102 protein-coding genes and 1 riboswitch (1 of these 103 cut by a window edge) are annotated in these 115343 nt (G+C 72.3%); of the genes, 17 read left to right on the top strand and 85 right to left on the bottom strand.

All coding sequences use genetic code 11. The features are described 5' to 3' along the window. Both ACLQ29_RS23730 and ACLQ29_RS23725 read left to right on the top strand, forming a co-directional pair. Positions 1-547 carry the 3' portion of an amino acid ABC transporter permease gene (locus tag ACLQ29_RS23730; RefSeq protein ID WP_425773668.1) on the top strand. The gene continues 299 nt to the left of window position 1, outside the view, so the window shows 547 of its 846 coding nt (coding positions 300-846); its start codon lies off the left edge, out of view; the stop codon is at positions 545-547. 2 nt (positions 548-549) lie between these two features. Next, on the top strand, positions 550-1293 hold the full coding sequence (locus ACLQ29_RS23725) for an amino acid ABC transporter ATP-binding protein (RefSeq protein ID WP_425773667.1): 744 nt from the start codon (positions 550-552) through the stop codon (positions 1291-1293). A gap of 37 nt (positions 1294-1330) precedes the next feature. On the opposite strand, the gene ribH is transcribed toward ACLQ29_RS23725, so the two are convergent. From ribH to rpe, 7 genes are all read right to left on the bottom strand, one after another. Beyond that, positions 1331-1831, bottom strand: coding sequence for a 6,7-dimethyl-8-ribityllumazine synthase (ribH, locus tag ACLQ29_RS23720; RefSeq protein ID WP_357375587.1), 501 nt, complete (start codon positions 1829-1831; stop codon positions 1331-1333). A 2-nt stretch (positions 1832-1833) separates the two neighbouring features. Continuing rightward, complete coding sequence (locus ACLQ29_RS23715; protein WP_425773666.1) at positions 1834-3099, bottom strand: bifunctional 3,4-dihydroxy-2-butanone-4-phosphate synthase/GTP cyclohydrolase II; 1266 nt, start codon at positions 3097-3099, stop codon at positions 1834-1836. Further along, positions 3096-3782 carry a nicotinamide riboside transporter PnuC gene (gene pnuC / locus ACLQ29_RS23710; RefSeq protein ID WP_425773665.1) on the bottom strand — a complete coding sequence of 229 codons (687 nt, stop codon included), beginning with the start codon at positions 3780-3782 and terminating at the stop codon, positions 3096-3098. The genes ACLQ29_RS23715 and pnuC overlap by 4 nt, the downstream gene beginning before the upstream one ends. Further along, entirely contained in the window at positions 3782-4420 is a 639-nt protein-coding gene (locus tag ACLQ29_RS23705) for a riboflavin synthase (protein ID WP_425773664.1), read from the bottom strand. Before ACLQ29_RS23705 ends, pnuC begins: the two co-directional genes overlap by 1 nt. Before the next feature lies 1 nt (position 4421). After that, on the bottom strand, positions 4422-5483 hold the full coding sequence (gene ribD, locus ACLQ29_RS23700; RefSeq protein ID WP_425773663.1) for a bifunctional diaminohydroxyphosphoribosylaminopyrimidine deaminase/5-amino-6-(5-phosphoribosylamino)uracil reductase RibD: 1062 nt from the start codon (positions 5481-5483) through the stop codon (positions 4422-4424). Between the two features lie 194 nt (positions 5484-5677). Continuing rightward, positions 5678-5848, bottom strand: a riboswitch (FMN riboswitch). A gap of 77 nt (positions 5849-5925) precedes the next feature. Continuing rightward, the gene (locus ACLQ29_RS23695) at positions 5926-6882 is read right to left on the bottom strand and encodes a GGDEF domain-containing response regulator (RefSeq protein ID WP_425757979.1); all 957 of its coding nucleotides are present in this window, start codon (positions 6880-6882) and stop codon (positions 5926-5928) included. A gap of 1 nt (position 6883) precedes the next feature. After that, positions 6884-7564, bottom strand: coding sequence for a ribulose-phosphate 3-epimerase (gene rpe, locus ACLQ29_RS23690; protein ID WP_357254861.1), 681 nt, complete (start codon positions 7562-7564; stop codon positions 6884-6886). Between the two features lie 254 nt (positions 7565-7818). Here rpe and ACLQ29_RS23685 point away from each other — a divergent pair, with 254 nt between their 5' ends. Both ACLQ29_RS23685 and ACLQ29_RS23680 read left to right on the top strand, forming a co-directional pair. Then, positions 7819-8709 carry a septum formation family protein gene (locus tag ACLQ29_RS23685; protein ID WP_425773662.1) on the top strand — a complete coding sequence of 297 codons (891 nt, stop codon included), beginning with the start codon at positions 7819-7821 and terminating at the stop codon, positions 8707-8709. A gap of 127 nt (positions 8710-8836) precedes the next feature. Further along, positions 8837-9727 (top strand): septum formation family protein, encoded by an 891-nt coding sequence (locus ACLQ29_RS23680; protein WP_425773661.1) that lies wholly within the window; start codon positions 8837-8839, stop codon positions 9725-9727. 45 nt (positions 9728-9772) lie between these two features. Here ACLQ29_RS23680 and ACLQ29_RS23675 read toward each other — a convergent pair whose 3' ends face one another. The 4 genes from ACLQ29_RS23675 to ACLQ29_RS23660 form a co-directional block, all read right to left on the bottom strand. Beyond that, complete coding sequence (locus ACLQ29_RS23675; protein WP_425773705.1) at positions 9773-11251, bottom strand: RsmB/NOP family class I SAM-dependent RNA methyltransferase; 1479 nt, start codon at positions 11249-11251, stop codon at positions 9773-9775. Then, complete coding sequence (gene fmt / locus ACLQ29_RS23670; protein ID WP_425773660.1) at positions 11206-12132, bottom strand: methionyl-tRNA formyltransferase; 927 nt, start codon at positions 12130-12132, stop codon at positions 11206-11208. Before fmt ends, ACLQ29_RS23675 begins: the two co-directional genes overlap by 46 nt. 5 nt (positions 12133-12137) lie before the next feature. Beyond that, a complete protein-coding gene (gene def, locus ACLQ29_RS23665) occupies positions 12138-12695 on the bottom strand; it encodes a peptide deformylase (protein WP_425773659.1) in 558 nt (185 codons plus the stop codon). A gap of 190 nt (positions 12696-12885) precedes the next feature. Further along, complete coding sequence (locus tag ACLQ29_RS23660) at positions 12886-15381, bottom strand: ATP-binding protein (RefSeq protein WP_425773658.1); 2496 nt, start codon at positions 15379-15381, stop codon at positions 12886-12888. Positions 15382-15623: 242 nt separating this feature from the next. Here ACLQ29_RS23660 and ACLQ29_RS23655 point away from each other — a divergent pair, with 242 nt between their 5' ends. Continuing rightward, positions 15624-16904, top strand: a complete 1281-nt coding sequence (locus ACLQ29_RS23655; protein ID WP_425773657.1) for a hypothetical protein — start codon at positions 15624-15626, stop codon at positions 16902-16904. Between the two features lie 146 nt (positions 16905-17050). On the opposite strand, the gene ACLQ29_RS23650 is transcribed toward ACLQ29_RS23655, so the two are convergent. The 15 genes from ACLQ29_RS23650 to pyrR form a co-directional block, all read right to left on the bottom strand. Continuing rightward, positions 17051-18034, bottom strand: coding sequence for an AAA family ATPase (locus ACLQ29_RS23650; protein ID WP_425773656.1), 984 nt, complete (start codon positions 18032-18034; stop codon positions 17051-17053). A 256-nt stretch (positions 18035-18290) separates the two neighbouring features. Further along, complete coding sequence (locus tag ACLQ29_RS23645; protein WP_425773655.1) at positions 18291-20372, bottom strand: primosome assembly protein PriA; 2082 nt, start codon at positions 20370-20372, stop codon at positions 18291-18293. 59 nt (positions 20373-20431) lie between these two features. After that, positions 20432-21625, bottom strand: a complete 1194-nt coding sequence (metK, locus tag ACLQ29_RS23640) for a methionine adenosyltransferase (RefSeq protein WP_357411592.1) — start codon at positions 21623-21625, stop codon at positions 20432-20434. Positions 21626-21712: 87 nt separating this feature from the next. After that, entirely contained in the window at positions 21713-22921 is a 1209-nt protein-coding gene (gene coaBC, locus ACLQ29_RS23635; protein WP_425773654.1) for a bifunctional phosphopantothenoylcysteine decarboxylase/phosphopantothenate--cysteine ligase CoaBC, read from the bottom strand. A 14-nt stretch (positions 22922-22935) separates the two neighbouring features. Then, positions 22936-23199, bottom strand: coding sequence for a DNA-directed RNA polymerase subunit omega (gene rpoZ / locus ACLQ29_RS23630; protein ID WP_007075826.1), 264 nt, complete (start codon positions 23197-23199; stop codon positions 22936-22938). A 63-nt stretch (positions 23200-23262) separates the two neighbouring features. Next, positions 23263-23796: a guanylate kinase gene (locus tag ACLQ29_RS23625; RefSeq protein WP_425773653.1), complete on the bottom strand. Its 534-nt coding sequence runs from the start codon at positions 23794-23796 to the stop codon at positions 23263-23265. 25 nt (positions 23797-23821) lie between these two features. Continuing rightward, positions 23822-24139, bottom strand: coding sequence for an integration host factor, actinobacterial type (mihF, locus tag ACLQ29_RS23620; RefSeq protein ID WP_030335662.1), 318 nt, complete (start codon positions 24137-24139; stop codon positions 23822-23824). Positions 24140-24317: 178 nt separating this feature from the next. Next, positions 24318-25154 carry an orotidine-5'-phosphate decarboxylase gene (gene pyrF / locus ACLQ29_RS23615; protein WP_425773652.1) on the bottom strand — a complete coding sequence of 279 codons (837 nt, stop codon included), beginning with the start codon at positions 25152-25154 and terminating at the stop codon, positions 24318-24320. 63 nt (positions 25155-25217) lie between these two features. Next, positions 25218-26492, bottom strand: a complete 1275-nt coding sequence (locus tag ACLQ29_RS23610; RefSeq protein WP_425773651.1) for an adenosylmethionine--8-amino-7-oxononanoate transaminase — start codon at positions 26490-26492, stop codon at positions 25218-25220. A gap of 240 nt (positions 26493-26732) precedes the next feature. After that, complete coding sequence (locus tag ACLQ29_RS23605) at positions 26733-27776, bottom strand: quinone-dependent dihydroorotate dehydrogenase (protein ID WP_425773650.1); 1044 nt, start codon at positions 27774-27776, stop codon at positions 26733-26735. A 132-nt stretch (positions 27777-27908) separates the two neighbouring features. Beyond that, positions 27909-31256 (bottom strand): carbamoyl-phosphate synthase large subunit, encoded by a 3348-nt coding sequence (gene carB, locus ACLQ29_RS23600; protein ID WP_425773649.1) that lies wholly within the window; start codon positions 31254-31256, stop codon positions 27909-27911. Continuing rightward, on the bottom strand, positions 31249-32448 hold the full coding sequence (gene carA / locus ACLQ29_RS23595) for a glutamine-hydrolyzing carbamoyl-phosphate synthase small subunit (protein WP_425773648.1): 1200 nt from the start codon (positions 32446-32448) through the stop codon (positions 31249-31251). The genes carB and carA overlap by 8 nt, the downstream gene beginning before the upstream one ends. After that, positions 32448-33725 carry a dihydroorotase gene (locus tag ACLQ29_RS23590; protein ID WP_425773647.1) on the bottom strand — a complete coding sequence of 426 codons (1278 nt, stop codon included), beginning with the start codon at positions 33723-33725 and terminating at the stop codon, positions 32448-32450. The genes carA and ACLQ29_RS23590 overlap by 1 nt, the downstream gene beginning before the upstream one ends. Then, positions 33722-34648, bottom strand: a complete 927-nt coding sequence (locus ACLQ29_RS23585; protein ID WP_124821248.1) for an aspartate carbamoyltransferase catalytic subunit — start codon at positions 34646-34648, stop codon at positions 33722-33724. Before ACLQ29_RS23585 ends, ACLQ29_RS23590 begins: the two co-directional genes overlap by 4 nt. After that, a complete protein-coding gene (gene pyrR, locus ACLQ29_RS23580) occupies positions 34645-35229 on the bottom strand; it encodes a bifunctional pyr operon transcriptional regulator/uracil phosphoribosyltransferase PyrR (protein ID WP_425773646.1) in 585 nt (194 codons plus the stop codon). Before pyrR ends, ACLQ29_RS23585 begins: the two co-directional genes overlap by 4 nt. A gap of 288 nt (positions 35230-35517) precedes the next feature. Here pyrR and ACLQ29_RS23575 point away from each other — a divergent pair, with 288 nt between their 5' ends. After that, positions 35518-36006, top strand: a complete 489-nt coding sequence (locus ACLQ29_RS23575; protein ID WP_007458348.1) for a transcriptional regulator BldD — start codon at positions 35518-35520, stop codon at positions 36004-36006. Positions 36007-36081: 75 nt separating this feature from the next. Here the strand turns inward: ACLQ29_RS23575 and nusB are convergent, their stop codons facing one another. The 5 genes from nusB to ACLQ29_RS23550 form a co-directional block, all read right to left on the bottom strand. Further along, a complete protein-coding gene (nusB, locus tag ACLQ29_RS23570) occupies positions 36082-36492 on the bottom strand; it encodes a transcription antitermination factor NusB (RefSeq protein ID WP_184188983.1) in 411 nt (136 codons plus the stop codon). Between the two features lie 23 nt (positions 36493-36515). Beyond that, a complete protein-coding gene (gene efp / locus ACLQ29_RS23565; protein ID WP_210793018.1) occupies positions 36516-37073 on the bottom strand; it encodes an elongation factor P in 558 nt (185 codons plus the stop codon). Positions 37074-37484: 411 nt separating this feature from the next. Further along, complete coding sequence (aroQ, locus tag ACLQ29_RS23560) at positions 37485-37916, bottom strand: type II 3-dehydroquinate dehydratase (protein WP_425773645.1); 432 nt, start codon at positions 37914-37916, stop codon at positions 37485-37487. Beyond that, entirely contained in the window at positions 37913-38992 is a 1080-nt protein-coding gene (aroB, locus tag ACLQ29_RS23555; RefSeq protein ID WP_425773644.1) for a 3-dehydroquinate synthase, read from the bottom strand. The genes aroQ and aroB overlap by 4 nt, the downstream gene beginning before the upstream one ends. 10 nt (positions 38993-39002) lie before the next feature. Then, the gene (locus ACLQ29_RS23550; RefSeq protein ID WP_425773643.1) at positions 39003-40001 is read right to left on the bottom strand and encodes a helix-turn-helix transcriptional regulator; all 999 of its coding nucleotides are present in this window, start codon (positions 39999-40001) and stop codon (positions 39003-39005) included. 79 nt (positions 40002-40080) lie between these two features. Here ACLQ29_RS23550 and ACLQ29_RS23545 point away from each other — a divergent pair, with 79 nt between their 5' ends. Beyond that, positions 40081-40809: an alpha/beta fold hydrolase gene (locus tag ACLQ29_RS23545; RefSeq protein WP_425773642.1), complete on the top strand. Its 729-nt coding sequence runs from the start codon at positions 40081-40083 to the stop codon at positions 40807-40809. 27 nt (positions 40810-40836) lie between these two features. Here the strand turns inward: ACLQ29_RS23545 and ACLQ29_RS23540 are convergent, their stop codons facing one another. The 26 genes from ACLQ29_RS23540 to aspS form a co-directional block, all read right to left on the bottom strand. Beyond that, positions 40837-41340 carry a shikimate kinase gene (locus ACLQ29_RS23540; RefSeq protein ID WP_425757965.1) on the bottom strand — a complete coding sequence of 168 codons (504 nt, stop codon included), beginning with the start codon at positions 41338-41340 and terminating at the stop codon, positions 40837-40839. Next, a complete protein-coding gene (gene aroC / locus ACLQ29_RS23535; RefSeq protein WP_425773641.1) occupies positions 41340-42518 on the bottom strand; it encodes a chorismate synthase in 1179 nt (392 codons plus the stop codon). Before aroC ends, ACLQ29_RS23540 begins: the two co-directional genes overlap by 1 nt. A gap of 123 nt (positions 42519-42641) precedes the next feature. Beyond that, positions 42642-43565, bottom strand: a complete 924-nt coding sequence (locus ACLQ29_RS23530; protein WP_425773640.1) for a glycosyltransferase family 2 protein — start codon at positions 43563-43565, stop codon at positions 42642-42644. Beyond that, positions 43562-44131, bottom strand: a complete 570-nt coding sequence (locus ACLQ29_RS23525) for a glycosyltransferase (protein ID WP_425773704.1) — start codon at positions 44129-44131, stop codon at positions 43562-43564. The genes ACLQ29_RS23530 and ACLQ29_RS23525 overlap by 4 nt, the downstream gene beginning before the upstream one ends. Before the next feature lie 98 nt (positions 44132-44229). Continuing rightward, complete coding sequence (locus ACLQ29_RS23520; RefSeq protein WP_425773639.1) at positions 44230-44709, bottom strand: UDP-N-acetylglucosamine--LPS N-acetylglucosamine transferase; 480 nt, start codon at positions 44707-44709, stop codon at positions 44230-44232. A 214-nt stretch (positions 44710-44923) separates the two neighbouring features. Continuing rightward, on the bottom strand, positions 44924-46186 hold the full coding sequence (locus ACLQ29_RS23515; protein WP_425773638.1) for a hypothetical protein: 1263 nt from the start codon (positions 46184-46186) through the stop codon (positions 44924-44926). Beyond that, a complete protein-coding gene (locus tag ACLQ29_RS23510) occupies positions 46183-47085 on the bottom strand; it encodes a sulfotransferase domain-containing protein (RefSeq protein WP_425773703.1) in 903 nt (300 codons plus the stop codon). The genes ACLQ29_RS23515 and ACLQ29_RS23510 overlap by 4 nt, the downstream gene beginning before the upstream one ends. Positions 47086-47093: 8 nt before the next feature. Then, positions 47094-48722: a lipopolysaccharide biosynthesis protein gene (locus tag ACLQ29_RS23505; protein WP_425773637.1), complete on the bottom strand. Its 1629-nt coding sequence runs from the start codon at positions 48720-48722 to the stop codon at positions 47094-47096. Further along, positions 48719-50029, bottom strand: coding sequence for an O-antigen ligase family protein (locus tag ACLQ29_RS23500; RefSeq protein WP_425773702.1), 1311 nt, complete (start codon positions 50027-50029; stop codon positions 48719-48721). The genes ACLQ29_RS23505 and ACLQ29_RS23500 overlap by 4 nt, the downstream gene beginning before the upstream one ends. Before the next feature lie 59 nt (positions 50030-50088). Next, entirely contained in the window at positions 50089-51684 is a 1596-nt protein-coding gene (locus tag ACLQ29_RS23495) for a lipopolysaccharide biosynthesis protein (RefSeq protein WP_425773636.1), read from the bottom strand. Continuing rightward, positions 51677-52183 carry an acyltransferase gene (locus tag ACLQ29_RS23490; protein ID WP_425773701.1) on the bottom strand — a complete coding sequence of 169 codons (507 nt, stop codon included), beginning with the start codon at positions 52181-52183 and terminating at the stop codon, positions 51677-51679. Before ACLQ29_RS23490 ends, ACLQ29_RS23495 begins: the two co-directional genes overlap by 8 nt. Before the next feature lie 139 nt (positions 52184-52322). Beyond that, positions 52323-54260: a hypothetical protein gene (locus ACLQ29_RS23485; RefSeq protein WP_425773700.1), complete on the bottom strand. Its 1938-nt coding sequence runs from the start codon at positions 54258-54260 to the stop codon at positions 52323-52325. Between the two features lie 224 nt (positions 54261-54484). Then, entirely contained in the window at positions 54485-56185 is a 1701-nt protein-coding gene (locus ACLQ29_RS23480) for a glycoside hydrolase family 26 protein (RefSeq protein ID WP_425773635.1), read from the bottom strand. A gap of 101 nt (positions 56186-56286) precedes the next feature. After that, entirely contained in the window at positions 56287-57099 is an 813-nt protein-coding gene (locus ACLQ29_RS23475) for a shikimate dehydrogenase (protein ID WP_393367985.1), read from the bottom strand. A gap of 78 nt (positions 57100-57177) precedes the next feature. Beyond that, positions 57178-58374: an endolytic transglycosylase MltG gene (gene mltG, locus ACLQ29_RS23470; protein ID WP_425773634.1), complete on the bottom strand. Its 1197-nt coding sequence runs from the start codon at positions 58372-58374 to the stop codon at positions 57178-57180. Next, a complete protein-coding gene (gene ruvX / locus ACLQ29_RS23465; RefSeq protein WP_425773633.1) occupies positions 58375-58833 on the bottom strand; it encodes a Holliday junction resolvase RuvX in 459 nt (152 codons plus the stop codon). 72 nt (positions 58834-58905) lie between these two features. After that, a complete protein-coding gene (gene alaS / locus ACLQ29_RS23460) occupies positions 58906-61584 on the bottom strand; it encodes an alanine--tRNA ligase (RefSeq protein ID WP_425773632.1) in 2679 nt (892 codons plus the stop codon). Further along, on the bottom strand, positions 61581-61886 hold the full coding sequence (locus ACLQ29_RS23455; protein WP_393367827.1) for a hypothetical protein: 306 nt from the start codon (positions 61884-61886) through the stop codon (positions 61581-61583). Before ACLQ29_RS23455 ends, alaS begins: the two co-directional genes overlap by 4 nt. A gap of 30 nt (positions 61887-61916) precedes the next feature. Further along, on the bottom strand, positions 61917-62381 hold the full coding sequence (locus tag ACLQ29_RS23450; protein WP_357254791.1) for a DUF948 domain-containing protein: 465 nt from the start codon (positions 62379-62381) through the stop codon (positions 61917-61919). 148 nt (positions 62382-62529) lie between these two features. Then, the gene (locus ACLQ29_RS23445) at positions 62530-63225 is read right to left on the bottom strand and encodes a hypothetical protein (RefSeq protein WP_425773699.1); all 696 of its coding nucleotides are present in this window, start codon (positions 63223-63225) and stop codon (positions 62530-62532) included. A 2252-nt stretch (positions 63226-65477) separates the two neighbouring features. Then, a complete protein-coding gene (locus tag ACLQ29_RS23440) occupies positions 65478-67016 on the bottom strand; it encodes a replication-associated recombination protein A (RefSeq protein ID WP_425773631.1) in 1539 nt (512 codons plus the stop codon). Between the two features lie 74 nt (positions 67017-67090). Beyond that, positions 67091-67306: a hypothetical protein gene (locus ACLQ29_RS23435; protein ID WP_393367825.1), complete on the bottom strand. Its 216-nt coding sequence runs from the start codon at positions 67304-67306 to the stop codon at positions 67091-67093. A gap of 133 nt (positions 67307-67439) precedes the next feature. Next, on the bottom strand, positions 67440-68723 hold the full coding sequence (locus ACLQ29_RS23430) for an MFS transporter (protein WP_425773630.1): 1284 nt from the start codon (positions 68721-68723) through the stop codon (positions 67440-67442). After that, entirely contained in the window at positions 68720-69325 is a 606-nt protein-coding gene (locus tag ACLQ29_RS23425; RefSeq protein WP_425773629.1) for an ArsR/SmtB family transcription factor, read from the bottom strand. The genes ACLQ29_RS23430 and ACLQ29_RS23425 overlap by 4 nt, the downstream gene beginning before the upstream one ends. Positions 69326-69389: 64 nt before the next feature. Beyond that, on the bottom strand, positions 69390-70202 hold the full coding sequence (locus ACLQ29_RS23420; RefSeq protein ID WP_425773628.1) for a sugar nucleotide-binding protein: 813 nt from the start codon (positions 70200-70202) through the stop codon (positions 69390-69392). Between the two features lie 104 nt (positions 70203-70306). Further along, a complete protein-coding gene (gene aspS / locus ACLQ29_RS23415; protein WP_425773698.1) occupies positions 70307-72112 on the bottom strand; it encodes an aspartate--tRNA ligase in 1806 nt (601 codons plus the stop codon). A gap of 155 nt (positions 72113-72267) precedes the next feature. Here aspS and ACLQ29_RS23410 point away from each other — a divergent pair, with 155 nt between their 5' ends. Then, positions 72268-72984: a DUF998 domain-containing protein gene (locus tag ACLQ29_RS23410; protein ID WP_425773627.1), complete on the top strand. Its 717-nt coding sequence runs from the start codon at positions 72268-72270 to the stop codon at positions 72982-72984. Positions 72985-73060: 76 nt separating this feature from the next. On the opposite strand, the gene ACLQ29_RS23405 is transcribed toward ACLQ29_RS23410, so the two are convergent. Next, positions 73061-74107 carry a S1 family peptidase gene (locus ACLQ29_RS23405; protein ID WP_425773626.1) on the bottom strand — a complete coding sequence of 349 codons (1047 nt, stop codon included), beginning with the start codon at positions 74105-74107 and terminating at the stop codon, positions 73061-73063. Between the two features lie 275 nt (positions 74108-74382). Further along, a complete protein-coding gene (locus ACLQ29_RS23400) occupies positions 74383-74859 on the bottom strand; it encodes a winged helix-turn-helix transcriptional regulator (RefSeq protein WP_425773625.1) in 477 nt (158 codons plus the stop codon). A gap of 55 nt (positions 74860-74914) precedes the next feature. On the opposite strand from ACLQ29_RS23400, the gene ACLQ29_RS23395 reads away from it, so the two are divergent. Next, entirely contained in the window at positions 74915-75421 is a 507-nt protein-coding gene (locus ACLQ29_RS23395; RefSeq protein ID WP_425773624.1) for a PaaI family thioesterase, read from the top strand. Positions 75422-75576: 155 nt separating this feature from the next. Here the strand turns inward: ACLQ29_RS23395 and ACLQ29_RS23390 are convergent, their stop codons facing one another. The 3 genes from ACLQ29_RS23390 to ACLQ29_RS23380 all read right to left on the bottom strand — a co-directional run bounded on the left by ACLQ29_RS23390 (position 75577) and on the right by ACLQ29_RS23380 (position 78702). Next, entirely contained in the window at positions 75577-76512 is a 936-nt protein-coding gene (locus ACLQ29_RS23390; RefSeq protein WP_425773697.1) for an acyl-ACP desaturase, read from the bottom strand. Between the two features lie 77 nt (positions 76513-76589). After that, the gene (gene hisS / locus ACLQ29_RS23385; RefSeq protein WP_425773623.1) at positions 76590-77918 is read right to left on the bottom strand and encodes a histidine--tRNA ligase; all 1329 of its coding nucleotides are present in this window, start codon (positions 77916-77918) and stop codon (positions 76590-76592) included. Between the two features lie 73 nt (positions 77919-77991). Then, positions 77992-78702, bottom strand: coding sequence for an MBL fold metallo-hydrolase (locus ACLQ29_RS23380; RefSeq protein ID WP_425773622.1), 711 nt, complete (start codon positions 78700-78702; stop codon positions 77992-77994). A 269-nt stretch (positions 78703-78971) separates the two neighbouring features. On the opposite strand from ACLQ29_RS23380, the gene ACLQ29_RS23375 reads away from it, so the two are divergent. Beyond that, entirely contained in the window at positions 78972-79856 is an 885-nt protein-coding gene (locus ACLQ29_RS23375; protein WP_425773621.1) for a peptidylprolyl isomerase, read from the top strand. Positions 79857-79917: 61 nt separating this feature from the next. Next, on the top strand, positions 79918-80754 hold the full coding sequence (locus tag ACLQ29_RS23370) for a peptidylprolyl isomerase (protein WP_425773620.1): 837 nt from the start codon (positions 79918-79920) through the stop codon (positions 80752-80754). A gap of 66 nt (positions 80755-80820) precedes the next feature. Here the strand turns inward: ACLQ29_RS23370 and ACLQ29_RS23365 are convergent, their stop codons facing one another. From ACLQ29_RS23365 to ruvC, 8 genes are all read right to left on the bottom strand, one after another. Beyond that, positions 80821-83343, bottom strand: a complete 2523-nt coding sequence (locus ACLQ29_RS23365; protein WP_425773619.1) for a RelA/SpoT family protein — start codon at positions 83341-83343, stop codon at positions 80821-80823. Between the two features lie 200 nt (positions 83344-83543). After that, complete coding sequence (locus tag ACLQ29_RS23360; RefSeq protein ID WP_425773618.1) at positions 83544-84110, bottom strand: adenine phosphoribosyltransferase; 567 nt, start codon at positions 84108-84110, stop codon at positions 83544-83546. Between the two features lie 80 nt (positions 84111-84190). After that, a complete protein-coding gene (gene secF / locus ACLQ29_RS23355; protein ID WP_425773617.1) occupies positions 84191-85384 on the bottom strand; it encodes a protein translocase subunit SecF in 1194 nt (397 codons plus the stop codon). Position 85385: 1 nt separating this feature from the next. Further along, on the bottom strand, positions 85386-87320 hold the full coding sequence (gene secD / locus ACLQ29_RS23350; RefSeq protein ID WP_425773616.1) for a protein translocase subunit SecD: 1935 nt from the start codon (positions 87318-87320) through the stop codon (positions 85386-85388). A gap of 278 nt (positions 87321-87598) precedes the next feature. After that, on the bottom strand, positions 87599-87937 hold the full coding sequence (yajC, locus tag ACLQ29_RS23345; RefSeq protein ID WP_393367792.1) for a preprotein translocase subunit YajC: 339 nt from the start codon (positions 87935-87937) through the stop codon (positions 87599-87601). Between the two features lie 140 nt (positions 87938-88077). After that, positions 88078-89145, bottom strand: a complete 1068-nt coding sequence (gene ruvB / locus ACLQ29_RS23340) for a Holliday junction branch migration DNA helicase RuvB (RefSeq protein WP_425773615.1) — start codon at positions 89143-89145, stop codon at positions 88078-88080. Positions 89146-89233: 88 nt separating this feature from the next. Beyond that, on the bottom strand, positions 89234-89836 hold the full coding sequence (gene ruvA / locus ACLQ29_RS23335) for a Holliday junction branch migration protein RuvA (protein ID WP_425773614.1): 603 nt from the start codon (positions 89834-89836) through the stop codon (positions 89234-89236). Then, positions 89833-90360 carry a crossover junction endodeoxyribonuclease RuvC gene (gene ruvC, locus ACLQ29_RS23330; protein ID WP_357245262.1) on the bottom strand — a complete coding sequence of 176 codons (528 nt, stop codon included), beginning with the start codon at positions 90358-90360 and terminating at the stop codon, positions 89833-89835. The genes ruvA and ruvC overlap by 4 nt, the downstream gene beginning before the upstream one ends. 305 nt (positions 90361-90665) lie before the next feature. On the opposite strand from ruvC, the gene ACLQ29_RS23325 reads away from it, so the two are divergent. Next, a complete protein-coding gene (locus ACLQ29_RS23325; RefSeq protein ID WP_425773613.1) occupies positions 90666-91448 on the top strand; it encodes a 3-hydroxybutyrate dehydrogenase in 783 nt (260 codons plus the stop codon). 14 nt (positions 91449-91462) lie between these two features. Then, the gene (locus ACLQ29_RS23320; protein ID WP_425773612.1) at positions 91463-93382 is read left to right on the top strand and encodes a helix-turn-helix domain-containing protein; all 1920 of its coding nucleotides are present in this window, start codon (positions 91463-91465) and stop codon (positions 93380-93382) included. A 56-nt stretch (positions 93383-93438) separates the two neighbouring features. Here the strand turns inward: ACLQ29_RS23320 and ACLQ29_RS23315 are convergent, their stop codons facing one another. The 7 genes from ACLQ29_RS23315 to ACLQ29_RS23285 all read right to left on the bottom strand — a co-directional run bounded on the left by ACLQ29_RS23315 (position 93439) and on the right by ACLQ29_RS23285 (position 100238). Beyond that, entirely contained in the window at positions 93439-94047 is a 609-nt protein-coding gene (locus ACLQ29_RS23315; RefSeq protein ID WP_425773611.1) for a TetR/AcrR family transcriptional regulator, read from the bottom strand. An 11-nt stretch (positions 94048-94058) separates the two neighbouring features. Next, on the bottom strand, positions 94059-95627 hold the full coding sequence (locus ACLQ29_RS23310; protein WP_425773610.1) for an MFS transporter: 1569 nt from the start codon (positions 95625-95627) through the stop codon (positions 94059-94061). 82 nt (positions 95628-95709) lie between these two features. Then, on the bottom strand, positions 95710-96381 hold the full coding sequence (locus ACLQ29_RS23305) for a transcriptional regulator (RefSeq protein ID WP_425773609.1): 672 nt from the start codon (positions 96379-96381) through the stop codon (positions 95710-95712). A 148-nt stretch (positions 96382-96529) separates the two neighbouring features. After that, positions 96530-97804 carry an FAD-dependent oxidoreductase gene (locus ACLQ29_RS23300; protein WP_425773608.1) on the bottom strand — a complete coding sequence of 425 codons (1275 nt, stop codon included), beginning with the start codon at positions 97802-97804 and terminating at the stop codon, positions 96530-96532. Then, a complete protein-coding gene (locus ACLQ29_RS23295) occupies positions 97797-98360 on the bottom strand; it encodes a TetR/AcrR family transcriptional regulator (protein WP_425773607.1) in 564 nt (187 codons plus the stop codon). Before ACLQ29_RS23295 ends, ACLQ29_RS23300 begins: the two co-directional genes overlap by 8 nt. Positions 98361-98499: 139 nt before the next feature. Continuing rightward, positions 98500-99876 (bottom strand): permease prefix domain 1-containing protein, encoded by a 1377-nt coding sequence (locus ACLQ29_RS23290; protein WP_425773606.1) that lies wholly within the window; start codon positions 99874-99876, stop codon positions 98500-98502. Continuing rightward, complete coding sequence (locus tag ACLQ29_RS23285; RefSeq protein WP_425773605.1) at positions 99873-100238, bottom strand: PadR family transcriptional regulator; 366 nt, start codon at positions 100236-100238, stop codon at positions 99873-99875. Before ACLQ29_RS23285 ends, ACLQ29_RS23290 begins: the two co-directional genes overlap by 4 nt. 142 nt (positions 100239-100380) lie before the next feature. Between ACLQ29_RS23285 and ACLQ29_RS23280 the strand changes: the two genes are divergently transcribed. Both ACLQ29_RS23280 and ACLQ29_RS23275 read left to right on the top strand, forming a co-directional pair. Continuing rightward, positions 100381-100668, top strand: coding sequence for a hypothetical protein (locus ACLQ29_RS23280; protein WP_393367772.1), 288 nt, complete (start codon positions 100381-100383; stop codon positions 100666-100668). 115 nt (positions 100669-100783) lie between these two features. Further along, positions 100784-101530, top strand: coding sequence for a phosphotransferase family protein (locus ACLQ29_RS23275; protein ID WP_425773604.1), 747 nt, complete (start codon positions 100784-100786; stop codon positions 101528-101530). 39 nt (positions 101531-101569) lie between these two features. Here the strand turns inward: ACLQ29_RS23275 and ACLQ29_RS23270 are convergent, their stop codons facing one another. The 3 genes from ACLQ29_RS23270 to ACLQ29_RS23260 all read right to left on the bottom strand — a co-directional run bounded on the left by ACLQ29_RS23270 (position 101570) and on the right by ACLQ29_RS23260 (position 104934). After that, positions 101570-102697, bottom strand: a complete 1128-nt coding sequence (locus ACLQ29_RS23270; protein WP_425773603.1) for an alcohol dehydrogenase catalytic domain-containing protein — start codon at positions 102695-102697, stop codon at positions 101570-101572. Continuing rightward, on the bottom strand, positions 102694-104148 hold the full coding sequence (locus ACLQ29_RS23265; RefSeq protein WP_425773602.1) for an aldehyde dehydrogenase family protein: 1455 nt from the start codon (positions 104146-104148) through the stop codon (positions 102694-102696). The genes ACLQ29_RS23270 and ACLQ29_RS23265 overlap by 4 nt, the downstream gene beginning before the upstream one ends. 129 nt (positions 104149-104277) lie before the next feature. Continuing rightward, positions 104278-104934, bottom strand: a complete 657-nt coding sequence (locus ACLQ29_RS23260) for a TetR/AcrR family transcriptional regulator C-terminal domain-containing protein (RefSeq protein ID WP_425773601.1) — start codon at positions 104932-104934, stop codon at positions 104278-104280. Positions 104935-105100: 166 nt separating this feature from the next. On the opposite strand from ACLQ29_RS23260, the gene ACLQ29_RS23255 reads away from it, so the two are divergent. Continuing rightward, entirely contained in the window at positions 105101-106273 is a 1173-nt protein-coding gene (locus ACLQ29_RS23255; protein WP_425773600.1) for an acyl-CoA dehydrogenase family protein, read from the top strand. Positions 106274-106279: 6 nt separating this feature from the next. Here ACLQ29_RS23255 and ACLQ29_RS23250 read toward each other — a convergent pair whose 3' ends face one another. From ACLQ29_RS23250 to ACLQ29_RS23230, 5 genes are all read right to left on the bottom strand, one after another. Further along, on the bottom strand, positions 106280-107317 hold the full coding sequence (locus ACLQ29_RS23250) for an aminotransferase class V-fold PLP-dependent enzyme (RefSeq protein ID WP_425773599.1): 1038 nt from the start codon (positions 107315-107317) through the stop codon (positions 106280-106282). Positions 107318-107378: 61 nt separating this feature from the next. Next, positions 107379-107915: a SigE family RNA polymerase sigma factor gene (locus tag ACLQ29_RS23245; protein WP_425773598.1), complete on the bottom strand. Its 537-nt coding sequence runs from the start codon at positions 107913-107915 to the stop codon at positions 107379-107381. Next, positions 107915-108523, bottom strand: a complete 609-nt coding sequence (locus tag ACLQ29_RS23240) for a permease-like cell division protein FtsX (RefSeq protein ID WP_425773597.1) — start codon at positions 108521-108523, stop codon at positions 107915-107917. The genes ACLQ29_RS23245 and ACLQ29_RS23240 overlap by 1 nt, the downstream gene beginning before the upstream one ends. A gap of 61 nt (positions 108524-108584) precedes the next feature. Then, positions 108585-110789, bottom strand: a complete 2205-nt coding sequence (locus ACLQ29_RS23235) for an FUSC family protein (protein WP_425773596.1) — start codon at positions 110787-110789, stop codon at positions 108585-108587. Between the two features lie 85 nt (positions 110790-110874). Beyond that, positions 110875-112701: an alpha-galactosidase gene (locus ACLQ29_RS23230; protein ID WP_425773595.1), complete on the bottom strand. Its 1827-nt coding sequence runs from the start codon at positions 112699-112701 to the stop codon at positions 110875-110877. Positions 112702-112847: 146 nt separating this feature from the next. Between ACLQ29_RS23230 and fxsT the strand changes: the two genes are divergently transcribed. Then, positions 112848-115343: FxSxx-COOH system tetratricopeptide repeat protein (gene fxsT, locus ACLQ29_RS23225; RefSeq protein ID WP_425773594.1), on the top strand; the 2496-nt coding region annotated here is incomplete at its 3' end.

Below are 115343 nucleotides of genomic sequence, written 5' to 3'. Positions count from 1 at the left end.
GACGCTGCGCGGCCCGGTCTTCTTTCCGGTCCGGGCGCTGGCCGCCGGCTACACCTACACCTTCCGCGGCCTGCCGCTGATCATCGTGCTCTACCTGCTCACCCTCGGCGTGCCCGGCCTGCGCCTGCAGGGCATGCCGCCGGTGCTGGTGCTCGGCGGGCTCGCGTTGATCCTCACCTACGGCGGTTACCTCGCCGAGGTGTTCCGGGCCGGCATCGAGTCGGTGCATCCCAGCCAGCTCGCGGCGGCCCGTTCGCTGGGCCTGACCTACCGGCAGACGATGCGGCACGTGGTCCTGCCACAGGCCGTCCGCCGGGTGGCGCCACCGCTGCTCAACGACGTGGTGGCGTTGCAGAAGGACGTCGGGCTGGTCTCGCTCGCCGGGCCGATCGACGCGGTCCGGGCCGCCCAGATCGCCACCGCCCAGTCGTTCAACTACACGCCCTACGTCGTGGCGGGGGTGCTCTTCGTGCTGCTCGCGATCCCGCTGATCGCGGTCACCGACTGGGTGACGCTGCGCGCGGCCCGCCGACAGTCGGGAGGCTGACCATGGCGCTGCTGCGCTGCCGGGGCCTGCGCAAGGAGTTCGCGGGCGCCGTCGTGCTCGACCAGCTCGACCTGACCGTCGCCGAGCACCAGGTGGTCGCGCTGATCGGCGCCTCCGGTTCGGGCAAGTCGACACTGCTGCGCTGCGTGAACCTGCTGGAGGACCTCGACGACGGCACCATCGAGTTGGACGGGGAGGACATCTCCGATCCCCGGGTGGACCCGGACCGGGTACGCCGTCGGATCGGGATGGTGTTCCAGGCGTACAACCTCTTCCCGCACCTGAGCGTGTTGGACAACATCACCCTCGCGCCGCGGCGCGTACACCGGCGGGCCCGTGCGGAGGCGGAGGCCCAGGCCCGGGAGTTGCTCGACCGGGTGGGTCTGGGCGCCCGGGCGGACGCCTACCCGGATCGACTCTCCGGCGGGCAGCAGCAGCGGGTGGCGATCGTCCGGGCGCTGGCGAACTCACCCCGCCTGATGCTGCTCGACGAGATCACCTCCGCGCTGGACCCGGAACTCGTCGGTGAGGTGCTGGCGATGATCCGGGACCTGAAGGCCGACGGCATGACAATGGTGCTGGCCACCCACGAGATGGGCTTCGCCCGGGAGGTCGCCGACCAGGTCTGCTTCCTCGACGCCGGCCGGGTCGTCGAGAGCGGCCCGCCGGAGCAGGTGCTCGGCGAGCCGACCCAGCCCCGCACCCGGCAGTTCCTGCACCGGATCATCGAGGCCGGTCGGCTCTGAGGGCCCGCCCGCAGAGCCGACCGAGGCGGCGACGGTGTCAGCCGCTGAAACCGACTCGCTGGGCGTTGCCCGCCGCCACCGTTCGCACGGCGAGCGCGGCGTCGAGCGCGGCCACTGTCGCGGCCCAGCCCTTGTCCTCGGCCGAGCCGGGCAGACCGGCCCGGTCGCGGGCCTGCTCGATGGTCTCCACGGTCAGCACCCCGTGCGCCACCGGCTTGCCCTCGTCCAGCGCCACCCGGGTCAGCCCGTCGGTCACCGAGCGGCAGACGTAGTCGAAGTGGGCGGTGGAACCGCGCACCACCACGCCGAGAGCGACCACCACGTCACAGCGGCGCGCGAGGGCCTGGGCCACCACCGGCAACTCGACCGAGCCGGCGACCCGGGCGACGACCGAACGCGCCCCGCACGCCTCGGCGGCGGCCACCGCCCGCTCCAGCATGTGGTCGGTCAGGTCACCGTGCCACCGGGCCGCCACGATCCCGACGGTCAGCCCCGCGGCGTCCACCGCGTCGACTCCCGGCTCACCGAAACCCGCCATCGTCATGCTCCGATCTCGTCGTTGGCGACCGGGCGCCCCAGGGGCGCCTCGGACACCTCGTCCAACTCGTCCAGCAGGTGACCCATCCGGTCCCGCTTGGTGCGCAGGTAGCGCAGGTTCTCCGGGTGCGCACCGGCCGGCAACCCCTCCCGGCCGGTGATGGTCAAGCCGTACCCCTCCAGCCCGGCCCGCTTGGCCGGGTTGTTCGTCAACAGTCGCATCGAGCGCACGCCGAGGTCGTAGAGAATCTGGGCGCCGGTGCCGTAGTCGCGGGCGTCGGCCGGCAGGCCCAGGTCGAGGTTGGCGTCGACGGTGTCGCGGCCGGAGTCCTGCAACTGGTACGCCTGCAGCTTGTGCAGCAGCCCGATGCCGCGCCCCTCGTGACCCCGGACATAGAGGACCACGCCCCGGCCCTCGCGACCGACCCGGGCCAGCGCGGCGTCCAACTGCGGCCCGCAGTCGCAGCGCAGCGAGCCGAACACGTCGCCGGTGAGGCACTCCGAGTGCACCCGGACCAGCACGTCGTGGCCGTCGCCGAGGTCACCGAGCACCATCGCGACGTGTTCGGCCGGATCGTGCGCGGCGCGGTAGCCGAGCGCCCGGAACACCCCGTGCCGGGTGGGCATCCGGGCGTCCGCGACCAGCTCGACCTGCTTCTCGGTACGCCGCCGGTAGGCGATCAGGTCGGCGATGGTGATCAGCATGAGGCCGTGCTCGGCGGAGAACTTCTCCAGGTCCGGCAGCCGCATCATGGTGCCGTCGTCGTTGACCAGCTCGCAGAGCACACCCGCCGGGCGCAGCCCGGCCAGCCGGGTCAGGTCGATCCCCGCCTCGGTGTGCCCGGGGCGCCGCAACACCCCGCCCTCGCGGGCGCGCAACGGCACCACGTGGCCGGGCCGGGCAAGGTCTGTCGAGTCGGTCGCCGCGCCGGCGAGCAGCCGGCTGGTGTGCGCCCGGTCGGCCGCCGAGATACCGGTGCCGATCCCCTCCCGGGCGTCGACGGTCACCGTGTACGCGGTGCCGCGCCGGTCCTGGTTGGTGTGGTGCATCGGCGGCAGGTCGAGGCGGTCGGCCTCGCTCTCGGTCAACGCCACGCAGACGTACCCGGAGGTGTAGCGCACCATGAACGCCATCAGCTCCGGCGTGGCCAGCTCGGCCGCGAAGATCAGGTCGCCCTCGTTCTCCCGGTCGGCGTCGTCGACCACGACGACCGGCCGCCCGGCGGCGATCTCCGCGATCGCCTGCTCGATATCCCCAAAGCTGGTCACGCCACGGCCTCCGTGTAGATGGGACGGACGGGCGCCGGCCGGGTGGCGCGCGAGGTGCGCCACCAGGCGGCGAAGCCCCAGGCGCAGATGGCGCCGTAGACCAGGTACATGACCGCCGACGGATAGAAGCCGCCGCGCAGCAGCAGCGGCACGCCGACCGCGTCCACCGCGATCCAGAGCAGCCAGAACTCCACCCAGCCACGGGCCATGCCGTAGGTGGCCAGCAGACTGCCGGTGAGGATCCAGGCGTCGGGCAGCGGACCCCACGAGCCCAGTGCCTTGAGCACCGGGTACGCCGCGGCGGTGCCGACCACGGCGGCCAGCAGCAGCATCAGCCGCTCCCGCCCGGTGGCCCAGCGCGGGACGACAGCCGCCTGACCGGCGTCGGCGCGACTGTTGCGCCGCCAGCGCCACCAGCCGTAGACGCTGACCGCGAAGAAGAACACCTGCCGGCCGGCCTGCCCGTACAGGTCGTGCTCCTGCGGGGTGGCGAACACCCCGCCGAGGAAGACGGTGAGCAGCAGCGCGTTACCGACCATGCCCACCGGCCACGCCCAGACCAGCCGGCGCAGCCCGAGCACCGCGGAGATCAGCCCGAAGGCGTTGCCGACGATCTCCCGGGCCAGCACCGGCGAGCCGGCCACCTGCACCTGGGCGTCCAACAACCAACTCAGCGGACCCATCAGGCCACCTCGCCCGGGTTCGTGCTCGCCCCGCGAGCGTCGGTGAGCCGGTCGCCGAGCAGCCGCTCGACGTACTTTGCCAACACGTCGACCTCCAGGTTGACCGGGTCGCCGACGCCCTTGGCGCCGAGCGTGGTCAGCGTGAGCGTGGTCGGGATCAACCCGACGGCGAACTCGTCCGCGCCCACCTCGGCCACGGTCAGCGAGACGCCGTCGATGGTGATCGAGCCCTTCTCCACCACGTACCGGGAGAGTGCGGCGGGCAGTCGGAACCGGACGGTCTCCCACTGCTCGGCCGGCTCCCGGGAGATCAGCTCGCCGACGCCGTCGACGTGGCCCTGTACCAGGTGCCCGCCGAGCCGGCTGCCGAGGGCGGCGGCCCGTTCCAGGTTGACCGGGTCGCCGACGTTCAACGCGCCCAGCGCGGAGCGGCGCAGCGTCTCCCCCATCACGTCGGCGGTGAAAACCCCGTCGGTGACCTCCACGACGGTCAGGCAGACGCCGTTGACCGCGATGGAGTCGCCGTGCCGGGCGTCGGACGTGACGAGCGGACCGCGAACGGCGACAAGCGCCGAATCGCCCGCCGTCGCCGTGACCCGGACGATCTCGCCCAACTCCTCGATAATGCCGGTGAACATGTCAGCCCTCCCTTTTGCGGGGCAAAGCGGTGATCCGGAGATCCGGACCGATCTGCGTAACGTCGACGAACTCCAGATCGATGGCCTCGGCGATGGTGGTCACTCCCGCGTCGACGAGAGCTGTCGGGCCGGCGCCGAGCAACCGGGGCGCGACGTAGGAGACGATCTTGTCGATCAGACCGGCCCGCAGGAACGCGCCGGCCAGTCGGGGGCCGCCCTCCAGCAGCACCGCGCGGACCCCGCGCTGGTGCAGCGCCGCGAGCAGCGCCGGCAGGTCGACCCGGCCGTCCGGGTCGGCGCCGACCTCGTCGGCGGTCGCGATCCACGTCCGCGCGGCGCCGTCGCGGACCAGGGCGTCAGCCGGGGTACGCCCCGAGCTGTCCACGACCACCCGCAGCGGCTGCCGGATGGCCAGGCTGCCGTCGCGCAGGTTCCGGGCGGTCAACCGGGGGTCGTCGGCGAGCACGGTGCCCACCCCGGCGAGCACCGCGTCGACGGTGCCGCGCAGCGCGTGCACGTCCATCCGCGCCGCCTCCGAGGTGATCCACATGCTGGTGCCGTCGGCCGCAGCGGAGCGCCCGTCGAGCGTGGCGGCGTACTTCCAGATGACGTACGGCCAGCCGCGGCGCATCGAGGTCAACCAGGCGACGTTGCCGGCCTCGGCCTCCTCGCCGCGTACCCCCAGATCGACCCGGACCCCGGCGGCGCGCAGGGTGGCGGCGCCCCCGGACGCGACCGGGTTGGGGTCGGGCACGGCGATGACCACCCGGGAGACCCCGGCCTGGACGAGGGCGGAACTGCAGGGGCCGGTGCGACCGGTGTGGTCGCAGGGTTCCAGAGTGACGACAGCGGTGCCGCCCTTGGCGCGTCGCCCGGCCTGCGCCAGCGCGACGATCTCGGCGTGCGGCCCGCCGGCGTACGCGTGGAATCCCTCACCGACGACCTTGCCGTCCTCGTCGAGCAGCACACAGCCGACCACCGGGTTGGGACTGGTGGTGCCGAGCCCGCGTGCCGCCAACTCGATCGCACGCCGCATCGCCTCGTCGACGGAGACGCTGGCCATCGCCCTGTCCTGCCCTCTCACTCGCCGGTCCGCGCGCGGGCGGTCAGGGAGGCTGCGGCCATGGGGCCGCGGGCAGGCGGTGGCGGATCCGGGAACGGCGCGAGCCGCCCGCGGATTCCGGGAACGGCACAGCCGCCCCCGGAGGGTCGGCGCGGCACGCTGAAGCCAGCGGCCGGCTCGGACCCGTCCGTCCCGCGCGCTGTCTCCCATCCGGACTGTCTGGGGGCGGACGAACCGCTCCCAACCGTCGGCCCCGGATTTTCACCAGGTCCACCGGACGGCAGAGCCGTCCGGGTCGCGGGCTGACCACGGTTGGACCGTGGATCACCGCCGGTTCGGAATTTCACCGAGTCCCGCCAGCGCGTGGTGGGTATAGGGCAGTCTTACACGCCGACGGGGGTGCGTCGCCACCCAGGCGAGCTACTTCACAGGGCTGTCATGCTCACGTGACACCGCGGCGCCGGTCCACCGCGACGTACGACCCCGGTTGGCTCTTGGCCACCGTCTTCATCTCCGAGGCCACCGCGATCGCCTCCAGGGGGTCGGTGAACCGCTTGCCGGCGTCGGAGAGCGACACCCCGATGGAGAGCGTCACCAGGGCCGCCCGCCGGATGTTGCCGCGTCGATCCTTCAGCTCGACGAAGCCGCGCTCCCGGTCGGTCGGGTCGTAGAGCGTGTCGGCGGCGTTCTCGAAGTCGACGACCGCCCGGGACGTCAGGGGGCGCACCTGGTCCGGGGCGCAGACGATGACGAAGTCGTCGCCGCCGACGTGACCGAGGAAGGCCGGTGGCAGCCCGACGCCCACCACCGCCCGGTGCAGGCTGCGGGCCAGCGCGGAGATGAAGTCGTCGCCACGCACGAAGCCGTACCTGTCGTTGACGCTCTTGAACCGGTCGATGTCGACGTAGCCGACGGCGTAGTCGACGCCGTTTCGGACCCGGTCGCTGATCTCCCGACGGATCCGGCTGTTGCCGGGCAGCCCGGTCAGCGGGGAGACCTCCCGGAACTCCTTGTTGCGGCGCAGGGTGGACGAGACCCGGGCCACCAGCTCGGCGGTGTCGAACGGCTTGACCAGGTAGTCGTCGGCGCCGGCGCTGAGGCCGTGCACCTTGTCGACGGTCATCCCCTTGGCCGTCAGCATGATCACCGGCAGGGCGGAGGTCATCGGGTCGGCGCGCAGCCGCCGGGTCAGCTCCAGCCCGTCGATGCGGGGCATCATGAGGTCGACGACCGCCAGGTCCGGTCGCTGGCGCTCGATGACCTCCAGCGCCTCCTGGCCGTCGCTGGCGTGGATCACGTCGAAGCCGTGCAGCCGCAGGTTGAACTCGACGAAACGAGCGATGTCCTCGTCGTCGTCGACGACGAGGATGATGTCCTTGCGGTCGACCTCGGGCTCCACCTCAGGCCCCGGGAGCCGCGCGTTCCGCGAGCGCCCGCAGGTGTCGTACCGCCTCCGCCGGGTCGGCGGCGCCGTACACGGCGGTGCCGGCCACGAACGCGTCGGCGCCGGCGGCGGCCGCCTGCTCGATGGTGTCCGCGGCGATCCCGCCGTCCACCTCGATGCGCAGCTCCAGGTGCCCGGCCGAGACGTGCCGGCGGGCGGCACGCACCTTCTCCAGCAACTGGGGGATGAACCGCTGCCCACCGAAGCCGGCCTTGATCGTCATGATCAGCAGGGTGTCGAAGCTGGGCAGCAGGTCCAGGTACGGCTCGATCGGGGTGTCCCGGTCGATGGCCAGGCCGGCCTTCGCACCCGCCGAGCGCAGGTCCTTGGCCAGCGCCACCGGGTCGTCGGCCGCCTCCGCGTGGAAGGTGACGTTGTACGCCCCCGCGTCGGCGTAACCGGGGGCCCACCGGCGCGGATCCTCGATCATCAGGTGCACGTCGAACGGCATCGCGGTGACCGCCCGCAGGCTCTGCACCACAGGCAACCCGATGGTCAGGTTCGGCACGAAATGGTTGTCCATCACGTCGACGTGCAACCAGTCCGCGGCGTCCTCGACGGCACGGACCTCTTCGGCGAGGTGGGCGAAATCGGCGGCCAGGATGCTCGGCGCGACGATCGGCGGCGGTACGGTCACGGGGCCAGTGTACGAACGCGGTCACCCGTCACCCGCATCGCGGCACCAACTCCGACGCGTTGTGATGCGACAGTGACCAGTGGTGCAGAATTAGGCGCTCCGGACTGCCGAATCCGGACGAACAGACACGAGTGGCTGGCCGATCGACGGAAACGCGACGACACTCCAAGCGGGACAGTGCCGAAGGGCGCACACCCGCCGGGGTTTCGCCGCGGGGCGCGGTGACCGGCCGCCAGCTCCCGAAAGGGCGGACGATGCGACGGTGGTTTCCAGCGCTGGTGCTGGCCGGCGTCACGACGATGCTGCTGGCCGGCTGCGCGCCGGCACGGGGCGCGGACGGTGATCTCACCGACGACTGGCCGGCGCTGCGGGAGCCGACGCCGTTCACCCCGGCCACCGACACCTGCCTGCCCCGGATCACCGCGGTCGTGCAGGCCAGCACCTACGAGACGGTGGACTGCGCGCGCAACCACCTGGCCGAGGCCATCCACGTCGGCGCCTTCGTCGGGCCCGACGCGCTGACCGAGACCCGGCCGGAGCCGGGCTCGTCGGCACTGCGCACGGCCCGCGCCGAGTGCGACCAACGAGCCCGGGAGGTGCTCGGCGGCGACTGGCACACGGCCCGACTCACGCTGTCGCTGGCGCTGCCCTCGGCGCCGGCCTGGGCCGGCGGCGCGCGCTGGTTCCGCTGCGACCTCAGCGAGACCGGCAGCATCGACAACACCCGCCCGGTGAACCGCACCGGCAGCCTGCGCGGCGCGTTGATCGGCGACAGCCCACTGACCCACCGCTGCTTCGACCCCAAGCTGATCGGCGACAACCTCAACTACATGGCGCCGGTGCTCTGCACCGAGCCGCACCGCGCCGAGTTCGTGGGCGTCTACCAGGAACGGGACACCACCTGGGCCGAGTTCGCCCGCACCGCCGTGCAGGCACACCGACGCTGCATGGAGCTGATCGCCGGGTACGCCGCCGTGCCCAACAACAAGGACCTGCCGTACCGGGCCGGGTCCATCTACTACCCGCCGTCGCAACGGGAGTGGGAGGAGGGCGACCGTGGGGTGCGCTGTTTCCTGTGGAGCGACGACCGCAAACTCACCCGCTCGATGCGCGGCGCCGGCCCCGAGGGACTGCCCGCCATCTAAGGCATGTTTCACCAGAACTGGCCGCCCTCATGAAACAGGTCCTGGGCACGGGTGCCGTATGCTGCTGCGCCGTGGCGCTACCGACCGGCCGGGTCCGGCCGGAGGCCACAGTGGCGGGAGGTCAGGGATGCGACGGTGGTGGACGGCGTACGCCGGGGGTGCGGCCCTGGCCCTGGTGCTGGCCGGGTGCAGCGCACCCGCCGGCGTCGACCGTGACCTCGTGGACGACTGGCCGGCGCCCGTCGCGGCGCAGCAGTTCGTGCCCGCCGCCGACGTCTGCCACCTGACCGCTCAGCAGGTCGGCTTCCTGACCGGCTACAACCCGACGGCGTGCACCGAGTCGCACCTGGTGGAGACCATGCACGTCGGCACGCTCACCGGCGCGGACGCCGCGGCGGGCACGCCCCCGCAGCCCGGCTCGGCGGGCATGCGGGCCGCGCAGGCCGGGTGCGACACGGTGGTCAACAAGGCGGTGGGCGCCGACTGGCGTTCCGGGCGGATCGGCCTGACCGTCGTGCTGCCGTCGCCGCAGGCCTGGGCGGGCGGCGCCCGCTGGTACCGCTGCGACGTCAGCGAGATCGCCAGCATCGACGACACCACCGTCGGCCCGCGCACCGGCAGCCTCCGGGGCGCGCTGTCCGGCGCGGCACCACTGGCGTACCGCTGCTTCGACCCCAAGCTGGTCAAGGACGACATCGACGAGATGGTGCCGGTCTCCTGCACGGCCAAGCACCACGCCGAGTTCGTCGGGGTCTGGCAGGCCCCGGCGGTCACCTTCGCCGAGTTCTCCCGCACCGTGAAGAAGACCCACCGGGCCTGCCAGACGATTATCGCCAGGTACGCCAAGGTGCCGGACAACTCCCAGCTCGAGTTCCGCGCCGGCACGATCTTCTACCAGCCGTACGAGGAGGAGTGGAAGAACGGCAACCGCGGCGTGCAGTGCTTCCTCTGGATCTCCGACCGGAACCTGACCCGCTCGATGCGCAACGCCGGCACCAAGGGTCTCCCGATCACCTGAGCGTCCGCGTCCGGCCGGTCGGGGTGACCGGCCGGACGGGAGCCGTCAGCCTCGCCGCAGGACGGCGAGGAACATCGCGTCGGTGCCGTGGCGGTGCGGCCAGAGTTGCACCGTCGGCCCGTCACCCAGACCGGGCATGCCGGCCGGCAGCAGCGGCCGGGCGTCGACGAAGTCCACCGCGACGCCACTGCGGCGGGCCGCCTCGGTCACCGTCACGTGCGTCTCGACCGTGTGCGGCGAGCAGGTGACATAGGCGACCAGGCCACCGGGGCGTACCGCCCGCAACGCCGCACCCAGCAACTCCCGCTGCAGCCGGGTCAGCGGCGGCAGGTCGGACGGTTGGCGACGCCACCGCGACTCCGGCCGGCGTCGCAGCGAGCCCAGCCCCGTGCAGGGGGCGTCCACCAGCACCCGGTCGAAGTGCTGCTCCGGCAGCTTCGGGTCGGCGCCGACGTCGCGGCCGTCCATGGCCAGCACGGTCACCGGCAGGTCGCGGGTGGCCAGGGACACCAGTCGGGCGCGGTGCTCGGCCACCTCCACCGCGGTCACCCGCGCACCACGCTGCGCGGCCAGCGCGCCGAGCAGGCCGGCCTTGCCACCCGGACCGGCGCACAGGTCCAGCCAGCGCCCGTCCGGGCCGTCCAGCGGCGCGTCGGCGAGTGCCGCGGCGACCAGCTGGGAGCCCTCGTCCTGGACGTGGGCACGGCCGTCGACAACCGCCGGGATGTCGCCGGGCGCACCGCCGGGCAGATAGACGGTGTACGGAGAGAAGGCGCCGGGCGCCCCACCGACCTGGTCGGCCAGCTCGATCGGGTCGATCAGGCCCGGCCGGGCGCACAGGTGCACCGGCGGGCGCTCGTTGTCCTCGATCAGGAGCCGGGCCGTCTCACCGAGATCGCCGTCGAGCGCCTCGGAGAAGGCCCGCACGATCCACTGCGGATGGCTGTACGCCAACGCCAGGTGCCCGACCGGATCGGTCTCCATCGGTGGGGCGAGTTTCGCCACCCAGGCGTCCGCGTCGCGGCTGGACACCTCGCGCAGCACCGCGTTGGCGAAGCCGGTCGCGCCCGGTGCGACCGAACGGACCAGGTCGACTGTCGACGACACCGCGGCGTGCGCGGGCACCCGGGTGTGCAGGAGCTGGTACGCCCCGAGCCGCAGCGCGTCGCGCACCGGGGGGTCGATCCGGGCCACGTCCCGGCCGGCGGCGTCGGTCAGGATCGCGTCCAACGTGCCGAGGTTGCGCAGGGTGCCGTAGGTCAGCTCGGTGGCGAAGGCAGCGTCCCTGCCGAACAGCCCCTCCTCCCGCAGGATGATGGGCAGCACCAGGTTGGCGAACGCGTCGTCGCGGTGCACCGCGGCCACCGCCTCGTACGCCGCACGGCGCGGGCGGTCCAGCGGTGGCCGGACCGGCCGGCGGTCCCCGCCACGACCCGCGGGCGGGCCGGAACGGGTGGGGCGGGTCCCCTCCGGGGCTGTCACGCGAAGTCCTCTCCGGTGCCGACCCGGACGCCGCGCGCCCAGTCGGTCGCACCCATGGCCCGCTTGCCCGCGGCGCGGACCTCACCGAGGCGCACCGGCACGGTCGCCGTGCCGGCCAGCACCCGCGACTTCTCCACAAGCAACTCCCCCGGCTTCAGCTCGGGGCCGTCGGGCACCGGCACGACCGGGCCGAGCTTCACCCGCTCGCCCCGGAACGTGGTCCAGCCGCCCGGGGCCGGCGTGCAGGCCCGGACCCGGCGGTCCACGGCGAAGGCCGGGTCGGCCCAGCGCACCCGGGCGTCGTCCACGGTCAACTTCGGCGCCAGCGACACCCCGTCGGCGGGCTGCGGCTCGGCGCGGGCGGTGCCGTCGGCGATCGCGTCGAGCACCGCCACCAGCAGCCCGGCACCGGAGTCGGCGAGCCGTTCCAGCAGGTCACCGGAGGTGTCGGCGGGCCGGATCTCGTCGGTGAGGGTGCCGTAGACCGGGCCGGTGTCCAGGCCCTCCTCCAACTGGAAGACGCTGGCACCGGTCAGCTCGTCACCGTGCAGCACGGCGTGTTGCACGGGAGCGGCGCCACGCCACGCGGGCAGCAGCGAGAAGTGCAGGTTGATCCAACCGTGCCGCGGGATCTCCAGGGCGGCCGGCGGCACCAGCGCGCCGTAGGCGACCACCGGCACGCAGTCCGGTGCGAGCGCGCGCAGCCGGTCGAGGAACTCGGGCTCGCGGGGGCGGGCCGGCGTGAGCACCTCGACGCCGTGCGCGTCGGCCCACTCACCGACCGGGGAGCGGGACAGGCCACGCCCACGCCCGGCGGGCGCGTCCGGCCGGGTGACCACGGCGAGCAGGTCGTGCGGGGAGGCGGCGACGGCGGCCAGGGCGGGAACGGCCACGGCCGGCGTGCCGGCGAAGATCACACGCATCGGGGTCACCGACCCAGACCGAAGGGGTCGCTGATGTGCGGGCTCAGTTTGACCGTGGGTGGGGCCGCCGCGTCGTACCAGTCGGCCTGACGGATCGCCTTCATGGCTTCCTTGCGCCCCTCCTGGTCCAGCCGGTCCAGGAACAGCACCCCGTCGAGGTGGTCGGTCTCGTGCTGCACGCACCGCGCCATCAGGCCGGTGCCGACGATCTGCACCGGGTCACCGAAGGAGCTGAAGCCCTTGGCGACGACGTTCTGCCGACGCTTGGTGTCGAAGTAGAGCCCGGGGATCGACAGGCAGCCCTCCGGGCCGTCCTGCTCCTCCTCGTCGGGAAACTCGAGCACCGGGTTGATCAGGTGCCCGAGGACGTCGTCGACGTCGAAGGTGAACACCCGCAGACTCACGCCGAGCTGCGGCGCGGCCAGGCCGGCGCCGTTCTGCTCACGCATCGTGTCGGTCAGGTCGGCGACGAGCCGACGCAGCTCGGCGTCGAAGTCGACCACCGGATCGGCCGGCGTGCGCAGCACCGGATCCCCAAACAGACGGATGGGCTGAACGGTCACGCGGGATGGCTCCTTCAACAGGTGGACGGGCATTGCGTACCAGTCTACGGAGTGCCCGGCCGCGCGCTGGCCGGCGTACCTCGATCGGCCACCGCCGGTGTGCCAAGCGTCACCGGCCGGCTGCCGGGCGCCGGCCGAGCGCGCCCGGCGGCAACCCCTCGCCGACGTCCGGGCAGTTCGGGGGCGAGCGTCAGCCCCGCATCGCGCACCTGGCCGTCGCTTGGCTCAACAGGTCGCGTACCCGCTCGACGTCGGGGTGGTCGAGGTCGTCGAGGATGCCCAGGGCCCGCCGCCAGGTGCGGACGGCACCGGCCGTGTCCCCCGCCGTGTGTCGGCTCTCGCCGAGCCGGGACAGGGTGTCCGCCTCGTCGTAGCGGTCGCTGATCTGCCGGTACAGGCCGAGCGCCCGCTGGTAACAGCGAATCGCCGCGCGGTGGTCACCCAACCGGGCGTGGATGAACCCGAGGCTGTCCCAGGTGTTCGCCTCACCGTGCCGGTCGCCGGTCGGGCGCAGCAGCGCCAACGCCTGCTCGCAGTGCACGAGCGCGGGCCCGTACTGGCCGAGCTGGGCGTGTGCCCAACCGACCGCGTTGCGGGCGCTGGCCTCCCCGGCCGGGTGGCCGGCGTCCCGGTACAGCGTCAGGGCCCGCTGGCCGTGGTCGAGCGCCTCGGCGTAGCGGCCGAGACCGTCGAACATCGCGCCGAACGCCCGGTGGGTGCGCGCCTGCCCGGTGTGGTCACCCAACGCCTCGAAGATCACCAGGGCCTGCCGGTAGTTGCGGGCCGCCTCGTCCACCCGACCCAGCCGGGAGAGCACCCGGGCCAGGTCGCGGTGGGCGTTCGCCTGCCCGAGCCGGTCGCCCGCCCGCCGCGCCCCGGCCAGGGCGCTCCGCTGGGCGACGGCCAGGTCCGTCCAACGCCCCCGCCGTTGCAGGAAGTCCACGAGTGTCCAGGCCAACTGCCAGGCGTGGCCGTCGAACCCGGCACGTCTCGCGTGGGCCACCGCCGCCAGCAGCACCGGGTACTCGATGGTGAACCAGGCGAGCGCCTGACCGTGGTTGGTGATCTCCTCGGGCAGCACGCCCGGTGGGGCGGCGTCCAGGGTGACCGGATCCCGGCCCGGTTGCAGCAGCAGCGCGGCCGCGTGGGCGGTGTGCAGGTAGTGATCCAGCCCACGCCGGATCGCGGCCCGCCGGGCTTCCGCCGGCTCGAGACGTTCCGCCAGCTCCGTCGCGTACGCCCGCAGGAGGTCGTGCGCGCCGAACCGGCCGGGGGCCTGCTCGGTGACCAGGTGGGCGTGGGCCAGCTCCGCCAGCAGTCGAGGCACCTGGCCCCGGGGCAGCCCGGCCAGGCTGGCCGCCGCGGCGACCCCCAGCTCCGGCCCCGGATGGCAGCCGAACAGCCGGAACAGACGCGCCGCCGCGGGCGTCAGACTCCGGTACGACCAGGAGAAGACCGCCTGCACGTCGCTGCCCGCGTCACCACCGTCGAACGAGTCCAGCGGGTGCGGCGCCTCGCGCAGTTCGTCGGCGAGGGTGGCCAGCCCGAAGGCGCGATTCGCCGCGCCTCTGGCGGCGAGCACCGCCAACGCCAACGGCAGCCGCGCACACCGCTCGATGATCTCGTCCACCGCCTGCGGTTCGGCCGCCAGCCGGTCCGCGCCGAGCCGCCGGGCCAACAGTTGCCACGCCTCGGCCGTGCTGAGCAGGCCGACGCCGATCGGCCGGGCGCCGTCGGCGGCGATCAGACCGGCGAGCTGGTTGCGGCTGGTGACCAGGACCAGGCAGCTCGGGCTGCCGACCAGCAGGGGACGGACCTGGTCGATGTCGCGGGCGTTGTCGAGCAGCACCAGCATCCGGCGGCCGGCGAGCAGGCTGCGGTAGAGGCCCACCTGCGCGGGAAGGTGGGTGGGGATGCGTTCGGGTGGCACCTCGAGGGCCTCCAGGAACCCCCGGACCGCCTCGACGGCCGTCACCACCGCTCCGGAGGCATCGAACCCGCGCAGGTCGACGTAGAGCTGGCCGTCCGGGAAGCGGTCGGCGACCCGGTGCGCCCAGTGCACCGCCAGCGTCGTCTTGCCGACCCCGGCCGTGCCGGACAACGTCATGACGGTGGCCGTCGCCAGGCCGTCGTCCCCGGACCCGCCGGGGCTGGCGCACGCCGCGTCGAGCTCGGCGAGCTGGGCGGCACGCCCGACGAAGCCCGGCAGCGCCGGGGGCAGTTGGCGGGGCACCGGGAAGCGGGCCGCCGGCGTACCGGGTCGCGGGCCACCGGCCCTGGCTCGTCCGGCCCCGGCCCCGGCGCTCGCCCGCCCGGTCGTCGCGTGGTCCCGGTTCGGGCTTCGACGGCGCTCCTCGACCCGGTCCCGTGCCGTGGCGAGCACACCCTGCTCGGCGGGGGTTGCCCCGAGCAGCCGGATGAGCGCGTCGAACCGCTCCGGCGGAGGCAGGATGTTGCCGGCGAAGTACTCCCCGATGATCCCGCGCGACCAGCCGGTCTTCGCGGCCAGTTGCCGGTACGTCAGCTGGGTCTCGCCCTGTTGACGGGCTTCCCGACGACGCAACTGGCGCAGCAACCCGGCCAGCTCCTGCAGTGTCTGCGCCTCCGCGCCGCCGCGGGCCACCTCGAACGTCGCGGGCGATCCCGATGCCGCCGGTCGAACGGAAGGTACCCGTTGGTCGGACATGCGGCTCCCACCCCCCGGTCATCCGGCCGCCCCGGATGCGCACGGGCAGGCTAATTCCGCCCCAGCACCCTTCGATAGGCGAGCGCCGATGTCTGACAGTTCCACGTCGGACGGTCGACCGTCCGACGCTGTCCGGCGGTGTCCAGCCCCGTCCAGGATGCGCCGCGTGGAGCCGACGTCCCATGCCACCGTCCTGGAGCGGGTTCGACCCCGCTCCACACACCCTGGGGGAAGAGGTACTGATGATCCGTCCACATCTGACCGTCCGGCGGTCCCCGTCGCTGCTGCGTCGCGCCGCCGTCGCCACGTTCGGGCTCACGCTGCTCGCCACGGGCGTGACCGCCGCACCGGCGACCGCCGCACCGGGAGGCAAGGCCACCACCGCCGGATCGTTCGTCGACAGCACACCGGTGCCCGGCGGCTTCGCCTCCTGGTCGGAGCTGCTCAAGCTGCAGGAGCGCATGAACACCGCCGCCGCGCGGATCACGAAGGCCGCCGAGCGTAGCGCGACCTCCGGCTTCGCCGGAATCGTCGCCGACCCCACCACCCGACAGCTCCAGGTCTACTGGAAGGGCGAGCCGCCGGCCAACCTGATGGCCACCACCCGGGCCACCGTCGCCACCAAGGTGCTGTCCGCCCCGTACTCACAGCGGGAACTCTTCGCCGCGGCCGACCGGCTGCGGGCCAAGGTCGGCAACCAGATCACCACTGTCGGGCCACGCGCCGACGGCGCCGGCCTGCTCGTCGGCACCCAGGACGGTCTGCTCGGCGCGTCGGCACTCGCCGGTGTCCCGGTGACCGTGCAGACCGGCGTCGCCGCCGCGCCGGCGACCCGGTGGGACGACTCGGCGCCGTGGTGGGGTGGCGCCGCGTGGCGCAACACCGCGACCGGCGGTGGCTGCTCGACAGGCTTCGGGGTCTACCAGGGCGGGGTGACGCGGGTGCTCTCCGCCGCGCACTGCGCCAACCTCAACGTCCTGGCGACCGACCCGACCGGGCAGACGATCGGCACCGTCACCACCCGCAACGTCAGCACCGACACCCTGCTGCTCAACGGCAGTGGGGGTGGCCGGGTCTTCAACAACAGCACCACCGCGGCCGGCGCGGTGGTCAGTGAGTTCAACAACCAGGTGATCGGCGCGACGCCCAGCCAGGTCGGCAACTGGGTGTGCTCCTCCGGCGCGTACTCCGGGACCCGCTGCTCGATCCAGGTGAAGGCCCGCAACCTGTGCATCAACGTGCGCAACTTCGGCACGGTCTGCGGTCAGGTGCAGGCCGAGAACACCACCGGCACCAACGCCGTCGGTCAGGGTGACAGCGGCGGCCCGGTGGAGATCGTGAACGCGGCGAACACCCTCCAGGTCTGGGCGACCGGCACCAACACCGCCATCGACGACACCAACACCACGGTGCCCTGCACCGGCTACGTGACCACCGGCCGGGTGTGCGCCTGGCGGTTCTACTACGAGGACATCCTCTCGGGGATGGCCGGCGTCGGAGCCTCCGGCGTGGTCCTCGGCTGAGGCATCGCCTCGACGCGACGAGTGAACAGGTGGCCGGGCCGGCGCGCACCCCGCGTGCCGGCCCGGCCCACCGCTGGGCTCAGGGCGTGTGTCAAAGTCCTCGGTCGAGCCGAGGCGGAGTCCAGCCAGGGGCTTTGACACACGCCCTAGACGCCGGCGGCCGGATCCCCAGCGAGCACCGCGTCACCGCGCAGCAGCGCGGGCTCGGGCAGCGGCAGGTGGATCTTGTGCGCCGCCTCCCAGTCGTAGACCAGGCCGGGGCGGACCTGGGCGGCGAAGTAGTCGATCGCCGTCAGGCCACCCACGACCGGCTCGTCGACCTCCGCCACCAGTTGGGCGGGGACCAGGGAGAAGCCGTTCTGCAGGGCGGCGCTGAGCCGGCGGTGACCGTCGACGACGAAGAAGTACTCACCGGTGAAACCGATCTTCAACGGTTCGAGGGCCTCGTCGCCGGCCTCGGCCACGTCGCCGACGAAGTCGGTGTCCCACAGACCCCGCAGGGTGGCGATGTCCTCGGTCGGGTAGACGCGGGCCGGGTCCAGCAGCAACAGCGGCGGCCCGTCGCGCAGCACCTCGGCGCCGAGCGTGCCCTCGTACGCGGCGACGATGTGCTCGATCACCTCGGTGGCCGAGGCGCGTGTGGTGTCGCAGATCAGGTCGTAGTTGCGCAGGCGGGCCTTGTCCACCCCGTACCGGACGATGAACCGGCTGCGCTCGCTCGCGCTGCGTTCCCGGAGCTTGGCCTTGGCCTCCTCCAGGGAGGCGTAGCTCTCCGCCGGCCCGGACGGGCGGGCGAGCACCCGGCGGGCCGCCTCACCCGGCTCGGTGATCATGTGCACCTTGAGCGCGTCGGTGAAGAAGTGCCAGGCCAGCCGGGAGTCCATGATGAGGCGCTCACCGGAGGCGGCGATGTTCCGCTGGAGCTGGTCGACGTAGCCGTCGACGGCCTGGTCGAGCTCGGCGTGCAGATTGAGCTGCAGAGCGGTCATCTGCCGCTGCTGCGCCATCTCGCGGTAGAGGTCTCCCACACTGACCCGGCGCATGCCGAGCCGCTTGGCGATCTCGACCGACACGGTGCTCTTGCCGCTGCCGAGGTCGCCGTTGAAGACGATCGATTGTCCAACGGTCACGACTGGTCCACCCCTGCTCACCGGCTCAAAGACATCATCGACATCGCGTCCGACCGACGCGTTCCCGCCATCGTCGCGCCATCCTGCGGCGGCCCCAGCTCGGCGCCTGTGACGCTCCGTCGCAACCTGGAGTCGTCGTACGCCTTGGCATGACGGGCGATGCTACCACTCCGTCGCCACCGCTTTGTCGGACGCAGTGTGCGAGGGCCGGCCGTGCGGGCCGGGGCCGGGGCCCGCCGGCACCTACCGAAACTGCTCAGAACAGGCTCAGCGGGTCGACCTGGAGACGAACCGGATCGGCGGCCTTGCGGGCGGCGCGAGCACCGGCGGCCGAGTGCAGCGCCTCGGCGAGCGCGGCAGCCCGGGCCCGGGGCACCCGGACCAGCATCCGTTCCCGACCCTCCTCGGCCGGCACCGGCCCGAGCACCTCGGCGTCGTCGGGCAGCCGGGCCGCGGCGAGCAGGTCGGCCACCGCCTCGGCCGTGCCTGTGACGCTCGCCATCCGGACGGCCGGCGGAAAGCCCAACTCCCGGCGCTCGGCCAACTCCCGGCCGGCGAACCAGGCGGCGTCCCAACGCAGCAGCGCCTGCACCGGGGCGAGCGCACCGTCGGCGACCACCACCACCCGGCCCGCCGGCGCCGGACGGGCCAGGGCCGCCGCCGCCAGCCAGCGGCGCAACGCCTCCTCACCGGCCCGCAGGTCGGCCCGGGTCAGCAGGGCCCACGAGTCGAGCAGCAGCACCGCGCCGTAGCCGCCCTCGGCGACCGGCTCGGCGCCGGGCGTGGTCACCACCAGGGCCGCGCCGCCGGGCACGTCGGTCAGCACCTCCTCGCGCCCCGAGGTGCGTACCGGCACGCCGGGGAACGCCCGACCCAGCTCCTCGGCGGTCCGCCGGGCGCCTGTCACCGCGGCCCGCAGCCGCCGTCCACCGCACTGCGGGCAGGCGTACGCGGCGGCCACCCGGGCGCACCACCGGCAGGCCGGAGTGCCCCCGGCCGAGGGCAGCGCGAGCGGCCCGGAGCAGTGCTCGCAGCGGGCCGGGGTGCGGCACTCGGCGCAGGAGACCGACGGCAGGTAGCCGCGACGGGGCACCTGCACCAGCACCGGCAGGTCCTGCCGCAGGGCATCGCGGGCGGCCGTCCAGGCCAGGCTGGGCAGTCGGGCGGTGGCGGCCCCCGGGTCGCGGGCCAGTTGCGGGTCGTCGCCGGTCGGCGCGATGGCCGGGATCCGAGCCCGTACGGTGGCCCGTTCGGCGACCACCTCCCGCGCCCAACCGGTCTCCAGCAGCAGCTGCGCCTCGGCGGTGCGGGCGTACCCGCCGACAAGCGCACCGGCCTCGGCGAGCTGGACGCGGGTGAGCAGCACGTCGCGGGCGTGCGGGTAGGGCGAGCGGGGCTCGGAGTGCAGGTCGTCACCGTCGTCCCAGATGGCGACGAGGCCGAGCCGGTCCACCGGGGCGAACATCGCCGCCCGGGTGCCGATCACCACCGGCACCTGCCCGCGGCGGGCGGCGAGGAACGCCCGGTAGCGCCGGGCCGGACCGAGGGCCGCGGAGAGGCTGACGTGCCGCCCCGGACCGAGCACGCCGGTGAGCGCGGCGTCCAGCCGGTCCAGGTCGCGGGCGTCGGGCACCACGACCACCGCGCCGCGCCCGCCGGCGACGGTGGCGGCCACCGCGTCGGCGTAGCGGGCCGCCCAGTCCTCGCCGGGCAACGCCGACCAGACCGCGCGGGGCGCCCGGCCGTCGGTGAGCGCCCGCAGCAGCGCCGGGCCCGTCGGGTAGTCCCGCCACCCGCGCGGGTCGACCGCCCCCGCAGTCCCCGGTGCGACGGGCTCCGGCCGCACGGTCACGGACGCGGTGGGCTCCGGCCGCACGGTCGCCGGGTCGACGGTCCCGGCCGCCATGGTCCCGGCCGCCATGGTCCCGGACACGGTGGGCCCCGGCCGCACGGCCGAGGGATCGGCGGCCGGTGCGTCGGGGGAGTCGGCGTCCGCCGGGGTGGGCTGGTCGTCGCGGGGCTCCTTCTCGACCCGGGCGTGCCGGGGTGGGACGGCGAGCCGGAGCACGTCGGCGAGGCTGCCCGCGTACCGGTCGGCGACCGCGCGGGCCAGCCGGGCGATCTCCGGCGCCAGCACCGGCTCCGGCGAGACGACCTTCTCCAGGTACGCGAGCCGGCCGGTGTGCCCGGAGTCGTCGGCGCGGGACAGCAGCCACCCGTCGACGAGCTTCCCGGCGAAGCGCACCTTCACCCGGGTGCCAGGCACCGCCGCCGCGTCCAGCTCGGCCGGCACCAGGTAGTCGAACGGCCGGTCCAGGTGCGCCAGTCCGACGTCCACGCAGACGCGCGCGACCGGCGACCCGTCCGCGGGTCGCCGGTCGCTGCGCGTGGTGGCGGTCAGGCTCCCGCGGCCGACTTGAGGTCGGCGGCCCGGTCGGTGCTCTCCCAGGTCAGGTCCGGCAGCTCCCGGCCGAAGTGGCCGTAGGCGGCGGTCTGCTGGTAGATCGGGCGGAGCAGGTTGAGGTCCCGGATGATCGCGGCCGGGCGCAGGTCGAACACCTCGGCGACGGCCTTCTCGATCGAGGCCACCGGCACCGTCTCGGTGCCGAACGTCTCGATGAACAGGCTCACCGGGTGGGCCTTGCCGATGGCGTAGGCGACCTGCGCCTCGCAGCGCTCGGCGAGGCCGGCGGCGACCACGTTCTTGGCGACCCAGCGCATCGCGTACGCGGCGGAGCGGTCCACCTTGGAGGGATCCTTGCCGGAGAACGCGCCGCCGCCGTGACGGGCGTACCCGCCGTAGGTGTCGACGATGATCTTGCGACCGGTCAGGCCGGCGTCACCCATCGGGCCACCGATCTCGAACCGGCCGGTCGGATTCACCAGCAGCCGGTAGCCGTCGGTGTCCAGACCGAGGCTCTCCAGCTCCGGGGCGATCACGTGGTCGCGCACGTCGGGAGTGAGCAGCGAGTCCAACGAGATGTCCGCGGCGTGCTGGCTGGACACGACAACTGTGTTCAGCCGGACCGGGCGCAGCCCCTCGTACTCGATCGTCACCTGGGTCTTGCCGTCCGGCCGCAGGTAGGGAATCGTGCCGTCCTTGCGCACGGCGGCCAGCCGGCGGGCCAACCGGTGGGCCAGGGCGATCGGCAACGGCATCAGCTCGGGCGTCTCCGAGCAGGCGAAGCCGAACATCATGCCCTGGTCGCCGGCGCCCTGCGCGTCGAGCGCACTCTCCGACGCCCCGGTACGCAGCTCGAAGGCGTTGTCCACGCCCTGCGCGATGTCCTCGGACTGCGCGCCGATGGAGACGCTGACGCCGCAGGACGCCCCGTCGAAGCCCTTCTTCGACGAGTCGTAGCCGATGTCGAGGATGGTACGGCGGACGATCGTCGGGATGTCGGCGTACGCCTTGGTGGTCACCTCACCGGCGATGTGCACCTGGCCAGTGGTGATCATGGTCTCCACCGCGACCCGGCTGTGTGGATCCTCGGTCAGCAACGCGTCGAGGATGCCATCGCTGATCTGGTCGGCGATCTTGTCCGGGTGGCCTTCCGTGACCGATTCGGACGTGAAGAGGCGGCGTGTCACGGCACTCCTAAGCGTGTGAGGTCGTTCCGCGGCAGTCTAATCACCACTGCGGCCGGTGTAGGGACCGGTCGCGCTCTGTTCCACCCGTCAGGAGCGGACTGGCAAACGCGCCACGACGAGATCCCAGACGGTATCGGCCACGGCTTCCTTGGCCTGCTCGGGAAGCCGGCTGACCGAGCCGTCCGCGCCGACGACGGTCACCGTGTTGGTGTCGGCGCCGAAGACCAGATCGGGACCGACCTCGTTGATGACGATCAGGTCGGCCCGCTTCCGGGCGAGTTTCGCCCGGCCGTTGGCCTCGGCATCGCCGGTCTCGGCGGCGAACACCACGAGCAGCTGCTCCGGTCGTTTGCGCTGGCCGAGCTCCGCCGCGATGTCCGGGTTCGTGACGAGCTCGATGGTGGGCGCGACGCCGTCGTCGGACTTCTTGATTTTGCCAGGCGCGTAGGTCGCCGGCCGGAAATCGGCCGGAGCCGCCGCCATCACCACCGCGTCGGCCTCGACGGCGGCCTTCAGCGTCGCCTCCCGCAACTCGGCGGTGGTGCCGACCCGGATCAGGTCGACGCCGGCGGGGTCGGCGAGGGAGACGTTTGCCGCGATCAGTGTGACCCGGGCGCCTCGGGCGACCGCCGCGCGGGCGAACGCGTACCCCTGCTTGCCCGACGAGCGGTTGCCCAGGAAGCGGACCGGGTCCAGCGGCTCCCGGGTACCACCGGCGGTGACGACCACCCGGCGTCCGGCCAGGTCGGCGGGCGCGGAGTCGCCCCGGGCCAGGACCCGACGGGCGACGGCGAAGATCTCCGCCGGGTCGGGCAGCCGACCCTTGCCGGTGTCGACGCCGGTGAGCCGCCCGACGGCCGGGTCGATGACCCGGACCCCCCGGGAGCGCAGCGTGGCGACGTTGGCCACGGTGGCCGGGTGCTCCCACATCTCGGTGTGCATGGCCGGGGCCAGCAGCACCGGGCAGCGGGCGGTCAGCAGGGTGTTTGTCAGCAGGTCGTCGGCGAGCCCGTGCGCGGCCTTGGCGAGCAGGTCGGTGGTGGTCGGCGCGACCACCACCAGGTCGGCCTGCTGACCGAGCCGGACGTGCGGCACCTCGTGGACGTCGGTCCAGACGTCGTCGGCGACCGGCTGGCCGGAGAGCGCCGCCCAGGTCGGCGCCCCGACGAAGCGGAGCGCCGACGCGGTCGGCACGACCCGAACCCGGTGGCCCGATTCGGTGAAGAGTCGCAGCAGCTCACACGCCTTGTAGGCGGCGATGCCGCCGCCGACCCCGAGGACGATCGAGGCGGACATCGGCCGGCGGGAGCTTACGGCTGGTCGGTCGGCTCGGCGGTGAGCAGGCCCGCGTTGATCTCGCGCATGGCGATGGAGAGGGGCTTCTCCTGCGGGGTGGTCTCGACGAGCGGGCCGACGTACTCCAGCAGGCCCTCGCCGAGCTGGCTGTAGTAGGCGTTGACCTGACGCGCGCGCTTGGCGGCGAAGATGACAAGCGCGTACTTCGACGTCGTCTTCTCGAGGAGCTCGTCGATCGGCGGGTTGGTGATGCCTTCGGGGTTGGCGATGGATCCCACGAATTAACCTCTGCGTCTTTCGAGCCGCGCGCACGCGGTGCTGAGTCTCAACGGCGCCGGCGGTCAGCCGCGCACGCGCGACCAGGCCGGGTCCGGATAAGAAGAACCGAGTAAGCCTACCAGCTCGTCGACCACCCGCTCGGTGCGGTCATGGGTCAGCGTGTGCGCGAAGGCGGCCGTCACGGCGGGGTCGGGTGCGTACCCGGGTGGGCTCAGCAGCACCAGCCGCGCGGCGGGCAGGCGCGCCCGCACCAGCGAGGCGCCGGGCAGGTCGAGCGGGAGCAGCACCTGCTGCCCGGCGTCGAGCCGGGCCCGCAGCGGCGGGTAGGGCGTGCCCCGGCGGTATCCGCCGATCCGGGACCACTCCAGCAGCTCGCCCACGGCGAGCCGGCGATCGAACTCGGCGGGGGCGAGGAAGACGCGGTCGTCCCCGTCGATCTCCGACTCCCGGCGCGGGCGGGTGGTTACCGGCACCGGGATCCACACGGACGGAGAACGCGCCCGGACCAACTCGACGACACTCTCCCTGCCGGAACCCGAAGGTCCAGCCAGGACAGTGAGCCGAGCAGCCGGGCGCGCCTCGTCATCCGTGCTCACTGCTTGTTTCTACACGCTGCCAGGTTCAGTTGGCGGCGAACTCTCCAAGCAGTGCCTTGCGCTGCTGCTCGCCGAGGCCACGCAGGCGACGGCTGTCGGCGATCTTGAGCTTCTCCATGATCTGGGTAGCCCGGATCTTGCCGATACCCGGCATGGCCTGCAGGACGGCCGAAACCTTGAGCTTTCCGACGACGTCGTCGCTCTCGGCGCGCTCGAGGACGGCACCAAGAGTGGTCTTGCCCTGCTTGAGCTGCTCCTTCAGCTGAGCACGGGCCTTGCGGATCTCCGCGGCCTTCTCGAGCGCGGCAGCGCGTTGTTCGGGGGTCAGTGACGGGAGCGGCACCAGTTCTCCTCAGGTCCCTATCGCGGCGGGCGGGGCGCACCGCCGCATCTGTGAAACGTGGTGTCGCTGTGAACCAAGGGGTCCATGGTTCCCAGCGCGGGGAAAACTAGCGGCCAACGGAGCTTTCGGCAACGTGGGGGCCGCATGATCACCGTAAGGTGACCGACCCGTCAGTCAGTCACCGGGCAGGCAGAACGGCCCGACAGTCGGCCAGCACCCGGTCCGCGGCGGCCCGCAGGGCGTCGACATCGGGGCCGGCCGAGAGCACTTCCCGGGAGTACGACGGGAGCACCGAGGCGAGGCTCGAGCCGAAGACGGTACGCAGATCGGCGGCGCCCGCACCCTGCGCGCCGAGCCCCGGGGCGAGCAGTGGACCCCGTACGTCGGAGAGGTCGTGACCGGTGTCACCGATGGTCGCGCCGACCACCAGACCGAAGCTTCCCAGCGGAGTCGCACCCCTGTTGAGCTGGGAAATCTCGTCGATCACGGTTTGCGCCACGGTGCGGCCGTCAGCCGTGCGCGCCCGCTGCACGGCCGCGCCCTCGGGGTTGGAAGTGAGGGCCAGCACGAACACTCCGCCGCCGTGCTCGGCGGCCAGCTCGAACATCGGCGCCAGCGAACCTACTCCGAGGTAGGGGCTCGCGGTGACCGCGTCGACATACATCGGGCTGGATGGATCGAGATACGCCGAGGCGTACGCGCGCACCGTCGAGCCGATGTCGCCGCGTTTCACGTCGAGGAGAACGAGCGAGCCAGCATTCCGTAACTGTCGGATAGTTGACTCAAGGATCTCCACTCCGCGGGATCCGAATCGCTCGAAAAAGGCCGACTGAGGCTTCACCACCGCAACCCGGTCACCGAGCGCCTCGACGACCGTCCGGGCGAACCGGTCCAGTCCCGAAACGTCGTCCGGGAGGCCCCAGCCGGCCAGCAGACCGGGATGCGGGTCGATGCCGACGCAGAGCGGCCCCCGCTCGCTGATCGCCCGGTGCAGCCGGGTTCCGAAGCTCTCCATCCGGTACTCCCTCTCTCCTGCCGGGCGGCGGAGCGCCTCCCGGGTGTCCCTTGACGAAGCGGTTCAGCCGGCCGCCACCGCCGCCGCCACCCCGGCCGTGATCCGGGCCAGGTCGGCGTCGTCGGTGACGTACGGCGGCATCGTGTAGACCAGATCGCGGAACGGGCGCAGCCACACACCCTGATCCGCCGCGGCGACGGTGGCCGCGCCGAGGTCGACGTCGTGATCGAGCTGGACCACCCCGATCGCGCCGAGCACCCGCACGTCGGCCACGCCGGGCGCACCGCGCAGGGGCTCCAGGCCGGCGCTCAGGCCGGCACCGACCCTGGCCACCTGGGCCGCCCAGTCCCCGCCCCGCAGCAGCCCGATGGAGGCGTTGGCCACCGCGCAGGCCAACGGGTTGCCCATGAACGTGGGTCCGTGCGCCAGCACGCCGGCGGCGGAGATGCCCCGGGCGACCTCCGGGGTGCAGAGCGTCGCCGCGAGCGTCAGGTAGCCCCCGGTGAGCGCCTTGCCCAGGCACAGCACGTCCGGCGTCACGCCGGCGTGCTCGGCGGCGAACATCGCACCGGTACGGCCGAACCCGGTGGCGATCTCGTCGAAGATCAGCAGCACCCCGTGCGCCCGGGTCACCTCGCGCAGCACCCGCAGGTAACCCGGATGGTGGAACCGCATCCCCCCGGCGCCCTGGACGACCGGCTCGACGATCACCGCGGCCAGTTCGTCGGCGTGCCGCTCGACGGTCTCCGCCAACGCCGCCACGTACGCGTCGTCGGGCGGGTCGGTGAAGCCGCCGGGCGGCACCGGGGCGAACACCTGCCGGGGCAGCACGTCACCCCAGAGGTGGTGCATGCCGCCCTCCGGGTCACAGACGCTCATCGGGTGGAACGTGTCGCCGTGGTAGCCGCCCCGCCAGGTCGCCAACCTGCGCCGCAGCGGTCGACCGACGGCCCGCTGGTACTGCAGGCACATCTTCACCGCCACCTCGACGCTCACCGAGCCGGAGTCGGCCAGGAACACGTGTTCCAGACCATCCGGGGTCAGCTCGACCAGGTTCCGGGCGAGCCGTACGGCGGGCTCGTGGGTGAGCCCGCCGAACATCACGTGGCTCATCCGCCCGAGCTGGTCGGTCACCGCCGCGTCCAGCACCGGGTGCCGGTAGCCGTGGATCGCCGCCCACCAGGACGACATGCCGTCCACCAGCTCCCGCCCGTCGGCCAGCCGCAGCCGCACCCCCTCGGCGCTCTCCACCACGTACGGCGGGTTCGTCGGCGGCAGCGTGGCGTACGGATGCCAGACGTGGGCCCGATCGGCGGCCAGGATCTCCTCGGGTGTCACGCGTACTCCTCTGCGCCTCAAGCGGTCCGGACGGCGGACGTCCTACAGCGGGGTCGAACCCCTCCTCCACCACCGCCTTTGCTCTGCACCCGCGGATGCGACACCCGGTGGCCGGGTGTCGCGCCGTGGGTGGTGCACCTACGGGTGCAGAGCAAAGGGGCAACAGCGGGGCCTGTGCTGCTCAGCCCGGAGCGGACCCGGCATCCTGTTGCGCCGGGCCAGCACCGGGGCCGGGGGCGCTCACCGGCCCGCGACGGGGTCCGGTGCCGCAGTGCTGGCCGCCGCGCGGGCTGCGGCGCGGACCAGGGCCGGACCCCGGTAGATGAAGCCGGTGTAGAGCTGCACCAGGGCGGCGCCGGCGTCGAACATCCGCGCCGCGTCGTCCGCGTCCAACACACCGCCGACGCCGATGACCGGCAGCCGGCCACCGGTCTCCCGGTGCACGAAGTCGACCACCTCCCGGGCCCGTCCGGTGAGCGGCCGACCGGAGAGACCACCGGCCTGGGCGCCGCGATCGGCGTCCACAGTGGCCAGCCCGGCACGGGACAGCGTGGTGTTGGTGGCGATCACCCCGGCGGCGCCGCGGGCCAGGCAGACCTCCAGCAACTCGGCGATCGCCGCCTCGGTCAGATCGGGTGCGATCTTGACCAGCACCGGCTTCTCCCCCACCAACGCGCCGAGCAGCGCGTCCAGGTGGGCACGATCCTGCAGGGAACGCAGCCCCGGCGTGTTGGGTGAGGACACGTTCACCGCGAAGTAGTCGCCGTGGCCACGAAGCGCCCGGTACGAGGCGAGGTAGTCCTCGACCGCCTCCTCCAGTGGGGTCACCTTGGACTTGCCCAACGAGATGCCCAGCGGCACCCCGAGCGGGCGGGGCAGCGCCGTCAGCCGGGCGGCCAGCGCCGCGGCCCCGGCGTTGTTGAAGCCCATCCGGTTGACCACGGCCTCGCTGGCCGGCAGGCGGAACAGCCGCGGCCGTGGGTTGCCCGGTTGGGCGTGCGCCGTGACCGTACCGACCTCGACGAAACCGAAGCCGAGGGACGGCCAGGCCGGCAGCGCCGCGCCGTCCTTGTCCATTCCCGCGGCCAACCCGACGGGGTTGGGGAAGCGCACGCCGAACACCGTGCGCGGCGCGCTGACCGCGTACCGGGCCCGCAGCGCGGCGAGCGCGGCCGGCCGCCGCGACAGAGCCGCCAACCGCCGCAGAGTCCACTCGTGCGCCGCCTCGGCGTCCCCACCCCCAACCCGAAACAACAACGGCCGTACCGCCTGCTCAAACATCAACCCACCCCATCCCACTCCCACTCCCCCACTCTCGCCCAACCCCCGCGCCCGCCCCGTCGATCATGGTGTTGTTGCGCCGACACGCCGTGCGAGTGGGCAATAACCTCATGATCAACGAGGAGGGGCGGAGGGTCACTGGGCGGCCCGGAGGATGGCGTGCAGATCCTGCAGGGGGCGTACCTGCATGTCGCCGCGGATGCGCGCCTCGATGCCCATGACCGCCGCCGCCGCGCCGGGCACCGTGGTGATGCAGGGGATGTCGGCGGTGACGGCCGCGCTGCGGATCTCGTAGCCGTCGGAGCGGGCGCTGGCGCCCGACCCCTGCGGCGTGTTGATCACCAGCGCCACCTGGCCGCCGCCGATCAGCGACACCGCGTCATCGCCCTCGCCAGCCTGGTAGTGCTTGCGGACCTGCTCACAGGCGATGCCGTGCCGACGCAGCACCTCGGCGGTGCCGGTGGTCGCCACGATCTCGAAGCCGAGATCGGCCAGCCGCTTGATCGGGAAGATCATGCCGCGCTTGTCCCGGTTCGCCACCGAAACGAAGATCTTCCCGGCCGTCGGCAGCGACCCGTACGCGGCAGACTGGCTCTTGGCGAAGGCGTGCCCGAAGTTGGTGTCGATGCCCATCACCTCGCCTGTCGACTTCATCTCCGGGCCGAGCAGCGAGTCGATCCCCTTGCCGGCGCGGGTGCGGAAGCGCTTGAACGGCAGCACCGCCTCTTTGACCGCGACCGGCGAGTCGGCGGGCATCGTGCCCCCGTCCCCCGTCGCGGGCAACAGACCCTCGGCCCGCAACTCCGCGATGCGCGCGCCGAGGGCGATCCGGGCCGCAGCCTTGGCCAGCGGCACCGCCGTGGCCTTGGAGACGAACGGCACGGTACGCGACGCCCGCGGGTTGGCCTCCAGCACGTAGAGCACGTCGTCCTTGAGGGCGTACTGCACGTTGAGCAGGCCGCGGACGCCGACGCCACGGGCGATGGCCTCGGTGTAGCGGCGGACCTCGGCCAGGTGCGAGCCCGCCAGGGTGATCGGCGGCAGCGCGCAGGACGAGTCGCCGGAGTGGATGCCGGCCTCCTCGATGTGCTCCATCACCCCACCGATGTAGACCTCGCCGTCGGCGTCGCAGAGGGCGTCCACGTCGATCTCGATGGCGTCGTCCAGGAACCGGTCCACAAGCACCGGGTGGTCCGGGGAGATGTCGGTGGCCCGACCGATGTAGTCGCGCAGCGTCGGGTCGTCGTAGACGATCTCCATGCCCCGCCCGCCCAGCACGTACGACGGGCGGACCAGCACCGGGTAGCCGATCTCGTCGGCGATCGTCTTGGCCTCGTCGTAGGACGTGGCCATGCCGTGCGCCGGGGCGCGCAGCCCGGCCCGAGCCAGCACCGCGCCGAACGCGCCCCGCTCCTCGGCCAGGTGGATCGACTCCGGGGAGGTGCCGACCACCGGCACCCCGGCGTTCTTGAGCCGCTGCGCCAACCCCAGCGGGGTCTGCCCGCCGAGCTGCACGACCACGCCGACCACACCGGGCCCGCCGGCCGCCCGGCCGGACGAGTCCTCGGCGTGCCAGACCTCCAGCACGTCCTCGAAGGTCAGCGGCTCGAAGTAGAGCCGGTCGGCGGTGTCGTAGTCGGTGGAGACCGTCTCCGGATTGCAGTTGACCATGACGGTCTCGTAGCCGGCCGCCCGCAACGCCTGCACCGCGTGCACGCAGGAGTAGTCGAACTCGATGCCCTGCCCGATCCGGTTCGGGCCGGAGCCCAGGATCAGCACCTTCGGCCGGTCCGACGGCACGACCTCGGTCTCCAGGTCGTACGACGAGTAGTGGTACGGCGTGGTCGCCTCGAACTCGGCCGCGCAGGTGTCCACAGTCTTGTAGACCGGGCGCACGTCGAGACGGTGCCGCAGGGTCCGTACGCCGTCCTCGGCGGCCAGCTCCGGGCGCAACGCGGCGAGCTGCCGGTCGGACAGCCCGGCCCGCTTGGCCCGGTGCAGCAGCTCGGCGTCGAGCACCGGCGCGTCGACGATCTCGGCGCGCAGCTCGATCAGCGCCGCGATCTGGTCCAGGAACCACCTGTCGATCCCGCCGGACGCCTCGTTGACCTCGGCGATCGACGCGCCGAGGCGCAGCGCCCGCTCGACGGTGTAGAGCCGGCCGTCGTGCGGGATCCGCAGCGCGGCCAGGGTGTCCGCCAGGCTGACGCCGGCCGGGTCCGGCACACTCCAGAAACCGGCCTCCTTGGTCTCCATCGAGCGCATCGCCTTGTTCAGCGCCTCGGTGAAGTTACGCCCGAGGCTCATCGCCTCACCCACCGACTTCATCGTGGTGGTCAGCTCCGGATCTGCGCCGGGGAACTTCTCGAACGCGAACCGGGGGATCTTCACCACCACGTAGTCCAGGGACGGCTCGAACGCCGCCGGGGTCTTCAACGTGATGTCGTTGGGGATCTCGTCCAGGGTGTAGCCGATGGCCAGCTTCGCGGCGATCTTCGCGATCGGGAAGCCGGTCGCCTTCGAGGCCAGCGCCGAGGAGCGCGACACCCGCGGGTTCATCTCGATCACGACGATCCGGCCGTCGACCGGGTTGACCGCGAACTGGATGTTGCAGCCGCCGGTGTCCACCCCGACCTCGCGCAGCACCGCGATGCCCAGGTCCCGCAGGCGCTGGTACTCCCGGTCGGTGAGCGTCATGGCCGGGGCCACGGTGACGCTGTCGCCGGTGTGCACACCCATCGGGTCGATGTTCTCGATCGAGCAGACCACCACCACGTTGTCGTGCCGGTCGCGCATCAGCTCGAGCTCGTACTCCTTCCAGCCGAGCACGCTCTCCTCGATGAGCACCTCGTGCACCGGGCTGGCGGCCAGGCCGTCGCCGGCGATGCGGGCCAGGTCCTCCGGGGTGTGCGCCATGCCGGAGCCCAGACCACCCATGGTGAACGACGGCCGGATCACCACCGGCAGGCCCAGCTCGGCGACTGTCGCCTCGACCTCGTCCATGGAGTGGCAGACCCGGGAGCGGGGCACCAGCGCGGTCGGGTCGTCGACGCCCAGGCGTACGCCGGCCTTCGCCACGATCTCCTTGAACAGCTGCCGGTCCTCGCCCCGGTTGATCGCGTCGATGTTCGCGCCGATCAACTCGACGCCGTACTTCTCCAGGACGCCGGCCTCGTGCAGGGCGACGGCCGTGTTCAGCGCGGTCTGCCCACCGAGGGTCGCCAGGATCGCGTCCGGGCGCTCCTTGGCGATCACCAGCTCCACGAACTCCGGGGTGATCGGCTCGACGTACGTCGCGTCGGCGAACTCCGGGTCCGTCATGATCGTCGCCGGGTTGGAGTTGACCAGGCTGACCCGGATCCCCTCGCTGCGCAGCACCCGGCACGCCTGGGTGCCGGAGTAGTCGAACTCGCAGGCCTGCCCGATGACGATCGGCCCGGAGCCGATCACCAGGATGTGCTTGAGATCGGTCCGCTTAGGCATTGCTGCGCCCCTTGCTGTGGGTCCGGCCCTCGATGAGATCAGCGAATCGGTCGAAGAGGTAGTCCGCGTCGTGCGGACCGGCCGCCGCCTCCGGGTGGTACTGGACGGTGAAGGCGGGCACGTCCACGGCCCGCAGCCCCTCGACCACGTTGTCATTGAGGCAGACGTGCGACACCCGTACGCCGCCGAAGTCGGTGTCGATCACCTGGTCGGGGACCACCGCGCCGGCGCCCGTGCCCGGCACCTTGACCGCGCCGAGCCGCTGTTCGCGGCTCGACACGTCGACCGCGAAGCCGTGGTTGTGGCTCGTCACCTCGACCTTGCCGGTGACCCGGTCGAGCACCGGCTGGTTGATGCCCCGGTGGCCGTAGCCCAGCTTGTAGGTGCCGAAGCCGAGCGCCCGACCGAGGATCTGGCTGCCGAAGCAGATGCCGAACAGCGGCACCTCCCGCCGCAGCGCCTCCCGGGCCAGCGCCACCGGGCCGTCGGCGGTGGCCGGGTCGCCCGGGCCGGGCGACAGGAAGATCGCGTCGGCGCCGGTGGCGAGCAACTGGTCGATGCTCGACGACGCCGGCAGCACGTGGGTGGTCACCCCGCGGGTGGCCAGCCGACGCGGCACGTTGCGCTTGATGCCCAGGTCCAGCGCGGCCACGGTGAACCGGTGCTCGCCCTGGGCCTCGACGACGTACGGCTGCGCGGTGCTCACCTCGGCGGACAGGTCCGCGCCGACCATCTGCGGCGCCTGGCGGACCCGGGCCAGCAGACTCTGCGGGTCGTTGTCGACGCTGGAGATGCCCACCCGCATGGCGCCCCGCTCGCGCAGGTGCCGGGTCAGCGCCCGGGTGTCCACCCCACTGATGCCCACCACGCCCTCGGTGGCGAGGCGATCCTCCAGGGAGCCGGTGGCCCGCCAGTTCGAGCCGATCCGGGCCGGGTCACGCACCACGTAACCGGCCACCCAGATCCGGCCGGACTCGTCGTCCTCGCCGTTGACGCCCGTGTTGCCGATGTGCGGGGCGGTCTGCACCACCACCTGCCGGTGGTAGGACGGGTCGGTCAGGGTCTCCTGGTAGCCGGTCATGCCGGTGTTGAAGACCGCCTCGCCGAAGGTCTCCCCGACGCTGCCGTACGCCTCACCGGGGAACGTGCGCCCGTCCTCGAGGACCAGGATCGCGGATCTGCGCTTGACCATTACTTGACAGCCTTTCCGTCCAGGACCGTCGGCTCGCCGCGCAGGAAGGTCGCCACGATGCGACCCGGCAGCGTCATGCGGGCGTACGGGGTGTTGCGACTGCGACTGGCCAGCTCCGCCGGCTCGATGGTGCGGCGGACGGCCGGGTCGATCAGGGTCAGGTTGGCCGGCACACCCGGCGCGGGGTCAACGCCGTGCCCGGTCAACCCCGCGATCCGGGCGGGGGTACGCGACATCCGCTCGGCGATCAGGTCCCACTCGGGGCCGAGCACGTCGAGCGCGATGGACAGGGCCGTCTCCAGGCCGAGCATGCCCGGCCGGGCGTACGCCCACTCGCACTCCTTGTCCTCCACGGCGTGCGGGGCGTGGTCGGTGGCGATCACGTCGACCACACCGTCGGCGAGCGCGGCGCGCAGCGCGGTGACGTCCGCGGCCGTCCGCAACGGCGGGTTGACCTTGAAAACGGGGTCGTAACTCTCCGCCCGCTCGTCGGTGAGCAGCAGGTGGTGCGGGGTGACCTCGGCGGTGACGCGTACCCCGCGGGCCTTGGCCTGGCGCAGCACCTCGACGCTGCCGGCGGTGGAGACGTGGCAGACGTGCAGGCGGCTGCCCACGTGCTCGGCGAGCAGCACGTCCCGGGCGATGATCGCCTCCTCGGCGACCGCCGGCCAGCCGATCAGACCGAGTCGGGTGGAGACCTCACCCTCGTGCATCTGCGCGCCCTCGGTGAGCCGGGGCTCCTCGGCGTGCTGGGCGATGATCCCGTCGAACGCCTTGACGTACTCCAGGGCCCGGCGCATCAGCTTCGGGTCGGCGACGCAGTGCCCGTCGTCGGAGAAGATCCGCACCCGGGCCGCGGAGTCGGCCATCGCGCCCAGCTCGGCCAGGCGCTCGCCGGCCAGCCCGACGGTGACCGCGCCGATCGGTTGCACGTCGACCAGACCGGCCTCCCGGCCGAGCCGCCAGACCTGCTCGACCACGCCGGCGGTGTCGGCGACCGGGGACGTGTTGGCCATCGCGCAGACCGCGGTGTAGCCACCCAGGGCCGCCGCGCGGGACCCGGACTCGACGGTCTCGGCGTCCTCCCGACCGGGCTCGCGCAGGTGGGTGTGCAGGTCGACGAGGCCGGGCAGGGCGACCAGCCCGGTGCCGTCGACGACCGCGGCGTCCGGTGCGGACAGGCCGGGGCCGACCTCGGCGACCAGGCCGTCGCGGATCAGCAGGTCGGTCGGCGCGCCGCCGACGACACTCACGCTGGTGATCAGGTACGCGGTCACCGGTTGTTCCCTCCGAGCAGCAGGTAAAGAACAGCCATCCGCACGGAGACACCGTTGGTGACCTGTTCGACGATTGTGGAGCGGGGTGAGTCGGCGACCTCGGGGGTGATCTCCATCCCCCGGTTCATCGGGCCGGGGTGCATCACGATCGCGTGCTCGGGCAGCCGGCGCATCCGCGGGCCGTCGAGCCCGTAGCGGCGGGCGTACTCGCGCGCGGAGGGGAAGTAGGAGTCGTTCATCCGCTCCCGCTGCACGCGCAGCATCATCACCACGTCCACGTTGGGCAGCACGGAGTCGAGGTCGTAGGAGACGTCGGTGGCGGGGGCGAGGGCGCCCGCGATGTCGACCGGGATCAGGGTCGGCGGGCCGACCAGGGTGACCTTGGCGCCGAGGGTGGAGAGCAGCAGCACGTTGGAGCGGGCGACCCGGGAGTGCAGCACGTCCCCGACCACCGCGACCGACAGGCCGGCGAGCCGGCCCAGCCGGGCCCGCATGGTGTACGCGTCCAGCAGCGCCTGGGTGGGGTGCTCGTGGGTGCCGTCGCCGGCGTTGACGACCGACCCGTCGACCCAGTTGGCCAGCCGGTGCGGGGCGCCCGAGGCGGGGTGTCGCACCACGACGGCGTCGGCGCCCATGGCCTGCAGGGTCAACGCGGTGTCCTTCAGGCTCTCACCCTTGGTGACGCTGGACCCCTTCGCGGAAAAGTTGATCACGTCGGCGCTGAGCCGCTTCGCCGCCGCCTCGAAGGAGATCCGGGTACGCGTGGAGTCCTCGTAGAAGAGGTTCACCACGGTCCGGCCGCGCAGCGCGGGCAGTTTCTTGATCTCCCGGCCAGCGACGGTGGCCATCTCGGCGGCGGTGTCCAGGATCTCGGTGGCGGTGTCGGCGTCCAGGTCCCCGCCGGAGAGCAAATGCTTGATCATGAATTGGCACCCCCGTAGAGCTTGACCTCGTCGGTCCCGTCGGTCTCGGCGAACGTCACCTTCACGCTCTCGGCCAGCGAGGTCGGGATGTTCTTGCCGACGTAGTCGGCGCGGATCGGCAACTCCCGGTGGCCACGGTCGACCAGGACGGCGAGCTGCACCGACGCCGGTCGGCCCACGTCGTTGAGCGCGTCGAGCGCGGCCCGGACGGTGCGGCCGGAGAAGAGCACGTCGTCGACGAGGATGACCCGCCTGCCGTCGATCCCGCCGGGCGGCAGCTCGGTCGGGCCGATCGCGCGGGTGGCCTGCCGGCGCAGGTCGTCGCGGTAGAGGGTGATGTCGAGCACACCTACCGGAACGGCGACGTCCTCGAAGGTGCTGATCCGGTCGGCGAGCCGCCGGGCGAGGGGGGTTCCGCGGGTGGGAATCCCAAGAAGCACCGTGTTGGCGGCGCCCTGGGTCTTCTCCAGGATCTGGTGGGCGATGCGGTCGACCACGCGTTGCACGTCGGCGCTGGCGAGGATCACCTTCACCGAGGGTTGTCGCAGTGGTGACGGGCGGGCAGCCGGTGGGTATGCCACGGCGGACCTCCTTCCCCGCCTCACGGGACGGGTCGTTAAAGGATGTCGGGCACCTCCGGCCGGACCGCACAGCGGATCTGACCGGGGCTTCACGCCACGTTACCAGTGGTCACCGGGCCGATGGACGGCGGCCGCTGACCACCGGGTCAGGACCAGGAAATGGGGATAACTTCCCGGACGCTCCCCAACGGTCGGGTCACGACCACTTGACCAGGTGTCGCATTCCCCGTACCGTCACGCTCCGTAGCGATCGACGGGAGAACCCCGAGCAGCACTGGGAGTGTCCGAATGCCCTCTGAATACGCCAAGTCTCTGGGCGCCCGCCTGCGCTCCATCCGCCAGCAGCAGGGTCTTTCCCTGCAGGGTGTGGAGGAGAAGTCGAATGGGCGGTGGAAGGCCGTGGTGGTCGGCTCGTACGAGCGCGGCGACCGGGCCGTGACGGTGTCCCGTCTGGCCGAGTTGGCCGAGTTCTACCGGGTCCCCGTTTCGGAGCTGTTGCCTGACGGCAGCGGTGTCCGGCACGAGCCCACCAGCAAGATCGTCCTGGACCTGGAGCGGCTCTACGACGAGGCCTCCGAGGACCTGGCCTACGTCGCCCGCTACGCCCGCGCCATCCAGCAGCAGCGAGGTGACTACAACGGCCGGGTGCTCTCGATCCGCGCCGACGACCTGCGGGCGCTCGCGATCGTCTACGACGCCTCGCCGTCGGGTCTGATCGAGCGGCTCACCGAGCACGGTGTGCTGGTGGCCGACCCGCGGGCGTTCTTCGCCTCCTGAGCTGTCGCTGTACCGAAAGGGCCCGTGCCATCTGGCACGGGCCCTTTCGCGGTACGGCGTTCGGTGGTGCGACGTTCAGCGGGTGGCGTACTCGGCGATCCGGCCGAGCACCCCGTTGAGGAAGCGCGGCGAATCGTCTGTCGACATCTGCCGAGCCAGCTCCACGGCCTCGCTGATCGCCACCGCGTCGTCGATCTCGTCGACGTAGAGCAGCTCGTAGACGGCGATCCGGGCCAGATTCCGGTCGACGACCGGCATCCGCTCCAGCGTCCAACCCTCGGCGTAGCTGGCGATCAGCTCGTCGATCCGGTTGAGGTGCTCGGCAACCCCCTCGACCAGGCCCACCGCGTAGCCGAGGTGCTCCGGTCGGGGCTGCTCGATCCGCTGCACGTAGCCGGCCAGCACCTCCACCGGAGGCTTGTCCCGCAGGTCGGCCTCGTAGAGGACATCCAGCGCCCGCTTACGCGCCTTGCGGCGCGCCGGCATCTGCTGCTTGGAACCCTCAGCCATCAGGCGCGGCCGAGGTAACGGCCGTCGCGGGTGTCGACCTTGATCTTCTCACCGGTGGTGATGAACAGCGGCACCGGCACGGTGGCGCCGGTCTCCACGGTCGCCGGCTTGGTGCCGCCGGTCGAGCGGTCGCCCTGCAGGCCCGGCTCGGTGTAGGTGACCTCCAGCACGACGCTTGTGGGCAGCTCGATGTAGAGCGGCACACCCTCGTGCTGGGCGACGGTCGCCTCCGCCTCGGGCAGCAGGTAGTTGGCTGCCTCGCCGACGGTGCCACCGAGAACGGTGATCTGGTCGAACGTCTCCAGATCCATGAAGACGAAGTCCTCACCGTCGGCGTACAGGTATTGCATCGTGCGCTTGTCAACGGTCGCGGTTTCGACCTTGGTGCCCGCGTTGAAGGTCTTGTCGACCACCTTCCCGGACAGCACGTTCTTCAGCGTGGTGCGCACGAAGGCACCACCCTTACCGGGCTTGACGTGCTGGAACTCGACGACAGCCCAGAGCTCGCCGTCCAGGTTGAGTACCAGGCCGTTTTTGAGGTCGTTGGTGGAGGCCATTTCCTGCCTTGATCATCAATTGGCGGACAGACCTTGCGAGTCTACTAGCTGCGGCGAGACCTGCCGACCGCCCTACGCGGGCGGGGGCCGAGCATCGGGCATCGACGCCCACGGCGGTGACGGAACGTGACCCTCAGCCCGGTGACCGTTCCCGCCCTCGGGTCCTTTGCTCTGCACCCATCCGCGCACCAGTCACCCTCCGTACCGGCCGGACAGCCACCCCCGGTACGACACAACTCACAAAGTCGCAGCTCACGGCACTGGTGCAGCAGGGGGTGCAGAGCAAAGGATCCGAGCAGGCTCGGTACTCGGGCGTCGGACGCGGCGCACCAGGTGACGCTCGGCGACGGCGTTAACGCTCACAATCGGTGATTTGTCACAGACAGCAGAAAAAGGGCGGGACGTCGGCGGTCACGCGCCCCGGCCGGCCAGGTGGTGCAGAGCGAGGCGATAACCGTCGATGCCCAGGCCGCAGATCACCCCGGTCGCCACCGCGGACACCACCGAATGGTGCCGGAACTCCTCACGGGCGTGGATGTTGGACAGGTGCACCTCCACCAACGGCCCCCGCAGCATCGCGCACGCGTCGCGCACCGCGTACGAGTAGTGCGACCAGGCAGCCGGGTTGAGCACCACAGCGGCGCCCTCGTCGGCGGCGGTGTGCAGCCAGCCCAGCAGCTCGTGCTCGGCGTCGGTCTGCCGGACCGTCACGTCCAGCCCCACCTCCCGGCCGGTGGTCTCGCAGAGCGCCACGAGATCGGCGTAGGTGGTCGCGCCGTACACCTCGGGCTCGCGGGTGCCCAGCCGGCCCAGGTTCGGCCCGTTGAGGACGTACACCCTCACGAAACCGACACCTCCCGGTACGCGGCCTCCAGCAGCGCGTCGTCCGGGCCCTCCAACATCGAGGGGCGGGCCAGCCCGTCCAGCACCACGAAGCGCAGTCGGCTGCCCCGGGTCTTCTTGTCCACCCGCATCGTGGCCAAGAGCTGCGGCCAGGCGTCGGCCGGGTAGCTCACCGGCAGGCCCAGCGCGCTCAACGTGGCCCGGTGCCGGTCGGCGGTCGGCGCGTCCAGCCGGCCGGCGAGCCGGGCCAGCGTGGCCGCGTAGACCAGGCCGACGGCGACGGCGTGGCCGTGCCGCCAGCGGTAGCCCTCGTTCTGCTCGATCGCGTGGGCGAGGGTGTGACCGTAGTTGAGCACCTCCCGCACGCCCGACTCCCGCAGGTCACCGGCGACCACGTCGGCCTTGACCCGGATCGACCGCTCGATCAGCTCCCGCAGCACCGGCCCGCGCGCGTCGGTGGCCGCCGCCGGGTCGCGCTCGACCAGGTCCAGGATCGCCGCATCGGCGATGAACCCGCACTTGACCACCTCGGCGAGCCCGGCCGCCAGGTCGATCGCGGGCAGGCTGTCCAGGGTGGCCAGGTCGGCCAACACCCCGACCGGCGGATGGAACGCGCCCACCAGGTTCTTGCCGGCGGCCGTGTTGATGCCCGTCTTGCCGCCCACCGCGGCGTCCACCATGCCCAGCAGCGAGGTCGCCACCGGCACCCAGCGCACCCCGCGCAACCAGCAGGCCGCGACGAAGCCGGCCAGGTCGGTCACCGCGCCGCCGCCCACCCCGACCACCGCGTCGGTACGGGTGAAGCCGGCCGCGCCGAGCCGGTCCCAGCAGGCGGCGGCAATGTCGATCTGCTTGCCGGACTCGGCGTCGGGCACCTCGATCGGCAGCGGCTCGACGCCTGCGGCGCGCAGCCGCTCGCCCACCGCGTCCGCCAGGGCCTTGAGCGGGGGCGCGTGCAGCACCGCCGCCCGGCTCGCGCCGGGCAGCAGGCCGGGCAACGCGCCCAGCAGGTCACGTCCCACCAACACGTCGTACGGCCGCTCGCCGCCGACCGGAATCCGGGTCACGTCGTCCATCGCCGGGAGCCTAGTCCAGCGGGCGGCGTGGTGCGGGCATCTGCCCACCTGATGGCCGGGCTGCCCAGTCGGCGAGCAGACGGGCGTGCTCGGCCACCGCGGCGCGCAGCGCCTCCGGGTGTCGCACCGTGAACGGGAAGCCCAGACCGGCGAGCAGCGCGGCCATGCCGGGCAGGCTCTCCGCCCGGGCCCGCAACAGCACACCCTCGGCGGTGACGGTCAACTCGGCCACGCTGGGCGGGATGCGGCGGCGAGCCACGTCCACATCGGTCTCCAGCAGCACCTCGACCTCGTGCGAGTAGGGCACGCCGGCCAGTGACCGGGTCACCCGGGCCACCGGGTCGAAGCCCGCCGGCACGGTGAACGTGGCCGTGCCGGGCGTCACGACGCCGACGCGGTCCAGCCGGAACGTGCGGACCTCGCCGCGCCTGTGGTCGTGGCCGGTGACGTACCAGCGGCCGGAGTGGAAGACCAGGCCGTACGGGTCCAACTCCCGGTGCGACTGCTCGCCCCGCCAGGAGCGGTAGTCGAGGGCCACCCGCTGCCGGTGCCGGGCCGCCGCCGCCAGGGCGAGCAGGGTCCCCGACGCCGGCCGCAGCTCCGGCTCGGGGCGACGCAGGGTGAACCCGAGGTGCTCCTGCACGGCGGCGAGCCGGTCGGCCAGCGCCGCCGGCAGCACCCGACGGATCTTCGCGAGTGCCGTGGCCGTCGCGGGCTGCTCGGTGGCCAGCCCGACCCGCTCCGCGACGACAAGCCCGAGCAGCACCGCCACCGCCTCGTCGTCGGTGAGCATCAGCGGTGGCAGCTTGTAGCCGGGGTGCAGCCGGTAGCCGCCGTGCCGACCCCGGTCGGCGGTGACCGGGATGCCCAGCTCGACGAGGGTGGCCGCGTACCGGCGCACGGTCCGCTCGTCGACGCCGAGCCGGTCGGCCAGCTCGGCGGCTGTCGCGCGGTGCCGGGCCTGGAGCAACTCCAGCAGGGCCAGCACCCGACCAGCGGGATGTGACACGGACCACTCCTCAAAACCGGGCGGATTCTGTCCGGATTCGATCGTACGGTCTGTCGGTAACCGAGCGAAGGAGCGACAGATGGCGACATATGTGCTGGTGCCGGGGTTCTGGTTGGGCGCCTGGGCGTGGCGGGACGTGACCGAGACCCTGCGCGCGCGGGGTCACGACGTCTACCCGATGACGCTTACCGGGCTGGCCGAACGCGACCACCTGGCCGGGCCGGACGTGAGCCTGGAGACGCACACCCTGGACATCGTCCGGCTCATCGAGGTCGAGGACCTGCGCGACGTTCTCCTTGTCGGGCACTCCGGCGGTGGCATGCCGGTCGCCCAGGCGGCCGACCGCATCCCGGACCGGATCACCCGGGTGATCTACGTGGAGAGTGGGCCGCTCCCCGACGGCACCGCGCAGTTCGACACCGTGCCGCCGGAGGAGCAGCAGCGCCTGCGGGCCGCGATCGGCGACGGTCACCTGTTGCCGCCGCCGGCCTGGGATCCGCTCGCCGACCCAGTGAACGTCGCCGGACTGGACGAGCCGACGCTTGCCCTGCTGCGTGCCCGGGCCACCGCACAGCCACTGCGGACCGCCACCGACCCGGTACGACGCACCGGTGGCCGGCCGGTGCCGACGGCACTTGTCGCCAGCACCTTTCCGCTGGGTGTGGTGCGGGAAATGATCGACCAGGAGCACCCGTTCTTCACCGGCCTGGCCGACGGACTACTGCACGAGGTGCCCACCGGGCACTGGCCGATGCTCAGCGAGCCGAAGGCTCTGGCCGACGTCCTCGACCTGATCGCCCGCGGCTGAGCGGGCCGGGCCCGGGCCGCGCGCCGGTCAGTGCGGTAGCAGGGCGGCGATCTCCTGGACGACCGCCGCCGGGGTCCGCCCGTCGGTGGTCACCGTGACGGTGGCGACCTCGCGGTAGAGCGGCCGGCGCTGATCCATCAGGTGCTTGAGGGTGGCGCGCGGGTTGATCGCCAGCAGCGGTCGGCCGGCGCCCAGGCCCACCCGCTTCACCGCGTCCGGCAGCTCCACCGAGAGGTGCACCACCCGGTGCCCGATCAGAGCGGCCCGCGTCTCCTCGGCCAACACCGCGCCGCCGCCCAGGGCGAGCACACCCGTGCCGCCGGCCAGCGCCGCGGCCACCGCGGCCCGTTCCAGGGTACGGAAGTGCGCCTCACCCTCGTCGATGAAGATCTCCGGGATCGGCTTGCCGGCCATCTGCTCGATGTCGATGTCGGTGTCGCGGAACTCCACCCCGATGGTGTCGGCGAGCGCCCGGCCGACGGTGGTCTTGCCACAGCCGGGCACGCCGACCAGCACCACGACAGGCGCCATCAGCGAATCACCAGCGCGTCGAGGTAGCCCGCCAGGTTGCGGCGGATCTCGGCGATCGAGTCCCCGCCGAACTTCTCGGTGGCCGCCTCGGCGAGCACCAGCGCCACCATCGCCTCGGCGACCACCGCCGCGGCGGGCACCGCGCAGACGTCGGAGCGCTGGTTGATCGCGGTGGCCGGCTCGCCGGTGGTGACGTCCACGGTGGCCAGTGCCCGGTTCAGCGAGGAGATCGGCTTCATCGCGGCACGAACCCGCAGCGGCTCCCCGGTGGTGATGCCACCCTCCAGCCCGCCGGCCCGGTCGGTGACCCGGCGGACGCCCGTCGCCGACGGGATGATCTCGTCGTGCGCCTCCGAGCCCCGGGACCGGGCCTGCTGCCAGCCGTCGCCGATCTCCACGCCCTTGATCGCCTGAATGGACATCAACGCGGTCGCCAGCCGGGCGTCGAGTTTGCGGTCCCACTGCACGTGGCTGCCCAACCCCGGCGGCACCCCGTACGCCAGCACCTCGACCACACCACCGAGGGTGTCGGCGGCCTTCTTCGCGGCGTCGACCTCGGCGACCATCAGCGCGCTGGCCTCCGGGTCGAGGCACCGCAGCGGGTCGGCGTCGATCCGGGCGGCGTCGGACGGCACGGGACGCAGGCCGGGCTTCGCGGCCACCGGACCCAGCTCGACCACGTGCGAGACGATCTCGATGCCGAGCGCCTGCCGGATCAACGCCTTGGCGACCGTGCCCACGGCCACCCGGGCGGCGGTCTCCCGGGCGCTTGCGCGTTCCAGGATCGGCCGGGCGTCGGTGTGGCCGTACTTCTGCATGCCGGCCAGGTCGGCGTGACCCGGCCGGGGACGGGTCAGCGGGGCGTTGCGGGCCTGGCGGGCCAACTCGTCGGGGTCGACCGGGTCGGCGGCCATCACGGTCTGCCACTTCGGCCACTCGGAGTTGCCCACCCGGATCGCCACCGGGCTGCCCAGGGTCACGCCGTGCCGCAGCCCGCCGAGCAGCTCGACCTCGTCGCGTTCGAACGCCATCCGGGCACCCCGGCCATAACCGAGCCGCCGACGGGCCAGCTCGTCGGCGATCTCGGTGGTGGTCACCTCAATGCCGGCCGGCACCCCCTCCAGCATCGCGACGAGGGCGGGACCGTGCGATTCACCTGCAGTCAACCAACGCAACACAGCGATCAGTCTGTCACGGCGCGCCACCGACCCAGCACGCTGCCCGCCGCGTCCCGCCCAGCGGACACCGGTGCCCGGTCGAGCGGACACCGGTGCCCGGTCGGGGCGGGGCGCAGCGGCAGGTCAGATGCCCCGGCCGCGCTTGTGCAGCGTGCGCAGCACCGCGTCGGCCCGGACCACCCGGCCGGCGACGGCGAGGGCCAGATACGCGCGCGGCTCGCGGGGATTGCTCCGCAGGGTGCGCCGCGCCCACCGCAGCGCGCCCCGGCGGTTGCCGGCGGCGGCCTGGGCGAACGCGATCTGACCGGCCACCCGGGCCGCACCTGCCGGTTGGCCCGCGAACTCCGGGTAGCGCCGCAGCAGCCACTGCAGCGCGTCGGAGATGGTGTCCCAGCGCTGCGAGAAGTACGAGCGCTTGTGCCAGCGGACCAGCACCAGGGGCGTGCGCAGATTGATCAGCGGCGCGCTGCGCGCCGCCCGCAACAGGAACTCGTAGTCCTCCGCGTAGCTGCCCGGGATCTCCTCGTCGACCAGGCCGAACCCGTCGCGCAGCGCACTGGCGCGAATCAGGAAGGTCGACGGGTGCAGCTCCGTCAACCGGTCCCGCAGCAGGTCGTCCAGGCTGATCCGGTCCTTGTCCAGCACCCGGTCGACGGTGTGCCCGTCATAGCTGACCCGGATGCCGCAACAGACGAACTCGGCAGCCGGGTCGGCGGCCAGCGCGTCGACCTGCACCGCCAGCTTGCCGGGCAGCCACTCGTCGTCGTCGTCGCAGAACGCGACAAGCTCACCCCCGCCGGCGAGGGTGCCACTGTTGCGGGCCCCGGCCAACCCCGGGGTACGGGTGTTGCCAATCACCCGCACCGCGCGGGCCGGGCCGTCCGCCAGCTCGGTCAGCGACTCGTCCGGCACGGACTGGTCGAACACCACCACGACCTCGATCGGGCCCGGGTATTCCTGGGCCAGGATCGCGCGCACCGCGGACCGCAGCAGCTCGGGGCGGTCCCGGGTGGGCACCACGACGCTGACGCTCGTCTGGTCGGTCATCGGATCTCCTTCGCACCCGGACGCGGCCGGGACCAGGCCCGCAGCCGGTGTGGGCGCGGGGTCGAGCGGGCCACCAGGTCGTCGACAATCTGCCCGACCCGGGCCACCGCCGCCCGTTGTGCCTCGTGCGCCTGCGGGTCGGCGGCCACCGCGTACCGGGAAGGGTCGGCCAACCCGTCGGTCAACGCGCCGTGCAGCGCCTCCCGGGTCTCGCAGAGCGCCACCAGGCCGGCGGCGCCGAGCCGGCGGGCGAACAGGAGCTGGTGGTCGTCGACGTGCTCACCACGCGCCGGGTCGCGGGGCACCACGATGGGCAGATGGCCGTGCCGGCGGGCCTCCAGAATGGTCGCCGGACCGCCGTGGCAGACCACCAGGTCGGCCTCGTCCATCGCCTGTTGCAGCGCGTCGTGGCCGAGGAACGCCACCGCGCCGGGCAGGTGCGGAGCACGTGTGTGCCCGTGCTGCACCGTCAGCTCGACCTCGTCGGTGGCCTGCTCGTGCCACTGCGCCAACCAGTCGACGAGCCGGTCGAAGGGGTGCTTGTCGGTGCCGACCGCGACCAACAGCCGGAGCTGGTCGGTCGGGGTGTCGCGCTGGCGCGGCAACCGGGGCTCCGCACCGGCCGGGGCGGGTTGCGGACGCCGGGCGGTGCCGGCCTCCCCCGTCACAGCAGCGTCCCGACGACGGTGGCCTCGGGGTACTGCCGACGCTGCTCGTCCCACTGCACGAGCATCGCGGACAGAAACGGGCGGCAGAGCCGGGCGGTCATCGTCGGGGTGTCGATCCGGTCGTACACCTCGATGTAGACGGTCGGGATGCGCCACAGCCGGGCCAGCACCACGAACGGCACCGCCACCCCGGCGCCGGTGGTGACCACCGCGGCGACCCGCCGGGCCCGCAGCACCCGCCAGGCCAGCAACGCGTTGCGCAGCAGGTTCGGGATGTTGCGGGTGGTCGGGTGGTGCGCCGGCACGAGGTCCTCGCCGGACAGCAGGGACACCGCCTCCGGGGTGTCGAAGGTTACCCAGCAGCGCCGCCACTGTTCGTACCAGGGCCGCAGGGCGAGTAGTTGGGCCAGATGGCCACCGCTGGAGCCGACCAGCAGAAGCACTGGCGCGGCATCGTCGTCGTTCTTCGTGTCCACGCGACTCCCCACAAGTTCGCTTGGAATTCCGGTTCACGCCAGGCAGAAGCAGATCACACGTTGTCCGGTCGTTGAATAGCGCGACCGGACGAGCCATCGATCTCCACATCGGGCACTCGGGCGCGTCGAACGTCCGAGCCCGCATCGATCGTCATCACCACCTGCGATTTCGTCGTTACTCTGTGGCGCGCCCCGGCGCCACGATTCCTCCGGATCAGCCGCTATGTCTTTTCTCGATGACGTCCAAGAGTGCGGGATGCAGCGCGGCGTTCCAGCCCGCGCCCGCGTCGGCCAGCCGCCAGGTCCGCAACCACATCTCCACCAGGTACGCGTCGGCGACAAGCCGGCGCTGCGGCGCGCCGAGACCGAGGCGGTCGCCGTGCCGACCCAAATACGCGTCGACCGCGGCCGCCGCGACGGCTGCCGACTCACCCCGCAGCACCAGGGCCCGCTGGAACGCGTCGTGCGCCAGGTCGAACCCGACCGGCACGTCCGCCCCGCTGTGCTCCCAGTCCCAGGCGACCAACCGACCGTCGTGCCAGCCCAGGTTCCAGGGCACCCAGTCACCGTGCCAGTGACCGAACTCGACGCTCGTGTCACCGTGCCGGCGCGCCAACGCGGCGACCGCGGCGACCGCTCGCGCACCGGTCTCCTCGGCCGCGGCGGCCCGGTCGGCCTGACCGGCCAGACGGGACAGGAAGCTCGACCCGGCCAGCGCGCGAGGCGGTCCCGCGGGGCCGCCACGGCGGGCGACCGCGAGCAGCGCCGCGATCCGCGGTGGATCGTCGACCGGCACACCGCGTACCGCCGGGGGCAGCGGCTCGATCACCGCGACCACCTGGCCTCCCCACGCCGTCTCGGCGAGCAGCCGCGGCGGCGTCGGGTGGTCGGCGACACCTGCCACCGTCCGCAGCGCCCGCAGCGCCGCCGCCTCGGCGGTGACCAACGCGCGGGTCGCGTCGTTCCAACCGATCTTCGCGTAGCCGCGCGGACGACCGTCGGCGGTGAAGAGTTGCAGGGTGGGCTTGCCGTTCGGGTCGGGTGGTCGGACCCCGCACGCGGCCAGCAGCGGCGTGCCACCCAGGTCGGCCGCGAGCCGCTCGGTCAGCAACAGCTCCGCCGCCGCCGCACCGGCGGGCACCGACACGGTCAACGTCGGAAAGGGCGCGAGCCCCACCGCGCCGAGCCGGGCCAGCCCGCCGAGCACCGCCCGCAGCGCACGCACCTTCGGTGGCCGCAGGGCGTTGTACGCCAACAGCGACGCCGCCCCGGCCCGCGGAGCGCCCAGCGGCACCAGGAACCGGGCCCGGGCGACCGACGGCACCACCGCGTACCGGGCCACCGTCCGGTGACCGGCCGGCGCTGGCCCGCCCACGGTCAGGTTGACCCGCTCGTCCGGGAAGACGGCGCGGCTCACCCAGCCCAGACCGTCCACCCGGGCCCGCGGGTCGGCGGCCGGGCCCACAGTCGTCGTCACGCCGGCCGGTCCGCCCAGTCGAGGTCCAGCCCGAGCCGCTGGCGCAGCGCGTCGTTGTGCGGCCGGTAGTAGTCGGTCAGCTCGGCACGCACCGCCGGCTCCAGCGGCGCCGAGCGCCTGTCGTTGTAGACCTTGAAGTCCGGCAGGTCGTACGCCGGGAGCCCGAGGAAGTCGAGGGTGCGCCGGTAGGTCGCCCGGGAGTCACGGTAGAGGTCCTCGCTGGGCAGGAAGAGGATCTGCTGCCTGTCGAAGCGCTCCAACCACGGCTCCAGGTGCTCCAGGTAACGCCCCCGCGCCCGGTACGTGTACCAGTCGTACGCCTCGCTGAACGACTCCGGCTCGGCGATCAGCCGCTCCCGCTCCCCCGCCGTCCGCTCCGGCTCGGCAGCCAGCGCGGCGGCGAAGTCCAGCGGCTCGATGCCGTGCGTACGGCGCTCCTTCCAGTGCGAGTACGCCCGCTCCACCGGGTCCCGCAGGAGCACGATCAGTTTCACCTGCGGCATCAGCGCGGCGACCCGCTGCGCGGCGAGCGGGTGGAACATGTACAGCGGCGCGGCCTCGCCGACCCGGACCGGCCCGCCGTGCCGCTTCGACAGGGCGTCACGGTGGCGCTGGGTCGGGAAGTGCGAGCGGTACCACGCCTCGCCGCGTCCCCAGTGCTCCTCGAAGTAGTGCGCCGACTTGGTGTTCCACGCCGGGAAGAGGCGGGGCACGAGCGGGTGCTGGATGAGGTAGTTCCACAGGGAGGTCGTGCCGCCCCGTTTCGTGCCGATGATCAGGAAGTCCGGCAGGGGCCGCCGGTCACTCGTGCGGACCCCGTAGTCCACCAGGGACTCCTTCACCCGGCCTGTCACCTGGGTCGGGACCAACTGCTTGACCCGGTCACGGATGGACGCCACGATGGACCTCACCTGCCTCTCGTCGATACCGGGTCGGGGTCGGCGGCCGCGGCCGTGCTCTCCCGTCCACGGACCTGCCTCATGGTCTCCCGGACGCCGGCGCGCACCCGGGGCAACGTCAACATGCCGACGCAGCCGGCCAGCAGCACACCCAGCGCCACCGCCAGGCCGGGCAGGCCGCGCCCGCCCACAAGCACGCCGGCGCCGGCGGCCACGCCCACCGCGACGGCCGTGGCCGCCGCGGCACGCACCGTCGCGCCGTCGAACAGCGGCTCCCGGACCACCGACCGGGCGAACCCGGCGGCGGTGAGGTTCTCGGTGGCGATGCCGGCGGCCCACGCCACCGCCGCTCCCGTGGCGCCGTAGCGGGGGATCAGCCACAGGCCCAGCGAGACGGTCACCGTCAGCCCGGCCACGGTGGCCACCAGGTGCAGGCCGCTGCGTCCACCCATCAGCAGCAGGCTCTGCACGTTGCCCACCCCGGTGTTGACGAGCATCGCCAACGCGAGCACCGTCATCGCCGGCACGCCGGCGGTGAACTCCGGCCCGAACAGCTGCAGGAAGGCCAGCGCGAAGACCGCCAGCAGCAGGTACACCGGCCAGGACAGCACCAGCCCCCAGATGGTCAACTGCCGGTGCACGGCCGCCGCCGCCGCGCGTTCGCCGCGCCCGAGCAGCCGGGACAACTGCGGTGACACCGCCACCCGCAACCCCTGCATGGCGAGCTGGCCGGCCAGCACGTACCGGCCGACCGCGCCGAACACGCCGGCGTCCGTCGGCCCGGCCAGCACGGAGGTGAGCAGCACACCCACCCACATGCTGCCCGCGTCGATGGCCGCCGACGCGGCCCGGGGCAGCGCGAAGCGCCAGAACGTCGACCAGTCGGCGCGGCGCGGACGCAGCGCCGCGCCGCGGCCCAGCCCGAGCGGGCCGGCCACGAGGATGAGGCAGACCAGCAGCGCCACCGCCGCCGGCACCAACCAGCCGGTCATGCCGGCGACCAGACCCAAGCCGGCCAGCGCGGCGGCGCCGACCAGCACCGGCCGGGCAACCGGCAGCAGCAGGAACTGCACGCCGACGTACGCCCGGATGGACCGTACGCAGCGCAGCGCGGCCAGCAGGAGGGTCATCGCGACCACCACCGGCACCGCGGCGAACGTGACGGTGAGCAGCGCGTGGCCGCTGGCACCGGAGCCGCGCAGCAGCCGGGGCGCGAGCCCGTCGGCGGCCAGCACGCCGACGCAGGCGACCAGGAGCCCGGCCAGCAGCGGCGGGATCAGCGCCACCGGGAGCACCCGGGCCGCGTCCCCGCGCACGCCGACACTGCGCCGGGGCAGCGACCACATCAGGCCGGTCTCCGCCCCGAGCGTGCAGACCGCGGTGGCCACGGTGACCACCCCGATGGCCGCGAAGAACGCGCCCGCGCCGGCCGTGCCGTACGAACGGGTGATCACCACGGCCAGCACGAAGCCGAACAGGCCGCTGGCGGCCGCGCCGAGCAGCCCGGCCACGCCGCTGCGCGCGCTGCGTCGGGTCTCGGTCGAGCCCGCGTCCGCGCCGGCGGCCGGTACGTCCGCGCCGGCGGGCACCGGCGTCGGGTGCTCCGGGCCGGTCGGCGGTCGGGTCGCGGCGGTCATGCCGGCACCGCCGCGGCCGGCGCGGCGGGCATCGGCCGCCCGGACGCCCGGGGCGGCCCGGTCCACCGTTCCCGTTCGGTGAGCGCCATCGCGAAGCCGACCGCGAAGAACGCGACAGCCAGATTCTGGTTCGCCATGCCGTAGAACGGGGCCTGCACCAGGCAGACCACCGGCACCACCGACAGCCACTGACCGGCCGCCGACGTGGCCCGCGCGCAGATCACCGCGGCGGCGACGAACCAGGCGAGGAAACAGACGAGCGCGGGTACGCCGTGACTGAACAGCACCATCCAGAGCTGCCCCTGGGTGCCGATCGGCGCGTCCGCCGACACGGTGTCCACGTTCACCGGCGCGCCGTAGCCCAGCCACGGTGACTCCTGCACCCGGCGGATCACCTCGGTGTAGAGCGAGAGCCGGTCGGTGTTGGTGTCGCTGGAATCGACCCGGTTGCTGATCAGTTCGGTGATCGGGATGAACAGCGTGGCCAACGCGCCGATCACCACCACCCCCACGATGGACGCGGCCACCCGGATGTTGCCGCGCAGGCTGGCCCGCACCCCGAGCACCGCCAACCCGGCGCCGAGGCTCAGGAACATCGCCCGGTTGAGAGTGAGGAACGCCGGCGCGAGCGACAGCGGCAACGACGCGAGGAGCGCCCAGCGCAGGACACCCCGCCGGCGCAGCATCGTGAAGGCCACCACGCACGGCAGCGTCATGGCGTACGCGCTGCCGTAGTTGTTCGTGTAGGCGAACGGCGCGGCCGGCCGGTAGATCGGGTTGAGCGACCGGCTGCTGTATTCCGCCGTGGTCAGGTGCACCATGTCCTGGATGAACGGGGTGCCGGCCACCCCTCCGGGCAGCAGCACCTCCATCGGGGTGGCCATGGCCAGCCGGGGCACCAGCACCCCGAGCCAGCCCAGCGCCACCAGCGCGAACCAGAACGCGCAGAGCGGGCTGAGCACCGCCACCAGGCTCGCGCGTTCCCGGGCGGCGACGTAGACGTAGACGCCGACCACAAGCGCGGTCAGGTAGAACGCCAGCCGCAGGGCGAACGTCAGCAGCGAGGCGGGTGACGGCAGTTGGGTGGCGCTGACCACCACGATGGCGAGGAACAGCAACCAGATCCCGGCCGCCGGCGGCAGTGGCACGCGGCCCCGGGTGAGCAGCAACGCGAACAGCAACCCACCCAGCAGCGGCCAGCCGAGGTAGAACGCGCCGAACAGCCACCAGAGCGGCACCAGGCCGAACATCAGCGACAGGGGCCACAGCGGCAGCCGGGGCGGCAGCGGCGGCGGCACCGGGGCCACACCGGCGGGAGTGACGCCGGGCGGCGGGTCGGTCGCCGGGGCGCGGGTGACCGACACGCTCAGGCCCGGCCGTTGCGGGTGAGCACGAAGCCCAGTGGGGTGACCCCCGCGGCGCGCAGCCGCTCCACCAGGCGTCGCAGGTCGCTCTGCCGGGTGCGGTCCCGCTCCACGACCACCACCGCGCTGCCCTGCCGTGCGACGGCGACGCCGCGCTCGTCGGACTCCGCGGGCGGGGCGTTGAACAGCACCAGGCCGTGGTCCGCGCCCTGTCGCCAGGTGCCGAACCGGACGCTGCCCACACCGACGCTCACCTCGTCCGGGTCGACGACCCGGCCGTTCTCCGGTCGGGCGGACGACACCCGGGGCAGCGTCAGCGTGGCGTCGACATCGGTGGACGGGCGGGCGCCGGGCGGATGCGGGGACGGCCGGCGGGGGGTCGCGGCCTCTTCGGCAGCGGCGGCCGGGGGGGTGCCGGCCGGGCGGGGCTTCGGCACCAGCGGCCGGGACGGATCGATGGGCAGCCGTCCCCGGTCGGCGAGCACCGTGGCGCGCAGCCGCTCGGCGCGCCCGCTGTCGTCGGCGACGAAGACGTCGCGGCCGTCGGCGGCGAGCGCCACCGCGAGCCCGGCGGTGAGCGCGGTAGCGTCCTCCCGGGTGCTGACAAGCGCCACCCGCGCCGGTGGACGGACCCGTTCGGCGACCGCCATCGCCACGTACCGGACGTCCGCGTCGACAGCCCGGGGGCTGCCCCGGAACGCCGGCCGGCGCACGGTGCCGAGCAGCGGCAGGCCGCTGGCGTCCCGGCCGTCGGCGACCGAGCGGACCCGCCGGTCGGCCGACTCCCAGGCGTACGCGAGCACGATGCCGATCAGCGCGCCACCGAGCAGGCCGGCAACCAGGTAGAGCGGCCGGTGCCCGGCGGAGGCGACAAGTGACTTCTCGGCGCTCTGGGTCACCCAGCCGGGGTTGACGTCGACCGCGGCGATCTCGGTACGCGCGGAGTTGAGCTGGGTGAGCTGGTTGTTGACCCCGGCCAGCTCGGCGACCACCGCGTTGGCGACCGCGGGGTCCTTCGTGGTGCTGGCCCGCTTCTGCAGCACGGCCTGCTGGGCGGCGACCTTTGTGATGCTGGAGTCGTAGGAGCGCAGCATCTCGGCGCGCTGCTGCTCGTACATGGTGCGTCGCACGTCCAGGTAGGCCTGGGCGGCCAGGTTGGCGCCCTGCACCGCCCGCTGTGCCTCGCCCGCCTGGTAGCTGAAGCGCAGGATCTGCCCACCGGTGGGCACCTCGACCTCGAGCGCGCCGCGGATGTCCCGCGGGTGTCCGCCGGAGGCGTCGGCGAGCCGCCGCACCACCTCGGTGCCGGTGGCGATGCCGCTCTCCACGTTCATGTTGACCGCCCGGTCGGCGCCCGCGCCGCTCGGGGTGAACGCGTCGGTCACCACCGGCCGGACCGCCACCACGGCGTTCGCGGTCAGCGTCGACGGGACCAACAACACGTAGCCGAGCGCGGCGAGCAGACCGACCAGGGCCGCCGCGCCGACCAGCCGCATCCGGTGCATCGGCACCCGCAGCAGGTCGGTGAGTGTCACCGCGCCGGGGGTCGCGGCGGACGGGCCGTCCGTGGTCCAGGAACCGGATGTCGCATCAGTCATGGAACTTCTTCACCGTCTGTTGAGGATTGCCGACGACCACGACGCCGGGTGGGACGTCCGTGCGGACCACGGTCGCCGCGCCCACGACGCTGTCCCGACCGACCCGGACGCCCTTCAACACCAGGGCGTGTGCGCCGACCCACACGTTGTCCTCGAGGACGATCGGGGCACGGGTGGCCGGGTTGGGCGAGGCGTGTCGCTGCGCGGGCGGCAGGTTGTGGAAGTCGTTGTCGAGCAGTTCACAATCGGACAGGAGGCACCGGTCCCCCACCGTGACCGACGTCCAGGTGCCGATCCAGGTGGCGTTGAGCAGACAGTCGGCGCCCACGCGTACCTCACCGGGGCCCGCGAAGCGGACCAGCTTGTTGATCCGGGTGCGGTCGCCGATGGTCACCCGCACGCCCCGGCGCAGCCGGATCCGGCCACGGATCTCCACGTCCCGGCCGAGCGTCAATCGCCGGTAGCGGAGCCTGTACCACAGGCGTTTGACCGCGAAGATCAGACGCACCGCGCGTCTCGTATGGATGCCAGCGGCGCCGAGCAACGATCCTCCCCCACGTCACGGGGCCGGCGGCGGTGTGCCCGCCGCCGGCCCAATGTGAACAATCTACCGACGCTCCGTTACGAACGGTTGACCATTACTGGACGGAGAAGAACGTCGATGGGGTGGACCAGGACAACTCGGGCGTCGCGGCGCTGATGACTGTCGCCGTGGTGCCATCGACCGCCATGCTCGCCGCGAACGTCGGGTCGAACGGCGCACTGCGCAGGGTGCCGTCGGTGCCACCGTAGACGATCCGACCGCCCACCCAGGCCATGCCACGCACCGCGGACCAGGTCACTCCCGTCGTCGGCAGGCTGAACTCGGTGGCACCGAGATAGTTGCCGTCGATCTCGAAGTAGCGGTAATAGAGGTTGTTGGCCCCGGTACGGGTGTAGTAGAGCCGGCCGTCGAGGAAGAAGGCGCCGGTCAACAGCGCCGGGTTGTACCAGTCGTTGTAGCCGGACGCCTCCCACGACGAGCCGATCGCGCCGCCGTTGAACAGCGAGACGTCGATCCGGCTGCCGGTGGGCGTGCCGGCCACCGTGTGCGACCAGTAGATCCGGTCGTTCACCCGCCACGTCGCGCCGGCATCCGTGTAGGCGGGCTGGCTGATAGTGGCCGCGGTGCCCAGGGCGGTGCCGTCGAACGGCACCTTCGCCACCGTGCCCGCGCCGGTGTTCAGGTAGAGGTTGCCGGTGGTGGCCGAGGGCGGGTTCATCGGGGCGAAGGTACGCCCGCCGGCGAGCGGGAACATGCCGAGCCGGCCGTGGTACTCCTCGCCCATCCCGTCGGAGTTGTGCCCGAAGTAGAGGCCGTCCGAGCCGCGCCAGAGCACCGGCACCGCCGAACCCCAACTGCTGGTGCCCGCGGGCATCGAGGCGCTGCCGCTACGACGTGGATTCCAGTTCACCGGCATCCCGGTGGCCGGGGTGACGGCGGCGATGCCGAGCCGGTCGACAGCGCCCGGACCGGCGGTGTCGCTGGCGTTGGGGTTGTTCATCCAGCGGAAGTGCCCGCCCAGATAGATCACGTTGTCCGCCACCTCGACGGAGGTGATGGTGTCGTTGCCGGTGAAGTCGGCCCAGGTGGCGACCAGGCCGCTGCCCCGCGCGGCGGTCTCGAAGCGGACCAGGACGTCGCAGTACGCGGTCGGCCAGCCGCCGCCACCGTTGCTGCCGACGACGAAATAGGTGCCGTCCTCGCCGAACTTCACGTCCTGCACGTAGTGCACGAATGTCGTCGGCGAGGCGCAGGGCGAGGCGTACTTCTCGGTGCTCCAGTCGAGCAGCGTGGGCGTCGCGGAGACGTCCACCAGCGCGATCTGGTTGCGTGCCAGGCCGTTGACGAGCGTGAAGTTGCCGCCCACGACGAGCGTGTTGCCGTCCGGCGCGACGTCGAGGGTCCAGACGTACGACGTGGTGCCGTGCCGTCCCACGGTGGCGTCGATGACGAAGCTCGGGTCGATCGCGCCGGTGGTCGCGTTGAGCCGGCCGATACCGGCGTGCGCGGTGCCGTTGAGCCAGTTGAACGCGCCGGCCACGTACAGCCAGTTGCCGTGCAGCGCCAGATCACGGATCGTGCCGCCGTCGGAGCGCCCGACCCAGCTGTCGACGATCGCGCCGGTGGCCGGGTCGAGCGCGACCAGGTTCTTGCGGGAGACCCCGTTGACGTTCTTGAAGGTGCCGCCGGCGATCAGCGTGCCGCCGGGACCGGCGACGAGCGTGTTGACCGCGCCGTCGAGCACCGGCAGGAACGTGGTGGACATGGTGCCGGTGAGCCGGTCGTACGCGAAGAGGTATCGCTGGGTGACCCAGGCGGAGCCGGCGGTCTGCCGGAGCTGGGTGAAGCTGCCGCCGACGAAGACCGTGTTGCCCACCTGCGCGAAGGCACGGGTCTCACCGTCTCGGGCATGCGGCGTCACGTCGGCGGGATTGGCCGACACCAGGGTCGCCGTCTCCGGGACCGGCACCACCGCGGCCGACGCGGTGGTGGGGACGCCGAGAACCGCGGCGACGATCGCCGACGCGACCATCCCCGCCGTGATCCGACGTCGTCCTGCGAAACGCCACAAGTGCGAGAGTCTAGGCACGCTGCGCCTCCAAGGTGGATGAGAACCCGGGGTAGCGTGCCTCGTCCAGCTTGGTCAGCAAAATCCGCCGATTGGGCGGTGCATGAATCTGCTAGCCGACAGAACGCCGGACGGTCGGATGTCCGACCTCCGGTGCGCGGCGTTCTGTCAGTGGGCAGAAACGGTCGTCAGCGGCTCCCCCCGGTGGGCTGGCGCAGGTACGGATCCTGCCCGGCCTTCGTGAAGCCGGCCACGGCCGAGGCGTCGTGGTTCATCGTCATGTCGCAGGTCGCCGTGCGGCTGGTCATGCCCGGCGAGTTGAAGTAGATGGCGGCCTTGATCTTCGGGTGCGCCTTCAGCGCGGCCGGGAAGTCCTGGAACCAGCGCTGCTTGGCGCCCAGGTCGGCGGAGTTGAAGTTGGTGCCGAACTCGGCGAGCATCCGGGGCTTGCCGGCGCCGATGCCGTTGGCGTCCAACCAGTCGTAGAAACCGCCGATTGTCGTGCTCGGGCTCTTCCACACCGTGCTGCCGTTGCAGACGTGGAAGTTGTACGGGTCGTAGCCCACCCAGTCGACGTAGCGGTCACCGGGGTAGAGGCCGGCGTACCGCGAGTAGTGCCCCGACCAGCCCATCATCGTCCAGACCCAGACCGCGTTCGTCGCGCCGGCCTTGGCGAACCTGTCGTAGACGTAGCGCCAGGCGCGGACGAAGTCGGCGTCGTCGCCCTTGGCCGGCTCGTCCTCCGGCTCGTGGTCGAAGCCCATGAACACCGGCACGCCAGCCGCGCGGATGCGGCCCGCGACCGCGTCGATCGTCGCGTCCTGCCGGCCACTGTAGATCTCCGACCACTTCATCGTGGTGCCGGCGGAGAAGTCACGGGACTCCCAGGCGAAGAACATCAACCGGCCCTCGCGCATCTGCTGCGTCTCGTAGGCGTCCGGGAAGGCGCCGTTGCTGCCGGCGTTGGAGAAGTCGTGGTAACGGTGCACGATGTCGAACTTGCGCCCGACCTGCGCCTCCACGGTGGTGACGGCCTTGCCGTGGTCCCAGCCGCCGGATGCCCCCGCCGGTGCGTACATGCCCCACCAGGCGCCGCAGGACGGAACGAGCTTGTTCGACACCGACCCACACCGGCCGTCCGGAAGGGTGCCGCTCGGACTCGGTGTCGCGGTCCGGCTCGGCGCGATGGTGGCCGACGGCTTCGGCGCGGCGGTGGTCGGCGCGGCGCTCGGCGGCGGCGCGGGCCGGGTGGTCGTCACCGGCGACGGCTTGGCGCCGATGTCGTAGCTGATCACCAGGCTGGGACGCAGGTCCGCGTTGCGGTTCTCGACCGACGCCCAGTAGACCCGGCTCTCCAGCCCGGACTGGGCCAGCGCGACAGTCCAGGTGCCGTTGCCGGTGACCAGCTTGGAGACGTCCCACTCGTTGGAGCCCTTGGACACGCCTGTCACGCTGTCCAGCGCGGGGCCGGCCGGCGCCGGGGCCGGCCGCGCCTCACGGGCGCTCAGCGGCGTGGCGTGCGCCGTCACCGTGGCGGGGAACTGCTGCCAGGCGTGCATCCGCAGCGTCGCCCGGACGTTCACCGCGGCGGCCGGCACGGTGGTCACCGCGAACTCGACGACCGCCTCGCGGCCACCGCGCGGATTGCCGTCGCACCGGGTCGAGCAGGTGGCCAGCGTCGACTTCGCCGCGTTGTCGCCGTCCTGCGAGACAACTGTCGCGGTGGTGTCGGCGGCCGCCCGGATCGACAGGTCGTCGCTGGCCAACAGCGGCATCATGGTCGCCACGATGCCGGCCACCACGGATCCGCCGACCACCCCGATGGCGATCGCCTTGCGCCGGGGTGCGGAGCGGAACCGGGTGATGCGGTGCAGTCCGTGCCTGGTCAAGGAAACTCCCTGTGTCTGCGTCCGTAACGGTGAGCAGCGTATCCATGACCAGGGCACATCGCGGGAAGGACAGTTTCCCGTAAGCGCGTCTTAACCGTCAGCTAAAGAAGACTGCCCCTGGTCGCCTGTCGCACCGCTTCCCGCATTGCCAACACCGGCGCGGCCACGCCGGTGAACTGCTCGAACTGCCCGACCGCCTGGGCCAGCAAAAGGTCCAGACCGGACACGACCTGCCGGCCGGCCGCGACGGCGGAGGCGGCCAGTGGCGTGGGCCATGGGTCGTAGAGCGCGTCGAAGAACACCGCTCCCGGCCGCCAGTCCACCGCGTCCGCCAGGGGGTCGGCGGCTCCCTTCGGCACCGTGGAGACGGTTAGATCGGCGGCGGCGAGGTGCTGGTGCGCGGCGGCCCAGTCGGCGGGGATCAGCACGACACCGAGTGCGTCCGCCACCGGCCGTAACTCGTCCACCGCCGCCGCACGACGGGCCACCACCGTGACCGAGGAGCAGGCCAACCGCGCGGCGGCGGCCAGCGCGGCGCGGGCCGTGCCACCGGCGCCGAGCACCGTCACGGCAGCGCCGGCGCCCACCCCGGCGTCGGTGAGCACCCGCACCATGCCGGCGACGTCGGTGTTGTCCGCGTACCAGGCGCCGTCGGGACGGCGTACCAACGTGTTCGCCGCGCCGACGGCGACGGCGACCGGTGAGGCGGCGTCGGCCACGGCGAGCGCCGCCTCCTTGCCCGGCATGGTCACCGACAGACCGGCCCACTCCGGCCCCAGGCCGGCGACCAGATCCGGCAGCTCCGCGGCCGCGCACTCGATCCGGGTGTACGACCACCCGGTGAGCCCGGCCGCCGCGTAACCGGCGTTGTGGATCACCGGGGAGAGGGAGTGCGCGATCGGCTTGCCGAGCACCGCGGCCCTACGGGTCGACACGAACACCGCCGGTTGTCGTCACTGCCCTGCCCCCCGTGTGTGTCGGATCGGATGCGGTCAGTCGATGATGCCGGCCGCCCGAGCCTTGTCCTTGTTGCGTTCGTGCTGTTCGGGAGTCTCGGCGAACTCGGAGTGCCCCTGCTTGTCGACAGCCACGAAGAAGACCCACTTGCCCGGCGGCGGGTCCATCGCCCCTTCCAGGGCCGCCTTTCCGGGGCTGTTGATCGGGGTCGGGATCATGCCCCGCAGCTTGCGGTTGTACGGGTTCTTCGGGTCGTCCAACTCGGACTGCGTCATCTGCTTGGACGACTTGGTCGGCTTGCCGATCGACTCCAGGTAGTAGTTGACCGTGACGTCCATCTCCAGGCAGTTGCAGAAGAACTCGCCGTACGCCCGGTTGTAGGCCACCCGGGCGACCTTGCCCAGGTCGTCGGCGTTGCCCGCCTCGGCCTGCGCCAGCGAGGCCACGATCAACGCCTCGTACGGGCTGACCTTGCGCTTCTCCTGCACCGTGTCGGCGAACTTCATCTCTCCGGTCACCGAGAGGAACCGGTTCACCATCAGCTTGAGGATGCTCTGCGCGGTGGACTTCGGCGGGATCTCGTAGGTGTCCGGGTAGAGGAACCCCTCGATGGACTTGACGACCTTCTTGCCGTCGTCGCGCTTGAACCACCAGTCCGGGACGCCGAGCGCCTCCGGGTCCTTCGCCGCGGCCTGGAAGTCCTTCACCGGGATCTTGGTCTTCTCGGAGAGCAGCTTGTAGATGTTCATGCTGGTGCGACCCTCGGGGATCGTCAACCCGTTGACGATCTTGTTCTTCAGGTCGAGCATCGCGGTGACCGCGTTCTGGCCACTCATCTGCTTGCGCAACGTGTACGTGCCCGGCTGGATGTTCTTGCTGCGCGAGTTGGCCTCGGCCGCCTCGATGAACGCCTTCTGGCTCTTCACCACGTCGGCGGCGACGAGGGCCTCGGCCATGTCGGCCAGCAGCGCACCGTTCTTGATCTCGACGGTGATCTCACCGGACCCGGCGCCGTCGTAGTCGGGGGTGACGAAGTAGCTCTGGATGCGGTCGAAGCCGTAGAACGCGCCGCCACCGATCGCGCCCAACAGGACCAGGGCCATCAGCAGAGCCAGGAACGTCTTGCCCCGGCCGCCGCCGGACCCGCCGTTGCGCTTGCGGAAGCTGCGCCGGTGTCGGCCCTTCTCCCCCCGCTCCGCCTCGTCGAACCCCAGGTCCAGATCGTCGATCATTTACGTCCGCCTCCGCTGCGCGTCCAGCCAGCTCTGCAGGATCTCCACTGCGGCCGCCTGATCGACAACCGCACGTTGACGTTTACCTCGGACGCCACGCTCGGCAAGCCTACGAGAGGCGACCACGGTCGACATCCTCTCGTCGGTGAGCGTTACCGGGACGGGCGCTATCACATCGACCAGTCGGTCAGCGTACGCCTTCACGTGGACAGCCGCCGGACCATGCTTGCCGGCGAGATTGACCGGAAGGCCGACGACAACCCCGACGGCCTCGTGCTCGGCCACCAACGCGGCCAGCTCGGCGAGATCGCCCGGCACCGCGTCCGGCGCCGCCGTGAGATCCCGAGCGAGGGTGACCAGCGGCGTAGCCAGGATCCCGTCCGGGTCCGAGCGGGAGACGCCCACCCGCACCTGACCGACATCCACCCCGATCCGCACACCACGCGTCAACTCAACCACCGATGGTCACCACCGGTCGGGCGCGAACCAGGGCGGACCAACCGGCCCGCCCTGGCTGAGAGTGATGGGTCGTCACGCCTCGGTGATCGCCTTCTCGACGGTGAGCAGCAGGTTCGGCGCCTCGGCAGCGGGCAGTCCGCCGCCCTGGGCCAGGTCGGGGCTGCCCCCGCCGCGCCCGGAGAACGCCGCCTTCACCAACTCCGACGCGGCCAGACCCCGGCTGCGCGCGGCCGCGTTGACCGCCACCACCAGAGACGCCTTTCCGTTCGACCGGGCCGCCACCGCGACCACCGCCGGCCGTGCCGCGTCGATCTTGCCCCGAATCTCCTGGGCCAGGGTCCGCACATCGTTGCCGGCCGCGCCCTCCGGCGCCTCGGTGCCCACGTACGCGACCCCGCGCACGTCCTTGGCCTGCGCCGCGAGCGCACCCGCGCCACCCAGCACCAACTGGGCGCGCAGCTTCTCCAGCTCCTTCTCGGCGTCCCGGAGCTGGGTGACGGTCTGCTCCACCCGATCCGCGACCTGATCGTTGGGCACCCGGTACAGCTCGGCCAGCCGGGAGACCAGCAGGTGCTCCTTGGCCAGGAAGCCGAAGGCGTCCATGCCGACGAGCGCCTCGACCCGGCGGACGCCGGATCCGATCGACGACTCGGAGAGGATCTTCACGAGGCCGAGCTGGGCCGACCGCGCCACGTGCGTGCCGCCGCACAGCTCCCGGGCGTAGTCGCCCACCTCGACGACCCGCACCTCCTCGCCGTACTTCTCGCCGAAGAGCGCCATCGCGCCGATCCGCCGCGCCTCGTCCAGCGAGGTGATGAAGGCGTGCACCTCCAGGTCGGCCAGCAGCACCTCGTTCACCTGCTGCTCCACGTCCCGCAGGACGCTCGGCGACACCCCGGTCGGCGTGTTGAAGTCGAACCGGAGCCGGCCCGGCGCGTTCAGCGAACCCGCCTGCGTGGCCGACTCACCGAGGAAGTTCCGCATGGTCTGGTGCACGAGGTGAGTAGCGGTGTGCGACCGGGAGATCGCCCGCCGCCGGGTCGTGTCGATCTCGGCGTAGCCCGCCTCACCGGCGCGCACCTCACCCCGGATCACCCGGGCCCGGTGCACGATCAGACCGGGCACCGGCTGCTGCACGTCGAGGACCTCGACCTGCCCGCCGCCCACCGTGATCATGCCCTGGTCGGGCTGCTGGCCACCGCCCTCGGCGTAGAACGGGGTCGTGTCGAGCACCAACTCGATGGTGTCGCCCTCGGTCGCCGCCTGCCGCGGGCCGTCGGCGCCGAGCAGCGCCCGCACCGTCGACTCGCGGGCCACCTCGCTGTACCCGGTGAACGTCACCGGGCCACCCGAGTCGAGCACCGACCGGTACGCCGACAGGTCGGTGTGCCCGGTCTTGCGGGCCTGCGCGTCCGCCTTCGCCCGGGTGCGCTGGTCGGCCATCAGCCGGCGGAAGCCCTCGTCGTCGACAGTGAGGCCCTGCTCCGCGGCGATCTCCAGGGTCAGGTCGATCGGGAAGCCGTACGTGTCGTGCAGCTGGAACGCCTTCGCCCCGGACAGCGCGGAGCCACCCGCGGTACGGGTCTCGGCGATCGCGGTGTCCAGGATCGTGGTGCCGGCACGCAGAGTGGACAGGAACGCCTCCTCCTCCGCGTACGCGTAGTCCGCGATCCGATCGAAGTCGGTCGCCAGCTCCGGGTACGACGGCGCCATGCAGTCCCGCGCCACCGGCAGCAACTCGGGCAGCGCCCGGTCCTGCCAACCGAGCAGCCGGATCGACCGGATCGCCCGGCGCATGATCCGGCGCAGCACGTAGCCGCGCCCCTCGTTGCTCGGCGTCACGCCGTCGCCGATCAACATCAGCGCCGTCCGGACGTGGTCGGCGATCACCCGCAGCCGCACGTCGTCCGGATGCGACTCACTCGCCACGTGGCCGGAGTGCGCGCCGTAGCGCTTACCGGTCAGCTCGGCCGCCCGCGCCAGGATCGGCCGCACCTCGTCGATCTCGTACAGGTTGTCGACGCCCTGCAGGATCGAGGCCATCCGCTCCAGGCCCATGCCGGTGTCGATGTTCTTCGCCGGCAGGTCACCCAGGATCGGATAGTCGTCCTTCGTCGTGCCCGGACCCCGCTCGAACTGCATGAAGACGAGGTTCCAGAACTCCATGTAGCGGTCCTCGTCGACCGCCGGGCCGCCCTCGCGGCCGTACTCCGGGCCCCGGTCGTAGAACAGCTCGGAGCACGGACCGCACGGCCCGGGGATGCCCATCGACCAGAAGTTGTCCGCCTTGCCCCGGCGGACGATCCGGTCGGCCGGCACCCCCACCGACCGCCAGATCTCGTACGCCTCGTCGTCGTCGAGGTAGACAGTCGGCCAGACGCGTTCCGGGTCCAGCCCGTAGCCGCCGTCGGCCTGCGACTTGGTGACCAGGTCCCAGGCGAGCGGGATCGCGCCCGCCTTGAAGTAGTCACCGAAGGAGAAGTTGCCGTTCATCTGGAAGAACGTGCCGTGCCGGCTGGTCTTGCCGACCTCCTCGATGTCCGGCGTGCGGATGCACTTCTGCACGCTTACCGCCCGCTGGTACGCGGGCGTCTGCTGACCGAGGAAGTACGGCACGAACTGCACCATGCCGGCGTTGACGAACAGCAGGTTCGGGTCGCTGATGGCGGGCAGCGGAGCGGACGGCACCACGGTGTGGCCATTCGCCGCGAAATGGGCGAGATACCGCCGCTTGATCTCCGCCGTCTTCATCGCTGGTGTTCCTCCGGAAAGATGTCTCGATCGCCGATCCGCGGGTCTTCCCGCAGGTCGGCGAATTGATCGTCGAACGCCTCGCCCTGGGCGAACGCCTGGTGGATCTCCTGCTCGCGCTCGGCCATCCCGACCCGCACGTCCTCCACGAAGCTACGCAACGACTCGACGAGCCCGCCAGCGGATTCCGTCAGTGAGCTGGCGATGCCGGCCGGCGTGTACGCCTGCGCGGTCCGGGTCGCCCGGCGGACCACGATCACCCCGACGGCGACCCCGATACCGAGCCAGAACAAGCGCCTCATGTCTCGCTACCTCCTGGTGCGCCGGGCCGGTCAGCTGTTGCCGCGCCGCGCGGCCCGTCGCTGCTGCTTGATGGTGTCGCGTACCTCGCGCTCGGTCTCGGCGTGCCGGCGGCCGGCGGCGGCCTTGCGCACGCCGTAACCGAACGCGGCCACCTTCACCAGCGGGTTCGCGGCCGCGGCGGAGACCACGGTGGCCAGGTTGGCGACGTTGGCGGTGACGTTCTGCGCGTGGCTGGTCATGGTGTCGACCTTCGCCAGCTGGAGGTTCACGCCGTCGAGCGAGGTCTGCACCTGCTCCAGGGCGGTGTTGACGTTCTTCACCGTGGTGTTCACGTCACCGAGCAGGGGTCCGGTCCGATCGTTGAGGTCGTTGATCATCCGGGTGGTGGCGTCCACCGTGTGCCGCAGCCGCAGGATGGGCAGCGTCAGGATGAGCACCAGCACCGCGAACGCGCTTGCCGCGATCAGCGCCGCGATCGCCAAAATGTCGCCCACGCCTGTCCTCCTCAAGCAGAGTTCCGCAGGACCCGACGTCCCCGGAACGCACAACCGTGGCACCCGTGGCGGTCGCCACGCCGTCGGCGTCACCCGTGGCGGGCGAGCCCGCCAGCCCCAGACCCTACCGTCCGTGATGGAGGCCGCCTCACGACGGTGAGGGTGTCAGCTCACCCAGCGGATCCCCGCTGACCGTCGGGAACGGGTCCTCGCCGGTCAGTGACGGGTCGGTGGTCGGCTGCGGCCTGGTCCGCTCGTCGTCGATCGCGTTGCGTACCTTCACCGACACCAACGAGCCGGTGCACTCCGTCGCAGCGGCCGACGGGTCGCCAGAGGGCACGACGGCCGGCTCACCGTCGACCGGCGGCGGCACGCAGGTCGGCTCGCGGACCCACAGGTCGAGGGTCAACTCGTCCCGGCGCCAGCAGGTGTAGCTGCCCTTCGTCTTCTGCTCCGGGCAGCGGCTCACCTTCCACGGCTGCCAGCCGTCCTGGCGCAGCGCGTCCTCGTAGACCTGCGCGGTGTCCGTCGGCGGCTTATCCGAGGTCACGGTGCGCTCCCGCAGCCGGCAGTCGAGCAGGCACCAGCGGCTGCCGCTGACGTCGTCGACGGTCTTGGCGGCGGCCCAGCCCGGCACGTCGAGCTGGTCCAGGTTGTCGAAGACCGGGTCCCGGCTCAGCGTCCGGACGCCGAAGAAGAGCGGCACCGCACCGAGCAGCACGACGCTGACCAGCACCAGCACCGCCGCGCGGAGGCGGCGGCGTTCCCGCAACTGCCGGCGCAACTCGGAGCGGGCACCCGGCGCGGCATCGTCGTCGGGCGTGTCCGGACCGGCCGCGCGCAGCGCGGGCCCGTCGGCGGGCTCGGCTGCCGGCCGGTCCACCGGGCCACCCGGGACCGGCACGGCGGCGGCGGCACGGGCCACCCCGACGGGCTCGCCGGAGCGGCCAGGTGGTGGCACCGGGGCGACGCCGCTCGGGTCGGCGCGGCCAGGCTCCCGGTGCGGCGGCAGGGCACGCCCCGCGGCACGATCGGTCGGCGCGGCTCGGCCGACCGGGGCGCCCCCACGCGCCGGGGATCCGGGACCGGAACCCGGGTCACCGTGCGCCCGGTCGTCGGTAAGCGGCGGTTGCGCACCGCCGGGCGGGCGAACGGCGGCCCGAGCCGGACCATCCGGCCGCGTACGCGGCGGGCCGTCCACAGCCGGTGCGGCGGCGGCCCGAATCGGGCCGTCCCCACCGGGTGCGACGGCGGCCCGAGCCGGACCGTCCGGGCGGGCGACGTCGCGGGGGGCCGTCTCGGTGCCCGGGGCGGGGCGGGGCGGGGCGTCGGCGCCTCGGCGCCCGGCGCCCGGGACCGGCGCGCCACCCGGGACCGCCGCGCCACCTGGGACCGGCGCGCCACCCGGGACGGGTCGCGCCCGGCCGGGCGGGGCGGGGCGGGCGGCGCCGCGCGCCGGTGCGGCGGGACCGGCGCCGGGCGCCTGTCGTCCAGCGGCGTAGGGGTCGTCCGCCGGTCCGGGTCGCCCCGGGCCGTCCGCGCCGGGGTCAGCCGGGGGGCCGGCGGGCCGGCGGGCGGCGGTGCGCTCCGCGGCCGGGTCGGGGACGCCGAGGCGACCGGACGCGTGGTCGACAAGGTCACCCGCACCGTCGGCCGGCGCGGGGCGGCGATCCGCGGCCGGCGGGGTGCCGCCGCGGCGGTTGACCACGGGCAGGCCGGGGTCGGTGTGCGGCAGGCGGCCGGCCTGGCGCAGCCAGTCGGCGGGTCGTTCGGGGCGGTCCGCCCGGGGTTCGCCGCCGGGCGGCGTACGTCGTTCCGGCTCGGCGGAGACGCCCCGGCGGCGACCGGTGCCGTCGGGCGGCGCGACGGTGGGCGTGGCACCGCTGTGCGCGCCGGAGGCCCTGGGCACCGGTGGGGCGTTGCCCGTGCGGGGCACCGGGGGCTCGTCGGGTTCGGCGGCGCGGCGGCGTCCGGCGGCCGGACGGGAGCGCTCGGCGGGACGACGGTCGGTGGGCTCCGGGGCACCCGGGTCGACCGGACCTGGGCGACGCCGCGCGGTACGCGGGTCGCGGTCGATGGCGGGATCGGGTCGCAGGCCGTCCGCGGCCGGCGGCGCGGCGCCGGCCGGCGTGCCGGCCAGATGTGCCGAGCCGGGGGCGGCGGATGGTCCGGTGCCCCGGGACGGATCGGGTGCCGCCGCGGCGCGTCGACCGGGGGGCATCCCCTCGGCCGGCGGCCGTGCACGACCGGGCTCGGCGGACTCCGGACCAGCTCGGCGACCCGCGCCGGCGTCCGGACGGCGCAGCGGAGGCATCGCGTCCGGGTGACCCCCGGCTGCGGCGGCGTCCGGGCGACGGCCCGGCGGAACGGCGGCGTCCGGGCGACGGCCCGGCGGAACGGCGGCCTCCGGACGACGGCCGGTCGGGGCGCCCGAGGTCGGTGGGCCCACGGGTGGGCCGGGAGGAGCCGCCGCCGAACGCGGACGAGCCGGGCCGCCGGGCCCCTCGGGCGTGGCGCGAGACACCGGCGGGCTGGCCGGGTCGCCGCCGACCGGGCGGGCGGCGGGGGGCGCCGGCGGTACGGCGGCACGGGCGCCGGGCGCCGGCTGCACGCCGCGCCGCGCGGGCTGGCCGGGCGCGGCGGGGCCGGCGGCAGACGGTCGGTCGTCCGGGCGGCGGCCCACTGGCGGCGCGTTCCCCGGCCAGGGGGTGTCGACCGGACGCCGGGCGGCGGCACCACCATCCGGGCCGCTCTGGCGCGGGGCAGGCGGCGGCACCGGCGCACGCGCACCGGCAGGCTCGGGCGGGACACCCGTCCGCGGTCCGGAGGGCTCGGCCGGCCCACCCCTGCGCGGCCCGGCGGACTCGGGCGGGCCGCCGTGGGGGCGGTTGGGTTCCGCCGGTGCGCCGTCCGGACCCAGCTCGCCGCGTTGCTGCTTGGCCGAACGGAGGTCGTCGATCCAGCCGAACTCCTCGCCGGCGACCGGCTCCTCCGGCTCGGCCTCGGCCGCGCGGCCTCGACCCCACCGGCGCGTCTTGGCGCGGGGATCGCGCCGCTCGTCCGGGCCCTCGTCCGGGCGGTCCCCACCACGCGATTTCACTGTTGACCCTCTCCTGCGGCGTCAGCGCCGCTGTCCTGCGTCGTGCCGGGGGCGCCGGTGCCCGTCGTCGGGCGGTCGCTCTCACCAGGAGGCGCGGACGCGGTCCGCGCCGTTACCGGCGGCTCGGCTGTCGGCGTGTCCGGACGGGTGGCCGGGGCCGGCAGGCCACGCACGATCCGGCGCAGCACCGGCAGCCGGTTGGCCACCGACCGTTCCGCGCCGTGTGGGCTGGGCTGGTAGTAGTCGGTGCCCACCAGGTCGTCCGGCACGTACTGCTGGGTGACCACGCCACGCTTGTCGTCGTGCGGGTAGCGGTAGCCGGTGCCGTGGCCCAGGCCGCGGGCGCCGGCGTAGTGCGCGTCGCGCAGCCCGCGCGGCACCGGGCCACCGCGGCCGGCCCGGACGTCGGCGATCGCGGCGCCGATGGCGGTGGTGGCCGAGTTGGACTTGGGGGCCGTGGCCAGGTGGATCACCGCCTGGGCCAGGTTGAGCTGCGCTTCGGGCAGCCCCACGTACTCGACGGCGTGGGCGGCGGCGGTGGCGACGCTCAGCGCGCCGGGGTCGGCCATGCCCACGTCCTCGCTCGCGAAGATGACCAGGCGGCGGGCGATGAACCGGGCGTCCTCGCCGGCGACCAGCATGCGGGCCAGCCAGTGCACCGCGGCGTCCACGTCCGAGCCGCGCATGCTCTTGATGAAGGCGCTGACCACGTCGTAGTGGGCGTCGCCGTCGCGGTCGTAGCGCACCGCGGCGACGTCGACGGCCTGCTCGGCCGTGGCGAGGTCGATCCGCCCGCCGCCCAGCGCCGTGGCGGAGGCCGCCGCCGCCTCCAGCGCGGTGAGCGCCTTCCGGACGTCACCGGAGGCGAGCCGGACCAGGTGGTCCTCGGCCTCGCCGGTCAGGGTGAGCACGCCGTCCAGGCCCCGCTTGTCGGCGACCGCGCGGCGCAGCAGGCCCCGGACCGCCTCGTCGTCCAACGGTTGCAGGGTGAGCAGCACGCACCGCGACAGCAGCGGGGAGATGACCGAGAAGTACGGATTCTCGGTGGTCGCCGCCAGCAACGTGACGGTGCGGTCCTCGACCGCGGCGAGCAGCGAATCCTGTTGGGTCTTGCTGAACCGGTGCACCTCGTCGATGAAGAGCACGGTCTGCGGGCCGCCCGCGCGGCGCTGGCGGCGGGCCGCCTCGATCACCGCCCGCACGTCCTTGACGCCGGCCGAGAGCGCCGACATGGCGACGAAGCGGCGGTCGGTCGCACCCGCCACCAAATGCGCGATTGTGGTCTTGCCGCTACCCGGGGGACCCCAGAGGATCACCGACATCGGGGCGCCGCCGGAGACCAGTTGCCGCAGTGGGGCACCCGGGGCGAGTAGGTGGTCCTGCCCGACCAACTCGTCGAGGGTCACCGGACGCATCCGGACGGGCAGGGGCGAATCGTCGGCGACCGCGGTGAAGCCGTCGACACCGGCGGGACCGTCGGGCGCGCTGCGCGACCCGGCGGGTTCACCGAGGGAGAAGAGGGCGTCGGACTCCATCACGAAGACAGTACCGGGCCGGGCCCACGAGGCCGGAATCGCGCCGTGGGCCCGCCACCGGTGATCGGTTCCGGTCAGCCACGACCGGGGCGACGGCCCCGGTACCAGCGACCGCCGCCGCCACCACTGCGCGGGCCGCTGCCCACGCCGCCCAGGTAGAGCGAGAGCAGGAGCAACCCGATGAGTACGAGGGTGTTCCAGTTGAAAAGGTCGGGTGCGCCGAAGTCGGTGTTGAGCAGGTCGAGCAGCAGGGCAAAGCCAAAGACGATGGCGGCCAGGATGGCGAGCATGTCGGTCCTCCGGTGGGGGTTCCCAGTAGGTCGGCGCGTGATGTACCCAATCGGACGACTCGCCAATCTCCACCGTGGATCTGGGGTGCCCACCTCCGGACCGGGTGGACCGCCGCCCGGGTGAGTGGCCCTCCTACCGTTGCGCCGACGCGGGCACCGCGGTCGGCTCGGCGGCCGGTGCGGCCCGACGGCCGGCCAGCCAGGCGGGCAGGTAGAGCGGCGCGGCGACGGCCAACACCACCGCGCCGACCACCATCGCGGTGCTGACGCTGGTGGTGGCGGCGATCGCGGTCAGGACCACCCCGCCGAGGGCGAAGCCGGGTTGCGCCATCATCGAGTTCAGCGAGAGAACACTGGTCCGGTACGGGCCGTCGACCTGCCGGTGCAGCAGCCCACTGTGCAGCGGGTTCGAAGCGCCGTGCACGGTGTAGCAGGCCAGGTAGGCCACCAGCACCCCGACCGGCCCGGCGAACAGGCCCATCCCGACCACCGTGACGCCCTGCAGGATGCGCAGCAGCGCCGCTCCCGGAGCGGCCCCGAACCAGCGCAGCAGCAACGGGGTCAGCGCCGCGCCGGCGGCCGAGGCGAGCCAGGCCGCCGAGTTGGCCGGCCCGAGCAGCGCGGCGGCGCGTTCCGGATCGCCGATCACCTCGGCGAGCCGGACCGGCAGCAGCGACTCGAAAGTGATCATGCCGAAGCCCCAGAACAGCTCCACCAGCACCAGCGCCAGTAGCACCCGGGAACGGCGCAGCAGCCCGATCGCGTGGCCGATCATCCGGGGCGCCTGGACCACCGAGGCCCGCAGGGCCGCGAACCCGCTGGCCGGTCGCTGCTCGACAAGCAGGACGAGCAGCGCGACAAGCGACACCGCCTGCGCGACGATCGCGGCCAGCACGGGCACGGTGAGCGCGCTGACCGGCCCGATCGAACCCAGTGCGACCAGGCCGCCACTGAGCAGCGCGCCAGCGCCGATCGCCCCGCCGCTGACGGTGCCGGCGTAGCCCAGGCCCCGCTCGTACTCGGCATCCGGGTCCGCGGCCAGTGTGGCGTCGACGTACCAGGACTCCAACGGCCCACTGTCGAGTGCACGGTAGACCCCCTGCACCGCATAGACCAGGAAGAACACCCAGAACGAGTCGGCCACCGCGAACAGCGCCAGCGAGACGAGGCTGAGCGCCCAGGCCACGACGAGCACCGGTCGGCGGCCGAGGGCGTCGGCCAGCCCGCCGGTGGGCAGTTCCAGCGCGAGCACCAGCAAACCCTGCGCGCTGAAGACCAGGCCGATCTGCGGCAGCGACAGGCCGCGCTCCTGCATCAGCAGGATCATGACCGGGATGATCAGACCCGTGGGCAACCAGCGCAGACCGTAGAGCGTGAGGTAGCGGAACCGGACCTGGCGTACGGTCAGGGCGCTCATCGCGGACCCTCAATCGGGTAGGCGGCCAGGAAGACCTGCACCGGCCGGGCCTCCGGGTCGGCGGGGTCGACCGCCTCGGCGTCGCGGTGGTAGCGCTCCAGCAGCTGCCACACCTCCGTCTTGAGTTCCTCCAGCCGGGCCGGCGGGATGGTCATGAAGATGTCGCTCATGCCGAAGCCGTCCCGCCACGCCAGGGACCACTCGTGCTGCATCGCGAACCAGCGGTCGGCCTTCTCGACGAGCAGACGCACCTGGTCGCCCTGGATCCACTCGATCGCGGCCCGGGCGTCGGGGTCGTCGTCGAAGTCGGTCGGCTCCCAGTTGGTGACGTCGTGAGCCGCCTGCCACCAGCGCTGCCGCCCACCGCCCCGGTCGGGATCCTCGATGACCAGCCCGACCTCGGCAAGTTGCCGCAGGTGGTAACTGGTCGCGCCGGTGTTGGTGCCGAGCAGCTCCGCGAGGGTGGTGGCGGTGGCAGGTCCCTTCACGCGCAGGGCGCCCAGCAGCCGCATCCGTAGCGGATGGGCCAGCACCCGGACCTGCCGCTTGTCGATCCGCACCTCGCGCGGTGCCGGCCGCGGGATCGCTTCGTCGTTCGCCATGGCCGCACACTATCTCTGCACACTTCCTATGCACAAGAGTTATGCATAGGAAGTGTGCATGTGCTCAGGGGGTCAGGAGTTCGCGTACCCCCCGCAGTCGGGTGTGCAGCAGGCCGGCGGCGCGGGCGGAGTCGAGGCGTACGTCGCTGGGACGGACGACTCCGGCGGCGGCTGCCGTGGTGGTCCTCAGCCCGGCCGGGTCCAGGCCGAACCGCTCGGCGACCAGGAGACCCAGGTCGGCCCGGCGCATCGCGTCCGGACCGGCCACGTTGAGCGGCCCGGCGTACGACGAACCGGCCAGCTCCAGCACGGCGTCGGCCAGGTCGGTGACGTCGACCGGGCAGCGGACCTCGTCGGTGAACAGGACGGCCCGGCCGGCGAGCGCGTCCCGACAGAGCTGAATCTGCTTGCTGCCCTCCCCGAGGATCAGCGAGGTACGCACCAGCGCCGCGCCAGGGTCGATCGCCCGCACGGCGGTCTCGGCGGCGGCCTTCGCGGCCCCGTACGCGTGCACCGGGGTGGGCGGGTCGTCGTCGGCGTACGGCGTGGGTCGGCCTCCGTGCAGCGCGTCGCTGGACAGGTGCACCAGGCGGGCGCCCACCTCGGCGGCGGCGACCGCCACGTTCGCGGCGCCGTCGGCGGTGACCGCCCAGTCGTCGTACCGGTAGGGGGTGCCGACCACGGCGTCCGGCCGCACCTGCGCGACAAGCGCGCACACGGCGGACCGGTCCGTCACGTCCAGCCGCCGCCCGGCGGCCCCCGGCACCGCGAACCCACCGGAGTGGAAGGTCCCGACCACCGAGAACCCGGCGTGAACGCCCCGCCGGCACACCTCGGCGCCGAGAAACCCACTACCCCCGACAACAAGCACCCGCATCGCAGCCCACTCCCCTCCCACCGCCGCCGTCGATCATGAGGTTAACGAGCGACACGCCGTGGCGCGTGCCCGTCAACCTCATGATCGACGGGTGCGAAGAGGGGTCAGACCGGGTCTGCTACCGGGGCGGCGGGGCCGGCGGTGCCGGTGTGGGCCGTCGCGGCGGGCTTGGGCTTGGCGTCGATGCCGGCCTCGGCGCGCTGCTGGCCGGTGATCGGCGTGGGCGCGCCGGTCAGCGGGTCGAAGCCACCCCGGGTCTTCGGGAACGCGATGACCTCGCGGATCGAGTCCGCGCCGGCGAGCAGCATGCAGACCCGGTCCCAGCCGAAGGCGATGCCGCCGTGCGGCGGAGCGCCGTACTTGAACGCCTCCAGCAGGAAGCCGAACTTGTCCTGCGCCTCCTCCGGGGTGATGCCGAGCAGGTCGAAGACCCGCTTCTGCACGTCACCCCGGTGGATACGGATCGACCCGCCGCCGATCTCGTTGCCGTTGCAGACGATGTCGTACGCGTACGCCAGGGCCCGGTCCGGAGCCTCCTCGAACCGGTCCACCCACTGCGAGTTGGGCGAGGTGAACGGGTGGTGCACGGCCGTCCAGCCGCCGTCGTCCGTACGTTCGAACATCGGCGCGTCGACCACCCAGCAGAACGCCCAGGCGCTCTCGTCGATCAGGCCGGACCGCTTGGCGATCTCGACGCGGGCCGCGCCCAGCAGCTCCTGGGCCTCCCGACCCACCCCGCTGGCGGCGAAGAAGATCGCGTCGCCCGGCTTGGCGCCGACCGCGTCGGCGAGCCCGCCCAGGTGCTCGGCGGAGAGGTTCTTCGCCACCGGCCCGCGCGCCTCGCCGGTCTCGGCGTCCAACACCACGTACGCCAGGCCGCGCGCGCCACGCGCCTTCGCCCAGTCCTGCCAGCCGTCCAGCTCCTTGCGGCTCTGTGTCGCGCCGCCCGGCATCACCACCGCGCCGACGTAGCCGCCCGCGTCGATCGCGCCGGCGAAGACCCGGAACGCGGTGCCGCGCAGGTAGTCCGTCAGCTCGGTCAGCTCGACGCCGTAACGCAGGTCCGGCTTGTCCGAGCCGTACCGGGCCATGGCGTCGTGCCAGGTGATCCGCGGGATCGGCCCGGAGATCTCGTGCCCGGCCAGCTCCTTCCACAGCGTCGAGACGATCGCCTCGCCGAGGTCGATCACGTCGTCCTCGGTGACGAAGGACATCTCGATGTCGAGCTGGGTGAACTCGGGCTGCCGGTCGGCGCGGAAGTCCTCGTCGCGGTAGCAGCGGGCGATCTGGTAATACCGCTCCATGCCGCCGACCATCAGCAGCTGCTTGAACAGCTGCGGCGACTGCGGCAGCGCGTACCAGCTGCCCGGCTGCAGGCGCACCGGGACCAGGAAGTCGCGGGCGCCCTCGGGCGTCGAACGGGTCAGCGTCGGCGTCTCGATCTCCAGGAAGTCCCGCTCGTGCAGCACACCCCGGGCCAGGTGGCTGGCCCGCGAGCGCAGCCGCAGCGCGTTCGCCGGGCCGCTGCGGCGCAGGTCCAGGTAGCGGTACTTCAGCCGGATGTCGTCGCCGGCCTCGATCTGGTCGTCCACCGGCAGCGGCAGCGGCGCGGCCTCGGAGAGCACCTCCAGCTCGGTGACTGTCACCTCGACCCCGCCGGTGGGCAGCTCCGGGTTCTCGTTGCCGGCCGGCCGGCGGGTCACCTCGCCGACGACCTTCACGCAGAACTCGTTGCGCAGCGCGTGCGCATCCTCCTCGCGGAAGACCACCTGGACGACACCGGTGCCGTCGCGCAGGTCGACGAAGATGACCCCGCCGTGGTCGCGCCGGCGGGCCACCCACCCGGCGAGCGTCACCGTCGAGCCGGCGTCCGCGGCGCGCAGGCTTCCGGCATTGTGGGTACGGATCACGGCTGGCAACTCCTCATCGTGGAACAGTCCTCACCGGCATTCTGTCAGGGGTGGCCGCCTGACCTCCGGGGCACCCGGCAGGCCGGCGCGATTCGCAGGTGGGGCAGGCCGGTGAACCCGACTCGGCCCGCGTCCATGCCGGTTAACGTGGCGAAATGCGCGCCGTACCGAACTGGGCCGTCGCCACGGCGGCGGCCGCGCCCCTGTTGCTGGTGAGCGGCTGGACGGTCGCCGAGGCGCGGCAACCCGCCGGCTACGACCCGATCCGGGACACCATCAGCGAGCTGGCGGGGCAGGACGCCACCGACGCCTGGATCATGGTGGTGGCACTGGTGCTGCTCGGCTGCTGCTACCTGTCGGTGGCCGCCGTCCTGCACGCGGCCGGGCTACCCAGTCGGTTCCTGCTCGCGATCGGTGGGGTGGCCACCATCGCGCTCGTCGCGTTTCCCCGCCCGCCGGTGGGCGGCTCGGTCAGCCACGGCGTCGCGGCCACGGTGGCCGTCCTCGCCCTGGTGCTCTGGCCGGCCGGCTCGGCGCTGTGGCTGCCGCGTGGCCACGACGCCGCGTACCCGACCCGACCGGAGCCGCCGTGGGCGTTTCGCCGGGCGGTGGGGCTGAGCGCCACCGTGGTGTTGCTCGCCCTCTTCGGCTGGTGCGCCTTCGAGGTGACGAGTGGGTCGCGCACCGGCCTGGCCGAGCGGGTCACGGCGGTGGCGGTGTCCCTGTGGCCGCTGCTGGCGGTCGTCTCCGCCCGGCGGGCGCACCTCGCCTGGTCCCTCGGCGCCGCGACACCCGGCGCCGCCACCCCCGCCGTGGGGGTCGTACCCCCGGATCCCCTGCGGCCCACCCAGCGGCCCGACCGGCTCGCGTGAAGCCGGCGCGCGACGGCGGCCGGACGCGCGACGCGGGCCGCCGGAGGGTTCCGGCGGCCCGCGGGCGGTGACTCGATCAGAAGACGCTGACGCCGTAGCGGCTCAGGGCCTCGGTGACGGGCTGGAAGAAGGTCGTGCCACCGGTGCGGCAGTTGCCACTGCCGCCGGAGGTCATGCCCAGGGCGGTGGTGTTGGCGAACAGCGAGCCGCCGCTGTCACCCGGCTCGGCGCAGACGTTTGTGCGGATCAGGCCGGAGACCGAACCCTCGGCGTAGTTGACCGTGGCGTTCGTCGCGTTCACCGTGCCGGAGCGCAGGCCGGTGGTGCTGCCGGAGCGCTGCACCGACTGGCCGACGGACGCGTTGCCGGCGCCGGTGATGTCCCGGTAGCTGCCGTTGTAGAGGTAGACGTTGCCGGCGGCGTTCGCCGAGTTGCTGTGCCGCACGATGCCGTAGTCGTTGCCCGGGAAGCTGGTGCCGGTCCGCGTGCCGATGAGGGCGGTCTGCGCGGAGTTCGAGTACCAGTTGGCCGAGATGTTCGTGCAGTGCCCGGCGGTCACGAAGGAGTAGGTGCTGCCGCTGCGCACGTTGAAGCCGAGCGAGCAACGCCCGCCCCCGCCGGCGTAGATGGCCTGGCCACCGGAGATCCGGGTGCTCAGCACGCCAGCCTCGGCCTCGACGCGGACCGCGCCGTTGGCCCGCGCGGCGGCGGCCTTGACCCGCTCCAGCTTGGCGCCGGTGACGGTGCTGTCGACGGAGACGACCACCTGGTTGGTGACCGGGTCGCTCCACCAGGCGGTGCCCGGGATCTTGGCGGAGCGCTCCAGGTCGGCGGTGGCCCGGTTGAGTTCGCCGGCACCGCGGGTGACGTAACGGACGACGGCGCCGGCCTTGCTCGCCGCGCTCGCGGCGGCCGCGTCGGTCACCGTGACGACGGACTTGCCGCTCGCGTCGATGTACGAGCCGGCCGAGCGGTCACCGAGTTGCGCGGACAGCGCGGCCGCGGCGTCGGGTGCGGCGGCGGGTGCGGCCTGGGCGGGTGCGCCGATGAGCACGCCGACGACCAGGCTTCCGGAAACGGCGACAGTGGCCGCAACGCGGAATGTGGACCTCGTGGGTCGCATGTAACAACCTCCTGGGCGGGGGAGCGGGTCTCGCCGAGGTCGGCTGACCCGATGGCAACCCGGCCGATCTGGGGAAACCGGCCGAGTGCACTGAAGTATTCACATACTTAAGATCATTGACAAGGCTTGATTCCGCCCGGATCCAGCGGACGCGGCCGGCCACATCTCCGCAACACCACTGACACGCTGACGCACAGCCACCGTCACACGCAACCCGCCCTCGGCGAGCACGGTTGTCGATGCCTTGCGGCGTCGGTTGGCGCGGGTGTCGCGCGTCAGGGGGCCCGGCGGCGGGCGCCGGGACCGGGGCGCGACACCACGTCGCGCATCCGCCCCACGTCGTGTCCGTCGGCACAGCGCAACTCGAGGCGCACCGGGGCACCGCAGTCACGGTGAGTGACGGTCAACAGCGAACCCTCGGCGTCGGCGAGGTACCGGTCACCCCACCCGAGCACGGCCACCAGGACCGGCCAGAGGTCCAGGCCCTTCTCCGTCAACCGGTACTCGTGGCGCAGCCGGCTGCCCGGCTCCCGGTACGGCTCGCGGCGCAGCACGCCCTGCTCGACCAGGCCGGCCAGTCGCTTGGTCAGCACCTGCCGCGGAATGCCGGTGCGCACCCGCATGTCGTCGAAGCGGCGGATGCCGGTGAACACCTCGCGGAGCACCACAACGGTCCACCGCTCACCGAGGATCTCCATGGCGCGGGCGATGGTGCAGTTCTCCACCGACCAGTCCAGAGCTGCGGGTCGCATCCGACCAGGCTAGGTCTCGTTGACAGACTCAGCAACCTGCTGCCAGGCTGCGTCCATGACGCAGACTCAGGAGCCAGCGCGCAGCCGTACCTTCACCTGGGCGGACCCGGCGGTCAACGCCGCTCAGCTCGGTCGACGCAGTGGCCTCGACATGCTCCGCGCGATGATCGCCGGCGAGCTGGCCGCACCACCGGTGATGCACCTCATCGACATGACCCGGATGGAGGCCGACGAAGGCCGGGTGGTCGTCGAGCTGACCCCGCAGGAGTTCCACTACAACCCGCTCGGCAGCGTCCACGGTGGCGTGCTCTCCACACTGCTGGACACCGCGGCGGCCTGCGCCGTGCAAACCACCCTGCCGGCCGGCGTCGGCTACACCTCGCTCGACCTCAACGTGAAATTCCTCCGCCAGGTCACCGTCGACAGCGGCACGCTGCGCTGCGAGGGCACGGTGCTGCAACGCGGCCGCCGCACGGCCCTGGCCGAAGCCCGCATCACCGACGCCACCAACCGCCTGATAGCCCACGCCACCAGCACCTGCCTACTCCTCCCCCAACCCTGACCCCCACTGCCCCCTCCCACCCCACTCACTGCGTTGATCATGGGGTTAGCGGGCGATTCGAAGATCGACAGACCCGCCAACCTCATGATCAACAAGGGCTAGAGGAGTGGGGGGCGGGGTGGGGTGGGGTGGGGGTGGGCAGGGGGTGGGGTGGGTTAGCGGGGGGCTAGGCGGGCGGCTCGGGCTGCGCGCTTCTCTTCGAAGCGGGTTGCGGCGCGGTCCAGGCCCTCCAGTTGGGTGGCCAGTTGCTCGCGGGCGGCTTCGCCGTCGGCGTCGAGACCTGTCACGTTGAAGACGTCCCACTGGCGCAGCACCGGCTGGAGCACATCGTCACGGTGCTGGCGCAGGTCGTAGATGCCGGCCAGGGCGATCGCCACCGACTTGCGGGCGAAGCCGTCGATGCCGCTGCCCGGCATCTGGAAGTCGGCCACCACGTCGGCGACGGCCCGCATGGCCTGACTCGGGGCCAGCTCGAACGCGGCGGCGAGCAGGTTGCGGTAGAAGACCATGTGCAGGTTCTCGTCGGCGGCCACCCGGGCCAGCAGCGCCTCGCAGGCGGGATCGCCGGTGGCCTTGCCGGTGTTGCGGTGCGAGATGCGGGTGGCCAGCTCCTGGAACGAGACGTACGCCAGCGAGTGCAGCACCTCGTCGCCGTGGGCGTTCGTGTACCCCTCGGACATGTGCGTCATCCGGGCCCGCTCCAACGCCACCGGGTCGACCGCCCGGGTGACCGTCAGGTAGTCGCGGATCGCGACACCGTGCCGGCCCTCCTCCGCGGTCCACCTGTGCACCCAGGTGCCCCACGCGCCGTCCCGGCCGAACAGGGTGGCGATCTCGTGGTGGTACGAGGGCAGGTTGTCCTCGGTCAGCAGGTTCACGATCAGCGCGGTGCGGGCCACGTCGGGAATCGTGGAGTCGGTCGGCGACCACGCCTCGCCGCCGAGCGGCCCGTCGAAGGTCCGCCCCTCGCTCCACGGCACGTACTCGTGCGGGAACCACTCCTTGGCCAGCGAAAGGTGGCGGTCGAGGTTGCGGGCAACCACCGGCTCCAACTCGACGAGGAGCGCGGTCTGGCTCAGTGTGGTGCTCATGGTCACGAGAAACTCCCTACGGTGGCGTAACTTACGCTACCGTAGGTCCCCGCGGCCATGAGCGCCAGTGGGGAGAGTCAGCTGACCGTCGGCCGGAGATCCTCCAGGGGTGGCATCCACTCCTGCGCACCGGCCGTGACCTGCGCGCCAGACCGAATGTCCTTCACCTCGTCCGGCGCCCCGTCGACGCCCGGGAACCAGACGTACGGGATGCCGCGCCGCTCGGCGTAGCGGATCTGCTTGCCGAACTTCGCCGCGCTCGGCGACACCTCGGTGGCGATCCCGCGGGCCCGCAGCGCCGCCGCGATCCGGCCGCTGGCCCCGCGGTGCTCCTCGTCGGCCAACGCCACCAGGACGCAGGTGGGCACCGAGCGGGAGACCGACAGGTCACCCGCTCCGAACAGCAGCCCGAGCAGCCGGGTCACCCCGATCGAGATACCCACCCCGGGGTACGAGACAGCGCCGGCGCTGGCCAGGTTGTCGTACCGGCCGCCGGAGCAGATCGAGCCGAACCGCTCGTAGCCGCGCAGTTGGGTCTCGTAGACGGTGCCGGTGTAGTAGTCCAGGCCGCGGGCGATGCGCAGGTCCGCCACGCAGAGGCCGGGCGAGTGCTCGGCGGCGGTCTGCACCACCCGGACCAGCTCCTCGATGCCCTCGTCCAGCAGCGGGTCGCTCACCCCGAGCGCCCGCACGGCGTCGGCGAACGACGCGTCCGGTGCGGAGATCTCGGCCAGCGAAAGGCACGCCTTGGCCTGCGCCTCGCTCGCCCCGGCGGTCTGGGCCAGCAGGTCGGCCACCTTCACCGGGCCGATCTTGTCGAGCTTGTCGATCGCCCGCAGCGCCGCCTCCGGGTCGGTGAGCCCGATGCCCCGGTAGAAGCCCTCGGGGATCTTGCGGTTGTTGACCTGGATGGTCACCGGCGGGATCGGCAGCGACCGCAGCGCGTCCCCGATGACAAGCGGCATCTCCGCCTCGTGGTGGGGCGCCAGGGTGTCCCGGTCGACGATGTCGATGTCGGCCTGGACGAACTCCCGGTAGCGCCCCTCCTGCGGCCGCTCCCCCCGCCACACCTTCTGGATCTGGTAGCGACGGAACGGGAAGGTCAACTTGCCGGCGTTCTCCAGCACGTAGCGGGCGAACGGCACGGTCAGATCGAAGTGCAGGCCGAGCTGGTCGTCGCCGCCCCCGCTCTCGGCGTCGGCGTGCAGCCGACGGATCACGTAGACCTCCTTCGAGGTCTCGCCCTTGCGCAGCAACTGGTCCAGCGGCTCCACCGCGCGGGTCTCCAGCGGCGCGAAGCCGTACAGCTCGAACGTGGTCCGGATCTTGTCGAGCACGAACTGCTCGATCATCCGCTGACCGGGGGTCCACTCCGGGAAGCCGGAGATGGGCGTGGGCTTGCTCATCGGCGTACTCCTTGCGGTGCCGCGCCCACGGCGCGGTGGTGTCGTGGGTCCGCGCGCGGCGCGGACGGGAGATCTAGAGGCCCCGGGTGGGAGCGGCCGGCGACGTGCCGGCCACCTCGATGAGGTACGGGTTGCTGGCGCGCTCGCGGCCGATGGTGGTGCTCGGGCCGTGGCCGGGCAGCACGACGGTGTCGTCGGCCAGCGGAAGGACCTTGTCGCGCAGGCTGGTGAGCATGGCCGGCATGCTCCCGCCCGGCAGGTCGGTACGGCCGATCGACCCGGCGAAGAGGACGTCGCCGGACAGGCAGATCTCGTCCGCCTCCCAGCCCGAGCCCGCGCCGGGCAGCCGGAACAGCACCGACCCGCCGGTATGGCCCGGGGCGTGGTCGACGGCGATCTCCAGGCCGGCGAGGCTGAGAGTGGCGCCGTCGGTCAGCTCGGCCACGTCGTCCGGCTCGGTGTAGCTCAGCCGGCCGCCGAAGAGCGACGTCAGGTCGGCGGAGAGGCCCTTGGCCGGGTCGGCGAGCATCTCCCGGTCGCCGGGGTGCACGTACGCGGTGACGCCCCGCGCGCCGCACACCGGCGCGACCGAGAAGGTGTGGTCGAGGTGGCCGTGGGTGAGCAGCACGGCGGCCGGATGCAGGCGGTGCTCGGCGAGCAGCGCGTCGAGCTGGTCGAGCACCCCGATGCCGGGGTCGACCACCACGCACTGCTCCCCCGGCGCGGTGGCAACCACATAGCAGTTGGTGCCGAAGGCGTCCGCGGGAAAGCCGGCCACGAGCACGGGCGCTGTCCTTTCGTCGAACGGCTGTCGTCCTGCCCAGCAGCCTAACGGGCGCGCCGAGCGAGTTTGTCGCGTCCGTCCCGCGGGCCCCGTGGGGCACAGTGACATCGCCCGATAAGCGCTGCTCGGGACGGGGTGGACCTCGTACACCACTTTCCCAGTCACTAGCCGTACACTCTGGCGGGCGTGTGGCGCGGCACACGTGACGCCCGGACGGGCCGGGACGTCCGGCCGCCGGCGACGACCAGGTAGAGGAAAGGGGAGCACCTGTGGCTTCCAGCAGGGACCGGCAGCGCAAAATGGCGCGGGCCAAGCTCGACCGGCAGTTGGCTCGCCGGGCCGCCGCCACGCGGCGACGTCGGCAGATCCAGGCCGGTGTCGGTGCCGCCCTGATCCTGGTGCTGGTCGTGGCCGGCTCCGCCTGGGCGCTCGGGGCGTTCGACTCCGACCCGAAGCAGAACACGGCCACCGGGGACACCTGCCTCTGGACGCCGCAGGACGCGGCGGCCAACACCAACCTCAAGGACGTCGGCACGCCGGAGAGCAAGGGTCTGCCCACCGAGGGCACCCGGGCGATGACCGTGACCACCAACCAGGGCGCCCCGATCACCGCGGAGCTCAACCTGACCAACTCGCCCTGTGCGGCGGCGAGCATCGCGCACCTGGCGAGCCGGTCGTTCTACGACAACACCAAGTGCCACGAGATCACCGCCGACGGCGCGCTGCGCTGCGGCGACCCGAGCGGCACCGGCCTCGGTGGGCCGACCTACTCGTTCTACGACGAGGAGCTGCCCACCGTGCCGTCAGCGGCACCGTCGGCCAGCCCGGCCCCCGGCCAGCCGCCGACGTACCCGAAGGGCACCGTGGCGATGATCGCCAACCCGCCGGGCAGCAACGGCAGCCAGTTCCTGATCTTCTTCAAGGACTTCACCACCACCGACCCGAAGTTCCCGGTGATCGGCCGGGTGACCGGCGGGCTGGACGTGGTGGAGAAGATCGGTGCCCTCCCGACCGTGGACAATGGGACCGGGGCCAAGGTCAAGCCCAGCACCGACGTGACCATCCAGAGCCTCACCGTCGGTGAGCCGGTCACCGCGGCGGCACCGGCGCCGTCGGCCTCCGGCGCGCCGGCCAGCAGCCCCAACGCCGGCTGACCGGCCGCCACCACCCACACCCAAGCGGCACCCAGCAGCAGACAGCCAGGAGGATCCAGGCGTGACGTCCACCAGAGAGCGGCAGCGCGCGGCGGCACGCGCCCGGCTCGAGAAGGAGATGGCCGAGCGCGCGGCCAAGGCCCGTAAGCGCCGGCAGACCCGGGCGATCATCAGCGCGGCCGCCGCGCTGGTGCTCGTGGTCGCCGGCACCGTGTGGCTGGCGGTGAGCCTCGGCGGCGACGACAAGAAGGAGTCCGCCGCACCGGCGGCCGGCGCGGCGGAGTGCGCGTTCAACGCGCTGCCCACCGACAAGCGGCCCCCGCAGATCAAGGACGTCGGGCTGCCGAGCAACCAGCAGTCCGGCACCGGCGTGCAGACCATGACGATCGACACCAACCTGGGCCCGATCACGGCCAAGGTCGACAGGTCGCAGGTCCCCTGCACGGCGGGCAGCTTCACCTACCTCGCGGAGAAGAACTTCTTCGACAACACCAAGTGCCACCGCCTCGTGAGCGAGGGCATCAAGGTGTTGCAGTGCGGCGACCCCAGCGCCACCGGCAACGGCTGGCGGGACACCGACGGCCAGGGCGGCCCGAGCTACCGGATGGCCGAGGAGAACCTGCCGACCGACAAGCGCCCGCCGTACCCGGAGGGTGTCATCGCGATGGCCAAGTCCTCCGAGCCGGGCAGCACGGGAAGCCAGTTCTTCATCGTCTACGGCGACTCGCCGCTGGACCCGGCGTACACGGTGCTGGGCACCATCACCGGTGGCATGGACATCGTCAAGGACGTGGCCAAGGCCGGCGACGACGGGGCGTTCGCCCAGCAGGCCGGCGGCGGCCACCCGAAGAAGGAGGTCATCATCAAGGACCTCACGATGAGCGCGCCGCAGGGCTGACACCCGCGCAGACGACCACGCGCCCGCCGGCTGAGCCGGCGGGCGCTGTCGTGTCCGGGGTACGCGTCAGGCGCCGGAGGTGACCCGGTACGCGTCGAAGACGCCGTCCACCTTGCGGACCGTGGCCAGCAGGTGGCCCAGGTGCTTCGGGTCGGCCATCTCGAAGCTGAACCGGCTCACCGCCACCCGGTCGCGGGTGGTGGTGACGGTGGCGGAGAGGATGTTGACCCGCTCGTCGGAGAGCACCCGGGTGACGTCGGCCAGCAGCTTGTGCCGGTCCAGTGCCTCGACCTGGATGGCGACCAGGAAGGTCGAGGCGGAGGTGAGCTTCCAACTGACCTCGACCACCCGCTCGCTCTGGGCCCGCAGGTCCTCGGCGTTGGCGCAGTCGTCGCGGTGCACGCTCACCCCGCCGGAGCGGGTGACGAAGCCGAACACCGAGTCCGGTGGGACCGGGGTGCAGCAGCGGGCCAGCTTGATCCAGACGTCGCTGACGCCGCGGACCACGACACCCGGGTCGTTGCTGCTCTGGCGGCTGCGCGGTGGCCGGGTGGCGACGGCGGTCTCGGCGATGTCCTCCGCCGCGCCCTCCTCGCCGCCGTACGCGGCCATCAGCTTCTGCACCACCGACTGCGCGGAGACCTGGCTGTCACCGACCGCCGCGTAGAGCGACGCCACGTCGGCCAGGTGCAGGTCCCGTGCGATCGACATCAGCGCGTCGGAGGTGAGCATCCGCTGCAGCGGCATGCCCTGCTTGCGCATCGCCTTGACGATCGCGTCCTTGCCGGCCTCGATCGCCTCCTCGCGCCGCTCCTTGTTGAAGTACTGGCGGATCTTCGTGCGCGCCCGCGGGCTCTTGACGAAGCCCAGCCAGTCCTGTGTGGGGCCGGCCGTCTCGGACTTCGACGTGAAGATCTCGATCACGTCGCCGTTGGACAGCGTCGACTCCAACGGCACCAACTTGCCGTTGACCCGCGCCCCGATGCACTTGTGCCCCACCTCGGTGTGCACCGCGTACGCGAAGTCCACCGGCGTCGACCCGGTCGGCAGCGGGATGACGTCACCCTTCGGGGTGAAGACGTACACCTCCTGGCTGGACAGGTCGAAGCGCAGCGCGTCCAGGAACTCGCTCGGGTCGGCCGCCTCCCGCTGCCAGTCCAGCAACTGCCGCAACCAGGTCATCTCGTCGATGTGCGCGGGCGGGCCGACGATCTGGGTGCCCTTGTGCTCCTTGTACTTCCAGTGCGCGGCGATGCCGAACTCCGCCGTGCGGTGCATCGCGTACGTGCGGATCTGCATCTCCACCGGCTTGCCGGTGGGCCCGATGACAGTCGTGTGCAACGACTGGTACATGTTGAACTTGGGCATCGCGATGTAGTCCTTGAACCGGCCCGGCACCGGCTGCCAGTTGGCGTGGATGACCCCCAACGCCGCGTAGCAGTCGCGCACCGTGTCGACCAGGATCCGCACGCCCACCAGGTCGTAGATGTCGTTGAAGTCACGACCGCGCACGATCATCTTCTGGTAGATCGAGTAGAGGTGCTTCGGCCGCCCGGTGGTCTCCGCCTTGATCTTGGCGGCCTTCAGGTCGGTGCCGACCTTTTGGGTGACCTGCCGCAACAGCGTCTCGCGCTGCGGCTGGTGCTCCCCGATCAGGCGGTTGATCTCCTCGTAGCGCTTCGGGAACAACGTGCCGAAGGACAGGTCCTCCAGCTCCCACTTGATCGTGTTCATACCGAGCCGGTGCGCCAGCGGCGCCAGGATCTCCAGCGTCTCCTTGGCCTTCTGCTCCTGCTTGGGGCGGGGCAGGAAGGTCAGGGTGCGCATGTTGTGCAACCGGTCGGCCAGCTTGATCACCAGCACCCGCGGGTCCTTGGCCATCGCCACGACCATCTTGCGGATCGTCTCGGCCTTGGCCGCGTCACCCAGCTTGACCTTGTCGAGCTTCGTGACGCCGTCGACGAGCAGGGCGACCTCGCCGCCGAAGTCGGCGCGCATCGCGTCGAGGGTGTATTCGGTGTCCTCGATGGTGTCGTGCAGCAGCGCGGCCACGAGCGTGGTGGTGTCCATCCCCAGGTTGCCGAGGATGGTCGCCACCGCGAGCGGGTGGGTGATGTACGGGTCGCCGGACTTGCGGTACTGCCCGGAGTGCCACCGCGCGGCCGTGTCGAAGGCGCGCTGGAGCAACCGGGCGTCGGCCTTGGGGTGGTTGTCCCGGTGGCTCGCGATGAGCGGCTCCAGCACCTCACTGACCTGCGAGGTCTGCCAGGGCGCGTTGAACCGGGCCAACCGGGCCCGCACCCGACGCCCGGTGGGCGCGTTGGACAGCCCGAAGCCACCGCTCGGCGACGGGTCGACGCCGGCGTCACTCGGGAACGGCACCACCACCCCGTCGGCACCGGGGGACGCCTGGACGCTCGGCGGGCCGCTGATCGGATCTGCCGGGCTCTCGCCCGCAGCCCGGCCAGAGCCGCTGCCGGCGCCCGTCACCCGGGCTGGCGCGTCGCCTGCCCGGTCGGTCACCGTGCCGTCAGCGTCGCCTGTCGGGTGCACCGTGCCCTCCGCCGGAGGGACGACATCGTGGGACACCGGCCTCCTCACCGCTCGCCGGGAAAACACCTGCCGAACATTCGGCCGGCCTGGTCTCGCGCCACGCAGACGGCGTACCGCCGGCGTCAGCAATGGGCAATGCTACCCGCACGCACGGTCCGCTGCCGCTCCGCCGGACGGTCGGCGCAGGCTCCGCCCGACGACTCCGCCATCAAACGGTCAATCCGCCACCGACCGGGTCAAACGGTCAGCAGGGCATGGACGGGACGCGGTGCCAACCGCTGGCGCCCACCCAGGAAGCCGAGCTCCAACAGCACGGTGAAGCCGGTGACGGTACCGCCGGCCCGCTCCACCAGGTCAAGCGTCGCCTCGGCGGTGCCGCCGGTCGCCAGCACGTCGTCGACCACCAGCACCCGGTGCCCGGCCGTGAAGGCGTCCTCGTGCACCTCGAGGGTGGCCTCGCCGTATTCGAGCGCGTAGGAGACCGAGTGCGCCGGGCGGGGCAGCTTGCCGGCCTTGCGGACCGGCACCACGCCGACCCCCGCCGCGTACGCGACGGCCGCCGCGACGACGAACCCGCGCGCCTCGATGCCGACCACCACGTCGAAGGCGTCCCGACCGTGGTACGCGACGATCCCGTCGATCACCTCACGGAACGCCGCGCCGTCGGCGAACAGCGGCATCAGGTCCTTGAACATGACGCCCGGCTTCGGGAAGTCGGGCACGTCCAGCACCCGGCTGGCGACCAGTCGGGCGGCCTCCGGGCCGCTGTCCCCGCGCGCCGCGGTGCTGTGGGTCTCCGTCATGGGTGTTTCGCTCTCCTTCAACGACGACGGCGTCCGGCACGCACAGCATGCCGGACGCCGTTCGGGTTTTTCGTGGTGGGTCAGCGCCGCTTGGCGCCACCCGGCCGGTTGCCGCCGCCACCGGGGCGACCGCCCCGGGCGCCGGTCGGCCGCTTACCCGCCGGGCGAGCGCCCACCTTGGGCGCGGCACCGGCCAGCGCGGCAGCGTCCGGGTCGAGCGACTCCTCGGTCGCCTGGCCCTCGGTCGGGCTCACCGCACCCTTGCTGGCGACCTCGCCCCGGGCGAGCCCGCCCCGCCGGGCCTGGACGCGCTTGGCGTGCGCCTGGATCCGCGGGTCGTAGCTCTTGAGCAGGGCCAGCAGCGGCGTGGCCACCAGGATGGAGGTCAGGAACGCCACCGCCATACCGACGAACAGCACCAGGCCGAGGTCCTTCAGCGTGCCGGCGCCGAGCAGGCCGGCACCGATGAAGAGCAGACCGCCGACCGGAAGCAGGGCGACCACCGAGGTGTTCAGCGACCGCATCAGGCTCTGGTTGACGGCCAGGTTGGCCGCCTCGCTGTACGTCTGGTTGTTGTTGGCGGTGATGCCGCGGGTGTTCTCCTGGACCTTGTCGAAGACCACCACCACGTCGTAGAGCGCGAAGCCCAGGATCGTGAGGAAGCCGATGATCGTCGACGGGGTGACCTCGAAGCCGACGAGCGAGTAGATGCCGGCGGTGAGGATCAGGTTGGTGATGAGCGACGCGACCGCGGCGACGGCCATCCGCCACTCGAAGCGCAGGACCAGGTAGACCATCACCAGCGCGATGAAGATGACCAGACCGAGCACGGCGCGCTGGGTCACCTGGCTGCCCCACGCCTCGCTGACCTGGTTGCTGCTGATCTGATCCGGGTTGATCCCCAGGTCCTCGGCGATCTGATCCTTCACCGCGTTCGTCTTCTCGGCGTCGAGCTGCGGCGTGCGCAGCTCGTAGGTGTCACCACCGGTGCCGCCGACCTTCTGGACGGTGGCCACCTTGATGCCGGTGTTCTCCGTCGCGAGGGCCGAGTTGACCTCCCGCTCGGCGTCTTCCAGGGTGCCGACACTTGCCGGCACCTGGAACGAGTTGCCGCCGGCGAACTCGATGCCGAGGCTGAAGCCACGCAGACCGAAGCTGAGCAGCGCGATCAGGATCAGGGTCCCGGCGACGCCGAACCAGAGCTTGCGGCGGCCGACGATGTTGAGACCGGCCTCGCCGTTGTAGAGGCGGCTCGCCAGACCGTTTTGAGCCATCTCAGGCCTCCTTGGCGCGCGGGTTGCGGGGCTGAGTCTGAGTCGGCTGGTTGCGGGCCGGCAGCGCCCGGCCCAGACCGCTGACCCGCGGGGACAGGAACGCCCGGGTGCGGGCGAACATCGTCATGATCGGGTGCCGGAAGAGGAAGACCACGACCAGGTCCAGCACGGTGGCCAGACCGAGAGCGAAGGCGAAGCCCTTGACCGTGCCGACCGAGACCACGTAGAGCACCACGGCGGAGAGCAGGGTGATCGCGTTGGCCGAGATGATCGTCCGGCGGGCCCGGATCCAGGCGCGCGGCACCGCGCTACGTGGACTGCGGCCCTCGCGGATCTCATCTTTCAGTCGTTCGAAGTAGATGACGAACGAGTCCGCCGCCACACCTAGTGAGACGATCATGCCAGCGATGCCGGCGAGGGTGAGCGTGAAGCCGATCTGCCGGCCGAGCACCACGAGCGCGCCGAAGACGAGCAGCGCGGAGAGGATGAGGCTCAGGAAGATCACCGAGCCAAGCAGCCGGTAGTAGAAGAACGAGTAGATGATGACCAGCAGCATGCCGATGCCGGCGGCGAGCAGACCGGCGCGCAGGTGGCTGGCGCCCAGCGTGGCGGTGACGTTCTGCGCCTCCTGCTGCTTGAAGGTCACCGGCAGCGCGCCGTAGCGGAGCTGACCGGCGAGCGTGCTCGCGTCCTTCTGGGTGAAGCTGCCGGTGATCTGCGAGTTGCCGGTCAGCACGCCCTGGATCTCCGGGGAGGAGACGATCTTGTTGTCCAGCACGACGGCCACCCGGCACTTGCCGTCCTGCCCGAGCGCGGTGGCGTCGCAGGCCTGACCCTCGTTGGTGAACGACTCGCGGGTCAGGCCGGTCCACTTGCCCTGCCCGTCGCCGGTGAAGTCGAGGCTGACCACCCAGGCGTTGGTCTGGTCGAGCACCGCGTCGGCGTCGGACACGTCGGTGCCCAGCACCTTGGCCTGGTCGAGCAGGTACTTCGAGGCGCCGTCCTCGCAGGAGACGACCTGCTGCTTCGCGTCGGAGATCGACGCCGGGGGACGCTCGTCGAGCTGCTTGCAGCCGATGGTCGGCACGTTGAACTGCATCTGCGCCGACAGCACGGCGACCTCTTGCGGCGACAGCGTGCCGAACGGCTTGAGCTTGTCGGCGAGCGACGGGTCGGCGCTCAGGTCGGCGGGCGCCTGCAACCCGCTGGCGGCCTGCCAGGCGGGGGCGCCGACCTTCTGCTCGACGGCCTTGCGCTGCTCCTCGATGCTGGCCGACACCGGCTCCGCGCTGGCACTGGCGCTGGGCGCGGCACTCGCCGAGGCCGAGGCCGAGGCGGACGCGGAGGGAGTCGGCGTGGCGCTGGGCGCCGGGGCCATCCCACCCTGACCGCCGCTGGGCGACGAGGTCACCTTCGGCGCGCCGCTGCCCGACGGGGTCGGGGTCGCGCCGGCGGACGGAGTCGCGCCACCAGAGGGGGTCACGCTGCCGGGCGGGGCGGGCGTGGCCGGTGGCGGCACGGCGGCCGTCCCGCTGCCGTCGGCGCCCTTGAGCACCTTGCGGAAGCGCAGCTCCGCGGCGTTGCCCACGTTGTCCAGGTTGCGGTTCTCACCGGGCAGGGAGATGACGATGTTCCGGTTGCCCTCGGTGACCACCTCGGCCTCGGCCACGCCGAACGCGTTGACCCGGCTCTCGATGATCTGCCGAGCCTCCTCGAGATTCTCCGCCGTCGGGGCCTTGCCGCCGATGCTGTTTCTCGCCTCCAACGTCACCCGGGTGCCGCCGATCAGGTCCAGACCGAGCCGAGGCTCGAGCCGGTCCTGGAAGCTGCCCTTGGCGCCGCCGGAGAAGAACACCAGAAGATAGAGGACGACGAAGATGAACCCGAGCACGGCGAGCTGCCGCCCGGGGCGCATCTGTCCCTGAGGTGGTGCCACGGCTGTCCTGTCTCCCTGTGCGGTCGCGCCGCTGTGCGCAGCGGCGGCGGTGTCGGGCCGGCGGTCCCGGCTGACGGGTCTGACCTGAGCCGACGAGATGCCGACACCTGGCCCGGACACGCCAGCGTGGAACGCCGACCGTCACGGGTACGTGCCGACGCCCGGCGTCGACCCAACTATCCAGTTTTACTGCCTGGTCCGCTGCCCCGTCGGGCGCGGTGGCCCGGAGGTCGGCCGACCGGCCGTACGCCGGACCCGCCATCCCCCGGGAGCAGGGGTCATTCCTTGATGGTGTCGGCGTCCTCGCTGACCGGCTCGCTCGGCAGCTCCGCGCGGGTGGTCACCCGGGCGATGGCGGCGCGGGCGTAGCGGGTCTGCACGCCCGGGGCGACCTCGATCAGGACGGTGTCGTCCTCGATGCCGGTGACCGTGCCGTAGAGCCCGCCGATGGTGACGACCTCGTCGCCCGGGCCGAGGCCGGACTGCATCGACTCGGCCTCACGGCGGCGCTTCTGCTGGGGTCGGATCATCATGAAATACATGACACCGAAGAGCAGGACGATCATCAGGATCGGCGTGATGCCGCCGCCCGAGGGGCCCGCTGCTATGTAGTTCACGGTTACTGACCTTCCCACTGGCCACCGGCCCGGCGCTTGGGGCGCCGGAGCGGAGGCGGAATCTCACGTCCTGTACAGACCGCGGCGAAGTCTAAACCCTGCGCCTGAGAACGCCGAATGCGGCACAGATCACGTTCCTATCACGGCTGATCGGCATCCATCGAGAACAGATCGGGCACAGGTGGACTATCCATGCCAAAGGTACCATTCGGCGGAGTACGCCCCAGATGCCGCCAGGCGGCCTCCGTGGCCACCCGCCCCCGTGGGGTACGAGCCAACAGACCGGCGCGGACCAGGAAGGGCTCGCACACCTCCTCGACCGTGTCCGGCTGCTCCCCCACCGCCACGCCAAGGGTGGACAGACCCACCGGGCCACCCCGGAACGAGTCGACCAACGCGGTCAGCACCGCACGGTCCAGCCGGTCCAACCCGAGCGCGTCCACGTCGTACACGATCAACGCGGCACGGGCGGTGTCGACATCGACCACCCCGTCGGCCCGCACCTCGGCGTAGTCGCGGACCCGGCGCAGCAGCCGGTTGGCGATCCGCGGCGTGCCCCGGGACCGACCGGCGATCTCGGTCGCGCCCTCGGGGGTGATCGGCACACCGAGGATCCGCGCCGACCGGTGCAGCAGCGTCTCCAGATCCGCCGGGGCGTAGAAGTCGAGGTGGGCGACGAAACCGAACCGGTCCCGCATCGGCCCGGTCAACAGACCCGAGCGGGTCGTCGCGCCGACCAGGGTGAACGGCTCGACGTCCAGCGGGATCGCCGTCGCCCCCGGCCCCTTGCCGACCACCACGTCGACCCGGAAGTCCTCCATCGCGCTGTAGAGCAGCTCCTCGGCCGGACGTGCGATGCGGTGGATCTCGTCGATGAAGAGCACGTCCCCCTCGGCGAGACTGGTCAGGATCGCCGCCAGGTCGCCGGAACGCTCGATCGCCGGGCCACTCGTCACCCGGATACCCGCGCCCAACTCGGCGGCGACGATGTTGGCCAGACTCGTCTTGCCCAGGCCGGGTGGGCCGGAGAGCAGGATGTGATCCGGCGGCGAACCCCGCCGCATCGCGCCCTGCAACAACAGGTCGAGCTGATCACGCACCCGGTCCTGGGCGATGAACTCGGCCAACCGCCTCGGCCGGACCGTGGCCTCCGCGTCCCGGTCCGCGTCACTGACGTACGCCGAGACAAGCCCGTCGGTCTCGCTCACCGTGCCCTCTTCACTCGCGACCGCGGGGCTCGCGACCCCGACGCGCTCCGCGCGCGCACCGCGCCGCCCTCAGTCGCCGCCGGGGCGCTCATCGGGTCCGACCCAGCAGACGGATGGCCTGCTTGAGCAGGACCGGCACCGGCGGCGTCTCACCCTCGATCGTCTCGGCCACCGCGGCGACCGCCTGATCGGCCTGGCCGGCCGTCCAACCCAGGCCGACCAGCGCCTGCCGGACCTGGTCGGGCCAGCTGCCGCGGGTCACCCCGCCCACCCCGTCGGCGCCGATCGGCACCGGGCCGATCCGATCACGCAGCTCCAGCACCAGGCGCTCGGCGCCCTTCTTGCCGATCCCGGGCACCCGGGTCAGGGCGGCCGTGTCGGCGTTCGCGATCGCCTTGCGCACCGCGTCCGGGCTGTGCACGGCAAGGACCGCCTGAGCCAGTCGCGGGCCCACCCCGCTGGCCGTCTGGAGCAGCTCGAACAGCGACTTGGCGTCGTCGTCGGCGAAGCCGTAGAGGGTGAGCGAATCTTCCCGCACGATCAGGCTGGTGGCGAGCCGGGCGACCTGGCCGACCCGCAGCTCCGCGAGGGTGCCGGGGGCGCAGTGCACCGCGAGGCCGACACCGCCGACCTCGATCACGGCCTGGTCCGGACCCGTCGCGGTCACCGTGCCGCGCACGCTGGCGATCATCGCGCTCCTCCTCGTCGTGCCCGGTCGGCCGCCGCGGCCAGCTTGGAACGGGTCCCACCGCGCCACACGTGGCAGATGGCCAGGGCCAGCGCGTCGGCGGCGTCGGCCGGCTTCGGCGGCTCGGCCAGCCGCAACAGCCGGGTGACCATCGCGGTCATCTGCGCCTTGTCCGCCTGACCGGAACCGGTCACGGCCGCCTTCACCTCGCTCGGCGTGTACGTCTGCACCGGCAGGCCGGCGCGCGCCCCGGCCAGCACCGCGATGCCGCTGGCCTGCGCGGTGCCCATCACCGTACGCACGTTGTGCTGGCTGAACACCCGCTCGACGGCGACGCTCTCCGGCTGGTGCTCGGCGACCAACTTGTTCAGCGACCGGTCCAGGTGCAACAGGCGCAGCGCCAGGTCGTCGGCCGGGTCGGTGTAGACCACGTAGTAGGCGATCAGAGTGCAGGGACGCCCCGGCACACCCTCGACCACGCCCACCCCACACCGGGTCAGCCCCGGGTCGACCCCCAGCACCCGCACGCCGCCCCCTCCCCAGCCGTCAGCAGTACGTGTGTTCGACACCCTAACCGGCGCTCTTCCCACCAGCCCCACGGGACACGCCCTCCCGCCCCGCGCTCGACCGGCCGGGAGCGGGGTTCCGGAGCGCCAGCCGCAAGGTCACGCTCGATCCGGGATGTAGTGGCAACGAAGCACCAGGAGACAACTACATCCTGGATGCTGCGCGATCTTGCGGCGCGGGGGCGGGTGGGCCACACAGCTTTGGGGCGGAGTATGTGTCGCTGGCCCATGTGCCGGGGAGCACACAGCTCGTAACTTCTTGCGCCATGACGGCAGAACCCGTGGCGGTCCCCCACGTCGTGCAGATCGACCTCGCCGGTCGGACCGCCCTGGTCACCGGGGGTGGTAGCGGCATCGGGCGGGCGTGTGCCAGGCGGCTGGGGGCGGCCGGCGCGAAGGTGCTCGTGGTGGATCGCGACCTGCAGGCGGCCAGGGCGGTGGCTGCCGAGGTCGGTGGCCGGGCCGAGGGTGTGGACCTGTCCGACGCCGCGGCGGTGGACCGCCTCGACGTGGACGTGGACATCGTGGTGAACAACGCCGGGCTCCAGCACGTCGCGCCGCTCCAGGACTTTCCCGTCGAGCGCTTCGAGTACATCCACCGGGTGATGGTGGAGGCGCCGTTCCTGCTGATCCGCCGGGCGCTGCCGCACATGTACGCCCGGGGCTGGGGTCGAATCGTCAACATCTCCTCCGTGCACGGGCTGCGCGCGTCGCCGTACAAGGCGGCCTACGTCTCGGCCAAGCACGCCCTGGAGGGGCTGTCGAAGGTGGTGGCGCTGGAGGGAGCCGCGCACGGGGTGACCGCCAACTGCATCAACCCGGCGTACGTACGCACCGCGCTCGTGGAGAGCCAGATCGCCGACCAGGCGGCCAGCCACGGCATCGACGAGGCCGAGGTGATCGAGAAGATCATGCTGGCTCGGGCCGCGATCAAGCGACTGATCGAGCCGGAGGAGGTCGCCGAGCTGTTGGCGTACCTCTGCTCGCCGCCGGCGGCGTTCATCACCGGCGCGTCGATCGCCCTCGACGGGGGCTGGACGGCCAACTAGTGGGGCTGAGCACAATGTCGACCATGTCATCGCCGGTGGAGTTCCTGGAGCTGCTCGCCCGTGAGGCCGCGGCGGTCGAGTTCGAGGGACCGCTGGTGGCCGCGCGGGCCGCGGGGCTGCCGCCGGAGCGGCTGGCGGAGCTGGAGCAGGCCAGGTCGGTGGCGTTGCGGGTCCGCGCGCTGTTGGAGCGTCGCCGCCGCCGGGAGACCGAGCTGTCCGGCCTGTACGACACGGTCAGCGACCTGGCCGGGTTGCGCGACCTGGACGACGTGCTGCGGGCGATCGCGCACCGGGCCCGCAACCTGCTCGGCGCGGACGTGGCCTACATGACGCTCAACGACGACGAGCGCGGCGACACCTACATGCGGGTGACCGACGGGTCGGTCTCGGCCCGCTTCCAGCGGCTGCGGCTGCCGATGGGCGCCGGCCTGGGCGGTCTGGTGGCCCAGTCCGGCGCGCCGTACGTGACCGCCAACTACGGCGAGGACGCGCGCTTCCACCACACCGGTGAGATCGACGCCGGGGTCGGGGAGGAGGGCCTGGTGGCGATCCTCGGGGTGCCGCTGCGGCTCGGTTCCACCTCGATCGGCGTGCTCTACGCGGCCAACCGTTCGGCTCGGCCGTTCGTCCGCGAGGAGGTGGCACTGCTGGTGTCGCTCGCCGCGCACGCCGCGGTGGCGATCGACACCGCCCGGTTGTTGACCGAGACCCGTTCGGCGTTGGCCGAGTTGTCGGCGGCGAACACCACCATCCGGGCGCACAGCAGCTCGGTGGAGCGGGCCGCGGCGGCACACGACCGGATGACGGCGCTGGTGCTGCGCGGCGGCGGCGTGGAGGACGTGGCGGCGGCGGTGACCGAGGTGCTGGGTGGGGCGCTGCTGGCGTTGGACGCCGAGGGCCGCCGGCTGGCCCGGGTGGGTGAGATCGAGGAGCCGGACCGCGCCGACATCGTCGAGGCGGTGGCCGCGTCGCGGACCGAGGGGCGCAGCGTACGCCGGGGTCCGCTCTGGTACGCGGCGGTGGTGGCCGGCGCGGAGAACCTGGGTGCGCTGGTGTTGCGTCCGGACGACGAGTTGGTCGACGCCGACCAGCGCATCCTGGAACGGGCCGCGTTGGTGACCGCGCTGCTGCTGCTGTTCCGCCGGACGGTCGCCGAGGCGGAGGGGCGGGTCCGGGGCGAGCTGCTGGACGACCTGATCGCCCGTCCGCTGCGCGACACCGACGCGTTGCGCAGCCGGGCCCGCCGGCTCGGGGTGGACCTGGACGCGCCGCACGTGCTGGTGGCGGTGGGCGATGACGCGATCGCCGCGACCGGTTCGGCCCGGCAGCGGGTGCTCTCCTGGGCCACCACGTACGCCTCGGCGCGCGGCGGGCTGGCCGCGGCGCGCGACGGTCGGGTGGTGCTCATGCTGCCGGGGTTGGACGCGGGCGGCAGCGCCCGTGCGGTCGCCCGGGACCTGTCCCGGGTGACCGGCCGTCCGGTGACCGCCGGGGCGAGCGGCCCGTCGAACGGGCCGGCGGCGCTTGCCGGGACGTTCCACGAGGCGGACCGCTGCCTGACGGCGCTGGGCGCGTTGGGCCGGGCCGGCCAGGGGGCGAGCACCGCCGAGCTGGGCTTCGTCGGGCTACTGCTGGGCACGGTCGGTGACCGGGGCGAGACGGACGTGGCCCAGTTCCTCCGCACCACGGTCGGGCCGGTGGTCGACTACGACGCCCGGCGGGGCACGGCTCTGGTGCGGACGTTGGAGGCGTACTTCGGGGTGGGTGGCAGTCTGGCCCGCGCCGCCGAGCAGTTGCACGTGCACGTGAACACGGTGACCCAGCGGTTGGAGCGGGTCGGGCAACTGCTCGGCGCGGACTGGCAGCGGCCCGAGCGGGCGTTGGAGGTGCAGCTCGCGCTGCGTCTGCACCGGCTGCGCGCACCGGCCGGCTGACACACGCCGGCCGGCGACCGCGCCGACCACCGCATGCCCGCTGAGCCGCGTCACGCTCAGCGGACCTGGATGCCCTCCAGCACGGCGTCGACGACCCGCTCGGGCAGCGTCTGCTCGTCCAGCTCCGGATTCCACTGCAGCACCCGTTGGATCAGCATCGGCCCGGTGAGCAGCGCCATCGTCACCTCGACGTCGATGTCGGCCCGGAGCACTCCCTCGTCGATGCCGCGCCGCAGCACCTCGCGCATCAACTGCCGGCGGGGCGAGATGATGTTCTGGTAGAGCTGGAACTGATCCGCACTGCGGTTCACGGCGGGCGCCAGACAGGGCATGATCTTCGCCGCGCGCGGGTCGACGTTCTTGCCGATCGCGCCGACAAGCAGCACCAGGTCGTCGCGGACGGAGTGCCCGGTCGGCTGGGCCAGGACACCCTTGAGCCGGCGCAGCGCGTCCAGCAGCAGGGCGTCCTTGCCCGCCCAGCGGCGGTAGATGGTGGCCTTGCCGACCCCGGCGCGAGCGGCGATCGCCTCGATCGAGAGCGCCTCGATGGTGCTGCCCTCGGCGAGCAGGTCGAGGGTGGCCTCGATGATCGCCTCGTCGGCGCGGATGCTCCGCGGCCGCCCGGGCGACCGCGGAGCATCGGCGGTGGACGTCATGTCCGACATTCTTCCCGCACCTACGCCGTACCGGCCAACTCGGGCTCGGCAACCGGGGCCGCCGGGGCGACGCTGGTTTCCTCCCGACCCGGCATCCAGCGCAGCACCACGATGATCCCGAGCGCGGCGATCACCGCGGAGAGCCCGGCCGCCCAGTGCATCGCGGTGACGAAGGCGTCGTTGGCCGCCGAGATCAGCGTCGGCGCCGCCGGGCCGAGCTGGCCCGCCGCCGCGTACGCGCCGGAGATCGACTCGTTGGCCGCGTCACGGGCCTGCGGAGGCAGGCCGGTCAGCGCGTCACCGATGTCGCTGCGGTAGACCGCGGAGAGCACCGAGCCGAGGACGGCCACGCCGAGCGCGCCGGCCACCTGGCGGATGGTGTTGCTGACCGCGGAGCCGACGCCGGCCTTCTCCCGGGGCAGCGCCGACATGATCGACTCGGTGGCGGGCGGCATGATGTTCGCCATTCCGGCGCCCTGGATGAGGAAGACGAGCAGCACGATCCAGATCGGGGTGGAGGCGCCGATGAACACGAAGGCGCCGAGTGACACCACGGTCAGCGCCAGCCCGACCGTGGCGACGGCCTTACCGCCGTAGCGGCGGACCATCGCGGCGCTGCGCGGCGCGAAGATCAGCTGGGCGCCGGCGAAGGGCAGGAAGAGCAGACCGGTCTGCAGCGGGCTGTAGTCGCGCACGAGTTGCAGGTAGAACGAGCCGAAGAACATCGAGCCCATGGCGGCGAAGAACACCAGGCCGACGATGGCGACCGGCGCGGCGAAGCGGGGCACCCGGAACAGCCGGACGTCCAGCGACGGGTGGTCGCTGCGCCGCTCGTGCTGCACGAACCAGCCGAGCACCGCGATGCCGACCAGGATCGAACCCCAGGCCAGCGGGCGGTCGAAGCCGTGCTCGCCGCCGTCGATGATGCCGTAGGAGAGGGCGACCAGGCCGACCACGGAGAGCAGGACGCCGAGCACGTCGATCCGGCCCGGTCGCGGGTCACGCGACTCCGGGACCAGCAGTCCCACCAACACCACGCCGGCCACGACCACCGGCACGTTGATCAGGAAGACCGAGCCCCACCAGAAGTGCTCCAGCAGCGCGCCGCCGAGGATCGGGCCGATGGCCACGGCGAGACCGACGGCGCCGGCCCAGACACCGATGGCGCGACCGCGCTCGCGCGGGTCGAAGACGTTGGAGATGATCGAGAGCGTCACCGGCATGATGGCCGCGCCGCCGACCCCCATCAGGGCGCGGGCCGCGATGAGCTGGCCGGGGCTCTGGGCGTACGCGGAGAGCAGCGACGCCAGGCCGAACAGCACCAGACCGATCATCAGGAAGCGCTTGCGGCCGGCGCGGTCGCCGAGCACCCCGAAGGTGAACAGCAGCCCGGCGAAGACGAGCGTGTAGGAGTTGATGGACCACTCCAGCTCGCCCTGGCTGGCGCCGAGGCCGTGCACCGGGTCGGCCAGCGTGCGCAGGGCGACGTTCAGGATCGTGTTGTCGAGAACGACCACGAGGAGGCTGATCACCAGCACCCCCAGGATCGCCCACCTCCTCGGGTGGCCGGTGTTGTTGTGCAGCTCCATGCCTGGTTTTCCCCCCACGCTTTTCCCGCGCCGCAATACGATACGGGTCAGACTCGTAACGCGGGTCAGCCTACGGCGCGTATTAACGATACGGCACCGATCCGTATCGTATGTGGTGGGCATCACGCCCGGTAGCGACGGCCAGGCAGGCGGCGACGGCGCTCGGCAGCGAGTCGAGACGCCGCGCCGGAGCGGTGAGTGGCTCGATCCAACCCGGCCCCGCGCCGTACACCCGCAGGCGGGGGAAGTCCCGGGCAAAACGCACCAGACGGTACGCGCGGCCGGTGACCGGCGTCTGCGACCAGAGCACCACTGTGTGCGGGCTGGCCCGGTACACCGCACGGGTCAGCGCCGGCCAGGGCAGCGCGGGACCGAGGTGCAGACAGCCGCGACCCTGCTCGCGCAGCGCGGCGGCGAGCGCGTGTAGACCGAGGCAGTGCGCCTCCCGCTCGGCCCCGGCCACCAGCACCCCGCCGGTGGGCAGCGACCGGCCCGGCTCCCGGCGGTACACGTCCAACCCGACCCGGACGCCCTCGCAGAGAGCGTGCTCGACGGCGACCTCGGCGGCGGTACGCCCCGACAGCCGGGCCAGCAACGGACGACAGACCTGCTCCCAGAGCGCCGGTACGCCCCAGGCCTCGGCCAACTCCAGCATCAGCGTGGCGACGGCGTTGCCGTCCAGGTCCTCGGCGGCCAGCGAGACCTGCTTGTGCGCGATCTCCACGGTCTCCGCCGGCATCGGCTCGGTCAGCACCAGACGTACCCCCGGATAGACGTTCCCTACCCGGGGGTTCGCTGAAACGGGGCGCGGTGGATGCGCCGGCGCGGGATTTACCGACGGCGGGTCGCCAGCCGGCGGCCACCGCGACGGCGCCGCCCCGGCTGCCGAGCGGAACGGCTCGTCAGCTGGCGACGGCCCGCTCCCAGGGACGAGGAGCGCTGATCTTGGCCCAGCTCGGACCGAAGGTCATTCGGCGCAGCGGTGACACGACGTCGCAGAGGCTGAACCAACCCCGGGTCAGGCCCACGTTCACCGGGTTGCTCGTCATGCCCTGTTGGAGGGTCCGCAGCGCCAGGTCGACGGCTTGGAATCCGTACTCGCGCATCTCGGTCTCGTACTCGCCGATCGCGTCCGGCAGCGGCAGGCGGCCGGTGCCGGCCAGCGACAACTGACGGGTGAGCAGGGCGGCGTCGCGCAGTGCGGTGTTGGCGCCGTTACCGCCCGCCGGTGGCATGCCGTGCACGGCGTCGCCGAGCACGGTGACCCGCGAGGGCGCCCAGGGCGCGGGACGGTCGGACGCCTGGAACGGAAACGCGCTCACGTCCTCCGGTGGGCACGCGGCGATCAGTTGGCGGAGCGCGGGGTGCCAGTCCGTGATCAGCCCGGCGACGTAGGACTTCAACTGCGTGCCGTCGAGGCGCTCCGGACGTGAGGGGAACAGTTCGTTACGGGCGACGAACGCGCACAGCAGATAGTCGTCCCCCACCGGCTGCTGGCGTTCGAACACGGAGGTGAAAAGGAAGTACGGCGCACCGGTCAGCACGAGGTTCATGCCGTGGGCCAGCCGGGCGGGCAACCAGGCTCGGGTGTCGTCGTTCAGCGGCAACTTGAGCCCGACTCCCACCGCTCCGGTGTCCCGCTGGGTTGCGGTCGGCAGGTACTGCGCGCGTACCCGGGAATTGATTCCGTCGGCGCCGACCAGGACGTCGCAGGTGACGGACGTCCCGTCGGCGAAGTGCGCGGTGGGGCGACCGTCCGCGGCGAGCTCGTAGCTGTCGAATGTCTTGTCGTAGTGGACGGTGTCGTCGAGTCCGTCGAGGAGAACGCCGCGCAGCGTCTGACGGTCGACCGGGTAGGCCCGTTCCGCGGGGTCGGGATCCTCGGGATACATGAGCGCGTCCTCGACGAGGACCAGCGTGCGCAGGTCCGTGCCCAGGAAGCCGAAACCGCCGCCGGGGCGGCCCGTGGTGTCGGTGAACGCCTGCCACTGTCGGTCGGGCAGGCAGGCACGCAGCGACCGGCTGCCCGCCGGGTTGATCGCCAGCCGATAGCGGTCCGCCCGGTCGTCGCGGCGCCGGTCCCGCTCGTACACGGCGACGGTGCTGCCGTTTTTGCGCAGACCCTGGGCGAGCGCGAGGCCGCCGATGCCACCGCCGACGATGAGTACGTCAATCATGCGTGAGCCTTTCTGGTGAGAAGAGGTCGCACAGTTGGTTGACAACCGACTCGGCCTTCTCCGGACGCAGGCGAATGCCCTTGACGGTGGCGATCACCAGCTCGACGCTGGCAGCGACGTCGAGGTTCACCGACCAGACCTGGTGCTCGATGCCTTCGGTGAAGATCGCCGAAAGCGCGTCGCGCCAACCCTGTTCGTCGCGCTCGATGTCGGCCCCGGTGGACCCGTCACGTCGCGCGCGGAGATCGAGCTCATCGAGCACGACGAACAACTCGGGTCGTTGCGCGACGGCCGCGGCGATCTCACTGAGGTGGCGCCGCAACCGGGCGGCGGGTTCCAGATCGTTGTGCATCGTCGCCTCGAATTGGCTTGTCACGTGCTCGAGCACCGCGGCGATCAGATCGGCCTTGGTCCGGAAGTAGTGGTGCAGGGTGGAGTGGTCGATGCCTGCCGCGGCGGCGATCGGTCGCAGCCGGAACCCCTCGAAGCCGCTTTCTGCGATCGCCGAGAAGGCCGCGTGCACCAGCGCCTGCCGACGGTCGAGCTGTTCAGTCATCCTCAGCCCATCCCCAACCAAGTGGTTGGTTGATAGTTCAGCATCTGTGGGACCACGTGTCAACCACATGGTTGGTGGGCGCCGTCCGACCCGGGTCGGACGGCGCCGGGTCGGACCGGCCGTACAAAGTCGAGCGCGACTAGGCGTAGCTGAACAACGGCGGGAAGACGAGGACCACGATCCAGGCCCACGCCGCGTACACCGGCAGGTAGCCGGTCTGCCACCGTTCGAGCGTGGCGAACGGCGTACGCCGACGGATGAAGGTCAACAGGAGCCACGCCGACCACGCGAGGTTGACCAGCAGGATCAGGTTCTCGCCGAGCGCGGCCGCCCGGTTGGGTGTGCTGCCGTACTCGTCGGTGATGCGCCCGGTGATCTCCAGCAGCACCAGCACGTCGATGGCCAACGCACTGACCACGAGCGCGAGTTGGAGTTTGTCGAACGGGCCGGCCGGGGCCAGCGGATCACGGGCCGAGAGGGAGTAGAGCAGCAGCCCCAGCACCACGACCAGCAACAGGTCGAACAGGATCAACGCCTCGCGCTCGACGTCGATGCCGTGGCTGGTCCAGACCACGGCGACGAGGAAGGCGAGCAGGGCGGCCGTGAAGAGCGGCGTGAACAGCCGGGTCAGCACCGGCGCGATGTTCTCGACGACGCTCTGCTTGGCCTCGACCAGCCACCCGGCCACCACGACCGCGGCCGCGGCGCCGCAGGGCAGGAGCCACTGCGAGACGAACGCCTCCGGGACGATTCCGATGGCCGCGAAGGTGTTGAACAGGAACGCGGCGAGCACGCCGCCGCCGAGAGCCATCAGCACGAAGTAGATGAACCACTCGCCGGTGAAGCGGATGAAGTCCATGCGTCGACGAGACGAGCGCCAGTCGTCGGCGACGTAGGCCAGACCGACCACGAGCCAGAGAGCGATGGGCAGGTGGACGCCGGTGACGACCACGGACTGCGAGTCGTCCGCCAGGGAGTAGGCGTTGGCCGCCACGGCGCCGAGGGCGAACAGCGCCACCAGCACCGCGATCACCGCCGGTCGGGCCTGCCGGCGCCAGGCCAGGAACGCCGCCAGCCAGGGCAGCGCGAACAGGGTGGCGTTCCGGGCGTAGAACGAGCCGTCGTCGTCGAAGCTCAGCCCGAACAGCGCGGGCGCCTTGACGGACACCACCGCGCCCGCCGCGCAGCCGAGCATGACCCACAGGGTGCGGCGGGAGCGCGTGCCGGCGGCCGGGCTGTCGGAGTCGCCGGTCAGCACCAACTGCTTCCACAGACGATCCGAATGCTCCCGGGCGAACTCGCGGGAGAGGTCGTCGAGGCTGCCCATCCGTTTCACCGCGACCAGGAACGCCTCGTCCGGGCTCAGGCCAGCGGCGATGAGCTCGTCCACGGAGCCGCGAAGGTGGTCTTCCAGCTCGTCGGCGTCCACCGCTTGCAGCTCCCTGCGGCGCAGCACGTACTGACGCCACTGCGCGAACTGCGCTTCCAGCTCCTCCGGCCCGTCGTGTGTCGTCATGCGAGGCCCCCCAGCGGGTGCGCCGTCAGCGGCGCGCGGTCGTGCCAGATCTCCCTGAGCGCGCCCACGACCGTGTCCCACTGCCGGCGCTGCTCGGCCAGCTCGGCAAGACCCCGGTCCGTGATGCGGTAGTACTTGCGCCTGCGCTCACCGGCGACCGCCTGCCAGCTCGACTCGAGATAGGCGAGGCGCTCAAGCCGGTGCAGCAACGGGTAGAGCAGCCCCTCGGTCCAGTCCAGCTCACCCCCGGACAGCTCGTTGATCCGTCGGAGGATGGCGTAGCCGTAGCTGTCACCCTCGGCCAGGATGCCGAGCACCATCGGTGTCGCCGAGGCGGCGACCAGATCCTTGGCGACTTTCATGAAGCCTCCCACCCGTAACCCTAGAAGTACGATGCATCGTACTGCTAGGTATGGCTTCACCGGTAACGGGTGGTGTCCGAATTGCCGGCACGGGCGGCTGTGGTGCCCCGAACGGGCACGGTCCGGGTTAGCCTTGGCGCATATGGCTACCTTTCGCAGCGCCTCAGTGCTCCTCTCCGCAGACGGCACCCGCACTCCCGGGACCGCCGCGCTATTCGCCGAACCGGCCCGCAAGGGCGGAACCCCGCCGTGGGCAGGCGACTTCCGACCCGCCAACAGCGCCGGCAACGGCCCCAAGAACGCGATCGGAAAGACCTTCACCCTGGAGCTGCCCGACGGCAGCACCGGCAAAGTCGTGGTCCAGGGCCTCAAGAGCGGCAAGGGCGGCGTCGTCCTGGCGCTGATGGGCGAGGACGCACCACCCTTCTGACCTGTCGCACGGGCGCCCAGGGTTGCCCCCCCGTTTGGGGTCGGCCCGGGGCGCCTGACCACCTGGGCCTGTCGCCGAATAGAAACGCTGGGCTGTCGATGGGTCGGGCGCGACAATGGCCGCTGTGCCGGAGGTCGAAGTCGTCGTCGCCCATCAGGAACGCGCGACCCTGCGCGTCGGCGACGTCTTCCTGAAAATCGACGCTGACCCGGGGCGTACCGACGTCGAGGTCGCGGCGATGGCGCTGGCGCCGGTCCCCACCCCCGAGGTCCGCTGGCACCGGCCGCCCGTGCTCGCGCTGGCCGCCCTGCCCGGTGCGGCGCTCGGTCGCCTCGGCGAGCCGTCGACCGCGTCGCCGGCGGCGTGGGCCGCGGCCGGCGCCGCCGCTCGTACGCTGCACGACGCGCCGCTCCCGCCCTGGCCGGGCCGGGGCCGCGACGAGTTGGCCGCCCGGCTCGACGCCGAGTGCGCGTGGCTCGTCAGCAACGGCGTGCTCCCCACCGACCTGGTCACCCGCAACCGTCAGATCGCCGAGGCGGCGCTCCGCCCGTGGACCCCGGTCTTCGCGCACGGCGACCTGCAGATCGTCCACGTGTTCGTCGACGGTGACGAGATCACCGGCGTGCTCGACTGGTCCGAGGCCGGGCCCGGCGACGCCCTCTTCGACCTCGCCACGTTGACGCTCGGGCACGAGGAGCACCTCGGCGACGTCCTGGCCGGCTACGGCGCCGACGTCGACCTCGACGTGATCCGGGCGTGGTGGTCGTTGCGCAGCCTGCTGGCGATCCGTTGGCTGGCCGAGCACGGCTTCGACCCCTCCTCGCCAGGCTGCGAGGTCGACGTGCTGCGGGCGCGGATGTGACGCGCGTCAGGTGGAGCGGTCGCGGCCGACCCACCCGACTCAGTCCAGTGTGACCACCCAGCGGGCGCCCTCGCCGCGTGCCAGCCGGGCGAACGCCGTGGGCGCCTCGTCCAGCGGGAACGTCCCGCTGACCAGCACGCGCAGATCCAGCGCGCCGTCGGCCAGCTCGGCGGCCAGCACCGGCACGTCCCGCTCCGGGTCGGACGAGCCGTACACCGAGGAGCGCAGGGTGCGGGCGGAGTGGAAGATGTCCAGCGCGCCGAGGCTGACCATGTCGTCCTTGGCGCCCATGCCGACCACCGTCACCACTCCCCCGCGCCGGGTCAGCCGCCAGGCAGCGCGGATGGTGGCGGCGCGGCCGACGCACTCGAAGGCGTGATCGACGCCCCGACCCTCGGTGCGCGCCCGTACCTCCTTGGAGAGCCGGTCGTCGGAGAGCAGGAAGTCGGTCGCGCCGGCGGCGAGCGCCAGGTCCCGTTTGGCCTCGGCGACGTCGACCGCGAGGATCGTCGTGGCGCCGGCCCGGCGGGCGGCGCTGAGCACGGCGAGCCCGACCCCGCCGAGCCCGATCACCGCGACCGACTCGCCGGGCGCGACCCGGGCCGTGTTGTGAACCGCGCCGACACCTGTGAGCACCGCGCAGCCGAGCAGCGCGGCCCGCTCCGGAGGCAGGCCGGCGGGGATCGGGATGACGGCGTTCTCGGGCACCACCACCGCCTCGGCGAGCGCGCCGAGGCCGAGGGTCAGGTGCAGCGGTTGGCCGTCGTCGGTTTCGCCGCGCGGCACGGTCGGGGCCGTGGTGTCGGCGCAGAGCCACGGCTCGCCGTTGCGGCACCACCAGCAGGCCCGACAGGCCGGCGCCCAGTTGAGCACCACCGGGGTGCCGACCCGCAGCCCGCTGCCCGGCCCGACCTCGGCGATCACGCCGGTCGCCTCGTGCCCGAGCACCAGCGGGAATCTCGCCGCGATGGTGCCGTTCACCATGGACAGGTCGGAGTGGCAGACGCCGGCGGCGCGGATCGTCACCCGCACCTCGCCGGGGCCCGGCGCGGGCAGGCGTACCCGCTCGATGCGCAGCTCGGCACCGGCACCGCGCGCGACAAGCGCGCGGACGGTGACCGGCTCGCCGCGGCCCGGCCCGGCCGGGGACCGCTCGGGGGCGCTCATCGCTGGATCGCCTTCAGCTCGCAGAACTCGGCGAGCCCGTGCACGCCCAGCTCCCGGCCCAGGCCGGACTGCTTGTAGCCGCCGAACGGGGCGAGCGGATTGAACGGAGCGCCGTTGATGTCGACCGCGCCCGTGCGCAGCCGCCGGGCCACCGCGAGCGCGGCCTCGGTGTCGGCGGACCAGACCGCGCCGGCCAGCCCGTAGCGGGAGTTGTTGGCGATGGCGACCGCCTCGTCGGTGTCGTCGAACGGGAGGACGGCGAGGACCGGGCCGAAGACCTCCTCCTGGGCGAGCGCGCTGTCGGGGTGCACGTCGGCGAAGACGGTCGGGGCGACGAAGTGCCCCCGGGCCGGCACCGGAGCGTCCGGGCCGCCGGCGACCAGCCGGGCGCCGTCGGCGAGGGCCCGGTCGACGTGGCCGCGTACCCGCTCGACCTGGGCGGCGGAGACCAGCGGGCCGAGCCGCGTGGCCGGATCGAACGGATCGCCGAGCCGGTAGCCGGCCACCGCCGTGGCGACCAGGTCGAGTGCTTCGGCGTACCGGTCGCGGTGCACGAGCATCCGCGTCCACGCGGTGCAGGTCTGCCCGGAGTTGAGCAGGGCGTTGCCGACGCCCACCTTTACCGCGCCGGCCAGGTCGGCGTCGCGCAGGATCACGTTCGCGGACTTGCCGCCCAGCTCCAGCGCGACCCGGGCGATCCGGTCGGCGGCGACCCGCATGATCCGGGCGCCGGTGGCGGTGGAGCCGGTGAACGAGACCAGGTCGACGTCGGGGTGCCCGGCCAGGGCCTCGCCGACCGTCGGCCCGGTGCCGGGGACCAGGTTGAGCACCCCCGGCGGCAGGCCGGCCTCGGTGACCGCGTCGAACAGCAGGTACGCGGTCAACGGGGTCAGCTCACTGGGCTTGAGCACCACAGTGCAGCCGGCGGCCAGCGCGGGCGCCAGCTTCGCCAGCACCTGGTGCAGCGGATAGTTCCACGGGGTGATCGCGCCGACCACGCCGATCGGCTCGCGGACGACGAGTGAGTTGCCGATGCTCTCCTCGACGGGTGGTCGGGCGGCGAGCGCGACGTGGTCACGCAGCACTGTCAACGGCAGCCCGACCTGGACCCGGGTGGCGAACCGGAGCGGCGAGCCCAGCTCCACGGCGATGGTACGGGCGAGATCGTCGGCGCGGGCGGCGAGCGCGGTGTGCAGCCGGTCGAGGTGGGCGGAACGCTCGGCAGGAGCGGTGGCCGCCCAGCCGGGGAAGGCGGCACGGGCCGCGGCGACGGCGCGATCCACGTCGGCCGGGGTGCCGGCGGGCACCTGCCCGACCAGCTCACCGGTGCTCGGATTCTCCACGTCGAGCACGTCGGTGCCGGCGGGAGAGGTCCACTCGCCGCCGATGTGCAGGTGACGCCGGTGGCGCAGGGTGTCGGGCAGCTGCGACGGCGGGGCGGCGAGGTCCATGGCGTCCCTTCGGGGGGTGGTCGACGGGCGATGGCGACGGAGTCGCGGCGGGCGATGGCGACGGGGTCGCGGCGGGCGATGGCGACGGGGTCGCGGCGGGCGATGAAACTAGCGCTGGGAGTTCGGACGCTACCCGTTGGGCCGCCCGGACTCCACCGTGCCGACGCTGCGGGCGTACTCGGCGGCCAGACCGTGCAGCAACGCGTCCAGGCCGAGGGCGAAGGCGCCCTCGTCCACGCTCTGCTGGTGCTCGGCGAGCCGGTGCGCCTGCCGCAGGTGCGGGTAGTGCGCGGCGTACAGCTCCGGGTCCTCGACGAAGCCCCGGGCGAACGAGCCGAGCGCCGACCCGGCCACGAAGTACCGCAGGGCGGCCCCGATGTGGGTGGCGCGGGCGGGCGGCCAGCCGGCGCGTACCAGACCGCCGTAGACGGCGTCGGCCATGGTCAGCGCGGCCGGTCGGCGGCCTGGACCCTGCGCCAGGTACGGCACGATGTTCGGGTGCGCGGTGAGCGCCCGCCGGTACGACCAGGCCCAGTCGCGCAGCGCGGCGGCCCAGTCCCGGCTGGCGAAGCCGCTGGTGTCGACGGCGCCGGTGACCGTGTCGGCGACCGCGTCGAGGATCTCGTCCTTGGTGGCGAAGTGGTTGTAGAGCGAGGGGCCCTGCACCCCCAGGGCGGCGGCGAGTCGGCGGGTGGAGAGCGCGCCGAGCCCGTCGGCGTCGATGAGCGCGAGCGCCGTCTCGACGATCCGGTCGCGGGTGAGCAGCGGCCGTAGAGGTCGGGGCACGTCAGACCTCCTCGGTGTGCGGCGTCCCTCCCCGTGGGAAGCACAGGTTCACGCACCCTATCGCTGACCAGGGGCGGGTAGGCGTCTCCACGAGGGGTCTGGACGAATGAAAACTTACACCGCTAGTTTAAGGGTGACCGGCAGCTCCGACGCCAGGAGGACCACAGTGGATTTCTCGCTTACCGACGAGGAGCGGGCGGTGCGGGACACCGTCCGGTCGTTCATCAGCCGCGAGGTGATGCCCCTGGAAGCCGAGGTGCTCCGCCGGGAGCGGGCGCACCAGCCGGGTTTGGACCACTCCGAGGTGCGCGAACTGCAACTCAAGGCCCGCAAGTTCGGCTTCTGGGGCCTGGCCACCCCCGAGGAGTACGGCGGGATGAACCTGCCGGCCGTACTCCAGTCGTTGATCTGGACGGAACTGGGCCGCACGTTCGTGCCGTTCCGCTTCGGCGGCGAGGCCGACAACATCCTGTTCCACGCCACCGAGGAGCAGAAGCGGGAGTTCCTCATCCCGACCATCGAGGGCGAGCGGCGCTCCTGCTTCGCCATCACCGAGCCGGGGGCCGGCTCGGACGCCGCGAACATCCGGCTCTCCGCGCGCCGCGACGGCGACGACTGGGTCCTGGACGGCGAGAAGACCTTCATCACCGGCGGTCACGACGCGGACTTCGCCATCGTGGTCGCGGTCACCGACCGGGAGAAGGGCGCCCGCAACGGTGGGGCGACCGCCTTCCTGGTGGACCGGACGATGGGTTGGCGCTCGGAGTTCATCCAGACGATGGGTGAGGGCGGGCCCGCGTCGCTCATCTTCGACGGTGTCCGCGTGCCACACCGCAACATCCTCGGCGAGATCGGGCAGGGCTTCACGCTGGGCATGGAGTGGATCGGCAAGGGCCGCTACACCATCCCGTCGCACGCCATCGGCATCGCCGAGCGGGTCCTGCAGATGGCCATCGACTACGCCAACACCCGGGAGACCTTCGGCGCGAAGATCGGCACCAACCAGGCCATCCAGTGGATGATCGCCGACTCGGAGACCGAGCTGGAGGCGGCCCGGTGGCTGGTGCTGCGCTCGGCGTGGACCGTCGATCAGGGCCTGGATCCCCGGCACGCGTCGTCGATGGGCAAGCTCTACGGCGCCGGCATGGTCAACCGGGTGGTCGACCGGGTGCTGCAGATCCACGGCGGCATGGGCTACACCCGTGAGCTGCCCATCGAGCGCTGGTACCGGCAGGTCCGGCTCTACCGGATCTTCGAGGGCACCGACGAGATGCAGCGGCTGATCATCTCGCGGGATCTGCTGCGCGGCTACACGAAGATCGGTGGTCACCTCGCCTGAGGTGGGTCATCCCGTCAACGCCTCCAGCGCCGCGTCCACGTCGGCCTCCGTGGAGTAGATGTGGAAGGAGGCACGGACGCGTCCGGCCCGGACCGCCGCGCGGATCCCGGCCGCCGCGAGGCGCTGCTCCCCGTCCGGCACGTCCACGCTGACGATGGCGCTCTCCCCCGGCGGTCGGCCCAGCCCGGCCAGGAACCGGTTGGCCAACGCCACGTCGTGCTCCCGGATCGCCGGCACGCCGATCTCGGCGACCAACTCCAGGGCGGGCGCCGCGCCGACCCAGCTGAACCAGGCCGGTGAGATGTCGAACCGGCGGGCGTCGTCGGCCAGCCGCAGCGGCGGACCGTAGTAGGAGGCGTGTAGGTCGCGGCCCGCGTACCACCCGGCGGCGTCCGGGCGCAGCCGGTCACGCAACGCCGGAGCCAGATAGGCGAACGCGGTGCCGCGCGGGTTCATCAGCCACTTGTAGCCCCCCACGGCCACCACGTCGGCCCGGCTCCCGTCGAACGGCAGCCAGCCGCACGCCTGGGTCGCGTCCACCACCACCAACGCGCCGTGCGCGCGGGCCGCGTCCACGATCTCGTCGTACGCCGCCACCGCCCCGTCGGCCGACTGCACCAGGCTGAACGCGACCACGTCGGTGTCGGCGTCGATGGCCTCGACCAGAGCGCCCACCGGCACCGTACGAACCGTGACGCCGCGTTCCTCCTGCACCAGCCACGGAAACAGGTTCGAGGTGAACTCGACCTCGGGGACGACCACAGTCGCCCCGGCCGGCAGGGCCGCCGCGACCGGCGCGAGGATCTGCGACACGGCCGCGCCCACCGCGACGTCATCGGCCGGCACCCCGATCAGGCCGGCGAACGCCACACGGGAGGTGTGCACCGACTCGCCCCAGCCCTCCCACGACGTGCGGCCGACCCGCCACGCGCCCAGCGCGTCCTGTAGTGCCGTCCACGCCGGCTCGGGCGGCAACCCGTAGGACGCGGTGTTCAACCAGCCGGGCTCCGGCTGCCACAGCTTCTGCGCCTGCTCGATCTCCATCTCGTCGACGCTAGGCCAGGCGGCGTCGGACGGGCACGGCCAATCGGCGATCGGCGGCCTCTCAGACCCGGACGAAGTCCTGGCCGAGCACCGCCCGCAACCTGGTCAGCGCGCGGGCGTTCTGCGTCTTGACCACCGAGACGGAGACGCCGAGGGTGCTGGCCACGGCCTCGACGCTCTGGTCCTCCCAGTGCCGGAGCACGACGATGGCCTGGTCGCGAAGGGGCAGGGTGGCAAGCGCCCGCAGCAGGGTGACGTGCAACTCCGCGGTGTCGTCGGGCCGTTGGGGCGACGCCTCGGGCAGCTCGGCCAGCACGAGCTCGGTGGCGCTGCGCCGCTTCGCCTGGTCGAACACGACGTTCATGAGGACGCGCCGGCTGTACGCGTCGAGGTTCGTGGTGTGCCGGATCCGGCCCCAGTTCGCGTACATCTTCGCGAAGGTGGTCTGGGTCAGGTCCTGCGCCAGGTGCCAGTCGCGGCACATCAGGTACGCGGTCCGTCGCAGTCTCGGCGCGGTGGTCTCGACGAAGGCGGTGAACTCCGCCTGCCGTGCGGTCTGCTCGCGCCGTCGGGCCGCGCCCCAGCGGACACCCGCCATCAGTCGACCGCCGACGCGTTCGTGCCGGCCGGGCAGTCGATGCCGATGATCTCGTCGACCCCGGGCATGCGTTCGACCGGGACGCTCAGCCTGGCGAACTGCTCCCGCGCGACGAGGGTGATCCGGTACGACTCCGGAAATTGACTGGCCTTGACGCTGGCGACAAGATCGGGCGCGTCCGCGTACATCTTCTGGAACGTCGCCAGCGCCTCCTCGCGACTCTTGAACACCACGGTACGGACCGCCGGATCCGCGTTCAACGCACGTTTGACCTCGTCGCGCTGCTGATCGGTGACGTTGTCGGCCAGGAAGACCACAGCGTCTGTCACGGTCGTCCGGGCGGGAAACTCGCACACCTTGTTCACCAGCATGCCGAACGCCGCCGGCACGATCGTCGGTTCCGGGGCCTGTTGCGGCGGTGCCGCCACGTTCACCACCCCGACCGCCGCGATGGCGGCCACGGCTGCCGCGCCCGCCGTCACCAGGCGCTGTCGGCGTCGACGCAGGCCGGTGCCCGCGACCATCGCCGCGCCGGCCAGGTCTGTCGACGGCAGTGCGGGCTCGTCGACGATCGCCCGGTCGAAGAGCACCCGCAGGTTCTGATCCATGATTCACTCCCGTGGTCCGGTGGACTTCCACACTCCATGACTGGTTGGGGCACCGGATCGGTCACACCGAAGTCTCGTCGCCCGCCGGTGGACGGATTCGGGCGAGGCTGGCCGCGAGGCCGGTGAGCCACCTGTCGACCTCCACGAGATGCCGGACCGACCGCGGGTCCTTCCCGCCGAGCAGTGGACGGACCCGGTCCAGTTCGTCGGCGCAACCGCCGGTCGGGTCGGACGTCGGGCCCGCGGCCCGGTCGTGTGCCACCTCGCGAGCGACGTCGTCGTACGCCGAGCGCAGGCGCGCGGCCGAGTCCCGCAGCAGGGTCGCCGCCGCCGGCCAGCCGGCGAGGCAGCCGGGCGGGTTACGGCGCAGCAGCGACTCCGCGCCGGGCACCACGTGGTGCCCGGCGCTCAGGACGGCGTCCCAGTTCACCTGCTGTCGGTGCGGATGGTGCCGCTCCGAGTGGTACTGGCAGTACGACGAGTCGACGAGGATCATTCGGCGCCGGACCCGGTCGAGGGCACGGTCGGGAGCCGGAGCGTTGCCGAGGATCGCCAGCACGGTCTGCTCGACGGCATCCGCGCTGGCCCCCAGATAGCCTGTCGCGTTGTGCCGCAGGTCGTGGCTCGCGCCGCGCGGCCACATCGCCACCCCGGCGAGCACGCCGATCACCGCGCCGAGCAGCACGTCGACGAGGCGGGTCTCGGCGAGCCGCCACCCTTCGGTGCTGAGCTGGGCGAAGACGACGGTCAGCAGCAGGGTGAGCAGCGCCTGCTGCCACACCGGACCGAGCAGGCGGCCGACGCCGAAGGCCAGCATCAGGGTGACCGGCAGGACGACGGCGTACACGATCGGCTTGTCGACGACGAGCATCAGCCCGCCGCTGACGACGGCGCCGACGATCGTGCCCAGCACGGCCGGCCGCAGGGCGGTGCGGGTGTCGGCGGCCGAGGTACGCAGGACGGTCAGGGTGGCCAGCAGCACCCAGAAACCGTGGGTCAGGTTCAGCACCCCGGCGGCGACCCGGGCGATGGTGAGCGCCACGGCCACCCGGAGAGAGCTGTGCAGGTGGGCTGAGCGGGGTGCCAGGTGGGAGCGGAACTGCCACCAGTACAGCCGCCACGGGCTGTGCCCCGCGTACGCGAAGAGCCCCGTCCGGGCGTCCTCGCCCTCGGGCCGCGACCCGGTGGCCACCCGGACGCCGACGGCGAAGACCCGGGTCTGGTCGGCGAGGGCCAGCGCCGTCGCGTCCCGGCACAACCGGGACACGTCCGGCGGGTGGTGGCCGTCGCCCTCTCCGGCGAGGTACGCCGTCTCGGCTCGCCCGATGGCGGCGTCCAGGTCGTCGAGGCTCACCGGGGGGGCGTCCGGTGTCAGGGTCCGGCCGGCGGCGCGCGTCGTCACCGCGCACGAGCGCAGCAGCCCCGTCGCCGCCAGATCCGCAATCGGTACGGCTGGCGCGTCCGTCGCCAACCGGTCCGCCTCGGCGAGCGCCTCGCGGAGCGCGGACGCGCAGATCCGCAACGCCCGATCCTGTGCGCCCGCCGCGCTCGGTGCCCACTCCGGCGGGTTGCGGTCCAGTGCGATGGCGGCCACCAGGTCGTACGCGCGCTCGCGCCGCGGGTCCTGACCACCCGGACCGGCGTACGGGTCGGTAAACCTCTCGGCGGCGACGTCGAGGAACGCCGCGACGCCGTCCGCCGCGACGGCGAGGCGCTGTCGGTAGGAGACCGGCACCGGATCAGGCCAGAGGAGCACCTCCGCCGCGGCGAGCAGCACGACGGCGAGCGTGACGCCGCCGAGGCGCTCCGGCAGGGTGCCCGGCTGGTACGGCGGGAAGGACGCCAGGATGTAGAAGAGTTGGAACGCGCTGGCCAACCCCACCAGACGCGGGTTGCCCACCCCGGCGAACGCCACGACGAACCCGACGACAAGCATCCCGCCGGCCGCCGACCACGTGCTCCACGCCAACAACGAGCCGACGGCGATCAGCGCCCAGGCGGCCGGCAGTGCCGTGACGAGGATCCGCGCCCGTTGCGGCGCCGGCCCGGGCAACTGCGCGAACGACCCGGCGGCGATCGTGCCGAACAGGCCGTAGGTGGCGAGCACCGAGCTGCCCGCGCCGTAGCGGCAGCCGTAGAAGACGACGGACGCGACGAGTGTCAGCCGTGCCGCCCGCCGCAGGACGGCATCGCCCGGGTCACGGCGGCGGAGCCGACCGAGGACACCGGTCGCCCGTACGCCTGCTCCCCCGGTTCGTCGCGGCACCCCTCATTCTCGCTCCGGACCCGCTGGTGGCGGCGGGTTTCGCGGACCATTCACCGCGAGGCGGCGGGCACGCCGCCGCCGAGCGCTACACGGTGGTGCGCCGCCATTGTTGGCTGGCGCCGGTGCCGCAGGTCCACTGCACGGCCTGAGCGCCGTCGGCCGTGGCGGCGTTCAGCACGTCCAGGCACTTCCCGCTGTGGCGGGCGACGAGCCGGACGTAGCCGGTGCCGAGATCCTCGACGAGCCACTGCTGGTTGGTGCCACCGTTGCAGGCCCACTGGATGACCCGGACGCCGTCGGCGGTGGCGCTCGCGCCGCCGTACACGTCGAGGCACTTGCCGCTGCTGAGGCTCGTCACAGTGGAGTAGCCGCCACCGGTGTCGGAGAACCGCCACCGCTGGTTGGCCTGCCCGTTCGCGCCCCACTGCACCACGTTCGCGCCGTCCGAGGTGGACGCGTTGGAGACGTCGAGGAGCTTGCCGCTGTGCCGGGCGGCCACCGTGTAGGTGGTGGGCGTGGGGGTGGTGGTCAGCGGCGCCAGCCGGTACAGCCCGCTACCGTGGGCGGGGATGGACCGGGTGAGGGTGCCGGTGGCGGTGCCGAGGCCAGTGCCGGACCACAGGTCGGTGACGGTGGCGGAGCCGATGCCCAGGTCGGCCAGGTTCAGCGAGACGTTCGCGGTGGCGCTCTCGCGGTTGAACAGGGCCACGTACCGGTGGTCGGTGCCCGGCACGTCGGCGGTCCACACCTGCCGGGTGCCGCCGACGAGCTGCCGGTTGTTGGCGCTGTTCTGGTCGACGGCGAGCACCGCCGCGTTCGTCATCAACGCCAGCTCGGCGGCGCGGTTCTCGACCAGGTTGCCGCCCCACATCAGCGGCGCCCGGTTGATCGCCCAGAGGGTCATGAGGGTCCGCTGCTCGTCGGCGGTGAGCGCGGAGTAGCGAGGTGAGCCGACCGGGCCGTACTTCGACAGCCGCCCGATCGGGATCATGTCCGGATCGGGCCAGGCACCAGTCGTCCGGTACGGCGTCCAGTTGCGCAACTGGTCGAAGAGCGCGTCGAGCGACGACCAGTTGTCCCACAGGTCGTTGACGATGCGCCACATGTGCGCGTTGTCCCGCACGTGCCCGCCGCTGGCCAGCGGTGTCGCGCCGGGCGAGAGGCTCAGCACCATCGGCCGACCGCTGTGCTGGATCGCGGTCCGGTAACCCTCGACCTCGGCCTGCCGGTAGGTCGGGGCGGCGATGTCGTCCACCTTCACGAAGTCGACACCCCATTCGGCCAGAAGCTGGAAGACCGAGTCCAGGTACGCCTGCGCGCAGGCGTTCGACATGTTCAGGCCCCACATCAGGTTGAGCCAGTTCGCGGTGGTGGTGTTGTTGATCTGGTTGGCTCGGCAGTTGGTGCCGAGGATCGGCACGTTGTCGGCGACCGCCTGCCGGGGAATGCCGCGCATCAGGTGGACGCCGAACTTCAACCCCTGGGCGTGCACGTAGTCGGCGAGGGGCTTGAACCCGTTGCTGCCCGCCGCCGAGGGAAACCGTGTGGTGTCCGGCAGCAACCGCCCGTTGGCGTCCATCCGCAGCCGGGGGTTGAGGTTGGCGTCCTGGTTGGGGCTGTTGTTGTGCTGGCCCGGGTAGTACCAGGCCCAGTCGATGACGACGTACTGCCAGCCGTGCTGGCGCAGGTTGTCGCGCATGTAGTCGGCGTTGGCCCGGACGTCGGACTCGGTGACGCGCCAGTTGAACGAGTCGTAGCTGTTCCAGCCCATCGGCGGGGTGTCCGCCGTGCCGTTGTCCCACGCCGCTGCCGGCTTTCCGGAGATGACGGTGAGGCCGACGGCGAGCAGCACGACCAGAGCCGTGAGCCCGGCCATCCGACGTGCGGTGGAACGCGCGAGGACGAGCGTCATCGGACCTCCCGGGCAGGCAGTGGTGATTGTCGATGTTAACGCTCACACGTTGTCTGTCAAGCGCAAGGCGCTCCAGGCACCGCGGTGTCGGCAGAGCGACAGCTGTGCGATGGGATCGCTGATCGTGTTGTGGTAGGTCTGTTGGCGTGACAACAGAAGCCAGTGCCGCAACCGGGGAAAAGCTGTTCATTTCCTACGCCGGCCCCGACCGGGCCTGGGCGGAGTGGGTTGCCTGGCAACTGGAACACGCCGGGTACGCGGTCGAGCTGGACCTGTGGGACTGGGCCGCCGGCGACAACTTGGTGATGCGCATCAACCAGGCGTTGGAGCGGGCCGACCGAATGGTGGCGCTGTTCTCCGAGGCCTACTTCGAGCACCAGCGGTTCACCACCGATGAGTGGACGGCGGTCATGTCCGGGCGCGACCGGCAGGGCAAACTGATTCCGCTGCGCCTTGGAGACGTCACTCTCCCCACGGTGTTGCGCCCGCTCGTCGCGCCGAGCCTGGCCGAAAGGTCGGCCGAGGATGCGCACCGGGTCCTGCTCAACGCGGTGCGGGGGCCACAACGGCCCACGTCCGAGCCCGGTTTTCCCGGCGCGCAGGTGCCCCGGCAGCGACCGGCAGCCGAGGCGCCCCGGCTGCCCGGGGGCCATCAGCCCACGCTGTGGCAGGTCCCGAGTCGCAACGCGGACTTCGTCGGGCGGGACCGTGACCTCGACGCCGTCCGTCGAGAACTCCGGCCGGGCCGACCCGTGGTGGTCCAGTCGGGCGTCCCGCTCGGTGGGGTCGGCAAGACCCAGGTCGCGGTGGAGTACGTCCACCGGTTCGCCGCCCAGTACGACCTCGTGGTGTGGATCAACGCCGAGGAGCCGCAGTTGGTGCCGGCGCAGCTCACCGCGCTCGCCGCCGAGCTGGGCCTGGTCGTCGAACATGACGAGGCGGGGGCACTGCCCGCGTTGCGGCGGCACTTGCAGCAGCCGAAGCGATGGCTGCTGGTGTTCGACAACGCGGAGACCGCGGAGGCCGTCCAGCCCTGGGTCCACGCCGGCGTCGGCCACGTCCTCATCACCTCGCGGTCCCGCGACTGGTCCGAGTTCGCGCGGGTGAACCTCGAGCTGCTGACGCGGCGAGAGTCGGTGACGCTCCTGCGCAATCGAGTCCCGGAGTTGTCGGCCGAGGACGCCAACCTGGTCGCCGACAAGCTGGGTGACCTTCCGTTGGCGCTGGTCCAGGCGGCCACCGTGCTGTCCACGATGCCCGCCGAGCTGTACCTGCAGGTGCTGGACACCGATGCCGACGAGGTGCTCAACGAAGGTCTGCCACGGTCCTATCCGCGGTCGCTCGCGGCGGCCCTGCGCGTCTCGATCAACGGGCTCGCCGATCGCGGTGAGGCTCTGGCCCTGCTTCACCTCTGTTGCGTCCTCGCGTCCGAGCCCATCCCGATGGCGTTGCTCAGCGCGGCACCCGGTGCCGTTGAAGAACCACTGCGTTCGGTGGTGGTCAGCCCGATGCGGCTGTACCGGACCACAACACAGCTCGGCGACCTGGTCCGCCTGTCACAACGCGGCATCCAGGTGCATCGCCTGGTGCAGACGCTCGTTCTCAGTCAGCTCGATGCGGCCACGCGTGCTGAACTCCGCCGTCAGGCGGGCGGCCTGTTGGCTGCCAGCCACCCCGGCGACCCGGCCTCCGCGTCGACGTGGCCAGCCTGGTCCACGCTCATGCCGCACCTGCTGGCCCTCGATCTGGGCGAAACCGAGGAGGCCGAAGTCCGCGATGCGGCCTGCGACGCGATGCTCTATCTGCTCTACAGCGGCAACACTGACTCGGGTTTCGGCCTCGCCCGCAATCTCTACGACAAATGGCGACAAAACCTGGGGCCCGACGATCGACACACTCTCACGGCAGCGACCGAACTCGCACACGCCTTACACAATCAAGGGCGCGACCGGGAAGCTCTCGACCTCACCGAGGACACCCTGGCCCGCCGGCGCAGGACCCTTGGCCCCAACGACCCCGCCACTCTGCGCTCCGCCAGTGACTACACAGTCGTCATAGCTGCCCTCGGAAGACTGAACGAGAGCATCGACAGAGCCGAGGACCTTCTGGCCCGCCGTATCGAGGTTCTCGGTGCCGACCACCGGGACACATTGAATACCCGTGGCCAAATTGCCACGGTATGGGGCGAGACCGGCAACCTGAGCGCCGCCGTTTCCGGGCTCGACCAACTGCTCATCGACCGGCTGCGCGTCCTCGGCGCCGACCACCGCGACACACTGACCACCCGCAGCAACCTCGCCACCTGGAAAGGCAGGGCCGGCGACCACCACACCGCCATCACCGCCTTCGCGGAACTACTCACCGACCAACTACGCGTCCTCGGCCCCGACCACCCCGCCACACTCATCACCCGCAGCAACCTCGCCACCTGGAAAGGCGAAACCGGCGACCACACCGCCATCACCGCCTTCGAGGAACTACTCACCGACCGACTGCGCGTCCTCGGCCCCGACCACCCCGACACACTTAGCACCCGCAGCAACCTCGCCACTTGGAAAGGCAGAGCCGGCGACCACCACACCGCCATCACCGCCTTCGCGGAACTACTCACCGACCAACTACGCGTCCTCGGCCCCGACCAC

It is taken from the genome of Micromonospora sp. DT228 (assembly GCF_049841595.1).
Classification (GTDB): domain Bacteria; phylum Actinomycetota; class Actinomycetes; order Mycobacteriales; family Micromonosporaceae; genus Micromonospora.
Note: the sequence above shows the minus strand (reverse complement) of the source record. Positions and strands in the feature narration are given on the sequence as shown.

Bases quoted from the DNA above. Each gene is read 5' to 3' on its own strand.
- ACLQ29_RS23440 (WP_425773631.1), bottom strand. From the start codon at position 67,016: ATGGAGTCCGACGCCCTCTTCTCCCTCGGTGAACCCGCCGGGTCGCGC.
- ACLQ29_RS23390 (WP_425773697.1), bottom strand. From the start codon at position 76,512: ATGAGCACCACACTGAGCCAGACCGCGCTCCTCGTCGAGTTGGAGCCG.
- ACLQ29_RS23575 (WP_007458348.1), top strand. From the start codon at position 35,518: ATGCCCTCTGAATACGCCAAGTCTCTGGGCGCCCGCCTGCGCTCCATC.
- ACLQ29_RS23300 (WP_425773608.1), bottom strand. From the start codon at position 97,804: ATGATTGACGTACTCATCGTCGGCGGTGGCATCGGCGGCCTCGCGCTC.
- ACLQ29_RS23430 (WP_425773630.1), bottom strand. From the start codon at position 68,723: ATGAGCGCCCTGACCGTACGCCAGGTCCGGTTCCGCTACCTCACGCTC.
- ACLQ29_RS23325 (WP_425773613.1), top strand. From the start codon at position 90,666: ATGACGGCAGAACCCGTGGCGGTCCCCCACGTCGTGCAGATCGACCTC.
- ACLQ29_RS23410 (WP_425773627.1), top strand. From the start codon at position 72,268: ATGCGCGCCGTACCGAACTGGGCCGTCGCCACGGCGGCGGCCGCGCCC.
- ACLQ29_RS23405 (WP_425773626.1), bottom strand. From the start codon at position 74,107: ATGCGACCCACGAGGTCCACATTCCGCGTTGCGGCCACTGTCGCCGTT.
- ACLQ29_RS23660 (WP_425773658.1), bottom strand. From the start codon at position 15,381: ATGTCCGACCAACGGGTACCTTCCGTTCGACCGGCGGCATCGGGATCG.
- ACLQ29_RS23505 (WP_425773637.1), bottom strand. From the start codon at position 48,722: ATGACCGCCGCGACCCGACCGCCGACCGGCCCGGAGCACCCGACGCCG.
- ACLQ29_RS23705 (WP_425773664.1), bottom strand. From the start codon at position 4,420: ATGTTCACCGGCATTATCGAGGAGTTGGGCGAGATCGTCCGGGTCACG.
- ribH (WP_357375587.1), bottom strand. From the start codon at position 1,831: ATGGCGGGTTTCGGTGAGCCGGGAGTCGACGCGGTGGACGCCGCGGGG.
- ACLQ29_RS23395 (WP_425773624.1), top strand. From the start codon at position 74,915: ATGACGCAGACTCAGGAGCCAGCGCGCAGCCGTACCTTCACCTGGGCG.
- ACLQ29_RS23530 (WP_425773640.1), bottom strand. From the start codon at position 43,565: ATGACCGACCAGACGAGCGTCAGCGTCGTGGTGCCCACCCGGGACCGC.
- ACLQ29_RS23400 (WP_425773625.1), bottom strand. From the start codon at position 74,859: ATGCGACCCGCAGCTCTGGACTGGTCGGTGGAGAACTGCACCATCGCC.
- ACLQ29_RS23250 (WP_425773599.1), bottom strand. From the start codon at position 107,317: ATGGAGATCGAGCAGGCGCAGAAGCTGTGGCAGCCGGAGCCCGGCTGG.
- ACLQ29_RS23545 (WP_425773642.1), top strand. From the start codon at position 40,081: ATGGCGACATATGTGCTGGTGCCGGGGTTCTGGTTGGGCGCCTGGGCG.
- ACLQ29_RS23540 (WP_425757965.1), bottom strand. From the start codon at position 41,340: ATGGCGCCTGTCGTGGTGCTGGTCGGCGTGCCCGGCTGTGGCAAGACC.
- ACLQ29_RS23585 (WP_124821248.1), bottom strand. From the start codon at position 34,648: ATGATCAAGCATTTGCTCTCCGGCGGGGACCTGGACGCCGACACCGCC.
- ACLQ29_RS23680 (WP_425773661.1), top strand. From the start codon at position 8,837: ATGCGACGGTGGTGGACGGCGTACGCCGGGGGTGCGGCCCTGGCCCTG.
- ACLQ29_RS23270 (WP_425773603.1), bottom strand. From the start codon at position 102,697: ATGAGCGCCCCCGAGCGGTCCCCGGCCGGGCCGGGCCGCGGCGAGCCG.
- secF (WP_425773617.1), bottom strand. From the start codon at position 85,384: ATGGCTCAAAACGGTCTGGCGAGCCGCCTCTACAACGGCGAGGCCGGT.
- ruvA (WP_425773614.1), bottom strand. From the start codon at position 89,836: ATGATCGCCAGCGTGCGCGGCACGGTGACCGCGACGGGTCCGGACCAG.
- ACLQ29_RS23320 (WP_425773612.1), top strand. From the start codon at position 91,463: ATGTCGACCATGTCATCGCCGGTGGAGTTCCTGGAGCTGCTCGCCCGT.
- coaBC (WP_425773654.1), bottom strand. From the start codon at position 22,921: ATGTCCGCCTCGATCGTCCTCGGGGTCGGCGGCGGCATCGCCGCCTAC.
- ACLQ29_RS23495 (WP_425773636.1), bottom strand. From the start codon at position 51,684: ATGACTGATGCGACATCCGGTTCCTGGACCACGGACGGCCCGTCCGCC.
- ACLQ29_RS23655 (WP_425773657.1), top strand. From the start codon at position 15,624: ATGATCCGTCCACATCTGACCGTCCGGCGGTCCCCGTCGCTGCTGCGT.
- carB (WP_425773649.1), bottom strand. From the start codon at position 31,256: ATGCCTAAGCGGACCGATCTCAAGCACATCCTGGTGATCGGCTCCGGG.
- pyrF (WP_425773652.1), bottom strand. From the start codon at position 25,154: ATGGAGAGCTTCGGAACCCGGCTGCACCGGGCGATCAGCGAGCGGGGG.
- ribD (WP_425773663.1), bottom strand. From the start codon at position 5,483: ATGGCCAGCGTCTCCGTCGACGAGGCGATGCGGCGTGCGATCGAGTTG.
- efp (WP_210793018.1), bottom strand. From the start codon at position 37,073: ATGGCCTCCACCAACGACCTCAAAAACGGCCTGGTACTCAACCTGGAC.
- ACLQ29_RS23435 (WP_393367825.1), bottom strand. From the start codon at position 67,306: ATGCTCGCCATCCTGGCCGCCATCGTCTTTGGCTTTGCCCTGCTGCTC.
- ACLQ29_RS23280 (WP_393367772.1), top strand. From the start codon at position 100,381: ATGGCTACCTTTCGCAGCGCCTCAGTGCTCCTCTCCGCAGACGGCACC.
- ACLQ29_RS23360 (WP_425773618.1), bottom strand. From the start codon at position 84,110: ATGACGGAGACCCACAGCACCGCGGCGCGCGGGGACAGCGGCCCGGAG.
- nusB (WP_184188983.1), bottom strand. From the start codon at position 36,492: ATGCCGGCGCGCCGCAAGGCGCGTAAGCGGGCGCTGGATGTCCTCTAC.
- ACLQ29_RS23230 (WP_425773595.1), bottom strand. From the start codon at position 112,701: ATGACGCTCGTCCTCGCGCGTTCCACCGCACGTCGGATGGCCGGGCTC.
- ACLQ29_RS23310 (WP_425773610.1), bottom strand. From the start codon at position 95,627: ATGGAGCTGCACAACAACACCGGCCACCCGAGGAGGTGGGCGATCCTG.
- ACLQ29_RS23425 (WP_425773629.1), bottom strand. From the start codon at position 69,325: ATGGCGAACGACGAAGCGATCCCGCGGCCGGCACCGCGCGAGGTGCGG.
- ACLQ29_RS23725 (WP_425773667.1), top strand. From the start codon at position 550: ATGGCGCTGCTGCGCTGCCGGGGCCTGCGCAAGGAGTTCGCGGGCGCC.
- ACLQ29_RS23240 (WP_425773597.1), bottom strand. From the start codon at position 108,523: ATGGATCAGAACCTGCGGGTGCTCTTCGACCGGGCGATCGTCGACGAG.
- carA (WP_425773648.1), bottom strand. From the start codon at position 32,448: ATGGTCAAGCGCAGATCCGCGATCCTGGTCCTCGAGGACGGGCGCACG.
- ACLQ29_RS23265 (WP_425773602.1), bottom strand. From the start codon at position 104,148: ATGGACCTCGCCGCCCCGCCGTCGCAGCTGCCCGACACCCTGCGCCAC.
- alaS (WP_425773632.1), bottom strand. From the start codon at position 61,584: ATGAAGACGGCGGAGATCAAGCGGCGGTATCTCGCCCATTTCGCGGCG.
- hisS (WP_425773623.1), bottom strand. From the start codon at position 77,918: ATGAGCAAGCCCACGCCCATCTCCGGCTTCCCGGAGTGGACCCCCGGT.
- ACLQ29_RS23245 (WP_425773598.1), bottom strand. From the start codon at position 107,915: ATGGCGGGTGTCCGCTGGGGCGCGGCCCGACGGCGCGAGCAGACCGCA.
- ACLQ29_RS23485 (WP_425773700.1), bottom strand. From the start codon at position 54,260: ATGGTCGCGTCGGCGATCGTCGCCGCGGTTCTCGGCGTCCCCACCACC.
- ACLQ29_RS23315 (WP_425773611.1), bottom strand. From the start codon at position 94,047: ATGTCGGACATGACGTCCACCGCCGATGCTCCGCGGTCGCCCGGGCGG.
- ACLQ29_RS23290 (WP_425773606.1), bottom strand. From the start codon at position 99,876: ATGACGACACACGACGGGCCGGAGGAGCTGGAAGCGCAGTTCGCGCAG.
- ACLQ29_RS23420 (WP_425773628.1), bottom strand. From the start codon at position 70,202: ATGCGGGTGCTTGTTGTCGGGGGTAGTGGGTTTCTCGGCGCCGAGGTG.
- fmt (WP_425773660.1), bottom strand. From the start codon at position 12,132: ATGCGTGTGATCTTCGCCGGCACGCCGGCCGTGGCCGTTCCCGCCCTG.
- ACLQ29_RS23285 (WP_425773605.1), bottom strand. From the start codon at position 100,238: ATGAAAGTCGCCAAGGATCTGGTCGCCGCCTCGGCGACACCGATGGTG.
- ACLQ29_RS23295 (WP_425773607.1), bottom strand. From the start codon at position 98,360: ATGACTGAACAGCTCGACCGTCGGCAGGCGCTGGTGCACGCGGCCTTC.
- ACLQ29_RS23275 (WP_425773604.1), top strand. From the start codon at position 100,784: ATGGCCGCTGTGCCGGAGGTCGAAGTCGTCGTCGCCCATCAGGAACGC.
- ACLQ29_RS23455 (WP_393367827.1), bottom strand. From the start codon at position 61,886: ATGAGGCGCTTGTTCTGGCTCGGTATCGGGGTCGCCGTCGGGGTGATC.
- aroB (WP_425773644.1), bottom strand. From the start codon at position 38,992: ATGGACGACGTGACCCGGATTCCGGTCGGCGGCGAGCGGCCGTACGAC.
- ACLQ29_RS23685 (WP_425773662.1), top strand. From the start codon at position 7,819: ATGCGACGGTGGTTTCCAGCGCTGGTGCTGGCCGGCGTCACGACGATG.
- pnuC (WP_425773665.1), bottom strand. From the start codon at position 3,782: ATGGGTCCGCTGAGTTGGTTGTTGGACGCCCAGGTGCAGGTGGCCGGC.
- mltG (WP_425773634.1), bottom strand. From the start codon at position 58,374: ATGATCGACGATCTGGACCTGGGGTTCGACGAGGCGGAGCGGGGGGAG.